Genomic DNA, 115,343 nt, shown 5'->3' on the forward strand with positions numbered 1-115,343 from the left:
TAATTTCCTCAAAGACGGTTTTTTCTTCAGTTGTCTCTGCTAGATTAAAAGACGAGTCCTCTTCAAATAAATCTAATTGCCCATTAGGGTCAATTGATTTTTCGGACGAACGTCCATACAATTTATTTAAAAGAAATTGATTCTGTTCTCTTAGAAGTTTAAGTTCATTAGTTAAAGCTTCGTTTTGTTTTAACAATCGTTCTTCAAACTCGGTCAAAAGTAACACCTCCATTCACACATGATACGATAACTAATCCTATCAATAATACGACGAAAAACCGTCTATAATTTTCATTATAAACGGCAAATTAGGAAATAAATCCAGTTTGAGCTTTTGATATTCTCTTTCTTTGTTCGATGGATAAGCCCTCTAGTAACCAACGGAGTTGTTGTTGCGTTAGTTCTTTGACTTCTTCTTGTTTTCTAGGCCATTGTAACTTTCCATTTTCAAACCGTTTATACAGGAGAATAAAACCATCCCCTTGCCAGTAAAGTGCTTTGAACCGTTCTGAACGATTACCACAAAATAGAAATAAGGCATCCGAATAAACATCTAACTCATATTGATTCATAATAATCGAAGCCAGACCATCAATCCCACGTCTTAAATCCGTCTTACCACAAACAATATAAATCGTTTGTATCTTCGTGTAATCAAGAACCATGATTGAACTCTTTCAAAGCAGCGCTAAGAATATAGTTATTACATCCATTGTAAATCGTGATATCCATATTATCTCGTTTGACTCGTAAAGCAATTTTTTGCGTGGTTTGATTGGATGTAGGGGCACTTTTAGGCGGTGTCGGTTGTAAAGAAACGGGAACAATTTCTTGTTTGTCTATCATTGAAAAACCTCCTCGTTATTTGTAACTTAAGAATAACCGAGGAGGTTAGGTGTGACTATATACTTGGTTACTTCCCGCTTACCGCCCTTGACACCTAGATTACTTTATTATAAAACAATTTTTAAGATGCAAAAAAAACCGCTAATTACTTAGCGGCGTTTTTTTCGTGTAAATCTTTTTTGATTTGAGAGGTTGAAATCTCTGGTGTACGTTCTAGGTAAACGACTTCTGCCCCTGTTTCTTTGACAAAGTCAAACTTACCTTTCCAGTCATCCCCCATGACGAAAACATCTACTTTAAATTCTTCGATATCCGTCATTTTTTGATCCCAGTTGTTTTCTGGAATTACTAAGTCAACATAGCGAATCGCTTCTAAAAGCATTTTACGCTTTTCATAAGAGAAGTAGCATTTTTTTTGTTTTTCATCCCAGTTGAATTCATCTGAAGATAAGACAACAATTAGATAATCTCCTTGCTCTTTCGCACGTCTTAATAGATTAATATGACCATAATGTAATAAGTCAAATGTTCCATATGTAATTACTTTTCTCATTTTGTATTCCACCTTAATGTAGTTGTTATGGTTAAGGATAGCATAAACTAAAAAACAATTAAAGTTATTCATAGAGATTAACTTTAATTGCTTTTTATTTCATTGCACTTATAAACTTAAAAATTCCATATATTAAATTTTTAAGTTTGATGCATGATTATCAATAAATAATAAAACATTAACTACAAATCCACCGATTATACTTTTTTCTTATTTAATATTTTTACCTTTTCATAGTTACTAAAGAATACATATTCAATTAAAATAACAATCAGAAAACTTGAAAATGAGACTCCTATGGTATTCTTAAATCCAACTTTATAATAAATAGATTTAATTATTAGAAGAAGAAAAGGATGTGATAAATAAATACCATAAGAATGCCGATTCATTACTTGTATAAGTCGATTATTTTTTATTGGATTTTTGATAGATAATAACAATATGAGACAAACTGTTAAAACAATAATTTCGGGCCTAGTTGTAATTGTCATATAATTAAATGAAATAACTCCTTTTTTAAAAAGAACTAATTCAACCACTATTAAAAAGAATATAATTATCATTATTATTTTTTTACTATTATTATTTTTTACATTAAAATCAGGATTAACTTTGGCTATAAATATTCCTAAACAAAAGAAAAACAACCAGTTTAAAGGAAATAGTGAAAGAATCTTCCAACTATCTGTTAAAATCATAGTTAACACCTGACTAGTAATAGTTAAAACAAATACAATAAATAAGCTCTTATAGTTATTTATATTATCTTTTAATAGAGGAAAGATTAAGTAAAACATAATAACTAGCGGTACATAGTACAGATGATAACTTGCTCCACCGACTAATAAATTTTTTTAAAAAATAAATATACTAAAATTATTATTATTAAAAACGTAATAAATAATCGACCAAATTATATACAAAGGTAGTAAAGCTTTTATTTTTCTATAAGCAAAGCCAGTGTATCCTTCTTTTCTCTTCGAAACAGTTAGTCCATAAGCACTAGCAAACAAAAATATAGGTACTGCAAATCTAGAAAATTGATTTAGAGTCAATAATATTATATTTTCACTAGTTGTTATATGTATCATTATTACAGCTATTGTTGATAAACCTTTTAATATATCTAATGTTTCACTGCGTTTATTCACTTTTTATCTCCTTAAAAAATACTCAAACAAATTTTGAAATATCTTCTGCTTTTTTATTAAAAAAATTAGCAACTTCAAAAGCAATTCTCTTACTTGCTAATCCATCTCCATAAGGATTTTTAGCATCAGACATTTTTTGATACTCTTCTTTATTATTTAGCAAGTTTAACATTTCATTTTTAACATCATTATAGTCTGTTCCAATCAATTTTAAAGTACCTGCTTCTACACCTTCTGGACGTTCTGTAGTGTTTCTTAAAACCAGAACTGGAACATTAAATGAAGGAGCCTCTTCTTGGACTCCACCTGAATCACTCATAATAAAGTAACTTCTAGAAGCAAAATTATGAAAATCAACAACATCTAGCGGTTCTATTAAATGAATTCTTGAATGATTTCCTAATATCTCAGTTGCTACTTCTCTAACTTTTGGATTCAAATGCATAGGGTAAATTAAGTGAAGTGAGTTATTTGACTCTATAACTTCTTTAGCTGCTTCAAAGACTTCTCTCATCGGTCCACCTAAATTTTCTCTTCTATGCATAGTCATTAAAATATACTTATCATTTTCAGGGATACTATCCAGAACTTCATTTTTATAATCAGAAGTTACCGTTTCTTTAAGTGCATCAATCACTGTGTTTCCAGTTACAAAAATATTATTAGGATTCTTTTGTTCAGATAATAAATTTTCTTCACTTGTGTTTGTTGGAGCAAAATATAAGTCAGTTATTACATCAATCATTTGGCGATTAGCTTCTTCTGGAAAAGGAGAATAAATATCCCAAGTTCTTAATCCAGCTTCAACGTGACCAACTTTTACTTGATTATAAAATGCCGCAAGTCCTGCTACATAGGCAGTTGTCGTATCTCCATGTACTAAAACTATATCTGGCATTACTTCCTTAATAACTGGATCTAGTTTTTTTAATGCATTGCTCGTAATATCAGCTAAAGTTTGATTAGGTTTCATAATATTCAAATCATAATCGGGTTTGATTTTAAATATTTCTAAGACTTGATCTAACATCTCTCTATGTTGAGCTGTCACTACTACTACTGATTCAAAAACATCTGATTGTCGTTCTATTTCTAATACCAAAGGTGCCATTTTTATTGCTTCTGGTCGTGTGCCAAAGACTGACATAACTTTTATTTTTTTCAAATTATTCACTCCTATAGTAAATTAATAAATTCTAATCTCTCTTAAAAATATCTCTTGTATAAACTTTTTCAGAAACATCTTCCAATTCTGGTTCAAAACGATTTGTCACAATAACATCAGAAATATCTTTAAACTCATTAAAATCTTTAATTACTTTTGAATTATAGAAATCATCACCTTCTAAAGTTGGCTCATATACGACTACTTCAATTCCTTTAGCTTTTATTCGCTTCATAATCCCTTGAATTGAAGAATATCTAAAGTTATCAGAATTAGCCTTCATTGTTAAACGATAGATTCCAACTTTTTTAGGATTTTTAGCAATAATTTGATCAGCTATGAAATCTTTTCTTGTGCGGTTAGAATCAACAATGGCTCCAATAATATTATTAGGTACTTGATCATAGTTAGCTAATAATTGTTTTGTATCTTTTGGTAAGCAATAACCACCATAGCCAAAAGAAGGATTATTATAATGTGAACCAATACGAGGATCTAATCCAACACCATCAATAATTTGTTTAGCATCCAAACCTCTAGATTCTGCATAGGTATCTAATTCATTAAAATAAGAAACTCTCAAAGCTAAATAAGTATTAGCAAATAGTTTAATCGCTTCTGCTTCTGTTGAATCTGTAAACAATACAGGTACATCTTCTTCAAAAGAATTTCTCAATAATGCATCTGCAAATTTTTTAGCTCTTTCTGATTTTTCTCCTACTACAATTCTTGAAGGATGCAAATTATCATATAAGGCTTTTCCTTCTCTTAAAAATTCAGGTGAGAAGATAATATTTTCTGTTCCATATTTTTCTTTTGTCTCATCTGTAAAACCAACTGGAACTGTTGATTTGATAATAAACACACTATCAGGATTAATTGCTAACGATTTTTGAATGACATCTTCTACAGTTGATGTATTAAAATAATTTTTCTTTTCATCGTAATCTGTTGGTGTTGCGATAATACATAATTCAGCATGACTTACTGCTTTTTCAAAATTTATTGTGAATTCGATATTTAAATTATCTTTTTTTATAAATTCTTCTATTTCTGAGTCAACTAATGTTGATTCTTTTTTATTCAATTTATTTATTTTATCTTCAACTATATCGTAAGCAACTACTTCTTCATTTTGAGCAAGTAGTAAGCTATTTGCTAAACCAACATAACCTAAACCGAAAACTGATATTTTCATTAGTTCATTCCCCTTTTAAAATCTAATTATGACAAGTCAAATCGTTGTTCTCCTCTAATAGATTTTTTTAAATCTATTAGCACTGATGCCTGAATCAAAATAACTAATATAAAAAATATTAAATTAGCTAATAATATATACTTTAAATCAAATAGGTTTAATGTAGCAACAATAAATAAAACAATTATTACTAAATAATGTTTAGTTATTTTTAAATCAAAATCGTTATTCTTTGATAAGATAGTTCTAGTAATAAAAAAAAGAAAATAAGCAATTCCAATCGATATTGATGCCCCTCTACTTCCATATAAAGGAACTAAATAATAATTAAGAATATAACATGGAAATACGGAAAAAATGCTAACTAATATATTTAAGTAGCTTTTCTTAGAAAACACAATTCCTAAAGTTGTTGTCTCACTCAGTGTATATAAAATGGGAACCATTACAAGAAATCCAATTATATATTTTGTTTCTGCATAATCTGAAGAAAGTAAAATTACTATATAATTCTTAAAAAAAATGACAATAAAAAAACCTATCGACATCACTAATAAGAGAACATCACTAATAAATTTAAAATTTTTTAATTCTCTATTCTCTTTATGCCATCTATAAGCAGTTGGAATCCAAAAGCTTGTAAATGCTAATTGAATTATATTTAAAAAATTAGATATTCTTTGACCAGCACTAAAGATACCTAACTCATGGAATGTACTCCACTTTCTAATAGAGAAAGTTCCTGTCGCATTTAGAAAAGAGTTTAATGATGCTGCAATTAGTAAAGGAAAACCAAATTTCAACATTTTTTTCATTAACTCACTATCTATATTTTCTACTGAGCAACCTTTAAAAAAATAGCGATATCTAATTATCAAATAAATATCTCCTATTATTTGTCCAAAAATAGTTGAATAAACAACAATAAGAAAATTCTTTTCAAAAAAAATGATAAAGAATACTAAAGAAAATAAAACTGTACATTTCACAAAAATTGAAAAAACTGAATATTCTATAGCCTTTTCTTCCATCCTAATTCTCATTAGAATAAATCGCTCCAATACAGCTGTAATTAGCATACACCCTAAAACAATTGAAATATGTGAGTATTCTTCACTTTTAAATAAAGCAATAGAAACTGTACTTCTAAATAAAATCAATAAAGTACAGATAATTACAGAAAAAATAACTGGTGGTATTATTGAGTTAAAAAACAAGTTGTTTTTATTTTTAACTTCATGATATTCTCTCGCAAAAGATTGATCCATTCCTAAATACAATATTATATTTATAAACGATAACATAATCGTAAACATACTTGATTTTCCAAATTCTTCTGGACTGATAAAATACGTTGTTAAAGGAATTGTTATTAATGAAATTATGGCTCCCGCAACCGGCCCTATTGAAAATCCTGCCAGTTTTTTTAAGAATATTTTCATTTCTCTATCCTTTCATTTATAAACTCCAATTCTTGATTAGAGATATTGTTTAAATTGCATTTTTTCTCAATTTTTAATCTTGAATTAACAGAGGCTTTTTCTATTATTTTATCATTTTGTAAATCAATTATTGCGTCCTTTAATTCTTCAGGTGTATTACATAAATAGCCCTCTTGTTCATCTACAAATTCAGGAATTGCAGTATTATTAGAGGTAACTGGCACTAATCCGCTTGACATAGCCTCACACATTGAAACTCCTTGTGCATCCTGCCTAGTAGGACATAGAAAAATACCATTCTTTTCATGATACATTTTTATTTCATTTTTATTTAAAAATTTAGAAATTATTTTTACATTATCGTAATTTTCTAATCCTTTTATATCTTTTTTTAAATATTTACCTTCCCCTATAATAGTTATTTTAAATTCTGAAAAATTTTTCTCTTTAGACAATAACCGTATTGCCTCTAGAGCAATATCGGTTGCATACTTTCTACTATTAAAAGGTCTTATTAATAAAATATTTTTTTGCTTTCCTTTTTTATTTGAATACGTATAAAAATCAGTATCAATTCCATTAGGAATTATATTACTATTTTTAAATTCAATTTTTACATCCTCTTCAGCTATTTTTTTCATCCAATTAGAAACAAAAACAAAATCAGTATTATTTTCTCTACTCACGTAATTTTTCAATGATCTGAGCTGTTTTTCATTATATATAATATCAAATATAATGTGTCTATTAAAAAAATTAAACAACCGTCTTTTCCAACTTAAAGCCTCATAACCATGTACCCATACAGTTTTTTTGATTTTTGATATACGTTCATCTAATAATATAGGAACCATTGATTTCAATAAAAAATGTATAAATATATGATTTATTTTCTCTTCAAGGAGATATTTTAATAACTCTTTTTCATTTCCAACTGTAACATCTATTTCATCATACTTATAATGCATAATTTCTTTATTATTTGATAAAACATATACTCTAAAGTTTAATGTATCATCAAGTTCTAGATATTTCTTTATTCTAGTATGAACAAAGCCATTCCTATACAAATTTTCTTTACTTGGATATTGTTGTGTTAAAACTAATATATTCATTATTTCCTCCTATATTTTTTTTAGTGTTCCCATACAAAAAAATATACACTGTTTGTATTAGTAAAATAACTATATGATACTATCAATATCACTATTGATATAATATAAAAAGAACGTATTTTTCTATTGTCTATTCTACTAATAAGAACTGGTATTTGAAATATCATATATGGTAGAAAAAAGTATGTAAATCTTTGAAACATTTCAATATTAATTGACAATATTGAAATTAATAAAAAACATATTGATGAATTAAACCACACTAATTCTCTAATGTTAGAAAAATTAATTTTTTTGTATAATGATAATAAAATAATAACTATAGTTACAGGTCTCATAATTGCCAACATAGGTACCCCAGTATTTATACCAAATGCTCCACTAAGTCCATAATTTTTGTAAAAAATATGCGTGATAAGTTCAACAAATTCTTTTTGATAAAACAAAAAAATTATGTACATTGAAAAAAAACAAGTTACATAAAATAAATGTCTTACCTTATTCCACTCCACTCTCAATATAAAGTAAAAAGGAATCATAACAATTGCTGATTTATGAATAAAAAATAATGCTACTGCTACTAAGCAGTACTTTAAAAATTTCTTTGAATATACATATTCCATAGCATACATGAATAGTGCGCAAACCATAAATTGTCTCATAGTATTGAAAGAAGTGTAATAACTACCAAAAGTCACCAACAACAACACACTTAAAGATACATTTGGCGAATATTCATATATTTTTTTAAAATAAGATAGAACAATAATAGCTGCTATTATTGTAAGTAAAATATTATAATTACTAGTAAAAAAACCTACTACTTTATTAATCAAAGCATATCCAATTTCTACATTTATATTTCCTAATAGAATATCTTTTAACCCTAAATTCTGAATTGTCCTAAATATATGTTCATAATTTCCATAATCAGGGCTAAAGTTTCCTCTAAATCCACTTATGAAAATCAATATAATTCCGATAATTATCAAAAAAAGTTTATCTTTAGTTTCTTTTTTTATCGGTAAAAGAGCTGTAGTTAGTGACAGAATAATAATAATTCCATTTATTAAATTATACATAACTAAGCTCCTTTCTCAGTAAAGAATTTAGAAATTTTATAGAAAATATATCTTTTAGTCACTAATGGAATATTCTTCTCTTTTAAAAAAAAGTTTATACTTTTTTTTTGTGACACTGTATAATTACTACGCTTAGCTAATAGTACATAACTCAATCCTGTTATACATAAATTGTTAAACTCTTTTTTACTTAAGTTTTGTTTTAAAAAATCATACTGAGTATTAAATACATCCAACCTGTCCATTGTCTTACTAAACGAAGTATCTGCTGTCATAGAACTTTCAATTTCTACACAACAATATATAGTTTCATTTACACATCTTATAGATTTTGCATAAAAAGCTATTCTAGTAGCAAACATTACATCATTTGATACTTTTACTTCATCAAATTTGATGTCATTTTCTTTTACAAATTGTCTGCTCACCATCTTTGACCAAGGAACTACCATTTTATACTTCAAATCATTTTCAGTATAAACATTATTCTTTTTTAAATTTTTATCTATTAAATAACTATAAAAACTATGTCTATTTTCTATTACACTTTTATTAATTGATTCTTTTTTACTAGTGGGCTTAAAATATACTATATCTGACTTACTTTCTAAGTGTTTTTCTAAAATGCTTCTATAGCCTTCAACAAAAACATCGTCTGAATCAGCAAATATAAGCCATTTTTTACTTGCATTTCTTATTCCTAGATTTCTAGCTTTACCTGCACCTCCATTTTTTGTATTCCTAAAAACCCTTATATTCTTAGTTTCAAAATTTTTCAATTCATCATAAATTTTATTTGAGCTACAGTCATCTACTATTAAAACCTCATCATTTTCTGATAACTCAATACTCTTTAAAAGTTTTTTCAAACTTATCAAACTCTCATAATGTGGAATAACATATGATATCCCCATCAACTATCATTTCCTTTCTACATACTTCTTGTTTTTATTTTATTAAATTTCAGATTCCTACCACAAAAAGAAAGTATAGAAATTGAGTAGATCATTACAATGCTAGAGTGACTTATTGGATATGTTAGAATTTTTTCTATTTTATTCCCTGTTATTTTTTTCTCATACATTGTCTTTATTTCTTCTTTTATTAATAATTTATTTATCACATTTATATTTTTTTTAAAATTAAAAACACCAAATTCTTTAAAAGAATTAAATATTTCTGAATAAAAAATTTTTACATACTGAAAAGATAAATCTACCTCTAAATTATGTTTTTTATAGAATTTATCCAATATTTCAATATTTCCTTTTCTATTATCATAGTCATTTTTTCTTATTTTATTAGTAAGATAGCTACTATTTGTTTCATAAATATACAGTACATCAGAAATTATATTCATTTTATTTATAATATTGATATATTGAAGATTAAACCTAAAATCTTCTCCCATTGATAAGTTTTCATCAAAGGTAATTTTCATTTCTCTTACTATGCTTAGTAAATATATTTTATTAGAGACACTATTTAAAATTTCTTTTTTTTGAATATTTTCTAAATTATTTGCTATACTTTTTTGATCAAAATACTTTGTAGACTCCATGTTTAACATGTATTCTTTTCTTTTCATCTTTTTTTTAATACCACAAACAACTAAATCACTTTTTGAATTTTCCATGTTATCTACCATAATTTTCGTCATATTGGGAGAATATATATCATCTGAATCTAAAAACATGATATATTTTCCATTAGAATTTTCTATTCCTACATTTCTTGCACTAGATGGTCCTCTATTTTCTTGACTAATGACTGTAATAGAAAATTTTTCTACGTCTTTATTTAATTCCCTTATTTTCTCTAATGAACCATCCGTAGAACCATCATCCACAATAACAACTTCAAAGTTTTGACAATTTTGATTTTTCAAAGTATTCATTGTACACTCAATTGTTTTAATTGAATTATATACAGGTATTATAATAGTCAACAATTTTTTCATTTATACGTCCTCACACTTATATATTTCTAACATTTGTTTATGCACATATTTTATATCATATTTCTTTGATATTCCTATACTTTCGTATGAAAACTCATTTCTTTTTCTGTCCGAATAATATAATTCAAATACTTTGTCAGAAAAATTTTTATCAGAATATTCTCCTATAACAAATCCATTAACACCATCTTCAACTAAGTCTCTATTGCCTCTACAATCAGAGACTATCAAAGGTTTACCTTCACATAAACCTTCAATTAAATTAACGGGTAACCCCTCTTGCTTAGACGCAGAAACAACAACATCAGACATTCCCATTAAATCTGATACATCTGATCTATATCCTAAAAAGGATATATTTTCTTCTAAATTTTTTTCTTTTACTTTTTGTTTCAAAGTTTCTTCTAATGGTCCTTTTCCGACTAAAAGTAACTTTATTTCTTTTTTCTTAATCTCACTCATTACGTCTATCAAATAATCTTGATTTTTTCTTTGAGATAACTCTCCAACATAAATCAATAAAAAATCATCGTTGTTAAAACCATTCTTATTTCTAATTTTCTCTTTTTCTTCTTCACTAAATTGTTTGAATAATTTAGTATCAACACCTACACCATTTATAAACTCGGTTCTTTTAGCTTTTAATTTTTTTTGACTAAAATTATAATCTTCTGCATTAATTGTTATCAAAATATCCGTACATCTTGAAAAATATTTCTCAATAGGATAATAAATAAGCCAATTCTTTAAAGGAGCTCCTTTAAAGAAATGAAAACCATGTGCCGTATAGATAACTTTTGTTTTGGATTTACCAAAAATTATTCTACCTATTATTCCACCGATTGGGGAATGTAAATGAACAAATTCGTAATCATTAACTCCAGAAAGTTGTCTTAATTGTCTTTTTGCTTTTTTAAATTCAGTTAAATTCAACGGATTTCTATCAAAATCTACTTGATAATATTTAACTTTTTCTTTTTCTAAATATTTTTTTAACTGATTGGATCTTTCCGAAGTAATTGTGCCAGGATTTTCAAAATTTGTTGCTACATGAACTTCATACCCTAGTTCTTGTAGTATTTTTATATTATCTTTATTAAACTGATCTATCATTGATGCTACTGATGATACAATTAGAACTTTCTTCATCGTTTACATTCCGTTTCTTTCACACTATTTTTAAAATCAACTTCACTATTCTTTACTTTTTCCTCATAAACCAAATTACCAAACGCTTTATTCGTTAAATCACCAATTTTACCTGGCACAAAACTAAGCAGATACACACTCCAATTCATAAAAGAGAATAGTCTAATGTTCTTTCCATGAGCATTCGCAATTTCTTTTACCATGTGACTTGTTCTCACATATTCTGAATTCTGCGGCATATAAATCTCAGTTGGTTTATTTTCATCTATCATAGTTTTGATAAAATTCATCAAATTACCCACAAAAAGCATCGATCTTTCATTTGGAATATCAGGAAAAATAGGTAGTTTCAAAGCAAATTTCCTAAGTTGAGGATAGTTTCCTTTACTGTTAGGACCATAAATCATTGGTGGACGAACGATGCAGACCTGAAAAGTCTCAGTTCCTAAGGGTATGATTTTTTGTTCTGCTTGTAATTTACTATCACCATAAAAATTAGAAGGATTGGGGGCAGTATCTTTAGTAATCACACGTTTTTTTCTGAAACTTACATTGTCTCCATACACAATAATAGAACTCATATAAATAAATTGAGATGTTTTTTCAGCTCGATCTCGTTTATACTTATTTGCTACATCATAAGTTAAATCACGGTTCACTTGATAATATATTTCTTGTTGCTCTTTAGATACACTACCTACATCAGCATGAGCTATCCCCGCCACATGATAGATCACATCATAGTTAGAGAAGTCTTTCTCTTTCCACTCATCTCCACGGACAGATATCGTCTCTACTGTATACTCATCTTTATAGTCATTCATAAACTCGACAAAAGAAGTGCCAATATAACTATTTTCACCTGTCACTAATATTCTTTTCATGTGCTAGTTATTCTCCTTCTGTATCGATTTGACTTCCTGTGCCACCTTCTACCACACCATCTGATTTAAAAACAGAGACTATGGTTCCAAAGAAGCACTTCACATCCATTACAAAACCTTCTCTTTCAGTATAGTAACCATCTAATTTAGCTTTGTACTCAATTTCTAGTTCATCTCGACCATTGATTTGTGCCCAACCTGTTAATCCTGGACGGATGTCATTTGATTTATATTTATCTCTTTCCTCAATCAAGTCATCTTGATTCCAAAGTGCTGGTCTTGGTCCTATGACTGCCATGTCACCTTTTAGGATATTAAATAATTGAGGTAATTCATCCAAGCTTGTCTTTCTCAAAAATTTCCCAACTTTAGTAATAAAAAAATCTGGATTTTCAAGTAAATGGGTTGGCATTTCTTTTGGTGTATCAATCTTCATCGTTCTAAACTTATAGATATTAAATAATTTTTTGTTTTTTCCGACACGTCTTTGCGTAAATATCACTGGTCCTTTAGAATCTAACTTAATTGCAACGACTAAAATAATCAGTAAAGGAGATAATACAATAATACCCATTAACGACAACAAAAAATCCAAACATCTTTTCAATCCTTTTTTATACATACTTATTCCTCACTTGATTTATTCGCAAAATAAATTAACTCTTTAGCCAAAGCTTCATGATTCTTAGGTAATTTCTCGACAAAGTCTAGTACTTGATCATACGTGAAGCCTTTGACATTACCCACAAATATTTTTTCATGAACTTGTTCTTTCGAGCGCTCTTTATCTACCAACAATTCTTCGTATAATTTCTCACCAGGGCGAATGCCTGCTTCGACAATATTAATCTCAGCTTCGGTATAGCCACTTAACTTCACAATTTTCTTCGCTAAGTCGTAGATTTTTACTGGTTCTCCCATATCTAAGATGAAGATTTCCCCACCTTTTGCTAGAGAACCTGATTGGATGACTAATCGACTTGCCTCTGGGATAGTCATAAAGTAACGAGTCATTCTAAAATCAGTGACTGTTAACGGACCACCTTTTGCTACTTGTTCTTTAAATAATGGAACCACACTACCACGGCTACCTAGTACATTACCAAAGCGAACAGCAGAGAACTTAGTTGTTCCTTTACCATTAAGTCCAGTGACGATCATCTCGGCAATTCTTTTCGTTGCTCCCATGACATTTGGTGGTTTCACCGCTTTATCTGTGAAATCATAACAAATGAACCTACATTACTTGCTAGTGCTGCTTCTGCAACGTTTTTTGTTCCATAGATATTATTTTTCAACGCTTCTGCTGGATTATATTCCATTAAAGGAACATGCTTGTGGGCTGCCGCATGATAGACGATATTTGGCTGATATTTTTCCATCACTTCAAACATTCGTTTTGCATCTCGTACGTCACCAATCACAGGGATAATTTCAGTGTTTTTCTCATTAAAAGTTTGATTTAATTCTTTTTCGATTAAATAGATTGAATTTTCACCATGTCCTAAAAGTAGAAGCATTTTTGGTGAAAAAGTCATTATTTGACGACAAATTTCCGAACCGATTGAACCACCCGCACCAGTTACCATAATGACTTGGTTAGTAATCTGGCTTTTTATGGTTTCCATCTCGAGCTTCACTTCGTCTCGGCCTAATAAGTCGACAACATCAATTTCACGGAACTTAGTCACAGCCACTTTTCCTGTTGCTAACTCCTCAATAGAAGGGATTGTATATAGTTCAACATCTAATGGGTTAACAATATCCAGTAATCTCTCGTATTCAGCAGCCGTCATTGACGGTATCGCAACTGTTAAAACTTGAACATCGTATTTGTCTATCAGTTTTGGTAAGTCTTCCATTCCACCCAAGACTTTTAAACCACAAAGAATAGTTTTATATTTATTTACATCATCGTCAATAAAACCTCTAATTGCTAAATGTGTTCGGTCTGTGTTATTCCTTAGTGTGTTGTAAAGAAACTCACCTGCGTCCCCCGCACCAATGATAAAGGCGTTTTGCACTTCTTCTTCATCTAAAAATTTGTTTTTAAACTTATGTTCTACTATGACCCGCCACACAATCCGACTACTAATAATTAATAGTAAGGCAATAAAATAAGCTGAGATACTTTGAAATAAATCTTCTTTTCTTGATTTTATGGCATAAAAAAATATTAACTCCAAAGTACTTGCTGCGGTTATTGCAGAAAAGATTGATACTAAAGAATTAATACTCGTGTAACGGGTAATTCTATTAAATACTCCAAATAAAAAACCAAACAAGATATACAGTGTACCCTGAGCAATCAGTGTAAAGACCATATATCTTCTTGATACTGTCATCATTGAAGCCAACAAAATATTACTTACTAAATTTGCAAAGACAATTATTGCTAAATCAACTAGTAAAATAACTGCCATTTTGGTTTTTCTACCCATTTTTTTAATATCCTCCAAAATTATCCAAATAATTTAAACTTCTTTTTATACTCCGTATACTCCAACGTCTTCACTCGATCGCCATTAACAACATCTTTTAGCGTTTGAATGAAAAGCTCCTTTTTCTCTACACCAAATTCTTTTAATAATAAGTCATAAGCCGCTTTCGTGTAAAAGCCACGATGTCCAGTATTATGCGCATCTGAACTCAGCATATGAGCTAGGTTATTTTCTATCATAATCTTAGCTACTTTTTGAATCTCACTTCCAAACTGACCGACATAGCTAGCACACGTTACTTGAGCTAAACACCCCATCTCGATGAATGGGATAAGTAAATTGGGATTCTTCATGAGTTGCTGGTTACGCTCTGGATGAACAATAATCGGGCGATAACCACTCGTACATAGATCAAACAACGTATGACGGGCATATAAAGGCACTTCTGCCGATGGAAATTCAATCAAAATATACGTATCATCCAAATCAGTGAACAATATTTCATTTTGAGAGATGCGACGTAGCACGTCATGAGAAAGTCGGATTTCTTGACCTTCGAATAACGTAATAGGAATATCCTGTTCGTCTAAAACAGCCTGTAGCGCTTCAACTTTTTTGATGACATCGTGCTTTGGATTTAAGTAAACCCCATTATTATGATGAGGCGTACAAAGAATATGAGTGATTCCCTCTGAGGCAGCCACACGGGCCATCTCAAGAGAATCCTCTATTGTCTGCGCTCCATCATCGATTCCTGGTAATATATGACAATGAATGTCGACAAGCATATCTTTTTTCCCCTTTATTTTTAGCTATAGTAATAACTGTAATCTTGATGTCCTGTGTCACCTGTGTAAACAGCACCTAATATTTTAGAATCTACACGTTCTAATAACTTAACGGCACGATCCAAGCCTGCTTTATCAGTTAGCCCTTCACGAACCACTAATAATGATCCATCTACTTGTGACGCGATTAATTGGCCATCTGTTACGGTACTAATAGGTGGTACATCAAAAATAATGAAATCATATTGGCTTTTTAAGATATGAACCACTTTTCTCATACGAGCAGATGATAATAACTCAGATGGATTAGGCGAAACTGGTCCGCATGGTAGTAAATCAAGATTGCGAATATCACTATTTTGAATCACTTCACCTAAAGACATACGTCTCACACTTAATAAACTAGCCAAACCTTTTGTATTATCAATATCAAAGGTTCTATGGACAGTCGGTTTTCTTAAATCAGCATCCACTAACAATGTTTTGATACCTGATTGAGCGAAGATAACTGCTAGATTAGCAGCTGTAGTTGATTTACCTTCTGATGGTCCAGAAGAGGTTACAATAATGCTTTGGGTTCTTGACTCTGCATTTGAGTATAATAAATTGGTTCTGATAGTACGATACTGCTCTGCCACAGTTGATAATGGATCAACCACCGTAAATAATGTTACTGCCTCTGGATTTATTAATGTTTTTCTTTTATCATTTGTTTTTGCCATTAGTATGCTCCTCTAACATTCAAATATCTTTTATCTCACAAATCTACGTGTCGCTCTTGATGCCGTTGGTTTAGGTGTATTGTCCTCATCGTCATCTGATAAATCAAAATCTAATGATTCTAAGTCAACAGTCGTAATATCAAGATTACTTAAGTCGATGGTTTCTTCTAAGTTCACATTTTTGTTTAGCTTTGATAAATCATCATCTAATCCATCCACTTCTGATTGGAAGTCAAAGACTTCATCATTTGCGTTATCTGACATAGAGCCAGTTTCTTCTAATGCCGCCCATTGTTGCGTGCGGAATTCTTTAACGGTCTTATCATCCACTAATGGTAAAATACCCACAATCGGAATTTGTAGTGTTTCTGTTAGATATTCTGGATTTTTCACTGTTCGATTAAATAACTGACTCAATAAAGCTAGACCGATACCTAAGATAATCCCTAGCAATCCACCAATGGCCAAATTAATTTTTTTGTTAGGTGAGACAGGAGACGTTGGAACCTCTGCTTCTGAAATAATCGATACTTTATCAGCTTCTGTGTATTCTTTTGCTTCTTCTCTAAAGATATTAGCAATAACGTTAGCTGTCGTTGCAGCTTCTTTTGGACTTTCTGACGTCACAACAATAGAGAACATTTGTGAATTTTGTGTTTGTGTCACATTCACCATGTTTTCAATATCTGTGGCAGTTCCTTTAAAGCCGATTTCTTTTTCAAGTTGTTTTCTTGTTTCTTCTGTTACAACTCTGCCTTTAATAAAATCTTTGTATGTATTGATCATCATCAAGTTACTGTTGATGTTATCTGTACTCACATTTTTATCTTTATTTTGTGATGTTGCGATCAACTGTGATGTTGCGCTATATTTAGGTGTGATCAACATAAATGTTACTAACGCAGCAATCCCAATCCCAACAAAAAACATCGATAGTATTAATACTATGTTCTTTTTAAGTAATGTAAAAATCTCTTGTAAACTAATCGTCTCTTCCATCTGTTCCTCCAAGTAACTTGCCTATTATTTTTCTACTATCATAACACATTTTCTAGCTTCTATAACACAAAAAATGACATTTTATTGTTCATTTAGTAAATTAACAATTTTTATACTAGCATTCCCATCCCCGTAAGGATTGTTTTGTTTAGATAATGATTGATAATATTCATTATCTGTCATTAACTGAGATACAGCTGATAGGATTCTCTCTTGATCCGTTCCGACTAATTTTAATATGCCTGTGTCAAGTCCTTCTGGTCGTTCTGTAGTATCTCGTAGAACTAAAACTGGCTTACCTAATGAAGGCGCCTCCTCTTGAATCCCACCTGAATCACTCATGATAAAATAACATTCACTCATACAATTATGAAACTCAATCACATCTAGCGGCTCTATAAGATGGATACGTTCTTGACCTTTAAAAATTTCTTCCGCTTGTTTTTTCACATTTGGATTAGGATGAACAGGATATATTACTTCTAAATCTGGATAAGTTTCTACCATTTTAATAACTGTCTTAAAAACTGTTGCCATCGGATCTCCGAAGTTTTCCCGACGGTGACACGTTAGAAGAACTTTTTTACTATCTGGATTCCATTTTTGAGTAATCGCGTGAGAAAATCCGTGTTTTGTCGTTTTTTGAAGTGCATCAACGACTGTATTTCCCGTGATAAAGATCTTCTCCTCTGCTACATTGGCTTGGAGTAAATTCTCCTTACTTAACGCAGTCGGTGCAAAATAGATATCACTTAAGCAATCCGTCATTTGGCGATTCATCTCTTCAGGAAATGGGGCGTACTTATCCCAAGTCCTAAGACCTGCTTCTACATGACCTATTTTTATCTGATGATAAAAAGCAGCTAGACTCGCAACAAAAGAAGTCGTTGTGTCACCGTGTACTAATACTACATCTGGCTTTTCTGCTTCTAATATGGGATCTAACTTCATTAAGACTCGACTGGTTAGTTGCGCAAGTGTTTGATTTGGTTGCATGATATTTAAATCATAATCCGGTTCTATCTTAAAAATGGACAGAACTTGATCAAGCATTTCTCTTTGTTGAGCCGTCACAACTACCACTGATTCAAATATCTCTGACCTGTTTTCTAACTCTTTGATCACTGGTGCCATCTTAATTGCTTCAGGCCTTGTACCAAAGATACTGAGTATTTTTTTTCTTTGCATTGATTTGCTCCTTTTTACCTTAAATAAAAAGGAGTGTTTGTTTACACTCCTTTTTTATAATAAAACGATAGCGTTAAATATACAACCTTTTTTTTAATCTTAACGTTATTTTAATATTTCAATGTTTGATAAAACATAGCTAGTGCCTCTTGATTATACTCATATGGGTCAAAAGTTTCAAATTTTTGTTCCTTATCTATCATACTTGATAAAGAGGTGGCAATGCCCGTTGCATCATTAGTTTCTGTAATCATTCCATAGGCACCATCTTTCAACACTAAACGGCATGCTGGGATATCTGTTGAGACACAGTTCATTCCAAGGGTTAACGCTTCGATAAGCACCAAAGACTGCCCTTCATATAATGACGTTAGTGCAAAAATATCACATCGTTTAACAAATTCAAAAGGTTGATACACTTGCCCTAATAACTCAATGTGTTCTGACATTTCTAATTCTTGAATCTTTTCTTCTAGTTTACTTCTTTCTGGCCCTGAGCCAATAATATACAAATGCCCTGTTGGATGCGTTTGATGGAATCCAGTAAAGGCTTCAATCAAGACCATTTGATTTTTTTCTTGGGATAAACGACCCACCGTCACAATATTTATCTTTTCTTTATTTGGAAATGGAATGACTTCTTCTGCTGCATTTAGAACACCACTACTTCTTTTAACAATCACAGATTCTTTATCCACCCAAAGTTTTTTATCTTCCCAACTAACTTCGTAAAAAATATTAGTTGATGATGTTTTGACTTCTTTTGTAATAAACGTCGTTGGAATTGATTTTACGATAGTTCCATTCTGTTTTATACCATCTGAAATAGTGCTAAAAATAGTTGTTTCCATTTTTTTAAAGGTCACTTCTTTAGAAATTTCCTTCTCGTAAATCACACATTCTTCTGGAATAGTGCCTAGTGATAACTCTGCTTCTTTTACCCAATATGTTTGTCCGTTCTCCCCTATCGTCTCATACCACCGACCATTAGAGGTTGTCCCTAGTGATTGGACATAGACAAATTTCATTACGCCCAGTTCTTTAAAAGAATCATTTTCCACTGGCAAGTTATACCCTTTAATCTCGAGGTTACTCTCATTAATGTAATAGGCTGCCAACCATTCTTTTTTGAGTGGCGTATTCGTAATTCTCTTCATTTGATAGCGTTTCTCCAAATGATTAACAGATAAAGCAAATTTTCTCAAGAGTTTCATTTTCATAGGTGGTTCTCCAGTGTTTGTCCAATTTAATTTTCTAGAGAATGTTACTTTTTCTTTCGGTAACCAACCTAAATCCGTTCCTTTTAACATAACTTTGACGGATACTCCAGTTTGAGTAACCACTTCTTCCGTTACGGATGCATAAACATTTCTAAATAATCCTGCTCTACTTAAAGGATAACTATTGTCTAAACCTAATGGCTCTGTATAGAAATAATCCTCACCTGATGTATTTAGTTTTCCAAAGTAACTTACTTTGTTCTTTGAAAGAACTTTAGTCGCTGTGACTTCTATGGTGCTAGCTTCAACCCAACCTAAGTACTGGTTATTTTGAGAAATTTTATAATAAAGAATATCGTTATACTCAAAGCGACCTAAGACATTAACATTGGGATTAGACAATACTTTTTCTTCGATATTCCCTAAAACCATATCAGGTCTTGAACTTCTTAATCTTATTTGATTATCGACAGTCACTAAGCGGCCATCTCTAAAGTAAAATTCAGTGTCCGCTACTTCTTCTTTCACTTCTTCGACAGCACCACTTAATATTTTATCAGGATTAATGGTATTATCGGCATACACAAATTTACTCGCATCTGCATAAGATTGTAATTTCTCTCTATTAATCTCTCTCATTACTTCTGAAACGGATACTAGACAATCGTAACGATGATAGACACTAAAAATCCCTTGCAAATTAATCTTGTGAGTTTTTCTTCCGTTAACTTCACGTTCTTTATCTAACATCATGTCACTATGTAAGTAGCAGACATGTCTATCTGCTTTAGCTGCTAGTATAATTTTACTCCAATGTAAGCTGTACCCGCTGAAATCGATTGCGACATCAAATCGTTGCTTGCCTAATAATCTTCTGACATCTCTTTCATAAATTTCATTAGGGTATTTATCTTCTTTGCCTTTTTTAACCCCTTTTAGGTGAAAATGCATATCTTGATAATATTCTTTAGCCGTAAAATTGGACCGTTCAAACCTAAAAAGGATGGACACATTATTAGGGATATCCGATACATTTTTTATTTGATCTTTTGACTTAATATTATCTAAAAGACATACCACATCATACTCATTGTAATCTATATTTTGTACCAAACTTAAAAAACTACTAGTAATACCATTACTTCTCATACCGCCAGGATAAATTAATAGTCTTTTTTTATAGCTTATCGGTTGAATAAGCTTAACTTCTTTTATTTCTTGTTGATTGAATATAATATCGACCACACGAGAAGTTACTTTACCATCATCATAGGGAACGAATTTTTCTTTACATTCTTGATAATTTTTTTCATACATCTTATGTTGTTCATCCAATGTTGCTAACTTCATCATTAACTCATCGATATTAAATGCCACTGGTCCTGGTAACTCATCATACTCAAAATATTTACCTCGTTTATTTGAATACAAATCATCATCCCAACAATAAAATAAAATAGGTTTGTTTGTTACTAGATAATCAAAAAAGATACTTGAATAATCTGTGATCAAACAATCCACAATCCCTAGTAATTTATTTGTATCAATAATATCAGGTATTAAATACGCCTTTAAGGGGGCATATTTTTGAGCTTGGTCGTAGATAAAGGGATGAACTTTGACTAAGACATTGTACTCATCTCCAAAACGTTCACGCACTAAGGACATTTCTGTATGTATTTGCGCTATTTCTCCATCAGATACGCTTAAAGCACTCCCTTTAAAGGTTGGCGTATATAGAATAATCTTTTTACTTAAATCTAGTTTAACCCCAAAATCAAATAACATTTTGAGTAAATCATCAACATTATTTAAAAAAGTTTGGTCTATTCTTGGATAACCTGTTTCAATAATCTGACCTGTATAATTTTCATTTAATCTATAATTTTCAACAAACATTTCTGTTGTGTGTGGATTAGGGCTGATTAAATAATCTGCCATGAAAAAGTTACGGACAACATTTCGCGCATTGGCAGGATTCCCCGGAATATCAAATCCCATTGTTTTTAGTGGAGTACCATGCCATGTATTAATATAGGTTTGTTCATCTTTAATCGTTACAAAAGGCTGAAATGTGGAGTTATTAATTAAGAATTCTGCTTGAGTCAGCCATTTTAAATAGTCGTCTGAGTTTCTCATAACAAAAATGACGTTAGTGTTCTCTCTATATAAGTCTTTTACTTTTTCTAACTCACTAGATTCAGTCACACTCCAAATATGCGTATATTCACGCTCTTTATCCGTCGCTAATAGGTACTCAAATATTGCAAAAGGTGAATCAGTTAAAGATTTCCCATCTCTACTTTCATAAAGAACCGTCTTCTTCTCCACTTTTTCTGATAAATAGTACTTAGTGTAAGTATCAACTATTCTTCGGTAATACGAAATTTTTGGTAACACTGCTGGTCCGACAAAACGAGCGGCTTTATTCACTACTCCCATAATCTATTCCTCTCTATTTTTAAAAATGACGTTAACTACTTCCGATGATGCTTGTCCTTTTTCAAGGGATGTAAAGGTTTCTTGAAACAGCTTATAATTAATGGTCTTTAACGTCTGTTCTTTTTTATATTTATTTAAAACATCTAAAAGTTCTGCTTCACTTGAGACTAATGGCCCTGGCATGGTTTCTTCCATCTTAAAATAAAAACCTCGCATCTCTTGTTCGTATTCTGCTTGATCTGGAATAAAAAAGATAATCGGTTTTCCAGTAATAGAAAAATCAAACATACAAGATGAATAATCCGTTATCAATAAATCACTTATCGCTAGTAATTCACTCATGTCATAATTTTCTGAGACATTAATTATTTTCCCATTAAACGCACTAAAATCAAAATTTTGTGCCACTAGATAATGCATTCTAACTAATAGTAATGTCTCTTCGCCTAGTATCTCTTCTATCTTATCAAAAGGAAAATCTGTGGTGAATTCATATTTGCCATTCACTCGTTTTTCTTTTTCTCGCCAAGTTGGTGCATAAAGAATCAGTTTCTTATCTAAGGGTAACTGATTTTTTGCTTTCACTTGATTACTTATGCTGTTATTTTTTATTGTTCTTACTAATAAATCATTTCTCGGGTAACCATGTTCTATGACTTTTCCAGAATAATCAAATGCTTGTTTAAAGATTTTTGTCGCATAGTTGCTTGGTGAAATAAGATAATCCCATCTCTTAGACTCTTCAGAAAAAGAGTGATCATAGGTTTCTTTCGTATATCCTGGAATATTAACTTGCGAGATATCTCTGCCTATTTTTTTTAAAGGCGTACCATGCCACGTTTGTACATACATTGTTTTTTTATTTTTAACTAGCCACATGGGTGTTCTCGTATTAATGACCCACGCTTTGGCTCTTGGCATCGTTAAAAACCACTTAAATGAAAAGCGATATACATAAGAAACCTTTTCATCACGAAAAGGTTTCTCACTGCCCTTATTAACACCCCAAACTAGGTTGTAATCAGGATATTCTTTTGCCATCGACTCATATATTGCCTTTGGATTGTCACTATATTGAGTGCCATGAAAACTCTCAAAGTAAATGGTTCTCTGACTATGAAAAACGCCAATACTCTTAAATAAAATAGCTACAACCGATTCTATGATTGCTTTCATCACACTTCTCCTTAAATAAAGTCTACAAATCGTGCTCTAAATTTCATATGAACATGAGAGCCGATAATCATTAAGAAACCTACAATTAACCAGAAAAAGACTGTTTGTGTTCCCTTTTCCCAGAACCATTGTTTCGATAAAAATGAATCTCTAAAACCGTCAATAATATAGTAAATTGGATTTAATTCTAATACTTTAATAATCCAACGATGCTCTGTCCCTTGAAACATTGTTCTAAAGTTCCAAATCGGACCTGATAAGTAGAATAGTAATCTAAGTATTGATTGTAGCATGATATGATAATCTCTTACTAAGACGGTAATCGTTGAATTTAAGATCCCAAAAGCGAATAGAAAGGCAATCATACAGAAAAAGTAGTAGAAATACTGTAACCAGTAAATGGTTGGATAAATGCCAAATCCAAACATCGATGCTAGTAAAACCAACATCATCGCACGATAACTGATAAAATTACTTGAGATATTTACCATTGGCAAGATACTCACTGGGAATTTCATCTTAGAAACCATACCGACCTGTTTGTAGATGCTATTAGAACCTCCTAGAATGGAACTATTTATAAAGAACCAGGCTGTAATCCCAATCAGCATCCAAATAATAAAAGGAACACCATCTGTTTTTCGACCTTGATTAACTCCTAGTCCAAAAACTAAGTAATAAATACCGATTTGAATAGCTGGGTTTAAAAATTGCCAAACAAGTCCTAGATAATGACTTTGATAGGTTGCTTTTTCTTCATATTTTGAGATTCGACGGATGATACCGAAGTTATTAACTTGTTCTAAAATTATTGTTTTTACGTCATTCACGTTTAAAACTCTCCTTAATGCTTCCCGTTTTTCCGATGCCAATTCATTGATTTAAAAACAAAAATTGGTATCTGAATCATTCGATAAAATCTTTTTGGATTACTGCAAGAGCGGTAGAGCCACTCTAAATTTGTCTTAATAAAAAAGTTAGGTGCTCGTTTGACTTCGCCACTCATAACATCTAGGCTACCGCCAACTGTTTGAAAAATGGTTGCGTTTATTTTTCTCATATTGTTTTTCAGCCATTCTTCTTGTTTAGGACTTCCCATTGCAACAAAGATTATATCAGCTTCTTGTTGATTCATTTTTTCTATAATATCTGAATCTGACATCTTCGTGTAGCCATCAATCCAGCCGACTATTTTAAGTTGTGAATAGTTAGTTTGGATATTTTGGGCTGCTAATTGAGCGACTTCTGGTGTGGCACCTAAAAGAAAAACATTCTTTTTATGCTCGTTGGCAAATGTTAAGACTTCTTCCATCACTTCGATGCCTGCTACTCGCTCTTTAATATTGCCTTTTGTCCAGTTAGATACTTTGACTAATCCGATGCCATCAGCAATCCGATGAGTAGATTCGTTAATAAACTGTCTCACCGTTTCGTTTGTTTCTGCCATTAAGATTATTTGTGGATTCACACTAGTTAACGTCATCTTTTGTTTTGTTTCAAAAAATTTTAGCATGTCTTTTTTTATATCAGACATCGTTAAGATATCCACTGGAATATCCATTATTTTTTCTATTTCATATTCAGTCATCTTCATACATCCAATTCTTTTTTTATCACTGCTAATAATCTATCAGTTGCCTTACCATCATTGTATGTATTCCAATAAGAATTAAATAGCGATAAATTTTGCTCTTCATTATTAATTTCAGCTAGTACGTCATTTATGTTATGACAAATACTATTAGGTAATAATTCTCTAATGCTCTCCTGAAGGCCCGTTTCTTTCACATAGTTATCCTCATCATACCAATAAAAAATAAGTTTGCCTAAAGGATGAATTAAGGCATAGTCAAAAGCAACGGATGAATAATCCGTTATTAAGATATCAGCTTGGCTTATTAATTCATCTGCTGACGTATTATGATCTACTAAATACAGACCCTCTACTTTTTCTAACTCATCCTGATTAGTCCACTTTTCATGAGGGTGAGTCTTTATATATAATTCAGTTGTTTTAGCCATTTTTTTTCTTAGTTCAAGGATTTCCGTTACTATTTTTTCAGGTTGTTCTTTGCGATAAGTTGGGAGATACACTATTTGTTTTGATTTCTTTGTTTTGATTTCTTTTTTATAAAAATAATCCGTTCTAGGAAAGCCTAGATATAGAAGCTGTGACTCATTTGCTCCATAACTCTTTTTAAATACTTCTCCCATAGCCTTAGATCCTACTACAAAATAATCAAAAGACTGGTACACTCTTTTAAATCTCGCTTGATCTTTTGTTGATCTTTTTTGTGCTGTTTTATCTTCCAAACCAAATTTTTTTATCGCTCCTGTTGCATGCCATATTTGGATAAAAGATTGTTCCGGTCTTTTTTTTATATCTCCTAAAAAGGCAAAATAATTATCCGCTAAAATGACACGACTATTGGATACTAATTGAATCGTCTTTTTTAGCCCTTGATAGCTATTGATATTATAAACTGGTATACCAAGTTCTTTAAATTTTAGTGCTTCATTTTCCGTTTGATTCGTGTAACATATGCTTAAACTTTCTAAGTCTTTAATTGCTTCAATTAAGCCATGATCATTGTTAGGAAAACTTAGTAGATAAACGATTTGATTCTTTAATGGCTTGGTTTGGTTTCGAGCCGATAAGTGCTTAACATATGAGCTATATACTCTTTTAAGTTGCTCAAGAATAATAGATTTCATTAATTTTTTTCTGCTCTTTATCATCAGATTTAAAAGCTATTTTTTTTTTTTCGTCTCTTTGATTAGTAGATAAAATACTAGCGGGATTGGTAATCACCGATGTAAACGAACGTCCACTAAGTTGTAGATAACCAAAGAACATCATTCCTAGTAACATAAAGACTAATAAGATTTTTGTAAAAATAGACATTTTACCAATGGCTGGACCCTTGAGCGCTGTGGCACCATGCCCTCTTTCAGAAGCGATTACTTTTAAATTCTCTTCACTGAATTCTCTTTGTTCTACTTTATACTTATCTTGGTATTTCTTCTTATCTTCAGCACTTTGTTTTTTAAACCACTCGATAAATTCTTTATAATGAGTAACTACTTCTTTTGTATCACCATATTCTCTAAGTTCCCCGTAATGAATCCAAGCGACTTTATCACATAGTTTTTCAATTTGTTGTAGAGAATGAGAAACAAAAAAGATGGTTTTTCCTTCTGATTTAAATTTCATAATTCTTTCAACACACTTTTGGTAAAATGTATCATCACCAACAGATAGTGCTTCATCAATTATTAAAACATCTGGATTATTATGAACAGCTATCGAAAAACCTAGCCTTGATCTCATCCCACTAGAATAATTTTTAACTGGTTGATCGATAAAATCACCTAAATCTGCAAAAGACTGAATATCGTCCATCATATTATCAATTTCTTCGTTAGTAAAACCACTCATTAAACATTTTAATCTAATATTTTCCTTACCAGATAATTGAGGTTTTAATCCTGCTCCAATGGCTATAATAGAAGTTTCGCCTTCAATCCTCATTTGGCCTGTACTTTGAGGAATAATTCCTGCCAAAATATTAGATAGTGTTGACTTACCTGAACCATTGATTCCAATTAAGCCGACTGCTTCTCCTGCATAAACTTTTAAATCAATTCCTTTTAATCCCCAAAAATGAGGGACACTTTTTTCTGAGAACTTGAACAGCGCTTTAATTTTATCTGATTTTTTCTTATATAAATCGTATTCTTTTGTAATCATTGTTAATTCAACTTTTACATTTTCTTCTTGTTTCAAAATTGTCTCATCCTATCTTTGTTTCATTGAAACCTCATAGAGATTTTACACTAAAATTGACTTTTTTTCAAAATTACTTAAAAAACTTACTATATTCTTAGGACATTATACTAAAAAAAGAGGGTAAAAGGTGCTTTTTTCTACCCTTTCCCTCTTATTTTTTCTAATTTATTACTGCCATTCCATCATTTGGAAATGTTTCTGGTGAGACTTCACCATTTGATTCAAACTTATATCCTGGTTCATCTCTTTCATCTTTTTGATCTAATCCTAATGAAAGACGCATTTTGTGGGAGATGTAATCAATACTATCTTGGTGTAAACCAACCATACTAACAATATCTCCATATTGTGGGTAGTCAAAGCTCATCCAAGAAAAAGCATGGGATTCAAATTTATAATCTTTTGTTAAACCTGATTGAGCAATTGATAAGATTTTGTTAGAAGGCATATCTGTCTTGATATGACCATCTAAAGCTTCTAAAATACTCTTATATTTAGCAATTGTTCCAACATCCATTGCTTTTTTCGCAATAGCTTCCACCACTTCTTGTTGTCTCTTACCACGTTCGATATCATTATCGACATAACGTGTTCTAGAGAAAGCTAAGGCTTGTTCTCCATTTAATTTATGATGTCCTTCTTTCAGATCGACTACTTTTTTACCTTGCGAATTTTGCTCAGTTAAAGTAAATGGAACATCCATTTCAATCCCGCCAAGTGCATCTACGATATTTTCAAAGGCTTGGAAATCAGCTGTTGCGTAGTAATTAATTGGAACTTTTACTAAATTCTCAACTGCATCAATGGTTGAATCAATTCCTCCATATGCAAATGCTGAATTAATCTTATCCTTACCAACAAAATCTTTAGATTCGATACTTGCATAGGTATCACGAGGAATACTTACGATATTTACTAATTCATCTTTAGGATTGATTGTTAGAAGTAACATCGAATCCGTTCTGGCACTTCCTAACTCTCGTTCACTGTTATCATCTAAACCTAATACTAAAATAGAAATTGGGTCTTTTTGCACATCTATCTTATCATTTTGGACACTCTTAGAAGACCTTGGTTGGTATGATTTGTTAAGAAAATCATTTGTATCCATAAGTCCTTTCACTACATAAACTAATCCACCTAAGATAGTCACCAGAAGAATGATAGTTAGGGATTGCCAAACCAGTGCAAATTTCTTTTTGGTTTTTCGCTTCTCACTTCGATTATTTACTGCTAAACTAGTTGATTCTTCGCTATTTTTTTTACTTTTATCTTTTTTTCTCGTCAATGTCAAAACTCCTACGTTTTAAATTATTCTTCGTTAGTATAACATAGCCTATCTATCAAAAATAGATAATCCTAATTTTTTTGTACTTCTTAAAGAATTCCTTATAATTTTCCACATTGTTTCACCTATAAAATTCGTGTATAATGTGGTTGAATTATGAAAGTAGGTAAATAATCAATGGATTTCATTTTAAAGGTAGCGCTACGTTTATTTTTAACAATGATCCTAGCCTTATTTTTAACACCTCTAGTAAAAAAATTAGCTTTTAAAATAGGTGCTGTAGATAAACCAAACGCCAGAAGGATTAATAAGGAGCCCATGCCAACAGCTGGTGGATTAGCTATTTATATTGCTTTTTCAATCTCTGTTTTGTTTTTATTTCCTGATTTAATCCCTTTTAATTATGGCTTACATCTTGTTATATCATCTGGAATTATTGTTTTAACAGGTTTAATTGACGATATTTTTGAATTAAAACCAAAGCAAAAGTTATTAGGCGTCATTGTTGCTGCTCTTTATGTTTGCTTTGTCTTTGATATCACTATGAGTACTATTACTTTACCTCATATTGGGCTTGTGCCTTTAGAATGGCTAAGTTATCCGATCACCATTCTCTGGATTATTGGTCTAACTAATGCTGTTAATTTAGTCGATGGATTGGATGGTTTAGCTTCTGGCATCTCAATCATTGCACTAACAACAATCGGTATTGTGGGTTATGTTGCTTCATCGACTGGAGCTGTTAAACTGCAAGTTCCATTAGCTATTTTTATTTTATTAATGAGTGTGCTAGGATTTTTCCCATTTAATTTTCATCCAGCAAAAATATTTTTAGGTGATACTGGTGCTCTTTTACTTGGATTTTTAATTTCAGTTCTATCAATCCAAGGTCTCAAAAATGCAACATTTATCACTTTAATCACACCTCTCATTATATTAGGTGTGCCTATTACAGATACTTTGTTTGCGATGATTAGAAGATGGTTAAACAAGCGCCCCATCTCATCTGCAGATAAGATGCATTTACATCATCGACTCCTTTCTCTTGGTTTCACTCATAGAGGAGCCGTCCTTACAATCTACTGCATGGCCTTAATTTTTTCACTGATTGCTCTTTTATACATGTTTACTAACACATGGGCAACGATTCTTTTAACTATAGCTTGTCTGTTTGGTTTAGAAATATTTATTGAAATGATTGGTTTAACGGGTGTGGATAAACAACCTCTTTTAAACTCCTTAAAGTTTCTTGGAAACAGAGCTTATCGTAAAGAAATTATAAAAAAAAGAAAAGAGCAAGATTAAACATTACTGTTTTGATCTTGTTCTTTTTTGTTAGTTTCATTATTGTCATTTTTATCTAATTTTTTTGCTATATAGTCGCCTACTATGTTCTTTTTAGGTTCAATGGTGCCATAGTAGCGTTTCTCTAGCGTCACATTAATCACACCGCCAATAATAATTAAGGTAGCCGCTATATTTAGCCATAATATAAAGAATATAAAACTCCCAATAAAGCCATAACTGCTAATCCTTTTTGAAAAATTATTGATATAAATCCCATAAAACTGAGTTACTCCCATCCACCCAATCGTTGTAAACAATGAGCCTGGGATAATCGTTTTAAAATGAATTTTAGCACTTGGAACATAGTAGTACAACATGGATAAAATTAAAAGTAACACAGCTGATGTTACGGGCCATTTTAACGTTTTAAATGTATTCAATATTTCTTCTGGTTGTCCAAATATTGGTAAAACATATTCTAAAATTGTTTGACCAAACCCCATGATTAGCATCAATAAGCCTATTCCTAAAATTAAGAAAAAGACCATAAAAAATGAGAATAAGCGTCGTAAAAATTGAAATTTTTCTCGTTTCACACCATACGCTTTATCCAAACTAATTCGAATCGCGTCAATCCCTTTACTCATCGCCCAAAACGTACCGATGGCTGATATAGAAAGCAAGCTACCACTGCTTGTTTTTAGCAAACTACTAATAGTATCTTTCATTGCACTATAGACGTCTGGTGGTAGTAGCTCTTTGATGTAAGGTAAAACACTTTTATCATTTAGATTTAAAAATGGTAGAATATTTCCCAATGCAATAAGCAAGGGAAAAAAGGATAGAAGTAAATAGTATGTAATAACAACGGCATAGATAGCTACTTCTGACTGTTTATAAGTTTCAATAAAAGACTTAAAAAACTGCTTCCAACCGGCGTCTTTTTTCTCTTGCTCTTGCATAAATCTACTCCTCATTTAGTCTTGTAAGGTTAAAATTTTTGGTCCTTCTTTGGTAATTGCCAATGTATGTTCATATTGACAAGACAAACCACCATCTTGTGTACGTGCTGTCCAACCATTGTTATCCATCTTCATTTGCCATGTTCCAGTGTTTACCATTGGCTCAATCGTGATAACCATCCCTTGTTTTAGTCGTAGACCTTTTCCTTTTTCACCATAGTGAGGTACTTGAGGCGCTTCGTGAATCGTTGGCCCAATGCCGTGTCCGATAAAATCACGGACTACTGATAAATTTTCTGACTCCACGTAAGTTTGGATAGCGTGACCAATGTCACCAATTCGATTTCCTTCTTGTGCTTGCTCGATCCCTAAATACAAAGCTTTTTTAGTTACTTCCATTAAGTGATCAATTTCTGGTGTTGATTTTCCTACAACATAAGCCCAACATGAGTCAGACATTGCACCTTTATACTCAACACACATATCTACTTTTATTAAATCATTGTCTTTTAGTACTTCTTTTCTTGGGAATCCATGACAAATTTCATCATTAACGCTACAACAAGTTGCATATTTATAACCTTCGAAGCCTATTTGAGCGGCAACCGCATTTTTTTCTTTAATCATATTATGAACAAACAATTCAATGTCCCAGCTTGTTATACCCGGTTTGATAAAATCACGTAAACCACGATGAACACTTGCTAAGACTTCGCCTGAATCAGCCATCATTTCTATTTCTCTCGGAGATTTTAATGTAATCATTCTTAATTCCCTCTTTCTCTTAATTAGCATTCCCATTTTAGCACAATCAGTAAGATACGCCAAATAGCATCAAAAACATAAAAAATTGAAAATAATGTTTATTTTGATATAATTTAAGAGCATTAAATTAAGAAGGGAGTTCTTTTTATGACTGTTGCTAAAATTGTTTATGCTAGCCTGACAGGTAATACTGAGGAGATTGCAGATATTGTTGCTGAGGCTTTAGAGGAAAAAAATATTGATGTTGAAATAAATGAGTGTACCCAAGTAGATGCAGCTGATTTTTTAGAGGCTGATATTTGTATCGTGGCATCTTATACTTACGATGATTTTGAGCTACCCGATGAAATCATTGATTTTCATGAAGAATTGTTAGAGCTTGATTTGACTGGTAAAGTTTTCGGTGTAGTTGGTAGTGGCGATTCTTTTTACACTTACTTCTGCCAAGTTGTAGACCAGTTTGATAAAGCCTTTATTTCTACTGGCGCAACTAAAGGCGCTGATTCAGTAAAAGTTGAATTAGCAGCTGAGGAAGATGATATTGTTTCTTTAGAAGCTTTTGCGCAGAAACTTGTAGAAACTCAAGCCTCTTTATAGGATTATCTTGCTTATAATAAAGTGAGGCAAAAGTCAGTTTTATTCCAATTGCTTGGATCAAAACGACTTTTGCCTCACTCTTTTGTTTTTCATCAAACTATAAAAGTGCCTTTTACGAACAATAGAAAGTAAATGACAATTCTGTTTCTATTACCGAAACTAGAACGATGTTATAGTGAAATTAGGATTATTTCTTAATGACTTATTAACGATTTTTAAAATACTAACCATCTCTTCATTCGTCGCTTGAATCCTTCCACTTGTTGCTAATGATGCTAGCCCTGTTGCTGTAATCCAGTTACCTAAAAAGGCTGTATTCATTTCTTCTTCTGACATACCATTGTATTCTTCTTTTAATTTTGCTTTTTCAAGGAACATTTCTAAACCGAATTTATTCAATAACTCTCCATCAGCGTGTTCTTCAACAAATAATGCTCTAAAAAGCATTTTTTCATTTTTGGCAAACTCAACATAATTTAACGTTAAATCTATAATTGGGTCACCAGAAATTTCTTTGTTAAATACTTCATCTCTTAAATATTTTTCAACTTCTTCAAAAAACGCTTCCCTTAAATCATCCATATTCTTAAATTCTAAATAGATGGGTTGAGTTGAGCTTTTCATTTTGCTGGCAATATTTCTTGCAGTAAAACCAGAAAAACCCTCTGTTGCGACAACTTCATGTGCAGCATTTAAAATATGCTCTCTTGTAATTGTTTTTTTTCTAGCCACGAGATTTCCACCTTTCTTTGTAATCACTATTTTTTATAATAAAAAAACTTTTTTGTTCTTCTATTTGTCATAATTGTATCATGAATTTTTAATAATACAAATATTTTAAATTATTTTTTGTAATTTTTTATTGTTTTTCGCCTTTTTTTATTCAGTTATTTATAAGTATAGTTAATTGATATAAGCTTGTTCTTATGCTACTATTTATAGAAATAAATGTTTTTTAGGAGGAATTTATTCATGGTATTAAAGAACTTTGATGCGTTATTAAAAAATTATGCAAAATTGATTACAAAAGTGGGCGTTAATGTCCAAAAATCACATACGGTTGTTGTTCAAATTCAAGTTGAACAAGCACCTTTAGCACGTTATATTGTCAGTGAAGCTTATAAATTAGGAGCGAAACAAGTTATCGTTCAGTGGACAGATGATTTCATTAGTCGTGAAATGTTTGTTAATGCTGATCAAGAAATCATCGAAACAGTTCCTCAATATAAAATTGACGAGATGAATGATTGGGTCGAAAAAGGCGCTAGTCGAATTAGTGTTGTTTCTCAAAATCCTGATGCTTATGCTGGTGTTGATAACGATCGTCTATCTACTTATCAATTAGCGATGGGTAAAGCAATGATGCCTCTTCGCCAAGCAACACAAGCCAACAAAGTTAGCTGGGTAGTTGTTGCAGCGGCTGGTAGTGATTGGGCAAAAAAAGTTTTCCCTCATTTAGAATCAAATGAAGAACAAGTAGATGCTTTATGGGAATCTATTTTTAAAGTGACTCGCATGTATGAAGCTGATCCAATTCTTGCATGGGAAAACCATGATAAATTATTAGAAAAAAAATCAGCTGAGTTAAATGCTGAACAGTTCGATGCACTTCATTACACTGCACCTGGTACTGATTTGATTATCGGTTTGCCTGAAAATCATCACTGGGAAGGTGCTGGTAGTTTAAACGTGCGTGGCGAACGCTTTATGGCCAACATGCCTACTGAAGAAGTTTTTACCGCTCCTGATAATCGACGCATTGATGGGATCGTATCAAGCACTAAACCTTTAAGCTATTCTGGTAACACTCTAGAAAATATGACTTTTGTTTTTAAAGATGGTAAAGTGGTCGACGTTAAAGCTGAAAAAGGTGAAGAAGTATTGAAGAAACTACTTGAAACGGATGAAGGAGCTAAAAGTTTAGGTGAAGTCGCTCTTGTGCCTGATAGTTCTCAAATTTCTCAATCCGGTTTAACTTTCTTTAATACATTGTTCGATGAAAATGCTTCTAATCACTTAGCCTTAGGATCTGCCTATGCTTTTAATATTCAAGGTGGTACTGAAATGAGTGAAGAAGAATTAATCGCTGCTGGATTAAATCGTAGTCAAACCCACGTCGATTTCATGATTGGTTCTAATAAAATGAATATTGATGGTATAAAAAAAGATGGCACTCGTGTTCCTGTATTCAGAAATGGTGAGTGGGCATAATCATAAAAAAGAGGTTGACCTAAAAATTGTCAGCCTCTTTTTTTATTTGTAAGTTTTAATAGTCTGGAGATAAAAAATAACTTCGGCAGAAATAAACCAAATACTTCTATCACAACTTCTTTTTTTCTTTATTTAATAATGCTTTTATTCGATCTACTTTTCCCTTTTGGTACAATTCTTGATTTAAAACTTCTGTATAATCAATCACTCTACTTTTCAGATATGCTTGATTGCTAAATAATTCATTTAATTGTTCTTCAAAATCAAGAAAAGCAGACTGATTTAAATAAGCTCTCACACTTGCTTCTTCTTCTAATTCAGTAACTTCTTCAATCACTGCTTCTAAACGCCCTAATTCACTAACGGCTTTGCCAAGATACTTATGGTGAGTTGTTAAATCGATGGCTATTCTTGGTTCCATAATATATGTTTCACTCTTAAGTAACGCTTTATACAAGGCGTAAGGTGTTAATTTTCTAAATTCAGATGGCGTACTTACCGGACTAAAGAATTCTGCATCTGTTAGTGTTATTGTTGTATCAATCATACCGTAGTCATATAATCCTACCTCAACTTCCTCAAACACAGCTTCTTTAATGGCATTTTGGAACGCTTGTTTTAAATAACCAGTCGTCACCAAACTATCAAAAATAATACCTTTTCCTTGATTTGGTTCAACTTTCAGTGTCATAGTCGCCCAATATGGGTTTAGATTTTCAAAAGCCTCTATACAACCATAAGCAATCTTTTTAGGCTGCTCTTTGTACATAATTTTTGGTTGTGAAATAACCAATGATTTGAAAGCGTATCGACGTCTTAATGTTTCCTCTATGTACTCTCTTTGAACTTGACCAAAAATCTTCACTGATACTTCACTTGTTTTTTCATCAATTGAGAAATCAATCAAAGGATCTTCTTCATACATTTCTGATAAATATTTAAGTAACGTCTCTCTTTCTTTTATCTCAACCTCAAAAATAATCTTTAATGTTGGTTTCGGCAACGTCATCTCATTTATTTTTTTTATACCGATTGTATCGCCAATTTTTAGATTTTCCTTATTGGGAATCATAAAAATATCACCAGCAGAAATCTCGTTAACTGGTACCAATTGATTATCTTTCAAAACAAACAAGGGATTCATTTTAATCGTATCCAATTGGTTTAACACGTATGATTGATGTTTGATTATTTTTCCAGAAACTAATTTAAAAAATGCTTGTTTTTGACCATTATCAAATGCCACTTTATATAAATAAGCACTATTATCACTGTTATTTGAAGGAATTAATTCTATTGTTGTAAGGTAATTCAATAATTTTTTAACACCTTGGCCACTAACAGCTGATCCTTCTAAAATCGGAAACAGTTTTTGGTTTAAAAACAACTCATTTTTAGCTTGTTCTAATTGAGATGAGTTAATAGCTACCCCTTCCACAAACTGATCAAATAATTTTGGCGTTTGTTCAATAATCAAATCCTCGGTCTCACCATCTATCGTTGCTTCAATTGGTAATAATCTGTTGGTTAATTTTTTTCTTATTTCATCTTTAATATACCCAACTCTAGCTGTTTCCAAATCAACTTTGTTTATAAAGAATACCGTTGGAATCCCCGCTTCCTTTAGCGTGTCAAAGATTCTTCTTGTTTGAATGGGTAACTCTCCTACACTTGAAACAACTAAGATAGCAACATCTATAACATTTAAAGAACGAATTACTTCACCGTAAAATTCAATATGGCCTGGCATATCTAGAATATTTATTTTAGAATGCTCCCATTCTAATGAAACCGATGCTGATTTTATGGTAATACCACGTTCTTTTTCAATTTCTAATGTATCAGTCACTGTATTAGCTTGTTTAATACTCCCTGATTGGTAACTTTTATGTGTCATACTATATAATTTTTCTGTGAGTGATGTTTTTCCAGCGTCTACATGGGCAACTATCCCCACATTAATCATTTTTTCCATACAAAAAGACTTCTATGGTTTTTCAAAGTTTAAAAAATACCCTTGTCATTACCATAGAAGTCTTAATTCACGACCCTCTAAAAGATTCAAGAGTATTTCTTTTGAAAGTACACCAAATAAGCCTAATATAAAGCATTATTTAAAATGTACTATAAAGAAATACTCCGAAGCATATGCTGATCACTCACTTTATTTTTTTGTGTTACTTTTAAATCGATTTTAAAGAATAAATTAAATTTTATCAAATATTATTCCTAATTTCTAAACTCTTTTTGTACGTCCACGAGAGGATTCGAACCTCCGACCTACCGCTTAGGAGGCGGTCGCTCTATCCAACTGAGCTACGAGGACTTGAAATTAACATTACTATTCTCTCACTAACAAAGGTAAATGTCCATCTCAATTTTTTAACCATAACTTTTTTCAATCGCATTTAACATGCCAATAAATCTTTTCTTTTTAAAAAATCCTAAAATAATGCCGAATAACATATCATTCATTTTTTGAAGAGCACCATGAGAAACCATTTCTTCTTTATAGGTAATTTCACACTCTCTATCATTAATTTTTTTTATTTTATAATGAACTGTAAAATCATTATTAGAGGTTGTTGTTCTATATTGGTATTCTTCATTTTCTTTTAACTTTTGAATAGTTATCTTTGCTTTACTACTTTTAGAAAATTCTTTTACATACGTATAATTCTCAGCATTTTTTAATTCTATAGCATTACCGGTTGATTGAGTAATATCATATAAAATCGATTCTGTTATTTTTTTATAAAAAAATGTTGCTGGTACATTTAAATTCTTTTTAATTTCCATTATGTTTTTCCTCTTTGTTTTCCTTTATTCCTTTAAAAAATAAAATACCACCACTCGTGATAAAGAAAATTGAACTTGTCATTAATAAAAAATCATATTGCTGTTTGGCTGGATTGACACTAAATAAAAACATTATTAAACCAATACTAACCAAAAATAATCCATTTTTAAGCATATTTATCCCACTCTCTTTTTAAATTGCTGTTGCTTGAAAGAAAAGTATATTTCCCCAAATTTGTGCTTTTATAATATCTTTAGCTTGTTTGGCTGCTAATTCAAAATCAGTCGTTCCTTCTATCACAAAAATTAATTTAATACCTTTCTTTTCTTTATACCTGAATGTTATGCCTTCTATTTCTTGTTCATTCAATAACTCAATTATTTTATCTTGTTCCATTGCCACATTAATTGCTATCATTTTATATTCTCCTTATTATTTATTCTATTAATAATAGTGTCTGACTTACATGCCTGTCTCTTCTTAGTTTCACGAATATTATTTGTAGTCAAAGGATAAAAAGTCGCTTAAATAAAAACGACTTTTAATCCACTCGTTTTATTATTACCTATCTAATCATCATTACCTGGAACCATTTTATTTGCTGCAATAACAAATGGCGCATAGATAAAGAAGGCAACTATCATACAAATAATAGTTACGATCGGTGCTCGCCAATCTAATCCAGTTGCTAAGAATGATAATAGAATTGGTGGCGTTACCCAAACAACTTGCTGCGATACAGGGTTAACTAATCCTGCGGTCGTTGCAAAATAACCAATCGCTGTTGTTACTACTGGTGCTAAAATAAAAGGAATAAACATAATCGCATTTAATACGATTGGTAAACCAAACATAACTGGCTCGTTAATATTGAAGATACCAGGGCCTAATGATAATTTACCTACAGCTCTATAGTCTGCTCGTTTTGAAAACATTAAAATAGCAATAATCAAAACTAAAGTTCCACCTGATCCGCCAAACATTGTGTACGCATCAAATGAACCACGAACCCATAAATAGCCTTGCTCTTTAACTAACTCTACGCCACCCTCGTTAAATAAATTAACATTTTTAATTTGAGCGACACCCCAGATACCTTCTAAAACTGGTGCTAGAACATTCATACCATGAATACCAAAGAACCAGAATAGTTGAATAAGAATCGATACTAAGAGAACCGCACCAAATCCCTGTGATAAACCTAATAATGGCTCTGCGATAAATTTTTGTACCCAATCTATAAATAACATACCATCCGTTAATTTGCCAAATACAAAATTAAATGTAGCTATGGCATATAGCGCTGCAGTTGCAGGAATAATTGCTGCAAAAGCTTTACTTACTGCTGGTGGTACTTGTTCTGGCATCTTAATAGTAACATTGGCTAACATTAACTTAGCATAAATAATTGTTGCAATGAAACCTAAAATCATCGCTGTGAAGAAAGCGTTACCATCTAAATGCGCTAGTTTTAGCCAACCCCATCCAGAAGCTGTCAAGCCATCTGCTGTGGCACTCCAACCAGCATCAGCAAATTTATCATTAATAGTTGTCACTAATTCTTTTGGTACAGCCGTTTCTACAGTTGTAGAAAATGAAAAAGCAATTCCTTGAATTAAAGCAGATAAGGAAACAATTCCCCCAGCTAATTCATTAACTCCGTAAGCTTTTGAAATATTATATCCCAATGAAAAAGCAAAAATTAAACCGGCAATAGCTAATGTTCCATTCCACACATAACCATTTATTCCAATAATTTCTCTGAATATCGGTATAGTAGTAGCGTCATATCCATCTATAAATTGTGTTGGTAAATCTCGAATAATTGCATTGATTAGTACAGCAACCGATCCAGCCATCGTTGCTGGCATTGTTCCGATAAAAGCGTCTCTTAATGCGACTAAATGTTTTTGATTTCCGATTCTTCCTGCAATTGGTAATAAATATCTTTCAAGCCAAGCTGTTAATGCATTCATTTTTCCTTCTCCCCTTTTTCTTTATCCTCTAATTCTTTATAATACTTTTTTTACTTCTCCCTTCTTCATTTATCATGTTACTATAAGCAAGTTTCGTGCCAACTAATCTTTATTACAATCCTTGTTACATCAACAAATTCTATAACATAGAATTTACACTATATACTTTATTTCTATTACACACTAAAACAGTGTGTAAAGCGCTATCATTTGCAATAAAAAAAGAAGCCTACTTACGACTTCTTTCACTGTGTTAAGCCTTTACTTCACTATTCGACGATGCAACTCAATAATTTCAACGGCTAGATCTTTAAAAGCAATAGCTGTCATTAAGTGATCTTGACTATGGACGGTTAATAAAGTAACTGTCATGTTGTCACCTTGAGCTTCTTTTGTTAATAAGCCTGTTTGAGATCTATGAGCTAAAGTTAGTGACTCTTCTGAAGCTTTTATTTTTTCATCAGCTAATTCAAAATTTCCCTCTTTAGCCGCTTGGATGGCTTCCATTGCGTCACTTTTGGCATTTCCTGAATTCATAATCAAACCCATAATTGATTCTAAATTTTGTTCATCCATCTTCTCTACCTACCTTACATTCCTTTTTAGTGTTTATTCACCCATTAATTTTAATGCTGCGTCTAATACATTTTCACCATTCATCATGCCGTAATCAGACATGTTAATCACTTCTAAAGGAATGTTTTTTCCTGCTAATTTTTCTTCAAATTGCGCTTTCATAAAACGAACTTGAGGACCTAATAACATAACATCTACTTCTTGTTTCTCTAAGTGACCATCTGCTTCTGATGCTGACACTGCAAAAATATCAGCTTCAAGGCCTCTTTCTTCTGCTGCTTTTTCCATTTTAGTTACTAAAAGGCTTGTACTCATTCCTGCTGAACATACTAACATTATTGTTTTTTTTGACATATCAACCACTCCTCAATTTAATTTACACTTATATATAAGCAACTATCATGCCAACTTTCCGAATAAAGAATCCTCTATATATAAGCATTTCTATCTAATTATAGTATACAACAAAAATTACACACTGCGTTAGTGTGTAATTTTTCATTATATGACAATAACTTATATCTGATACTTTATTATTATTTATTTTGATTTCTAAAATCTAACCAATATAATAAACAGCTTCCAGGAAGTACAATTATTAGTAGTAACATTAAAACGCCTGTTAAATTTCTTTCTGAAAAAAAGATAATGCCCATAGTGATAATTGCCATTACCATTAAAAACACATCGCTTTTTTCTAAGCTACTTTTAGTTTTTTGCTTTCTATTAATCATCTCTATTACACCTACTTTGTTTTCTATTAACTATAATTATATACAAGTTTTCCTATTTAATTATTAATATATTATGTTTTATTTCTTAAGTTTTATTAAGTGGACTATAAAAAGATAACGAACGTTACAATTAATGTAATATCCGTTATCTTCAGATTAATTTTCAATTTTGTTTTTCAAATACATTTCAGTAATATAAGCAATTTCATCGCTTGGAACTTTTATTTGGTATTTTTTTTCTAAAACAAGGATATTCATCTTAACAATATCCATCTCATAGCGGTTATTCTTTTTAAAGGCTGATAGTTCATTGAATAACCTTTGATGTTTACCCGTTAATAAGCTATCTACTAAAAATGAAATATGCAGTAAAATCCCCATATCAACACCTGGTTCTAAAACTAGAGATAATTCTGTTTCAATTTTTCCAGTAATTTCTTTAACTTCATCCAATAGCTCATGTAAAGATGAGACACTCTTAATAGCACCATCTAGCGACTGAGATAACTCTTCTACCGAAATTTCTTTATAAACTAATTGTCTTAGTTTAGTTAGTTGGTCGTCTTTAAAAATATCATACGCAGAAAAGAAAGGGACATTTTGGTAATCAATATCCACAGTTCCCACAATGGCTTTGATTTCGTAAGTATCCATTAACTCGTCCATTCTATTTCTGAAAGCCATCTTTTCCAAAAACTGCATTTGAATGATTGTTATTTCATCACTCTCTAAAACTGGTTTAATTCGCTCTGCTAACCTATTAGCGACTCCTTCTCCAGTAAAACAAGTGACAACGACAGCTTTTTTCAATGATGTGACTTGTTTGAATTGACTATGGACTGCTGTTTCAAAAGATAATTGAATATTTTGGTAAATTTCTTTTAAACTACGTCCAACACTTGCCATCCTGACAGACTCTAAAACAACTAAAGTACTCACCATTGAAATTGTTTTTGTCGTGATTCCAGTTTCCTTCATCAGCATATGACTGAATGTATTTAAAGAACCCATGTCAGTTAAAATTAGGACTCCACTTGATAAGTCTTCTTTATTTTGAAGAACGTAATTTTTAACTTGTTCGTACATCGTGGTGACTTCCATCGTGAGAGGCATATTAAATGCCACGCCTGATTCTACATCTAGCAAATCTTGAACTGCATCCAACATACTTGATGCGGTAGATTTTCCATGCATTAACAAGAAAACTTTTACTTTGTTTTCTTGTTTTTCGATATCATCACTAATATCTAAAGTTAAAAACATGGTGATAAAGCCGATCTCATCAAAGGGAATATCAATCAAAAATTCTTTTTCAATCAAACTTGATAACTCGATTGCTACTTGAAATTCTGCTAAATATTTTTTCCTAATCCCATTTAAATCTGGATGAACAATCATTTTTTCATTCTTAATTCTTTCAATCGTACTTTGAAGATGCATCGAAAAAGTAAACCGTGTCCTCTCGTTAAAGCGACGTTTTAATTTTTCTTCTGCTATATCATAAAGTCGATCGGTTAAATGCCAGATTTTAGGATCAATCAATTCTTTATGAATATCATTTCGTGATAACTCATTTACATACACTTCAAAGTACTGATTTAGATTTTTCTCAATTAATCCTTCTAAATTAATTTCTTCTAATTCTACTTTTGAAAGTGACAATACTTTATCATCAATAGTCGAATAAACATCCATTTCTTGTGTTTTATCCTGTGTCCAGACAACTTGGTCGCTCCCTGGTTTAAAGGTTAGGCTAGTTATGGAAGATTCAAAGAAACGATCTATCCGATCACCTAAATCTTTTATTTTTAGTAAGCCTTTTTGAACTTGCAAAGGTAAATCATTAACTCCCACACTTAAATGATCCGTATCATTTGTTCGGTAGTGTAAAAAAGCTTTGGCACAAATCAACTTCAAATCTCGTTTTACTTGCCCAATATTCCCTTCTGTACTATACAACATGAACGCTAGAATCACATCACGATCTACCACAATTCGATTATTCAACCGTCCTGCTTCTTGAGTTAGGAAAAGGGTGATGATTTCAAAGCGTTCATCTAATGTTCTTGTGTCTAATGAGGGGAGCGTAATACTCATTGGAATTCTTCGATTAAAGGTGGCTAAAAATATGTCTGTTGATTCTGTCGTCGCACCAATTATTTGAACTGAAGCAGAATATGTTTTCGAACTTTCTCCTAATGGTCGATAAGTTCCTTTATCGATGAATGTAAATAACATTTCTTGTCCTTCAGGTGGTAATCGGTGAATTTCATCTAAGAATAAAATTCCACCATCTGCTTTTGAAATTAACCCTGGACTGTCCACATCCGCACCTGTAAAAGCCCCTTTTTTAACCCCAAAAATATGGCTAAATAATAACTGAGGGGTCTGAGCATAATCTGCGCAGTTAAAAGAAATAAATGGCGCATCTTTTTCCATTGACTCTGAGCTCAATCCAAATTCATACATACATTCAGCAAAAAGGGATTTTCCTGTACCACTTTCCCCAAAAAGAATCGTATGTAAGCCCCGTGGCGGGTATAGCATAGCCGCTTTTGCTTGCTGGATTGATAACTTTAATGATTCCTCTTTCCCAACTAAGTTATCAAAAGACACTAGATTCAGATTTTTTGATTCTTTTTTAGTACGCACTACTGCGTATAAAACAGGACGTCCGTCAATTCGCTCAATTTTATTTTCTTTAAATAATTCCGATAAATGACGACTAACATTACTTCTCTCTAAGTCTAGTTGTTCTGCTATAACTAGCGCACTAAGTGGTTCTTTTGCTTCTTGTAAAATATTAAATATCTGATTTTTTCTACTAGACATACCCAGCCTCCTAATATCTATTTCCAGTGGATGCCTTTATTTTTGTTTCTATTCGTCCGATTTTTTTTCTTTTTCTTAGGTTTTTCTTCTACTTCTTTTGCTTTTTTAATTACTTTTTTCTCGATGGGTTTATCAATTTTTTTTGATTCTTTCTTTTTAGGTTGCTCGGGTAATTCTAATTCAGCTTCCTCTTCTTCAGTTAAAATCTGATTATGGCTAACAAAAACTTCTTTTAATTCTCGATCCATTCCTTTTATCATTTTCTTTAATTCTCGAATTTCACGCTCATTAACTAAACTGATTACTTCCCCATTTTTGCCCATTCTCCCCACACGACCTGAACGATGGACGTAATTTTCAGCATTGATTGAAATATCATATTGAACAACATAAGTTAAATCAGAAAAATCTAGACCTCTTGCTCCAATATCAGTCGTTAACAAAAGTGATACTTTATTTTTTTCAAAATCTTCAATCGCTCTTTTTCTTTCTGATTGATGCTGATCAGAAGCTAGGGTTCTGTGATCAATTCCTAAATACGTTAGACGTTCCGATGCCACACCGAGTTCACTTAATTGATTGAAAAAAACGAGTCCTTTAAAATTATCCACATAAGATAATCTTCTTAAAGTATCTGATCTTTTTCTAGTAGGTGCCTCTATGTAAGTATGTCTGATCACACCTTTAGTTGTATCTTCTTTGGTCACATCCACTATTTCTGGTGTCACTTTAAAAAGCGTATCAACCTCTGGTAAAATCACTTGTCCTGTTGCCGAAACAGCAACAATTTGTGTATCTGCCATGACACTCTTCATCACACTTTTAGTGGCATTATATTCAACTTGGGCGACCAAATCATCTACTTCATCTAGAACTAGTGTCTTAATTAAATGCGCTTTGATTTTTTTGGCTTTGATTAATTCTAACACTCGTCCTGGTGTTCCCACTAAAACTTCTGGACGTTTTTTTAATCTTTCCATTTGACGACTAATATTAGCACCACCAATAATACTCTGAATATTTAGATCCAGCGGCTTAATCCAGTCTCTTGTCACTTCAGCCACTTGAGACGCTAATTCTTGAGATGGTAGTAAAATTAACAATTGATTTCCCCCACCTTTTTCAACTGTTTGTAATAACGGTAAAAGATACGCTAAGGTTTTTCCTGATCCTGTTGGCGAGATACCTAAAACACTTTTCCCTGTTTTTAAGGGCATAAACATCTCTTCTTGAATTAAAGTGGGTGCTTTAAAATTTTCTTTTTCCCATTTTTCTTGCCATTCTTTTAGTAACTCTTCAAACATACTCATATCATTCTCCTAATTTTTATTTGTCCGCATCAAAAATAATGCCTGATTGTTTACGTAAGTTCTCCATCACTTCATGCACTTCTTTTGCTAATTGAATCCATTTTTGATATTTTTTTTGTTGTTCCACACTCATCGGATTTTGAATCACTTGGCTAAAAGCGATTGCTTCTTCTATCATCGGATTCTCCGTCTTAGGATTTCCATAATGAAGTTCAACTAATTTACCAGCTTCACGTTTTTTTACATTAATCTCTTGAATCGAATTAATGGCATCCAAACAAATGGTGCTATCACTTAAGTAAATTTCAGATGGTAAGTAACTATCGGCATTTTTTCCAGTCATCATCGTCACATCAAACTCATCGTATCTAAAAATCATCGTTCCTAATCCATCCACTTCAGTCACTAGTTTTTGATTAAAATAGAAGCTTTCATTTGGTTTTCCAAACCAACCAATCGCTGTATACACAAGATAAACACCTAAATCCATTAAGGCGCCACCTGAAAATTTAGGTGAAAATATATTAGGTTCTTCACCTCTAAGAACAGCATCATAACGTGATGAGTATTTCATAAAGTTTAAATTAGCACCTAAGATGTCCTCACGATTTTTGACTAAGGCTCTTACTCGTTCATAATTTTCTTCATGAATATTTCTTGCAGCTTCAAAATAAAACACTTCTTTTTCTTCTGCTAAATCAATCAACTCTTCAATTTCTTTCAAAGTAGATACGGCAGGTTTTTCAACAATAACGTGTTTCCCTGCTTCGATCGCTCCTTTGGCTTGTTCATAATGCAAACTATTAGGTGATGCGATATAAATAACATCAATATCAGCTAATTCATAAAAAGCCAAAATATTAGTTTCACATTTTATTTGATCATTATTATCATATTTTTCAGCAAACTTTTTAGCACGACCTTCACTTCTTGAATAAACTGCCTTCAACTGATATTCTTCACTTGCGATAGCGGCTTTTACAAATTCATGTGTAATCCAATTTGTGCCAATAATCCCTAAATTTAACATTTCCCCTCAACCCTTCTCTATCTTAAATGGAATCTTCTTATCTATTTCAACTAAATTGGGTGTCACCCTCGTGTTATACACTTGAACGTCTAACCCTTGATCTATCCCTTTTTTAAAAGCTTCATTTAAAGCCGGTTGCATCACATGATTAATTGTACCAAACTCAATATTTTCAAATTGTGCCACAAATATAACACCTCTTAAATAACCATCATTTTTGGAGTCAATCAATGTTTCAACATGCTTTAAACCACGTAAGGTTGGCGCATCTGGAAACGAGCCAACTCGATTATCCTCTAAGGTCATTCCTTTAACTTCTATTAAAAGGCGCTCGCCTAAATTAGTTTCTATCAAAAAATCAAAACGCGAATCTTTATAGGTGTATTCTCGTTTATAGGTAAGCTTTTCGCCCTTTAGTATATCAAATTTTATTAAATTTTGCTTGATTCCTTCTTCTACCAAATTGTTTGGAAGTTGGCTATCAATATTAAACCAGCTATTTTTCTTTTTTACAGCTATTAAATCATATTTAGTTTTTCGTGTTGGCTTGTCTTGAAAATTAACCGCCACTTCTACCCCTGGAATAAGTAACTCCTTACATCTCCCTGTATTTTTAACATGGGTCGTAATTTCTTCGCCGCCTTTTTTTAAACAAGTTGCGATAAAGCGATTTTGTCTTTCTTTAAATATTACGATTTCTACTGCTTCATATTCAGCCAAGTTGCTACCTCCTCAACTTTTGTATTGCTTCTTATTGTAACACTTTCAATAAGGTTTAACATTTTTAATCCTCTTAACTAAACCTACTTGCCACAGCTTTTATAGGTACTATATATAACTATGAAGTAAAAAGATGTGTTATGATGAATAAAAAAATGACCTATTGTATTTAGGAGAAGAAAATATGTATAACTATTATGGAAAACTAGCAACTATTGTCTATGAAATCACCAAACCAGTGGGAACCTCTTTAAATGGAGATATTGATTACTATAGCGAACGCTTAGAAGGCATTACTGGGAGGGTTCTTGAAGCAGGCGTTGGAAGTGGAAGAATGCTCATTCCTTTGCTTGAAGAAGGTTTTAATCTTGAGGGACTTGATCAATCATCTGATATGCTTTCTGCTTGTGAGAAGAACCTAGAAAAAACGCAATTACATACACAATTACATCAAGAAGATCTTTCTTCATTTTCATTAGGACAAGAAATTTTTGAAGCCATTATCTTACCTACTGCGACTTTTTGTTTAATTGAAAATGAAAAATTAGCCTATCAAACACTGACTAATTTTTATCAACATCTCACAGTGGGCGGAAAATTAATTCTTGATTTAGATTTACCTTTTTATCCAGAAGTGGAAGAAACAACGACGACAAGTTTTACTTTATCTGATAGTGAAGTCATTACCTTTGAGAAAAAAATCATCAGCATTGATTTTTTAAAACAACACATTGTCTATCATCTGACTTATTCTCTTTGGAAAAATGGAGAACTTATCAAAACTGAACTTCAACAATTTTTACTTCGTTGGTACGGAATAAATGAATTTAAGCTTATGCTTGAAAAAGTTGGCTTTAAAAATATTAGTGTATCAGCTGATTATGATTTTGAAACACCTCCAAATGATAGTAATCAAACGATTACTTTTGAAGGAATTAAATAAAAAAGAGGCCACCCTCAAAATCTAACTGAGGGTGGTCTCTTCATTGTATACTTCTGATTAGCATTTATTAAAATGACCAACTAGTTTTTATTATCTAAAATAGTTTCTGCTTTACTTTTTATTTTTTCACCAAAATCATTTATTTTTTTTCTACTGTCTTTAATTTCTGTAACTACTTGACCAATAGAATCTAATTCTTTATCAGATAAATCGTCTACAATATTTAATAATTTTTCGTTGCCACCAAATTTTTCATTAACAACTTTTTTTGTTTTGTAACGTGTAGCTTCATGCTCAAACTTTTCGATAATTTTTTCTGAAAAAACGACTGTGGCATATACACCTGCAAGGGTTGCTACACTAAATCCTATACCAATTTTTGTGCTTGTTTTCATAAAAATCATTCCTTATCTCTTATTTATTTTTTGATTACTAATAAATTGTACCATATATATTGAAAACGATAAAATAAAAACACTTTATCACCTATTTCGTATATTTATACAAATAATTTTTAATAATTAGGGAATAAAAAGTCTACTCTCACAATAAATTCACCAAGAGATGCTTAAAAAGTTATATCTACAATAACTTAAAAAAACTCCTAACCTTATTTGGGTCAGGAGTTTTTTTTGTTTATTCAGCTTCTTCTTGGAACTGACTATTATACAATTTTTCATAGAAGCCTTTTTTAGCAATTAAAGTCTCATGGTTTCCTTGTTCGATAATTTGCCCCTGATCCATGACTAAGATTAGGTCAGCATCTCGAATAGTCGATAGCCTGTGAGCGATCACAAAACTTGTTCGACCTTCCATAACTTTATCCATAGCCTTTTGTATCAAGCTTTCTAAACGTGTATCCACTGAACTTGTTGCTTCATCTAAAATCAGAATTTTAGGATCTGAAATGACAGCACGCGCAATGGTTAGTAATTGTTTTTGACCTAAGGAAACGTTATCTCCCTCTTCATTGATTGCCATGTTATAACCATCAGGCATCGTTCGTATAAAATGATCCACATTGGCTGTTTTAGCTGCATCAACTACTTCGTAATCTGTCGCATCTAATTTACCAAATCGTATGTTTTCACCAATCGTATCATTATAAAGCCACGCATCTTGAAGTACCATGCCAAAAAGAGAACGGACATCACTCCGGTTCATTTTTTTAGTATCCACACCATCAATTTTGATAGCTCCCTCAGTCACGTCATAGAAACGCATTAGAAGATTAATCAATGTCGTTTTACCTGCACCGGTTGGACCAACAACAGCGACTGTTTGTCCACTTTTGACTTCAACATTTAAATTTTCAATTAGAGGTTTCTTTGGATCGTAACTAAATGAGACATTCTCAAAAGTGACATGACCTTCAATTTTTTCTGGTAATGGAATATCTTGTTCATTTAAAATATCTTCTGGTTCATCCATAATTTCAAAGACACGTTTCGTTGCTGCTGATGCACTTTGAATGACAGATGACAATTGGGTAATTTGTCCCATTGGTTGGCTTACTTGCCAGACATATTGAATAAAGGCTTGTAAGTTACCAAGTAGCAATGTGCCTTGAATGATATAGTAAGAACCAAAAACAGCTACACCTACATACGCACTATAGGCTGTTAAGTTCACTAAAGGCATCATTAATCCCGAAATCGCTGCTGCTCTAAATCCATTATGAGCTAATTTTTTATTAACAGCTTTGAAATCAGTCATTGTTTGTTCTTCTCGGCCATACAGTTTTAAAACATTAAATCCTGTTAAGTTTTCTTGAACAAATCCGTTTAAGTCTCCTAAAGAATCTTGTTGTTTTTTGAAATATTTTTGAGAAATATTAACAACCACTTTAGAAATAATGATTGATAGTGGAATGATAATAATAACAATCAGTGCTAATTTAGTATTGATCATCAACATCGCTGCAATCGCAATCGTCAAACCTAATACGGCATTGATAATGGCAATAAAACTTTGTTGCATCGCATTACTCACTGCATCCACATCATTTGTCACCCTAGATAACACATCTCCAAATTGATTTTTATCAAAATAAGAGACTGGTAGACGATTAATTTTTTGGTCTAAATCGCGTCTTAAATCTCGCATTGAATGTTGAACCACATTTGTCATAAACAATTGTGACAAATAATTAGCCGCACTATAGACTACACCAATAATCAATAAAATGATTAGTACCTTGCCAATATAATTAAAATCAACTGCTTGTCCATCTTTAATATTCTGAGCTATTTTTGTTGTTGGTAACCCTGTTACATAGGGCATAACCCCATTCATAACAACTGCTACTACAGCCATCAGTATTGCCAAGAAAAAACTACCTTTATAAGGAGAGATGTAGGCATACAATCGACTTAATAATCCGAATGATTTTTTCATGCTAACTCCTCCTCTGTTAATTGTGATGAAGCAATATCGTAATAAATAGAACAGTCTTTTAGTAATTCTTTATGCGTTCCTGTTCCTACCACATTACCTTCGTTTAAAACAATAATTTTATCTGCATGCATAATCGTACTGATACGCTGTGCGACAATTAAAACCGTTGATTCAGTTGTTTCTTTTTTCAGCCTTGTTCTTAAGGTTGCGTCTGTTTTATAATCTAAAGCTGAAAAACTATCATCAAACACATAGATAGCAGGTTTTCTAATCAACGCACGGGCAATTGCCAAACGTTGTTTTTGCCCACCTGAAAAGTTTGAACCACCTTCAGAAATAGGTTCTTCTAAGCCTTTTTCTTTTTGAGCTATAAATTCTGTTGCTTGAGCAATATCTAAAGCTTCACGCATCTCAGTTTCAGTTGCATTAGGCTTACCATATCTTAGATTGCTTTCAATCGTTCCTGAAAAAAGGAGCGCTTTTTGAGGAATGAAGCCAATCTTATGTCGTAAAGCTGATAATTTATAATCCCTTACATCTACACCATCAATTGTAATTGAGCCTCTTGAAACATCATAAAATCTAGGAATTAATTGAATTAACGTCGACTTACCACTACCAGTACTTCCAATAAAGGCTACTGTTTCCCCTGGATTAGCGGTAAAAGACACATCACGAATCACAGGACTTTCTGAGTTTCCTGGATATGCAAATGATACATCGTTAAATGATAAAACGCCATTTGTTTCAGTTTCTATTATGCCACTCACGTTATCTTGAATAGCTGGTTCCATATCTAATACTTCTTGAACGCGGGCTGCTGAAACTGCTGCACGTGGATACATCATAAAAACCGATGAAAACAAGAGGAATGAAAATAGTGCATGGAATATGTACTCAATAAACGCTATTAAGTTTCCTACTTCTAAGCTACCTGCATCGATTTGAACACTACCAAACCAAATAACAAGAACCATTACAATATTAAATAGAAAGAAAAAGGCCGGTTGTGCCGCTGCCATTAATTTAAATAATTTTTTTGAACTTTCCGCATACTCTGTATTTACTTTATCGAATCTCTTTTCTTCAAACGGCTCATTAACAAAAGCCCGGATAACTCGAAGTCCTGATAAATTTTCTCTTAAAATCTTATTAATATTATCCAGATTCTTCTGTTGTTTATCAGACAAAGGCTCTGAACGTTTTCCAATAATTAATATACCACCTAATAAAAATGGTAGGGCGCCTATTACAAAGGCCGTTAACGAAGGACTCGTCCTTACAATCATAAAAACACTTGAAATAAACATAATTGGTGTGATAAATCCCATTCTTAAGATCATTCCCATAAAGGTCATCACTTGGAAGGCATCATTGGTTGTCCTTGTAATGAGGGAAGACATGCCAATCTTTTCATATTCTTGATGTGAGAATCGTTGGATATTTTCCATCATATCATCTCTCATGTGTTGAACTAATTTCGTGTTTATTTTAGCCCCCACAATGGCCAGACCAATATATAATATTATCCCTACAATAATCGTCATAATCATGAAACTACCCATTTTTTTTACGTACTCAAAATCACTGTTAACAATTCCTACATCCAACATTTTTGCTAGCAATGTAGGTAAGCCTAACTCTATGATCACAAAACCAAAAACGCAGATCATATTAAGAAGTAGCAGCCCTTTTTGTCGCATTGCATAATGCCACATTGTTTTCATCTAACCATCTCCTAACTATAAAAAAATAAAAACTATGCTTTTTCTAACATACCATATTTATTTGAATTATTTGAAAAAAGCCTATTTTTTTTGATTATTCTGAAAGGACATTTTTTATTTTTGTCGCATAAATAGATTAAAAAAAATGAGGCTGACCTAAAATGTCAGTCTCATTATTTTTCGCTGATTTCCTTTAATTGTTGATTTCTTTTTTTTCTGCCATTGTTGTTTTTATTTGACCTACTAAAACTGATAGCATTCCCAATGTAAATATAATATTAATTAATATATTTCCTTGGCAAAAAACAACTGCTATTAAAATATTCATAATTAGTCCAAATACCAAAATACTTAAAATCATTAACTTCCCCCTTAACTTTAACCACCTTTATTATACTAGTTGAAACTTAAAAAATAAGTCATAAATTCTTAGTTTTTTCTGAATTTTATCTTAGTTTTAAAAATGGTATAATAAAAGAAAAAGAAAGGTTTGATTAAAATGTCTCACATAAACGAAGCGACTGTACCCGAAAAGGACCTATTAGCAACTGGTTATCGAAAATATTCAGGTGATACGATGGACATCTTCTATAATACAGATAAATGTCAGCACGTTGGCAATTGTGTTCGTGGTAACCCTAGTGTTTTTGAAGTTGGCAGGCGACCATGGATCATGACTGATAACGCTGATAACTCTACTAATGAGTCTGTAGTTAATACTTGTCCTACAGGAGCTTTAAAATTTATTAAAAAGGAGCTAAAATAAATGATTACTTATGTTGAAGAAAAAAATTGCTTTGTTGCCTTTAGTTCAGATCAAAAAGAAGCCGGTGAAATTACTTGGTCTAGTGCAGGAGACACAATGATTATTATCGACCATACTTATGTAGATCAAACATTTAGAGGACAAGGTATTGCTGAAGAGCTCGTTGCCCTTGCAGCTTCTTATGCAAGAAAAAATCACAAAAAAGTTATTCCCCTTTGTCCTTTTGCTAAAAAGGTATTCGAACAAAAAACAGAATATCACGATCTTTTAAAATAAAAAACTAAAATCAAAGAGAACATCATTAACTCTTTGGTTTTAGTTTTTTTGTGTAAGGAATGTTTCTATACAATTACTTGTGATTATGATAGAATGAACCTAATTGTTGAGGGAAAATCCTTCACACGCGAGACGGTGAATTTTTATCTTAGAATGAAACACAACAAGGTTTCATGTTTCTACAGAAACTATTTCAGTAGGAACTATAGTGAAAAAACAGGTGCTATCTACACCTCAGTTTGTTGTGTTTAAAATTATATTAACTCACTAAAAAAACAATCAAAGGAGATTTTTATATGATTTATAAAGTATTGTACCAAGATAACAAAAAAAATAGCCCACAAAGAGAAAAAACTCTTTCTCTTTATATCGAGGCAACTTCCCCAGTAGAAGCAAGAAGAATAATCGAAACTAATACCCCGTATAATATAGAGTTAATTCAACTTTTAGAAGGCAACCACTTAGAGTATGAAAAAGAAAATACTGACTTTAAACTTGTGGAGTTTGAGTAATTATGAAAGTTCAAATAAAAAACAATGAAACAGGTGTTTTTGGCATCGGTGGACTTGGTGAAATTGGAAAAAATACGTATGGGGTCCAATTTCAAGACGAAATTATTATGATTGATGCTGGTATTAAATTTCCAGAAGACGATCTATTAGGTATCGACTATGTCATTCCTGATTATCAATATATCCTTAAAAATTTAAGTAAAGTCAAAGCACTTGTAATTACCCATGGTCATGAGGATCATATCGGTGGGATTCCTTTTCTTTTAAAACAAGCCAATATTCCTATCTATGCTGGACCTCTTGCTATGGCTTTAATTCGTAACAAGCTTGATGAACATGGTTTACTAAGAGATGCTGAACTTCATGAAGTGAATGAAGATTCTGTTATAAAATTTAGAAAAACTTCGATTAGCTTTTATCGAACAACTCACAGTATCCCAGAAGCTAATGGGGTTATTGTTAAAACACCTTCTGGAAACATTGTCTACTCAGGAGATTTTAAATTCGATTTTACTCCTGTAGGTGAACCAGCAGACTTACATAAAATGGCTAGATTAGGTGAAGAAGGCGTATTATGTCTATTATCGGATAGTACAAATGCTGAAATTCCTGATTTCACTAAATCTGAAAAAGTCATTGGCGAATCGATTTTAAAAATTATTGAAAAAGTTGATGGTCGTGTTATTTTCGCAACTTTTGCTTCTAATATTTTTAGATTACAACAAACTGCTGAAGCTGCTGTAAAAACTGGACGAAAAATTGCTGTCTTTGGACGTAGTATGGAAAATGCTATGGTCAACGGTCGTGCCTTAGGTTACATAAATGTACCAGATGATACATTTATCGATAGTCGTGAAATTAATAAATATCCAGCTAACGAAATTATGATTTTATGTACTGGTTCTCAAGGTGAACCTATGGCCGCTTTAAGTCGCATCGCTAACGGAACTCACCGTCAAATTTCGATTCAACCAGATGATACAGTTATTTTCTCAAGCTCGCCTATTCCAGGTAACACAACTAGTGTGAACCGCCTAATTAACTTACTCTCAGAAGCGGGAGCTAATGTTATTCATGGTAAAGTCAATAACATTCATACTTCTGGGCATGGTGGTCAACAAGAGCAAAAATTACTATTACGTTTGTTAAAACCTAAATATTTTATCCCTGTTCACGGTGAATATCGTATGTTAAATGTTCATTCACAATCAGCACAAGCTACAGGTGTAAAAAAAGAAAATTGCTTTATCTTAGAAAATGGAGATGTTTTAGCTCTTACAGCCGATAGCGCACGTCGAGCTGGACATTTTATAGCAGATGATGTTTATGTAGATGGTAATGGAATTGGTGATATTGGCAATATTGTCTTAAAAGATCGTCGTATTCTTTCTGAGGATGGTTTGGTCTTAGCCGTTGCAACTGTGGATTATAAAACACAAACGATTGTTGCTGGACCTGACATTTTATCTCGTGGCTTTATTTATATGAGAGAATCTGGTGAATTAATTCAAGAATCTCAACGTATTTTGTTTAACGCCATCAGAAAAGCTTTAAAACATAAAGATTGTAACGAAGAAATGCTGAACGAAGTCATTGTTAATGCTATTCAACCGTTCTTAATAGAACAGACCGAACGTCATCCAATGATTTTACCTGTTGTTTTAGAAACTAACTAAATAAACTATTTTCCAAAAAAGAGGGTGGGTCAAAAGTTGTTTTGCTCTGAGCAAGTGGAGGTAAAAACGTACAATCGGTCTTTTTGATTGATCGTTTTTGGTGAAGTTGTCGTGAGAGCAGACTTTTTATCCCCTGACTATTAAAAATTATTCATATAAATAAAAAAGAGACAGAATTTAATCTGTCTCTTTTATTAATTTAAAGTTAAATTATGCTTTAGTTACGTTAGTTGCTTGTGGTCCGCGGTCGCTTTCTTCAACGTCAAAGTTTACTGCTTGACCTTCTTCTAATGATTTGAATCCTTCGCCTTCGATTGCTGAGAAATGTACAAATACATCATTTCCTTCTTCTTGTTGAATAAATCCAAATCCTTTTTCAGCGTTAAACCATTTTACTGTTCCTTGAGCCATTTCATTTCCTCCTCGTGCCATGAGCACTAAATAATATTTGTATACTTGCTTTCGGTCGATAGAGGTGTTAAATATTACTATGTTACATCATCTATAGATACCAAAAACTAAATTACTATTTAATCATAACGCAACTAATATGTAATTGCAAGTATTGAAGTAAACGTTTTTCTTTAAATGACACCGGTTTCTTTCATGCTAACATAACTATTCTCACCGATGATTAGATGATCAATGACTTGAATTCCCATTAAAGAACCACACTCCACTAAACGATGGGTGAAAGAAAGATCTTGTTCTGATGGTAGTGGATTACCTGATGGATGATTATGCACAACAATCATTCTTGCAGCTGAACATTTTACTGCTATATTAAATATTTCTCTGGGATGAGCAACAGATTGACTGAGAGACCCGATAAATATTGTTTTCTTTTTCAATATTTCATTTTTAGCATTTAAATAAAGGACAACTAGGTGTTCTTGATGATAATCCTTCATTTCTTTTATAAGCTGCTCCCCTAAGGAAGCGCTAGACTGAATAGTTCCTACTTTTTCCCTCGAATAAAGAGATAACCTTCTTCCTAGCTCTATCATTGCTTGAATTTCAATTGCTTTTACTTCCCCTATGCCCTCAATTGCGACTAATTCTTCAATACTAGCTGTTTTTAAATCAAATAAATTATCAAAACTTTTTACAACTTCTTCTGCCAATTCGAGAACATTTTTCTTCTTACTACCCGTTCTCAGCATGATAGCAAGCAACTCTTGATGGCTTAATGCTTCAGGACCATATTTTTTACAACGTTGTCTTGGCTGTAGTTCCTCATCGTAATCTTTTATCGAAACAAACAAAAAATTCCTCCTCTCATCTCATGTATAAATTACGAGATAAGAAGAAGAAACTATTATATTTCTTTGATAAAAGTTAAAACTTCTAATAAGTCTTTTTTTATCATGTATGATTTTTCAATTGCTTCATCCGTTGGTTCCAATAAGTCAGGAACCATGATAACTGGTACTCCAGCTGAGTAAGAGGCTCGAATTCCATTTAATGAATCTTCTAACATCACTGTCTCATTTCTTTTAGTACCCAATTTTTCTAGTGCTTTTTCAACAATTTCTGGATCTGGCTTGGCATGAGTCACGTCATTACTTGAAACAGAGCCAATAAAATAGTCTTTTAAATTAGCTTTAATAAGTAAATCTTCAATCGTTTCTTCTGTATTACTTGAAGCCACGATACAAGGGATATTCACCTTTTTTAAATAAGTTAGTAGCTCAACAATACCTTTTTTTAAAGGAGCTCCTGTTTCTTTGAATGTTTCTCTAACAACTTGACGACTTTCATCAAAAAATTCTCTAATCATTGGCTCTGCTAAATAAGGATAGTCTTCTATATATTTTTTAAAAACGTGCTCCTCGCTCAACCCAATTTCAGTTTTATAATAAGCTTCATCGTACCCTTTTAAACCATATTTTTTTGCCATTTCAATATTACTTGCACTATAGATAGCTTCTGTATCTAAAATTAAACCATCCATATCAAAAATGACACCACTTATTTTTTTCAATTAGTTGCCTCCTAATAAAATTTCTCTTACTTGGGAAATAAAGTAAAGTGAACCTGTAATTAAAATGACATCATCCCCTGTTAATTCTTCCAAACTGATAGCCAAAGCTTCCTGCCATTTATCATAGGCATTAAGTCCCATTTCACTGTATTGTTCTTTCGTAAAGGCTTTAGGATAATCAAAGGCTGTAACCTTTAAATCAAGATTAGGAACTGTTTTTAAATCTCTAATCATTGAATCAATGTCTTTAGTCGATAACGCCCCAAAGATTGTATGAATATGACTTCCTTTAAATTCTGTTTTCAAATTATTAACAAGCACTTCCATCGCATGCTCGTTATGAGCACCATCTAAGACAATCAACGGCTCGTCAGATATTTTTTCCATACGACCTGGCCAAAATGCTTTCTTCAAGCCTTTTTTAATTTCTTTTCCAGATACAGGTAAGCCTAATTTAGTTGATACGACATCGTATAATTGAATTGCGACACTGGCATTATCGACTTGGTGTTTACCTAGTAAACTAATCGTCATGTGTGACAAATCAAGAGTTTGAGATCGATAACTAAATATTTCTCCCCAGTTATCATCTGGTTGAATGTATTTACTTGAAAAATCTTCCTCGTAACGATAAATCGGACTATTCAATGTATTGGCTTCTTTTTCAATCACTTCAAAAGCAACTTCTTCTACTCGTCCAACAACCACAGGTACATCTTGTTTAATGATCCCTGCTTTTTGAGCAGCTATTTCTTCGATTGTTTCACCTAAAATATCGATATGATCTAAGCCGATTGTCGTAATAGCTGATGCTAGTGGCGTGATGACATTCGTGCAATCGTATCTTCCGCCTAAACCAACTTCAACAATCACAATATCAACCTCAGAATCTAAGAAATATTGGAACATAATTGCTGTTAAAATTTCAAACTCAACTGCATTTTTTAGGTCTTCCACTGTATCCATATCGTCTACTAATGGTTTAATCTTAGTGACTAGACGGACCAACTCTTCATCTGGAATTGGTTTTCCATTAATCGCAATTCGTTCGTTAAACGTTTCAATATAAGGGGATGTGAACGTTCCAACTTTTAATCCTTGTTCTTCAAGCAAACAACGAAGAAATGTCGTCGTAGATCCTTTTCCATTGGTTCCGCCAATATGTACTGTTTTCAGCTTATGTTGGGGATTGTCTAATCTATTTAATAGTTCATCGATTCTGATTAATCCTGGACGAATACCAAATTTAATGCGGTCATGAATCCAGGCTACTGTTTCTTCATAATTCATTGCTTAACAACCACCTATACATTTTTATTATTGGTAAAAAACGCTCATTATTTCACTTTTTGTAATCCGGAGATTCTGAGCTGCTCCTTCGATAATTTCGTAAATCAGAAGCAATCAAATACCGATTGTTTCTGATTCACTCCAATTACTCGGAGCAAAACGCTCATTATCTCACTTTTTGTAACTGTTTGATTCTTTCTGTTACGGCTGCTTGTTTTTCTAGGTAATCTTTTTCTTTTGCTTTTTCGCCTTCTACTACAGCATCAGGAGCGCTTGACATGAAACGTTCGTTGGCTAATTTTTTCTGTACACGTTCGACTTCTTGGCCCCATTTTGCTAATTCTTTTTCTAAACGTGCTATTTCTTCATCGATATTGATTAAATCTGCTAATGGTAGGTAGATTTCTGCTCCTGTGATAACCGCACTCATTGATGTTTCTGGTGCGTCTACACTGTCAGCAATCACTAATTCTTCTGGGTTACAGAAGCGTTCAATATATTTCGTGTTTTCATTGAAGAACAAGTTCACTTTTTTATCATTTGTTTTGATTAAAAGCGTGATTGGCTTAGACATTGGTGTATTCACTTCAGAACGAATGTTACGAACTGATCTAATTAACTCTTGTAAGACTTCCATTCCTCTAGCTGACGTTTCATCTGTAAATTCAGGTACAACTTCTGGATAAGGCGCAGTTACTAATGACTCACCCTCGTGTGGTAATTTCTCCCAAATTTCTTCTGTCACAAACGGCATGATTGGGTGTAATAACTTAACAATCTTATCTAACGTATAAGTTAAGACACTACGAGTCATATTTTTCTGAGTTTCGTCTTCTCCGTAAAGAATTTCTTTACTCATCTCAATATACCAATCACAGAAATCATCCCAGATAAAGTTATACAGTTGACGACCTGCTTCACCAAATTCAAAGCGGTCAAAGAAGTACGTTACTTTTTCAATGGTTTCATTTAAGCGCGTTAGAATCCACTTATCTGCCACTGTTTTACTGCCTTCCAGGTTAATATCATCATATGTGAAACCTTCTAAATTCATAATAACAAAACGTGAAGCATTCCATATTTTATTAATAAAGTTCCAAGATGAGTCCATTTTTTCATAGCTAAAACGCATATCTTGCCCTGGTGTCGACCCATTTGATAAGAACCAACGTAGAGCATCTGCTCCGTATTTTTCTATAACATCCATCGGGTCAATTCCGTTACCTAATGATTTACTCATTTTACGTCCATCTTCGGCACGAATTAAACCATGCATCAAGACATTTTCAAAAGGACGTTGACCAGTAAACTCTAAACTTTGGAAAATCATTCGACTTACCCAGAAGAAAATAATATCATAACCGGTTACTAACGTGCTTGTTGGGAAGTAACGTTTGTAGTCTTCTGATTCTGTATCAGGCCAACCCATTGTTGAAAATGGCCATAGAGCGCTAGAGAACCATGTATCTAAAACATCTTCATCTTGTGTCCAGTTTTCACTATCACTAGGTGCTTCATTACCAACATACATTTCACCTGTTTCATTGTGATACCACGCTGGAATTTGATGTCCCCACCATAACTGACGTGAGATAACCCAATCATGGACGTTTTCCATCCAAGTTAAGAATGTTTGATCAAAACGTGGTGGATAGAATGTCACAGCATCTTCTGTTTGTTGATTTTTCATGGCCATTTCTGCTAATGGTTTCATTTTTACAAACCATTGTGTTGAAAGACGAGGCTCAACAACCACACCTGTTCGCTCAGAATGTCCCACGCTATGAACGTGCTTTTTAATTTCTTTTAATAAACCTAATTCATCTAAATCTTTGATGATTGCTTTACGTGCAACAAAGCGATCCATTCCTGCATATTTTCCTGCAAGTTCATTCATTGTTGCTGTGGCATCCATTACATTTACTCGTGGTAAGCTGTGGCGGTTACCGACCTCAAAATCATTAGGGTCATGGGCTGGTGTAATTTTAACAACCCCAGTTCCAAAATCCATTTCTACATATTCATCGGCAATAATCGGAATTTCTTTATCCATTAAAGGCAAGATAACTTTTTTACCAATCAAATGTTTGTAACGATCATCTTCTGGATGGACTGCAATAGCTGTATCTCCTAGCATTGTTTCTGGACGAGTTGTTGCTATTTCTAGCTTGCCACTACCATCTGCTAATGGGTAGTACATGTGATAGAAAGCGCCCTCGATATCTTTATGAATCACTTCAATATCAGAAAGAGCTGTCTTAGCTTGTGGGTCCCAATTAATAATATATTCACCACGGTAAATTAAATCTTTTTCATAAAGTTTCACAAAAACTTTTTTCACAGCGTCAGATAAACCATCATCTAATGTGAATCTCTCACGAGAGTAATCCACAGATAAACCAAGTTTTCCCCACTGCTCACGGATATGACCGGCATATTCTTCTTTCCACTCTTTTGTTGATTCGATGAATTTCTCACGACCTAAGTCATAACGTGTTAAACCTTCGCCACGTAGTTTTTCCTCTACTTTTGCTTGCGTTGCAATCCCCGCATGGTCCATTCCTGGTAACCATAACGTATCAAATCCTTGCATTCTCTTTTGTCTGATAATCATGTCTTGAAGGGTTGTGTCCCAAGCATGACCTAAATGTAGTTTTCCTGTTACATTTGGCGGTGGGATAACGATTGAATAAGGTTCTGCCTTTTTATCGCCACTTGGTTTAAAAACATCTTTATCTAGCCATTTTTGATAACGACCTGCTTCAACTTCTTTTGGATCAAATTTTGGTGCTAAATTATTTTCTTCTGTCATCTTATATTGCCTTCTTTCTTATTTAGAATATTATTTTTTTCGATAAAAAAAGCCCTAAAGTATTTCTACTTTAGGACGAATTGCTCGCGGTACCACCTAGATTACAGCGTATTTAAAACACTGTCACTTAAAGTGAGATAACGTTCACTAACCGAAAAAAATTCAGCTCATAAGCTACCTTCATACTTTTCAAAGGAAAATCTTTCAGCCAAGGATTTTCTTTCTACGTGCTTTTTAAAGTATTACTCCTCTTAATCTAAGCATTTTTATATTAATTTTATTTTACAATGAAAGACTACTCACGTCAAACTTAAATCAGATTTTTCGCTGCGTTTAGTGCTGCTGCATAATTCGGTTCGTGAGAAACTTCGGCAACAATTTCTTCATAAATAATATTACCTTTTGTATCAATCACAAAAATAGCACGTGCCAAGCGACCAATCTCCGGAATTAATAACCCATAATTTTTACCGAATTCTAAATCTTCATCACGAAGCATTGTCATATCCACACCTTCAGCCGCACACCAGTTACCTTGTTCTTCTTTGGTATTGTTTGAAACAGTCACAAAATTAATTCCTGTTTCACTAGCAGCTTCTTGATTGAAGCGTTTTGTTTGAATCGCGCAGACAGAGGTATCAATGTCTGGTACTACACTAAGGATTAATGGTTTATTAGATAAACTTGCTAAATCCACTAGTTTATCTTGTAGATCAATTAAAGAAAAAACTGGTGCTTTTTCACCAATCATTGGTTGAATTCCTTCTAGTTCTACTGGGTTACCTTTTAATGTTACTTGCATAAAAAAACACTCCTCTATCTTTATATTACCCTCAGTATAAGGACTAAAGAATAAAAAGACAAAGGAGATGCTTGTGATTAAATAGTTGTTAAATCAGGATGATTGTAATTTTCATCGTAATAAATCAATGTTTGAAGCTCAGTTGTTAAATCAATGTACTGAACTTGAACATGATGTGGCACTCTTAAACGTTTTGGTGCAAAGTTTAAAATCGCTGTGACACCCGCTTCTACCACCTCATCAATAACTTCTTGCGCTTTACTACTTGGCACTGTCATAATAGCCGTTGTGATACCTTCTTTTTTTATCATCTCAGACATTTTTGAGATATCTTCAACTTTCACATCATTAATTGTTGAACCAATTAGCTCTGGATCTGAATCAAAGGCTACGACAATATTTAAATTAGAATTTTTTCTAAAATTATTATTAATCAAAGCTTTCCCCAAATTACCAGCACCAACTAAAGCAATTCTTTTCTCGATTTCAGTATTTAAAATATTACTAAATACTTGAATTAAATAAGGTACATCATAGCCATACCCGCTTCTGCCAAGTTCACCAAAATGCGAAAAATCTCTTCTGATTGTCGCAGAAGGAATTTGAATCATTTGGCTAAATTCGTTTGATTTAATTCTTTTTACTCCACTTTGATCTAAGGTTTTTAAATAACGAAAGTACAATGGAATTCTTTTAGCTGTCGCTTTTGGAATGGCATGATTTTTTTTCAAGTTTTCCATAAATAGATACTCCTTTTTGAATTGTGACTATTTTCACATTAAGTGTATCATTTAATTTTTCACATTTCAATCAATTTGTGAAAAAAATGCTTAAAAAATTAAGTATTCTTCTTTTAATCAAGATAATATCGATCAATCAAGGGGTAAGCTAAGGATTATTCGTCATAGCTTTTGTATCACATAGTTGCTATACTAAAATATACAAAGGAGAGGTTAGTATGAGAAATTATAAATTTTATTATATTTTTTATATTTGTTTAATTGTTTTATTTTTAATAACCATTCAGTATTCAGATTTCTTTAATTCTTTTCTCTTTTTCATCACATTACTCACTTTTCCAATCCAACTATACTTAAATAAACGAATCAATAAAGAGTTAATCTATATGTGGTATCTTGCTGATAAACTCAATCTGAGTACTTCAGATATTAGTCAATTATCTGGAATAGGTATTCTTGATCTAGAAGCCACCAAAGAAAAAAATAATTTTATTTACCTTCCTAAGAGAAAAGTTATTCTTACAACAACTAAACAATTAGAAAAAATAAGTAAAGGGTGAATCACTTTGTGAAACCACCCTTTACTTATTTTTTTATTTATTAAAAAAGTTCATCCATCTCATCTGTTGTTTCATTTAAAAAGACATCACTTGATTTAATTTCTTCAATTTTAATTCCCGCCATCGCTCTTTTGATTAGCGCTTCTACATCTACACGTTCTTCATAATGAAGGACTTTATCTAATTTAGGTTTTGTTTTTGGTTCAGGTGGAGCAAAAATGGTACAGCAATCTTCAAAAGGCTGAATAGCTAATTCAAATGTATCAATTTTTTCAGCAATTTCAATAATCTCACTCTTATCCATAGTAATAACTGGACGAATTATTGGCGTTGTCGTCACTTCATTAATTGCTAACATACTATGCATTGTTTGAGAAGCAACTTGCCCAAGAGATTCTCCATTAACGATAGCTAAACCATGTCTTTGTTCTCTGATTAAATCTGTTAAGCGTAGCATAAAACGTCTCGTAATTGTCATCCAGTAACTTGATGGCACTGAGCGTTTAATTTCTTCTTGAATTTCTGTAAAAGGAACGGTGATAAACTGAATACCACCAACATAAGGTGTTAATTTAACCGTTAAGTCTTTGGCCTTTTGAAGAGCTTTTTCACTTGTATAAGGTGGACTGTAAAAATGAACCGCCTCAATTTCCATTCCTCGTTTTAAAGCTAGGTAACCTGCTACAGGAGAGTCTATCCCACCTGATAACATCAGCATTCCTTTACCACTTGAGCCAACTGGCAACCCTGCAGCCCCGTAAATAGTTAGGCAAGAAAGATAAGCTGCTTCTTCTCGAACCTCTACCTCTACTCGAATATCAGGTTGGACCATTTTAACTGTGATTCCTGGTATTCCTTCAAAAATAGCTTCTCCAACTTCACGGTTAATATCATTGCTATCCCAAACAAATTTTTTGTCTGAACGACGACTTTGGACTTTAAATGTTTGACCTTCTTGCCAAATATCTTTTACCATATCAATAGCTGTCTGGCGAATAATGTCTTCGTTTTTTTCAATACGGATAACAGGTGAAAAACTTTGAATCCCAAAAATTGGTGTCAAACGCTTCATAACTTCTTGAGCATCTGCGCCATTTAAAATCAAATGCATTCGATCCCGATCTGATTGAATTTTAACTTCTTCAAATTCGTGTAAACTTTTTTTTATAATATGAGCTAACTGGCTAATAAATAATTTTCTGTTTTTACCCTTTGTTGATAACTCACCATAGCGAATCATAATTTCTGTATATTTCATAAATACTCCTTTTTATCCATTAATTTTTTCAAATTTATCATATAACTGTCTAAAGACAATTAAAAACTGTTCAGCTTCTGCTAAAGTATTTTTTTCATCTAAACTAATTCGAATGGCCGTTTCTGCTAACTTGCTTGGAATTCCCATCGAATGAAGTGTGCTACTTGCCATCTTTTTCTTACTTGAACAGGCACTTGTTGTCGAAACAAAAATTTCTTTATCCTCCAAGGCATGTACCAATACTTCGCCTCTAATCCCTTTGATTCCGACGCAGAGGATATGTGGTGCTTTTAATGATTCATCTTCTGGTGAAAAAATCGTAACTTTATGGAATTTAGCTAAGGCGTCTTCTAAGTAATTACGGATTTTTCTAATATAGTTAGCTTTTAACTCTGCATCCTCAAATAATAAGCGAGTGGCTCTGGCAGTACTGACTATTCCTGGTATATTTTCTGTAGTACTACGCTTATTATTTTCTTGTCCACCACCGGTTAAGAGTGGCGCTAGTTTGCATCCTTTTTTCCAATATAAAATTCCTACACCACGTGGTCCGTGGAATTTATGAGCTGATAAACTGGCAAAGTCCACACGACTTGTTAACCAATCTTCAGTCGGAATTTTACCAACTGCTTGAACGGCATCTACATGGTAGTGAATATTTGGATACGCTTTTAGCACGTCACTGATTTCTTTAATCGGTTGAAGCACACCGACCTCACTATTAACAACAATAGTTGATACTAAAATAGTTTCATCTTTAATCGAAGCTTTTAACGCCTCAACATCAATCACACCTTTTTTTGAAACAGGAATAAAAGTTACCTCAAATCCTAATTGTTCTAACTGTTTCGCTGTTTCAGAAACAGATGGGTGCTCTACTGAAGATATAATCATATGATTTCCAAATGGACGTTTTTCAATCGCTGTTCCCTTTAGAGCCCAATTGTTACTTTCTGTTCCTCCACTCGTAAAATATAATTCTTCTTTTTTTACCTGTAACTGATCAGCAATCTGTGCTCTTGATTTATCTAATAGAACATTGGCTTGTTCACCTAAACGATGCAAACTAGATGGATTGCCAATAAATCGTTCACTGGTACGTTTGTATGTTTCTAATACACTTTTTTCAATAGCTGTTGTAGCGCTATTATCAAAATAAATCATTACTCTCACTCTTTTCTAAAAATTCATGTTTTATTATAACTCCTTAATTGACTTGGTTCAACTAGGCCCTCTTCATTATTTAATTAAAGAAAAAAACAGTAGACTAGCTACTGTTTAAATCATGTTATCTTTATTTTCAAAATAGTATTTTCTAATTCGTTCAGTTACTCCAGGTTCAATCCTTTCAATTGCTTCAGATATAGTATCTAAAGCATCTTCATAAAGATGTTCTCTTGAGAATAAACTTAAACTTCGATCAATCGCATTTTTAATTTCTGGATGAGAGAAACGGAAACGGTTAGCGTGTTGAATCATTTGCTCAGTTAAGGCAGCACTATCAATTAAGTTGTTTGTTTTTTCTTTCAATGTTGCAATATCTTCTTCACACAAAACAACTAAACGATCGATATGACTCATATCTATTCTAATCTTGTTAAGCTCACGACTTAACTCCTCTATTCTTTCACCAGCTACAAAGAAAAATTCTAAGTAACTACTTGGTATGCCAGGTAAACGTTGCTTTTCAATATGTCTCTTCAATGTTCGCAACTCTAATTCATAGTCATCGATCTTTTTGATGGCGTCTCTTTCTCGTGGTGCAAAGTCTTTAACAGACTGCCCAACTTCGATTTGACCTTCTTCGATATCTTTTAATTGATCTAGACTCTCTCGGTAAAATGCAGCGACTTGTGAAAAGACTGCTTGTTTGTTTTCAAGTTTTTCTTCTGTTGCGTCGAATTCTTTTTGCATCTCTTCCATTTGCGCTTGGAAACCGCGAACTTTACCTAACTCATTACTATTTAATACATAGCTTTGAGAAACATGATCTAATTCAATTAGTATCAAATGATTGTTCTTATCCGCATGCTCTAAAAAATTAACTAATGTCGTCTTATTTTCATTTACATAATGACGAGCTTCAATTTCCTTTTGCATGATATCGTATAATTGATCAATCTCTTTAGCAATCTCAATATTAAGTTTGCCAACATTCTCAACTTCTAATTTCTCTAAGTTCATTAAAGTTGAACGGACTTTTCCGTCTAACTTATCAACATTGACTTGAACCACGTCATTTTCAAAAACATAGTGGTCTTTATTCAATGCTGCATAACCATCTTTAATTTCCTTTAATTGCTTTGGAAATACTTTATCTAAAGTCTCAAATAAAGGTGGTACTTGATCAATTATTGCTTGAATTTCATATGTTCTTATTTCAGCTTTTTCTAATACAGTACGAGCTTCCATAGGATCCCCGGCTGTATTTAAAGCTACAAATTGTGTAAAGTCACGCTCTACATTTTGAATTTGTTTTTCTAATTCTTTGTAAGAAACACCATATTTATCTGGATCAGAAGTCACAGATTCACTGATTGTTTCGTAAGCATCTAAAGCTTGTTGTACAGCTTCAGAGTTTCTTACTTCACTCTCGCGTAAATCACTTAATCCTTGACGAATTTCTTCTACTTCTTCTTCCATAGTTTTCAGTGTTAATTCAGCTTCTTCAATCGAATCTTTAACTTTCATAAAACGGAATGTTTCATTCAAGTTTTCAATTTCAAAAATAAGGCTTTCCAGTTCAGCAAATGATATAGTAGAAATGTCTATCCATTTTTGGTTCCACTCTCTAAAGGTGTTTTGACTTTGACCTACTAAGTGCATTTTTTTAACGTCATCAACCTCTTCTAAAACTGGTAGATCAAACAACGCAATCTTACGTTTTTCTAATTCCTCCAGTCGGTCTTGATTTTTTCGTCTCATAAAAAATGCTGCTAAATAAGTCACTGCAGCTAAGATTATTACAATCAATATTAGCCATAACCAAAATTTAGTATTCATGAAATTCCCTCCATATAATGTTAGTCACCACTACCCCTTCATCTCACCAGAAAAAAACAGCTATCAAAACTTTTCCTATTAGGACGTTCTAATGCTTGTCTTTCATTGCAATCAATCTCTATATTAGAAAATTTACATCTACCATATATTATAACATACTCACTTCCACGTATCACTAATAATTTATTAAAATGAGGGATTTTTTTTAACTTTAATAAAACCTTCTGAAATTTTTCATGGTTTTTATCTTCTGATAAATAGAACTTATTGATTTTAATGTTAATTTTCTGTATTCTATTACTTAATCAATATGTAGGAGGTTAAAAAAATGAAGGTAGCAAAATTTGGCGGTAGCTCTTTAGCAGATGCTACTCAGATCAATAAAATATTAAATATCATAAAAGCAGATTCTGAACGACGGTTCATTATTGTTTCTGCTCCGGGAAAACGTTATGAAACAGATACAAAGGTCACAGATTTATTAATTCAATACGCTGAGAATTTTTTGAATAACCAAAACACAGCTTTAATTGAAGAAGCAATTATTTATCGTTACCAGTTAATTAGTCAAGAACTTCAGCTAAATAAAGCATTACCTATAATTAAGAAATATATCGAAACTCTAAAAAAGACTCCTCACCGTTCAAAAGAAAGAGTCATGGATTTATTCAAATCTAGTGGTGAGAACTGCCATGCTATGTTAATTGCTGAGTTTCTGACTCATAATGGTATCCCTTCAACTTATATAAATCCAAAAGATGCGGGAATTTTAGTAGACGATTTACCTGGTGAAGCCATCATTAAACCAGAAGCCTATTTAAAAATTAAAGAGTTAAAAAAACTTGAGACTGTCGCTGTTATCCCTGGTTTTTTTGGCTATACTAAAGAGGGAGAGATTTGTACTTTTTCTCGCGGAGGGTCAGATGTGACAGGTTCAATCATTGCTGCTGGTGTTCAAGCTGATTGTTATGAGAATTTTACTGATGTAGATGCTATCTACGCTGCTAATCCTGGTTTAATTGCTAATTGTCAGCCTATTAAGGAACTAACTTTTAGAGAGATGCGTGAATTAAGTTACACGGGTTTTAGAGTGCTACACGATGAATCCTTAATGCCTGCACGTCAAGCTAACATCCCTGTTATTATTAAAAATACAAATAACCCAGAAGCTCCAGGCACTCGTATTTCTTCCCAAAGAACGACTCATCATGAGCCCGTAGCCGGTATTGCTGGTGACTCAGGTTTTACCAGTATTTATCTGAGTAAATATTTAATGAATCGACAGCTAGGCTTTGGATATAATGTTCTCAAAATTTTTAAGGAACTTAATCTTCAATTCGACCATATGCCTTCTGGAATTGATGATATTACCATTATCATGAGACAAAATCAATTAACACAAGAGATAGAAGAACAATTGATTTCCCGTTTAACCACTGAACTTTCTTTAGATGAGCTAAAAGTTATGCACAATATCTCAATGATTGCTCTTGTTGGTGAAGGGATGAAAAATAATATTGGGGTTGCTTCTCGTGCCACTGCGGCTCTTTCTAAAAAGAAAATCAACTTAGAAATGATTAACCAAGGTTCTTCTGAGGTTAGTATCCTCTTTGCTATCAACAATGATCAAGAAAATGCAGCTATTAAAGCATTGTATGAAGAGTTTTTCTAATATTTAAATAAGCTTTAGGTATTATTATCTATATAAATAAGCAAACTCAAACGAAAAATCAATATTTTTCCTGTATGAGTTCGCTTATTTTTTAGCTAAGTAACGATAACACTTTGTCTTGATCTGGAGCATATAAACCTATTATGGGAATATTTAACTCTCTCTTTTTTAATTCCATTTCTAAAACTTCCATAAAAACACCTTTTTCATCATATTTCTGAATTGTTTCTAAGTCTTTTTCTAAGTTATTTTCTCTGTCCGAGAACTCACCCATCCAACACTGAGAGCGATAAGTACAATCTACTCCGCAACTAGGACTTCCATCTACTCCAACAATACCAATAAGATCAAAAAGGTCTTTTTCTGTATAATACGCTTCCATTTCGTCTAAGATAGGTGTTAATATAGAGACGCAGTGTTTTCTATAAAAAGGATTATCAAATTGATCTTTTACATGCCCCCATCTTCTTGGACCGTAAAGAGTAAACTCAGGACATGGTAACTGTGCAATGTGTATATCTTTCTCAATTGCTTTCAACAGGAATTTTTTTCTAAGAGTATCTTCTGCTGCTAATGATATTTCAGTTGATTGTAATTTTGCAGATGGATTTAATAAACAATGGGCAACATATAGTATCTTTTTCATCATGATCTCCTTTTCTAACATTGTATGTAACGTTTTCTTTAAAATTAGATTGCTTATTAAATCATATCAGAGGAGGTTTTTTTTAACAACAAAACAAAAAAATAATATGGGAATCATGTTTTAAAGAACAACTTTATATAAATAAAAAAATTTATTTTGAAAGGTTGGTTTTATCATGTTTAGTAAAATTAAACAAGATTTTAATTCAATGACTATTTTATTAATCCCTATTGGTGTTGCTATTAATTTTATTGGAGGACAAATTAATGGTGCATTAAAATTACCACTGCATCTTGATACAATTGGTACTATTTTAAGTAGTATTTTAGCTGGCCCATGGGTTGGTATTTCAACAGCTTTAGCAGGTAAACTTGTTAGTATGATTACTAGTCCAGGATATTTTGCGTTCATTTTAGTTAGTTTAGGCTTAGCTACAGCAGTTGGTATTTTTTCAAAAAAAGGTTATTTTACATCTATTCCTAAAGCACTTTTAGCTATGCTAATAACTGGTTTACTTGTTGCAATTATAGGCAGTTTTGTTCGTATTACTTTTTATGGCGGTATTACTGGAGATGGTTCTTCTTTAATTATTGCGACACTATTAGCAAACGGTCAAGAAATGGTTAAATCAATATTCGGTGTCGTTTTTGTATCTAATTTAGCAGACAAATCTCTTTCAATCATTTTAAGTCTCTTAGTTATCAGAAGTATGCCTGATCGACTTTTAATTAAGTATCCATGCGGTCAAATCTATATTAAAAGTAGAAAAAAATAATATTATGGATACAAAAAAGACTTTGGAAACGATTCATCCATTAACTAAAGCTTCTGTTTTAACTTTTTTATTGTTTTTGATTAATTTATTTCCAACAAAAGAGACTATCATTAGCTTATCCCTTTTTTTTATTTTTTTATTTTTATTTACATCTAATAAAATAGCCTTAATAAAAAAAATAACATTAACTAATCTTTTTTTATTTTTACCAATGTTCTTAATGCAGTTACTTTTCAAACCTGGAAAGGACATTATTTTTTCATGGTTCATTATTAGAATTTCAACTGAATCGATTGCCTTTGCAGTTAGTCTTTTCATTAGACTTTGCATAATTTCAAGTTTCATTCTGCTTTTTTTTCACATTACTAAAGTGAAAGATTTCACTATCTCTCTTGAAGAAATTGGCTTATCTAAATCAGTAACTTATATTCTTTTAGCAACCATGATGTTAGTCCCTCAAATCATTCAGCGTTCAAAAGTTATTATGCAAGCACAAAAAATACGCGGTATTGAAATGAATGGTCATCTTTTAACTCGAGTAAAGGCTTTTATTCCGATCATTACTCCTTTAATACTAAGTTCTTTAATGGCAACTGAAGAACAAGCTTTGACTCTCGAAGCAAGAGGTTTTTTCTCAGAAAATAAAAGAGTTTACTTGCATTCCAAAAAAAAAAATACGTTTGATAATTGGATCATTTTTTTATCTCTTTTCGCTAGTGGATTTTTATTAATTTTCAAGGTGGTGCTTAAATGGCTTATATAACCTGTGACAATTTTTCATACAGCTACCCTTTATCAGAATCTCCTATTTTAAGCAATCTATCTTTTTCAGCAAATAAAGGAGAATTCATTGCTATTGTCGGAGAAAATAGCTCTGGCAAAACAACTTTATGTAATGCTTTAAGAGGCTTTGTTCCACATTTTTATAAAGGTGATTTTTCTGGAGAAATTACAGTTGCTGGTAAAAAAATTAATCAAATAAAACGACTTTCTGATGTTGCTGATTTAATTGGGTATATTTTTCAAAATCCTTTTACACAGATGAGCGGCATTGAGGATACTGTTTTTCAAGAACTTGCCTTTGGCTTAGAAAATCTAGGGCTTCCTAAAGAAAAAATCATTGAAAACGTCTCTAAAATATTACGTGAACTAGATCTTGAATCAATTCAAGACTGCCACCCTTTGTATTTATCTGGCGGGCAACAGCAAAAAGTAGCTTTAGGTTCTATACTAGCCATGGATCCTGAGATACTAATTGCAGATGAACCAACATCTCAACTCGATCCTGTATCAACTAATGATATTTTTTCTCTTTTAAAAAAAATTAATAACAATGGAAAAACTATTTTTTTAGTTGAACATAAAATAGATCTTATTTATGAGTATGCTTCCCGCATTCTAGTTATGCACGATGGGAAAATTATTATTGATGATAAACCTGAGACTGCTTTTTTAGATAATAGGCTGGAAGATCTTGGCGTTGAACTGCCAAAAATATTAGAGCTTGGTAAGTTATTGCAGAAACGATATAATTTAGCGGCATGCCCTATTAATAAAGAAGAAATCAAAGAAGTTGTTTTATTTTATAAGGATAGAAAGTAGGTTCCAAAATGAGAGATTACATTTGTTTCAAACAAGTATCTTATCGATATAATACAGATAATGATTGGGCCTTAAAGGATATCAATATTCTTATTGAATCAGGTGAACAAGTTGCTATTATTGGTGAAAATGGAGCAGGTAAAAGTACCTTTGCAAAGTTGTGTTGTGGTTTGCTCAAACCTGAACATGGAAATGTTTCTATAAATGGCAATAATATTCATGAGATGAAAAACACAAATAAAGCAAACATGATTGGCTATATCTTTCAAAATCCAGATGACCAAATATTTTTATCAACTGTCAGAAAAGAAATTATTTACCCACATAAAAATTATGAAGATACTCTCTTTTTTAAAGAGGTTATAACTCTTTGCCAACTGGAAGAAGATTTAGATACGCATCCCTATAATTTACCTTGGTCAACACGTAAATTTGTAAGTATTGCCAGTATTATTCTTCAAAAACCTCAGTACATTATTTTTGATGAACCAACTGCCGGTCAAGAAAAGAAAGGAAAAGACATTTTGAAAAATATTTTAAATTATCTGAAAAATAAAAAAATAACTGTTTTAATGATTTCTCATGATATGAATTTTATCTCAGAAAATTTTACAAGAGCCATTGTCTTAAAAGGAGCCAATATAATTAAAGATAGTCAGGTTCACTCTATTTTCTATGACAAGCCATTACTTAAAGAAGCTGGACTTGAGCAACCTTTTGTTCCAAAAATCTTTACTTATTTGGATTTACCGGATAACAACATTGTAACAATGAAAGATTTAAATAAAATATTGTGACAAAAAAATAAAAAATACTTCTATTGAAGAAATATTTTAAAAATTTTAGTTTTAAAATTACGTAAAAAAAGCCACCTAAAAGTTATTCCTTAGAGAAACTTTTACCAGTGGCTTTTTATTAATTTTCGTTTACTTGTCTTTTTATCTCTTCTTTAATCTTTGATTCAGGTGCAAAATTAGCTTCCCAATTATCAGGTTTTAACACTTTTCCTGTTACTTCGTGGTACCGCGGTTTACCATCTGAAAATAATTTACCCATATTTGCTTGGTGAACAATATTAAAAATCGGTGTCGGATCAATATCCATCATAACAAACGAACCATAAGTAAAATATAACAGGTCAATCAAAGCGTCCACTTCATCTACAAGTGGTTCTATTTCTTTCTTTTTTTCTAAAACTTTTTTTGCTTCTACGTCTATTGTTTCTTTCAGATAGTTCATGCTCTCTAAAAATTTTACTTGATCTCCATCATTAGCTGCATATAAAAATTCGATGATTTCTTCTAATTTAAACCCACTACGAAATTCAGCAACTTCCTTACTTAAAGCTTTTGCTCCTTTATGGTTAACGGGATCAAAATGTTGATGAAATTCCTTTACTTGGTTGAATGGTGTCTCCACAAATATACCTCTTTCTTATCTAATAATTTTTAACGTTTTTAATGCTTTCATAATCCCATCTTGGTCATTAGTGTCTGTCACATAATCTGCTAGTTCTTTAATATCCTCTGCAGCATTTCCCATCGCAACACCTGTACCTATTTCACGTAACATCTCTGTGTCATTCCAGCTATCACCAAAAGCAATTGCTTCGCTTTTATCAATACCATAATGAGCTAAAACTTGGTTAATCCCAACAATTTTTGACCCACCTTTAGGTATCACATCGACTGAATATGGATTTGAACGTGTAAAGTGACAATCTGGGAATAACTCTTCCAATCTCTTTTGCTCACTTTCTGGACTTAACAGCACACATTGATAGACTGGTTGAGAAAAAATGGGCAGTGTCATAAATTTTGTTTCACTCTGAGGTAAAATATTATATTTTTTTATAACATTTTCTAATTCTTTAAATGAAATTTTATCTGGAAGCAAATGATAGAGTTGTTTCAGCCAACGTCTTTGTCCCATTTTCATCGACTGGCTACCGTAAAATTCTTTTCTAGTACCAAAAATCATTTGACGTTTTTCTGCATCTGCAAATTCAGCTAATTTTTCTAAGGTGTCATTAGTAAAAACATGTTCATAGATTCCTTTTGTATGTGAAAATACTAATTGCCCATTATATAAAACATAAGCATCCATGGGAAGATTTCCGATTAAACTTTTTATTCGATTAGGACCTCGGCCTGATGCAATACAACAAATAATACCTTGCTGATGAAGTTTTTCAATACTTGAAATAGTTGAAGGTAAACACTCTGCATTACTACTTAAAAGCGTTCCATCTATATCAAAAAAAGCGGCTTTTATCATTGGTCTTCTCCTTTAAAATAAAGACGTTTGTTTGGGGTTTAATCCCTGGTACTCAACGCCTAATATATTTTTTAATAATGTACCATTGGGTGCGGCATCTTGAGCTGAATTGTTATTAAAAATCACATAGATATCTTTAGCTGATAACTGCTTTAAAGAATTCGCTAACGCTGTTAATTCTTCTCTTGAATAACAATATAAGTTTCTTTTTTTTCGCCAATCATCACTATTATCCAACCAATTCCCTTTATTTCTACCATGAAGTCTAACAAATACAAATTCTAAATTTGTTAACGTGACGTCAAAAGGAACTGAATGGAGCGCTACTTGTGGTTGATCAACGATAACTAATGAAAAGCTCATCTTCTTCATAAATGAAATCATCGATTCTTTCATCTTTTCATCGTACCAACTACTATTTCTAAATTCAACGGCGATATTTTCTTCTTTATAATAATTCCTAATTTTTCTTAAATAAGCAACATTTTCTTTCGTACAATTAAAGCTGGCTGGAAATTGAAATAAAATAAAAGCTAATTTGTTTGCTTTTTTAAGTGGTTCTATGAATGCTTGATAAGCTAGAAACATCTGTTCTTCACTCTCATAGTATTCATCCCAAGAACCATGCTTCGTCATTCCTTTATAGACTTTTAAAATGAATTTAAACTCACTAGGCGTTCTATCTACCCAACTTTGACTCGTTTCCGGTGACTTAATACCATAAAAACACGTATCCAATTCTACTATAGGAAAATAAGAAGCGTACTCTTCCAAAGTAAGTTTAGTTTTATTTAGTAAACTTCCATGTTCATGAAAAGTTGTCATACCTATTTTTATCATCTCATCACCTCACTCTTTTATTATAACAAACTTAAATAAAAAAGACCGCTAGATTGGTTCTAATCTAGCGAGCTACTTTATGAGTTAAGTAATGACAGTACTGTATTCTTCATTACAGAAACATCCACAACACGGTCATGACGAAGTGGCAATGTCGCTAACTCCATTACAGAATTTGGGATTGCTAATCCTGTTAATTCAGATAATTTTTCAACTTCGTTAGCTAGACCTGCTTCTCCAAGAAAAACAGCTGGAAATTTATAGGGACTCGCTGTTGAGACGATGATTGTCTTTAAATCTGAAACGTTGGTCTTTAAATAATCATCCGCCACCTTTTTTGCGACAGCTGTATGTGGATCAATCACATAATTTTCTTTATCAAAAACTTGCTTTACAATTAGAGCAATTTCTTCTTCTGTTGCAAATCCCGAATAAAAATCTTTTAGTTGTTGTTTTTCTTCTGCTGCTAGTGAATACTCACCTTTATGAGCTAAGTCGAGCATCATTTCATTTAAGCGACTCGGATCTCTTTCAGTAATCAATGATAGTAACCGTTCTAGATTACTTGAAATTAAGATATCCATCGAAGGAGAGTTAGTCACATAAAATTCTCTATTTTTATCATAATGACCTGTCTTAAAAAATTCTGTTAAAACATTATTTTTATTTGATGCACAAATTAATTGACTAATAGGTAGTCCCATTTCTTTAGCATAATATCCTGCTAGAATATTACCGAAATTACCTGTTGGAACGGAGACATTAATTACTTCTCCCAACTCTATTTCTTTGGATAGAACTAATTGTTGATACGCATAAAAATAATAAACAATTTGTGGGATCAAACGACCAATATTAATTGAGTTAGCCGAAGAAAATTGTTGTTTATTTTTTTTAAGTTGGTCTTTTAATTCGCTATCATTAAACATTTGTTTCACAGTAGTTTGGGCTTGGTCAAAGTTGCCATTAATGCCAACAACAAACGTATTAGCTCCTTCTTGAGTTAACATTTGACGTTCTTGAATTTTGCTAACACCCTCTTTAGGATAAAAAACAATGATTTTAGTTCTAGGCACATTAGCAAAACCTGCCATAGCTGCCTTACCAGTATCTCCAGATGTAGCAGTTAAAATAACAATATCTTCTTTTACTTTTTGCTTCTTAAGTGAGGTAGTCATTAGATAAGGTAAAATTGATAATGCCATATCTTTAAAAGCCAAAGTTGGACCATGAAATAATTCCAAATAATAGTCGTTACCTACTTTTTTTACAGGTGCAATCAATTCATTCGTAAATTTTTCATCGTATGCTTGAGCAATGCAACTTTTTAATTCTATTTCCGTAAAATCAGCTAAAAATGGCGCCATAATATCAAACGCCAATTCTTGATAGGTATTATTTAAAAAACGTTTATTTTTAATATCATAATAAGGTATTTGGGTTGGAATATATAATCCTCCATCAGGTGCTAGACCATTCAGGATTGCTTCAGATGCTGGTACTTCTTCTTTTAATCCTCTTGTACTTATATATTTCATCTCTTTGCCTCCAATTAAAATATTTTGTAAAAGTAAAGTATACTTCTCTCATTATATTTTAACATATGGAAGGTTAAAAGTCGTTTGACTCTTTTATAATAGAACTATTTATATTTTCATCATTGATTACTTGAACTTCTGTTACTTCTTTACTTAATTCAAAACTCAAATTTCTCTGTGATTCTGAGATAGCCGTTCTTGGATAAAAAATAGCTACAAATATCAATAAACTTACCATAACAACACTTACTTTTCTTCTCATCATAGGATCTCCTTTTCTCGTTTAACTTATAATAAGTATACGTTGAAATAGGAGAGATACGTTTATTATTTTTGTCGCACAATAGGACAAAAAACTGAGTCAGAAAGATTTTCTTTCCAACTCAGTTTTTAACCTATTTTTCTAATTCTGTTAAAATTTCCTCTAATGTTTTTGAGCCAAAAATAACTTGCTCTCCATTAATTATTACAGCCGGAACACTCATGATTTTCTTTTCTTTTTTTAGTTCTGGAAACAGACTTGTATCAATCATCTCAGCCGTTACATTATGGTTAACTGAAGCAATTCTTTGACAAGCTGCGACAACATCTGGACATAAATGACAACTTAACGAAACACAAATCTCAATCTTAGCTTTTTTTAAATTTTCAATTCGAGTTTTCGTTTCTGCTTTCATTTCTTGACCAGAACTACCTACGTTATAAACAGCAAGTACAAGTGAATTTAATTCATGACCACTTGGTACACCACTAAATTTAATGCCTGTAAATTCATTAGCATTATTTAAAATGGCTAAAGAAGGCATACGAGTTAAATTAATTTTTTCTTCTAGAGCTTTATCCACACCTTTATCCACTGAGTGATAAATTAATTTGTCACTCAAATCAGAAAATTCTTTGGTAAAACTTGCTAATTCCACTGATTTTGGATTAGAGGCATCTAAAACATGAACTAAGGTTACTTCTTTTGTTAGCTTGGCAAAAATTCCTGATAATTGTTCTTTCATTGCTTCAGGAAACCATGTACCAGGTTTAGCTTGGGTTGCTTCTTTCTTAACTGGTTTAGTCTCTATTTTTTTAGTTTCTTTAGGTTTAGCAATTACTTGTACTGCAATACCTAATTTTTCTTTTAATTTTTCTACATATTGTTGGGCTTTTGTTGCAGCAATTGCACCATCGGATGTTGCTGTAACGATTTGGCGTAATTCTTTAACTCTCAAGTCACCTGCAGCATAAACCCCTGGAATGTTAGTTTCCATGTTGTCATTAGTTGGTACAAAACCACGAGAATCTAAAGTAACTTGCTCTTTAATTAATGCAGTATTTGGACTACTTCCCGCAAAAACAAACATCCCAAATGAACCATCTTCAGCACTTGCTTCAAAGATTGATTCTTCCCCCGTTTCATTGTTAACAAAAACGGCTTTTTGAAGAACACCATCTCCAGATATTTCTTTCACTTCAGTATTATAAGTAATTTCGATATTTGGATGCTCTTTAGCTAAATTAGCAGTAGCAGGGGCACAAGTAAAGTCAGGTTCACGAATTATCATGTGGACTTTTTTAGCATATCTTGTTAAGAAGACTGACTCTTCTGCCGCAGCAAAACCACCACCCAAAACAAAAACATCCATACCAGTAAATAGTTCTCCATCACATGTTGAACAATAGGCAATTCCACGCCCTGTAAACTCTACTTCACCTGGAAAACCAATTTTATTTCGTGATGTGCCTGTCGCTAACATCACCGCATACGCTTTAATTTCAGTTCCTTCTGCATCTGTTAATATTTTTACATCACCATCAAGAGTTGTTTTTACAATTTCACCTGTCAAAAACTCGCAGCCAAAAGATTCTGCCTGTTCGTGCATTTCTTCGATCAGTGTTGGACCGGTCGCATCCTTCACTCCTGGGTAATTGGCAATCATTGATGTTGTCACCGTTTGTCCACCAATTTTATTTTTTTCAATAATTACAGTATTAAGCATTGAACGTCCTGCATAAATACCAGCAGATAAAGCGGCTGCTCCGGCACCAATAATAGCTAAATCATATATTTTTTCAGTCATTTTTTTACCGTCCTTAAAAAAAGACTGGAAACGATTATCCCAGTCTCTTATATTTTAATCTGGTATTTCAAAGCTGCTCCTTCGTCAACTTCAATGAATTCAATCAATTGAAAATACACAATTGGTTGGATTCATCTCCAGTTGCTTGAAGCAAAACGCCTTTAAATACACTCTTTTATATTTTACCTACTAAGTCTAAACTCGGAGCGATTGTATCTTCGCCTGGTTTCCAGTTTGCTGGACAAACTTTATCTCCATGTTCTTCAACAAAGATAGCTGCTTCTAATTTACGAACTAATTCTTCAGCATTACGTCCGATTCCCATATCATGGATTTCGTATGCTTTAATTTCACCACGTGGATTTAAAACAAATGAGCCTCGGTAAGCTTGACCTGCTTCCTCTTCCATGACTTCAAAGAAACGGGAAATCTTTCCATTTGAGTCAGCTAACATCGTATATTCAATTTTACCGATTGTATCTGTTGCATCAGCCCATGCTTTGTGGACAAAATGACTATCTGTAGATACAGAGTAAACTTCACAGTCTAGTTCTTTAATTTTTGCATAGTGATCTTGTAAATCACCTAATTCTGTCGGACAGACGAATGAAAAGTCCGCTGGGTAGAAGAAGAAAATACTCCATTTACCTAAAACATCTTCTTTATTTACCGTAATAAACTCACCTTGACGATAAGCATCTGCTTGAAAATCAAATAATTCTTTATTAATCATATTAGACATGAAAAAAGCCTCCTATTTGTTTGTTAATTACTACACTAGTTATCCTAACAAATTAAAATAAGTTTGTCAAAAGAATAATTATAAATAAGATTAATTATCAATTATCGTATAAACCTTTTATTTAATAGTACTTATAACTAAATATCACTAGATATTTTAAATGAGAATATTTTTTTTAAAAACTACTTTAAGAATAAAGTTATACACATATTAACAGGTTTATCCACAACATATAGTGGTTGTTCTTATTTCGTTCTCACAATATATCGTATACATATTTCTTTCTTTATTATCAATTATAAAAAAAGACCGTCCTTTCTAATAATCAGAAAAAGATGGTCTTCTTTTATTCATTTTATGCGAGAAAAGGGACTCGAACCCTCACAGAGAATATTCTCTACAAGATCCTTAGTCTTGCGCGTCTGCCAATTCCGCCATTCTCGCTCATTCGTTCTTTTATAAAAACAAATCTAGACAAACTATAACGATTTATCACTCATTTGTCAAATGCTTTAAAGAACCACCACATTGACAACTATATTTTTTAATATCTATTCTGCGTCTGCGTTTTATCAATCCTCGGCATTTTTGACACTCATAATATTGATAGCTAATCTCTTTATTCTCAACCACACTTTTAACAAATCGACTTCCGCCTGTTTTTTTCAACAATTCTTTAAACTCTCGGTCTTTATGTTGATAGCCCTTATTTTCAAGATGTAAATGATAATGGCATAATTCATGCTTAATAACACCCACCAACTCTTCTTGTCCATGTTTTTCTAACACAAGAGGATTAAAATCTAACTGGTGGCTAGATAAATGATATCTGCCACCAGTTGTTTTTAATCGTTTATTAAATGTTGCTTGATGAATGAATGGTTTATTAAAAAATTGAAGCGAAATTATCTCCACTAATTCTTGCAATTCATCATTTGTCATCCTTAACCTTCAATCTTATTTTGAGCAATTGGGATCATTGAAAGTGCGATTCTTTTCTTCTTAAGATCAATAGAATCTACCCACACCGTCACCACATCACCAACTGCCACAGCATCAGTCGGATGTTTGATAAATTTATTACTTAACTTAGAAATATGAACCATACCATCCTGTTTCACACCAATATCAACAAAGGCACCAAAATCCACTACATTACGAACGGTTCCTTGAAGTTCCATGCCAGCTTTTAAATCTTCCATACTTAAAACATCTTGTCTTAAAAGTGGTGCAGGCATCTCATCTCTCATATCCCGTCCTGGTTGCAGTAATGCTTTTAAAACATCTTCTAATGTTTCTTTACCAACTTCAAGTGATTGGCTTAATGTTGAAATGGATATTTTTTCTAAAATTTGCTTAGACTCAGCTGTTCCTAGAGCTTCTAAAGAAACACCCGCTTCTTTTAGCAATTCTTTAACAGTTTTATAACTTTCAGGGTGGATACCAGTATTATCTAAAATGTTTTTCCCATTTGGGATTCTTAAGAACCCAACGGCTTGTTCATATGCTTTAGGTCCTAATCTTGGAACCTTTTTAAGTTCTGTGCGACTATTAAAAATACCATTTTCTTCTCTGAATAAAACCACATTTTTGGCAGTTGTTTTATTTAAGCCAGAAACATGTTGTAATAGCTGTGCACTAGCTGTATTAACATTCACTCCAACTTGGTTGACTGCCGTTTCAACCACAAAATCCAGCTGTTCAGTTAAGCGTTTTTGAGCCACATCATGTTGATATTGACCGACACCAACTGCTTTAGGATCAATCTTGACTAACTCTGCCAAAGGATCTTGTAAACGTCTAGCAATACTAGCTGCACTCCGTTCTTCAACTTGTAGATCAGGAAATTCTTCACGAGCAATCGCACTTGCCGAATAAACTGAGGCGCCAGCTTCATTGACAATCACATAGAAAACTTCACGTTTGAGTTGTTTTAAATTCTCAGAAACAAAAACTTCAGACTCACGACTAGCTGTCCCATTTCCAATAGCAATCATCTCAACTTTATATTCTTCAATAAAAGAAATTAATTCTTTAGGCGCTTCACTTCTTTTGGCTTGTGAAGCAGGTTTATGAGGATAAATTACTTTAACTGCTAATAATTTTCCAGTAGCATCTACAACAGCTAACTTGCAACCTGTACGATAAGCAGGGTCAAATCCTAAAACAACTTTTCCTTTTAATGGTGATTGCAATAGAAGATTTCTTAAATTTTCCCCAAAAATAGAGATAGCTTGCTCATCTGCTTTTTCTGTTAATTCCCCACGAATTTCACGCTCAATCGACGGTCCTATAAATCGTTTATAGCTATCTTCATAAGCTAAACGAATATATTTTGTTGCTGAACTTGTCTCACTTTTTATAATTTTTTTATCTAAATAATTAAATACTCGAGCTTCTTTTATAGAAAGACTAACCTTAATGACACCCTCTTTTTCACCACGATTAGCTGCTAGCACGCGATGTGAAGCTATTTTTTTCACAGGCTCAGAGAAATTATAATACATTTCGTAGACAGCCGTTTCATCTAAAGAGACATCCTTTTCTGTTGTTTCAAAAATACCATTTTGCCATACAAAATCACGTAACCACGCTCTATAAATTGGTTCATCACTAATCATTTCAGCAATAATTTCATGTGCACCAGCTAAAACATCCTTTACTTCTGATAGCTCATTTTCTGGATTAATGAAAGTTGCAGCTTTAGCCTCCACATCTTCATTTTCTGGAAATTCTAATAACCATACAGCAAAAGGTTCTAAACCATTTTCTTTAGCAATTGTTGCTTTTGTTCTTCTTTTTTGTTTATAAGGACGATATAGATCCTCTACTTGTTGCATTTTTTCAGATGCATTAATTTTCTTTTCTAATTCAGGTGTTAACTTGCCTTGTTCTTCAATAATTCTTAAAACTTCTTCTTTTCTTTTTACTAATCCTTGGATATAGGCGAAACGCTCTTCAATTTCTCTAATAGCAACTTCATCTAAGCTTCCTGTCATTTCTTTACGATATCTCGCAATAAAGGGAACGGTATTTCCTTCTTCTAAAAGCTTTAAAACTGTTTTAAGTTGTGTATTTTTATAACTATTTAATTCTTGTTCTAGTAATTTAAAAGCTTGTTGTTCTTGCATATTTTACTGCTTCCCCTCATTAAAAAAATATTTATCAATGTAATAAGATACCCTTAAGTAATAAGTATCTAAATATGTCGATAATTCACTATACCCTTTTAAAAGGTTTAACGTCGACTTATCCATGGTAACATATTTTTTATTGAAAATTGATTTTTTTACTTCATATTCAAGATCTTCTTGGAAATCATCCACATCTTCAATAAAAGGTGCACACCACTCTAAAAAGGCCGTATTTTTATCAATATCATCCATTATAAAAACTTGATCCCATCTGAATGTTAAAAATTTAAATGCCATAATGTATTTTTTATATTCCGAAGATTTAATCCTTACATCTGTATAATCATCTGTATCAAAAGAACTTAGATACTCTTGAATTTTAACTTCATCTTTTACTTGATCTTTTTTTCTAATGTTAATTAATTCTTCTGTCACTACATCTTCCACATATGGATCTGCTTCGTAGGTAAAATATTCATAATCATAATCATAGTCATATTCGTAATCATAGTCTTCTTCTTCGATGACTGCTTGCACTTTTTGAGTATCCTTTTTCGGTGCTTCTTTCACGGTTCTATCATCTCGACCAGTTTTTCCTATGTCAGTTACCACTCGTTCTTCTAGCTTAGTAATTTGTGTGTTTAGTAAGTGAATTTCTTGACGGTAAGAGTATGCTTCATTATTAAGTTCTGTAAATTTCATTTCTAGCGTTTCATATTTATCTTCCCAGTCTTCGATATTGGCAAATTTTGCTTGTTTTATTTCAAGATTTTCTATTTTTTCTTTTAGTAAATCGTTAGTGACTTGAATATTTTTGACTTGGATATTTTTTTGAAGAAGCTCTTCTTCTAATTCTTTATATTTCTCTTGATTTTCCTGTTTAGTCAGTTCATAATTTTTGATTTTTTTATCATACTGAATGATTTTTTTATCTTTTTCTTCACGGTTTAATCTTTCTTGAGCTAATTTTTGATTCACTTCTTTTAGTTCAATCATAACTTTTTGATGTTCATTTTTTTCCAGTTTTATCTGTTTTTCAGATTCTTTTAGATTATCTTCTAAATAGCCATGGTCTTCTCTTGCTTTACCAATTAAATTTTCTTGATTTGCTTGTAACTTTTCTAGTGATTCATTCAATCGTTTATTAGTATTTTCATATTGCTGAACCACTCTTTGTGTGTCCGAAAGTTCTGTTTTCAATGCCATTTTTTCTTTAAATATTTCTTTTAGCTTTGTTTCCACCTGAGACATTTGAGCCAAACGATTTGTATCTAACTTATTTTGTTTTAACATCTCATTAAGTTTTAGATTCGCTTTATCTAATTGCACATTCATTTCAGCATTGATATTGTCTTTAGTGGTTAGTGCTTGAATTTTTCTGGCATAGTCTTTAATTTCATTGTTTAACTTATCAATTTGACCTTCTTTTTGGTTTATCAAAGTGGTTACTTCTTTTAGCTTCATCTCGTATGTCAATGTATGGTGACTACTAACTTCTCTTAACTGATTATTCTCTTCCATTAATCTTTGTTCTTTCACTCTAAACGCTTCAACTTGTTGCTCATAAGCTGATATTTTTTTTTGGAGGTTATTAATATCCGTTAAAAGTGTTTTTTCAGTGGAAAGCATTTTAGCATCGATACTTTTTTCCATATTATCAAGACTTTGTAAAAAGTTCTCTTGTTGTTCAACCTCTAGAGTCATTTGTTTGATAAGATCATCTTGTTCTTTTAGTCGCTCCTCATAATTCGTAGATAACGACGGTAACGTTTCTGTTTCTTCAATTTCATTTAAATACGATCCTAAGACTTGTTCACCAACTATCTTTTTTGTTACCTTTTCCAAACATTCATTTAAAATATTGATTGCTGTAAAAATAAGATTTCTAATTTCAGTGCTAGATAAGTCCTCGATTACTTTAAACGTTATAAAAAATTTCGTTGTATTGTCTTCTTTAATTTGAATAAAAGCTCGATTAATAGGATAAGCCTCTAAGACTCTCTCCCACTCTTTTACAGTGACACGCCCAACAATTGACACATATGTTTCTTCTAAAAATTCATTTTTCCAACTAAGCTCTAATTGATTAAATGTTCCTTTTTCTTGATTTTTAGGTATTATTAACAGGCTTCGATCATTATTTTTTACTCTCTCTTTTTTAAAGATACGATAATTTATATTAAACTGATTCATTTCCATTTTATATCCCTCTCTTTTATAACAGTTCTTCTAAAATTTGGGTTCCCATTTTTGACTATTAAAATATTCAATGTCTTGAATTATTTTTTTATCACTAAAAATCACACCATGGATAGAACCTCCGTATACACCACCGCCATCTATGCCAATTTTATCATCAAATAACCATAGACTTGTTTGACTATTATCTTTATACAAATAACTCGTTGGTGTATGTCCAAAAACAATCTTCTTATTTGTTTTATTTGGTAAACGGTGAAATGGTTCTCTAATCCATAAACAGTCTCTTTCAGATGTGTCTTGCCAATCCTTTAATAACAAGTTAACTCCCGCATGAACACACACATAATCTCTCCATTCAAAATAATAAGGAAGTGATTCTAAAAAGATAAGCAGTTTTTTATATCTCGTTTGAATCATCATTGAGATCTCTGTAGGTGAGTATTCTTCAAGTGCTCCTTCGTGTAATAAGCTTTCAATAGTTTCCCCGCCGCCATTTAAAAGATAGTTTGGATATCTTTTTTCAGGATCTTTTAAAAAATCCAAAAACAGTTGTTCGTGATTACCCCTTAAGTAAACAGCCCTTTTATTTTTCACTAATTCACTACCTAAAAACAAACATTCTTTAGATTTTTTCCCACGATCTAATAAATCACCTATTAAAACTAATTGATGTAAATTTTCGTCCACATGATTTAGTAGTGATTTAAACAATTCATATTCTCCGTGTATATCACTTATAACAAATAAATATTTTCTCATTTATATCCCTCCTAAATAAAAAAAGGCTGACTTAAAAGCATCAACCTCTTCATGTCATATAAACTTACTTCTGAGTTCGAGTCAGAAAAAATCAACTATTTTTTTAAGTAGATCGTTCAGAAAATTACTCTTGTGAGAAGTTTAATTGAACACCAGGCGCATCTAATGCTATTTCAGTTAACTCAAATGCCATACGTTCAATCAAGACAAACAAAGGTCTCACAAGCTCATTAACTTCTTCTGATGATAGATCCTCAATTTTTTCTATCTTTTGATCTACTACTTGTACAAATTGGGCAACATCGCCAGATAAAATAACTTTATCTAAAACAATTTTAAACTCAATTCGTAAGCCTAAAACCGAATTTTTTTGTGCATCAATATTCATTTCTTCTTTAATTTCAAAAGGATTCAAGCTGACATTAATAGCTGTTTCTTCTGTATGATCTTCTGGTAAAGCATCATAGTGAAATCCTTGAACAAATTCTTGCTGTCTAATTAATTCCATAAAAGTTACCTCTTTCAACTTCTTCTTTTATATTTTATAGTTTTTGTTTCTCCACTTCTATTTTACAATAAAACCGTCTTAAAAGAAATCTAAAATTACAAACTCCTTTTAGTATGATCATTATGTTATATTTTATATTCATTATTAAAATAAGTACCTTTATTATTAATTATGCTTTGTTTTGAATACATGCCTTGATATATAACAACTTTAACCCGTTTCATCTAGTGAATATTTACATACTAAACATTTATTATATATATAATAAGCTATGTGTTTTGTCTATTATTAGTTTTTTAAAATTATTTTTGTTATTTAAACATACTTTTATCTCTTTTATTAACTATTTTTACAAAAAAAAGATACTATCAAAGAAAAAAATTCCTTAATAGCATCCAAAAAATATATCTATTTAAGCCATCTATCATTACTATTTCTTAGTGAATGGGTCTAGCATTTTTTATTGGAAAAATACTCATTTTGACAATTCCCTTAATTTCATCCTCATTATACAAGCCATTTTGCCTACTATCTGTTACATTTTGTCGATTATCGCCTAGAAGAAAGTACTTTCTCTCTGGGATATTTTTGGTTCCTTTTTTTAGACCAACAATGTGCTCTGTATCAAAATTAGATGTGTAAACTTTTTTTGAATTTTTCTTTTCGTATTTAAAATTAATAAAATTAGCTTTCAAGTAATCTTCTTCATACGTAGAATGATTAACTGATAAAACATCATCTTTCATTTGAATAGTATCACCTGGCATACCGATTACGCGAAGGACATCTTTTTTTCCATCTCTATTAATTATCACAACATCAAAACGACTGAAGGAAGAACTTTTTTGATACAGCAATGTTTCTCCAGAGGCTACTTGCTCTGTCATGCTTTTGCTCGAAGTAGTATAGCGGTCATACTTAAATATAATAATTCCTGATACACTTAAAATAATAACTAATAACAGTCCCACAACTAAATTAAAAGTAGAATACTTAATACTCCATTTTTTTTTGGCTTTTTGCTTATTTCCTAACGCCTTCTTTAAAGCTTGCTTTTCTTCAATTTCATTAAACATTCTTTGTAGATCACTATCTATTGAAGTAACATGTTGTTGTTTTTTCTTTTTCTTTTTTTTGCCATCATTTTTCTTTTTAGGAAAATTTCGGTTAGATAAAACATCCCAAACTGGATTAGTATTCATATCCATTTCTGGTAAATAATTTTCTTTTTTTCCTTTTTTTGTCAAAATTAAACTCCTTTCTTTAGAACTTATTCATTATCTAGTCGTTCTTTTTCTCTGTAAACATTCATTTTTTTACTAAACAAGGTGCCATTGGTTGGAGGAGTGTAGGTAATAGCGTTAGCACCTGCTTCTATCGTTTCTATGATTGATTCATCCGTTGGTCCACCAGTTGCCATTATTGGGAAATCCGGGAAATCTTTTCTAATCAGTCTCACGATATGTGCTGTATCTTTTCCTCCACTAACATTTAAAATTTTTACACCCGCTTCAATTTTTTCTTTAACATCAGTAAATTCAGAAGTAATGGTACCGATAATCGGGATATCAATCATCTGTGATATATCATAAATAGTTTCTTTAGAGGTAGGTGCATTAACTACGACACCTATCGAACCATTTGCTTCTGCGAACATACTCATATTAACTGATCGATTTCCTTGTGTTAGTCCTCCACCTACACCAGAAAATACGGGAACATCTGCTGCTTCAATGATACATTTAGTGATAGTAGGATGTGGTGTAAAAGGATAGACTGCGATAACCGCGTCAGCGTCAATATTTCTTACAATAGCAATATCGGTTGAATAACAAATTGATTTAATTCGTTTGCCAAATATTTTGATTCCTGTACAATTTCTAATAATATTAGGGACATTTATAATATCTTTTCTTAATGGTGTTACTATTTCTGGAATTAACCGTTTTTCATTTTTCATAAGGCGCTCTCCTATAAAAAAAGAGGCTGACTCGAATGCCAACCTCTTTAAATTTTTTAACATCTCTCAAAGATACAAAATAAAAAAATAACTTTTCTAGCCTATTATCTTTTATTTATCATACTGATATAACTCATATTTTTCAATCACACTAATCACTTTTGATGCGTAATCAGGGTCTGTTGCATAACCAGAGGCTTGGAGTGCTTTGGCTGCTGTTGTATAATCTGATGCTAACAACACACCTTGATATAGATAAGGATCCCAATCTACCCCATTAACAAACAATAACGTATGATCCTTCATGCAATCACTCCAGCTAGCATATACTTTAAAATTAGCATTAATTTCAATCCATTTACCATCTTTAAATTCTTTTGTCTTTAGTTTAACAGAATCGTCATGAGGACTAAATGACTTTATCCCAAAGAGATTATTATATTTAGCACTCAATTCACTTCTTCCCCAATCAGATTCTAAGATTGCTTGACCTAGAATAATGCTTGGTAAAATCCCATGAGCTTGATTTAACTCTTTAGCTACTGGAACGAGTTGGTTAATAAATTCTTCTTTTTCTAAAGCCATATCTTCAACTGGGACGCTCACATCATCACTAGGGGTAGTTAGCCCTCTTAAACTCAACATAAAAACAAATATTCCTATTCCTATAATAACTATACTTAAAAAAATAGGGATTTTATTTAAGCCAACTGGGGCATAATTTTTTCTTTTCGCCATTATTTACCTACTTTTTTTAGTTGTTCGATATATTCTTCTAAAACAAGCTGATTTTTAGTCATATACTCAGCGTTTTCTTTTCCAACATAACGAATGTGCCATGGTTCGTAATTGATACCGGTTAGTTTTTCCTTACCTTTTTTATATCGAATGACAAAACCATAGTGATTAACATTTTCATCTAACCATTTTCCAGCATCAGTTTCACCAAATTCTTCTTCTAGCATATTTCCCTCTTCGTACCATTTTACATCTAAAACATCTAAGGCAAGTCCAGTATGATGCTCACTCAAGCCTGGAACTGTTAAATACTTCATTGCCAACTCTTTGGCCTCAGATTCAGAATAATCTTGGTAAAGATAATTTTGAATATCTCTTGCCACAATTTCTTCTTGTTCAGCTACAGAACGATAAGATGAAATAATGGTCAACTCAAAACCTGCCTTTGCAGCCGCTTCAGATAAAGCTAGGTATTCATCATGAATACGACTATCCACTTTATGACCATCTGGTAATTCTTTCAAATTAGTTGGTTCTTCTTTTATCTGATGTTCATTATTAACGAGTATTAAGTTCCAGTCATCTAATTTCCCAGGTAAATGGCTTTCTTCTTTCTTGACTACTTGCTCTGTTGATATGGTTGTGGTCTCTTTTTTATCTTTATTAGATTTTTGAGTATGAAAAATAATTGCTAGTCCAACAAATAAACAAGTAATTATGATAAATATTTTTTTTGCCATAAACCTCTACAAATCCCCTTATTTTTCTGCTTCTTCTACGTTTTGATTATATGTTTCTATTAAGTTCTCGTCTACCCATTCAATTAAATCAACCTGAGACTCAGCTATTTGCTGTTGAATGGTTCCTGGCATACAGAATTCTAATATATCATCATAACCCCATTCACCGTAACTCATAAAAATACGAAGATTCACCATATTTTTTTTAGGATAAGCAGTTTCTTTTTTATCTGATACACTTTGTTGAGTAATCATCTCTACTTTTGTCATACCTGTCTTAATCCATTCTTTAGCTATAATAGATTTTAGTCGCTTATATTCTGAAACAACATAATTTCTTTTTTCTGGAAATAGAATGGTCTGTCTGGCTATTTTTTGAATTAACATCCATTCATAATCAGAAAACAGACTTTTTAATTTTTGCATTTTTTCATTTGATAAGGATTGCTGACCTTTTTTCCATTTTATCCATTCTTCATAAGGTATTGCTAAAAAATGTTCACAAAATAATTTTTCGCTAACAAACTGATCTTTTATTCGATCTAGTAAAATATTAACAATTGCTTGATGCATCGTTTTCACACACCTTTCATATTTTCTGTAACTTTTTAGTTAAATCACTCTCTACTATTTTACCCTTTACTTAAAAAAAAAGCATCTTTTATGCAAATTTATAAGAAATTTTAATAACTATTTTTCTTGATTGAAATTAACCTTTATATCAATAAAAGTTTGAGTTTCCGTTAAAAACTGATACAATCTCGCCCTGTTCTCAAATTCTTTTCTGCTTGTTGGTAGCTCCTTAGTTTCATAATAAATCATTGTATCGGAGACTTTTTCTTTTAAAAGCACCCCATCATTATTTTCTGCATAATTTATATAAATGTAATCCAACAATTCTTTTATTTTTTCAGAAACATCTGTAGCCACATCAATGTTTTTTATCAAATCAATCATATCTTCCAATACTTTTAACTGCATCCATCTCATTTGAAAATAACTAATTTCATAGATATCTTTACTTAGTAGCTGGTTATCTAAATGATTTTTAGCATACTGTTCTCCTTGTTTAATACTTTTAGCAACTCCTTCAACAATCAAGTCACAATCTAAAATGGCTCGTTTATCATCTAATGTTTCTGACATTTTTTTTAATAAGAATTTAATCGCATCATCCACTCTTTTTTTGTTAGTTTCTATTTCTTTTTCTACATTCGGCATGTACAAATTAGAAATTAAAGCTAAACCGACACCTACTAAGAGTAATAAAATGGCATTTTTTACTAAATCTCCAGACATACTTTTTTCATTTAAAAAATGGGTGACTAATACTGAATTAACTGGAATTGCTTCTGACATCTTGAATTTTGCTGCGATTGGAATATACAATAATAAATATACACCAAATGCAATCGGAGTATATCCTAATAAATAATAACTTCCAAAAGATATTAAAATAGCGACAAACAACGCCAAGATACGTCCAATTCCAACTTTAAAAGAAGATGTTTTGGTATTTGTAACACTTAAAATAGCAATAATACCAGCCGTTGATGGGTACTTTAAACCTAAATAATTAGCGATAATAATTGCTAAAGTTGCTGTTATGACTGTTTTTATCGTTCGTAAACCTATTTTCATTTTTACACTCCTCACATACCTTCTATTAAAAATCATAAATACTTTTACGTCAAATACTAGCAGAATCTAGTTCTTTCGTATATTATATAACTTACAGGGGGAATTTAAAATGAAACGTAAATGGGTAGCCATTTCATTTTTATTGAGTACTTTATTTTTTATCACTTCTTGTGGCATCACACAAGAACTTGATGAATCTTTAGCAGTTTCTAAAGAACTAAACGTTGTTATTGGACAACAGGAATCAATTATTAAAGACTTATTGAAAACTGTTGAAAAAATTGAACCTTCTTTCGAAAAAGATATGGATGCTAAACCTAAAACCGGTCTCTTCCAAGAACAAGAAGGAGATCTTTATAAAAATTTCAATAAACGAAAAGAATTATTAGATGAATTAGTTGCTGGACAAAAAGAAGTCAAAAAATACCGTAAAGATCTTAAACGCATAAGTAGTAAGGAAGCCATTGATGTTGATAATGATAAACTTCGGCTCATTAGTAGTAGTTTAAAAATTATCGAAAATAATTATGATTCCTTAATACTTTATATGCAAACTGGTTTTGAACAAGAAGAGCTTCTATACGAAAACCTTCCTGTTGATAATCTAACTGAACAAGCTTCCATTATTGATCGAACTTATGGTTCTGTAACTATGGTTGCTGAGGAATCCATCAGTAATATGGAGTACACATCAAGCTTGATTAAAAATTTTCTTAAACAGGCCTCAGTGAATAAACATTAGTTAAAAAAAACAGCCACAATTTTTTGCATCTAAATTGCAAAAAATGTGGCTGATTTTTTATTATTCTGCTTTTTCTTGAACATTAACAATATTTTTAGACCCTTTTGAGGCGAAATTTTCTAGTAAATCTTTCACATCAAGTCCTGTTGTTTCTTTCAACGTTTCTTGAGAAGAGGCTAAAAGGTTAGTCGCATAATTAGTGATCCGATTGGCACCACTATCTTTTCCACCTTCTCCAGTATCAACAACCGTAATTTTCTCAATATTACCAAGAGGTTGAGAAGCTTCTTTCACAAGTTCTGGTAACATTTCAAGTACCATACTTAGGACAGCTGCTTCACCATATTGTTTGAAGGCCTCTGCAATTTTTTCTTTTGCTTCGGCTTCAGCTTGACCTTGAGCTAAAATAGCATCTGCCCGTGCTTGTCCATCCATACGAACTTGAGAAGCGTTTGCTTCAGCCATTGCTTCCACTCTGAATTTTTCTGCTTCGGCTTCGGCTACTTCACGTGCTTTTGAAGCAAGTGCTTCTTGTTCTCTCGCATAACGATCCGCATCTGCTTTTTTCTTCACTTCTGAGTCGTATTGTTTCTCACGACGAATAATTTCTTTTTCTTCTAATTCAATTTGTTTTTGACGCTCAATAACTTTAACTTCCATCTCTTGAGCCACAACTTGTTGTTGTGCAACCGCACTTTCTAAGTTATACGCTTGATCCGCTTTGGCTTTCGCAATATCTTGTTCTTGCTTATAAGCTGCTAATTTTAATTCTTTGTCTTTTGCCGCTTCAGCGATTTCTGTTTGACGACCAAGTTCGGCTTGTTGAGATTCTTTTTCAGCTTGAGCCTTTTTAATGCGTGTTTCTTTTAAAGCTTCTGCCTCAGCGATTTCAGCATCACGTTTTACTTGAGCAATACGTGGTTTCCCTAATGAATCTAAGTACCCATTCTTATCACGAACATCTTTAATCGTGAATGAAACAATAATCAGTCCCATTTTAGCCAAATCCACACTGGCAACTTCTTGAACGCTTTGACTAAATTTATCACGATTTTGATAAATTTCTTCAACTGTCATTGATCCTAAAATCGAGCGTAAATGACCTTCTAAAACTTCACGTGCTTCATTTTCTAACTCTTCACGTGTCTTACCTAAGAATTGCTCAGCAGCAGTTGCTATTTCTTCAACTGAAGAGCCGATTTTAATAATTGATGTTCCATCAGCCATAACCGGTACACCTTGCTCTGTATACACTTCTGGTGTTGAGACATCTAATTTACTTGAGAGTAAGCTTAAACGATTGGAACGTTGGAAGACAGGGAGTACAAAAGCTCCTCCTCCACGAACAATTTTTAGTTTATTGCCACCTTGATCTTGATGAACATTTTTAGCACCTAAATAGCTACCACTGATAATTAACGCCTCATCTGGTTTTGCTGTTTGATATTTTGAAACAAAAACTACTAAAAGCATTAATACAATAATTCCAACTAATATAATTGGTAAAAATAAAATCCCCATAATTTAACAATCTCCTTTTAAATAAAGTTTTCTTTATATGGAACGACATAACAGACACGGTCCTTAATCTCAATCACTAAGACATCTGATCCTGCTTTGACCTCTTCAACTTGAGGTTTATAATAACTTGCTGGTCGAGTAATAGTTCCTGTCACACTTGATATTTTAATTTCCCCCATACCTTTAAGTGGGATAGGCGTAATCACCGTAGCTTTTTGACCTTCTAAATCCTTTTCTGTAATCGCAATACTCGATTCTGAATTTTTAAGTGGTACCAATATGTAGAAATTCATCAAAAAGACTATAATAGTCGCTATTCCACCGCTAATAAGAAAGACAACAAGACTTTTTAAATTAAAAAAATTCTCACCTATAATTCCGAATAGTGAGGTGAACGCTATCCATGGCACCATTAACATTGGGTCAAGTGGGCCATCAAAATCAAAAATATCACCGAAAATAAATAATAGGATGGATATAACAGTACAGCCAATTAAAATATATAAATAGATCGTATCTAATGGATAACCAGCTATCACTTTCTTCTCACTCCTTTCTAACTAGCTTAACATTATTCTACCAATATTACAGATAAAATAATAGTATATTCGTTATAATTATATGTTGGCGTTAACAATAAAAAGAAAACGTACATTGGAAACTATTTTTTATCATTAATATAAGCCATTGCAACAAAACACATTATTTTTGCAACTTATAAAAAAAGAATTTTAATGATAAACTAATCTTGCTATTCTATAGGTGTTAGGAGGACAATATATGAAAATAAACGTTAAATATTTAGAGGAAAAGAATAAAGATGAACTTGATATTATTAGCCATCCTAGTAATCAGTTACTATTAGATAAATTAACTAAAACTATCCAAATACCACAAACTCTAATAGTCACACAACCGAACAATAATCGACAAAAAATTATTACGATTTCTGATATTGAGGCAATAACTACTTTAGGTCATGTATCTAAAATAATTCTTACTAATCAAGAAAGTTATTTTTATCCTAAAAGAATCAAAGAACTAACTTTTTTAACTCAAAATAATTTATATCAAATTAACCAATCAACCATTATTAATTTAAATCATGTCTATACTTTCCAAGTTGAAAAACATGCTCGTTTAGAAATTATTACAAAAAGCCAACAACACTACATTGTCAGTCGTCACTATGTTAAACAAATAAAGGAGAGATTGCTATGTTTCAACAGTTAAAAAATTCATTCATTCAAACAACATTAGGTTCTATCATTTGGGTAACATTTTTAGCTACATTACTTTTTCATAATCAAAATGTTCCTTTTAACTTTTTTTGGCATATTCTAGCTATCGGTAGCTTATTCGGTATCGTTTTTGGTATTTTATATCCTTATCTTTGGAAATATTCCACATTAAAGGCGAGTTTTAATATTATAATTAGTACCTTCATTAATTCTGTGTCCAGTTTTTTAGTGGTTTATCTTTTTTCACCAGAAATGTTTTTATCCATCAAGCCTTATCTATTAGTTTTCATTATTTTAACATTTATTGGTCACCTAATTACTTATTATTTCTATGCCAAATCAGAAACAAATAAACAAGTCAAAGAATTAAATAAATTACTATCTTAAAAAAATAAGGAATATAAAGAGAACTGTGATATAAACAAATCACAGTTCTCTTTTTTGAATAATCATTAACGTTTCTTCCAGTTGCTTGGAGCTAATCGCTTTTTCACCACCCTGTTTTAGTCCGGGATAAAAAATCTGCGCCTTCGGTAACTTCACAAACAGCAATCAATCCTAAAACCATGGATTGTTTGCTGTTTCCTCCAGTTACTCGGAGCAAAGCGATTTTTTATCCACTCTGATTATTCATTCGATTTTAGGGCTTCGATCATATCGACTTTCGTCAATCTTCGGTGCATGAAAAACATAACTACAAGTGAAAATAAAATAGTTAACAGTGCTGAATAGAGATAGCTTATCCAATGAATATCAGGTGGAAACATCATCATGTCGACTTCTGCTGTTTGTAACACAAAACCGTGGAGTAATTTTCCTAAAATACATCCTAGTAGAATCCCTAAGAAAGTTAAAATATTATTTTCTCGGTAAACATACATCGTGACCTCTTTATTATAAAAACCTAGGACTTTGATTGTGGATAATTCTCTAATTCGCTCTGATATATTAATATTCGTTAAATTATACAAAACGATAAAAGCAAGCATTGCGGCTGAGACAATTAACACCCAAACAACGATATTTAAACTTCCCATAGTGTCATCCATCGCTTTACCAATTTGACTCGTAAAACTGACATTGATTACTTTTTTAGTATCCATTAATGATTCAGCTAATTTTTCTTCTGATTTTTTAGTTAACTTATCTTTAAATGTTAATAAATCAACATTATAATCAGGCTTTTCTCCAAACGTTTTTTCATAATAAGTAGGCGTCATATAAATAAAATGCATCGCATAATTTTCTACAATGTGGCTGATTTTTACTTCTCTCGTTTCATCACCACTTGCCTTTATTTGGAGCATGTCACCTTCTTTTAATTCATATAGCTTCCCTAACTTCTCATTAATAATTACACCAGAATCATCTAATGAATATAATTTTCCTGATTCCCGATTTTTAAAAGTGATAAAATCATGTAGCCCTTTCTTATCTTTTGGTGTATCAACTACCACTTCCTGTTTTTTATAACCATCATTAACAACTTCTACCGTTTTTTGAGACAAGGTTAAATGGGAAGCGTAGACATCTAGCCCATCTCTTTCTTTTTCATAGATTTTAGTTTCTGATTCTGTCGCCTCTGGATTATAGACAACTGTCGCATCGTAATGCCAGATTTTAGAAAATTGGATATCCACAATGTCACCAATCGAATCTTTTAATCCAAAGCCTGTAATAATCATCGCCATACAACCGGCAATTCCTAAAACAGTCATTAGCATTCGCTGCTTATATCTAAATAAATTTCGAGCTGTCACTTTTTGATTAAAATTAAGTCGTGACCAAACCCACGTCAATTTCTCTAACCAGATTCGCTTACCAGGTTTGGGAGCTTTGGGTCTCATTAAAACGGACGGTGTGCTTAGTAAATCAACTCTAAGAACAATCATTGATGATAGCACAGTACATAAAAGCGCCACAACGACTGATTGCAATGAGTAACTTAGGTAGTAGGTAATAATGACTGGTGGCAAGTTATAAAGACTCCCATACGCATTATAAATCACTGACGGAAAGACATTAAACCCAATCACTAATCCTAATAAACTACCAATGACACTCGCCAATACCGCATATACAATAAATTTTTGAGCAATTTCAAAATTACTATAACCCAACGCTTTAAGTGTTCCTATCTCACCACGCTTTTCATCCACCATACGTGTCATCGTTGTCAAACAAATCAACGCTGCAATCATAAAAAAGAAAACTGGAAAGACTGTCGCAATCGAAGAAATCCGGTCCGCATTATCTTTATATTCTGTATAAGCTGGATTATCATTTCGATCTTGATACACATACTTTAAATCAGTCATCTCTTGTAATTCAGTTTCTTTATTTTTCAGATTGTTAGCTTCTTTTGTTAACAGCTCCTCTTGAGCTGCTAATTCTTTTTCAGCCGTATCTAAACTTTCTTTCACTTCACCAGGAATAGGTTGTCCCATTGTATCAGCTACTTTTAATTGCTCTTTCTGAGAACTAAGCTGATTTTGCGCTTCATCTAACTGTTTCTGACCTTCCCTTATTTTTTTTCTGCCTTCTTCGATTTGTTTCTTTCCATCTTGTTGAATCTTTTCAACACGTTCCTGTTCTCTTGCTGCTAATAACTGTTTAATTTCTTTTTCATTAGCCTTGATACGCTTATCATAATCCTTACTGTAACTCGTTAATTTTTCTGTATTATGATAACTAATAGACATTTCTGTAAAAACATCTGACTTAAAATCAGTTTTAGGAACGATACCAAAGATATCCACTGATCCCTTACCAACCGTTGTGTTTCCTCGCGAAACTTGGTCGATGTACAACGGACTATTAATCAAGCCAACAACTTGATAGCTTTCTTTTTTCAATTGGTCTTTTTCTGATTGAACAATAATCTTGTCACCAATTTTGTATTTTTTTAATTCTTTGGCTCGATTATCTAAAGCAACTTCACCAGTTTTTTCAGGTAATTTCCCCTCAATCAATCGTGGCTGATTTAAAGGTGACTGATTGTTCAAATCATATGACATCAAACGAATGATACTATTTTCATTTTTTTCCGTCACATCTAAAGTGTAACTACCTTCTACCTGATTCACATTTTTATTACTCTTAACCAAATCCAAATCTTCTTTTTCAAGACCAATAGGAGATATAATTTTAGCATCCATTAATTTCTGTTTTTTATAATAAGTATCTGCTGTATGAATCATGTCAGGTCCTGTTGCTTTAATCCCTGCATAAAAACAAACACCTAATAAAATAATTAATAAAATGGAAAAAAATCGAGCTTTGGATTGAAAAATTTCTCTTATGTTTGATTTTCGGAGTGCTTTTTTGCTCATTCCTCTACCTCCTACCATTCAATTTCTGTAACAGGCAATGGCTTGTCATTAACCTCAATGCTTCTTACTTTGGCATCATTCACTCTAATCACTCGATCAGCCATTTTGGCAATCTCAGAATTATGTGTAATAACAATGACCGTTGTTTTTTGTTTACGGCAAGTATCTTCTAAAATTTTCAATACTTGTTTCCCCGTTTCAAAATCCAAAGCGCCTGTCGGTTCATCACATAAAAGTAACTTAGGATTCTTGGCTAAGGCACGAGCAATGGCGACACGCTGTTGTTCTCCACCTGATAATTGAGAGGGAAAGTTTTGTTTTCTATGATCCAGATTAACTAAAGCTAAAACCTGATCAACGTTTAGCGCTTTATTTGATACTTGAGACGCTAGATCAACGTTTTCTCTAGCTGTTAAATTTGGTACTAAATTATAAAACTGAAACACAAATCCCACATCTAGTCGCCTATAAGTCGTTAATTCTTTAGTATTATATTTAGCAATATCCACACCATCAACGATAATTTGTCCCTCATCACAGCTGTCCATACCACCTAGAATATTTAAAACTGTTGATTTCCCCGCCCCACTAGGACCAAGAATCACAACAAACTCCCCTTCTTCAATAGAAAATGATACTCCGTTATTTGCGACAATCACATTGTCACCCATATGATAACGTTTAAAGATATTTTTAACTTCTACGTAGCTCATTATGACACCTCACTTTTCTTATTTATTAATTATATCAAAGTAACCATCATTTTATAAATAAAATCCGTTTTCTATTATCAAAAACGTAAAACGAACTGTTGTTCTTATTGTGTTTATCCTTTATAATATATGTATTACATTTAGGGGGAAAACAATGGCAAAGAAAAAACAACAAAATAAAAAACATCCAGCCACGATATTGATTGGTTTCATCATTATTTTAGGCTTAGCTTTTGCAGGGATTCAGATTCCTGATTTTTTTAATGACTGGTTACCAGCCACTCAAAAAACAACACAGGGACCAACAAGTAATTCCGGTGATAATCCTGGACCAATTGAACATGGCGAGGCTACTTTTACTGCTGAAGAATTAAAAGATAATAAAAAAGGTTGGGTTCATTATGGTGAGTATGACTCCTATCATCGACCAACCACAGCCGATGCTTTGATCACACCTAAAATGATTGGAACTGGTAGTAGTGCCAAACAAGAAATTAGACCACCTGGCTTCATTTCTGGTACTGATCCAAACAATCATTCACGTGGGCATCTAATCGGACGACAACTTGGCGGGAGTGGTGAAGAGCCCAAAAATTTAGTCACCCTTTATCAAAATCCGGTTAATACCCCCTTCATGACAAAATATGAAAATATGGTCCGAAAAGCCGCTGATAATGGGGAAACAATCCGTTACCGTGTCATACCAGTTTACGAAGGGGATGTTGGTATGCCTGTTGCAGTAAAAATGGAAGGTAAAGGACTAGCTAAGCATTCCAAAATCAACTTCAATGTCACGATTGAAAATAAAAAATAGGAGCTGGACTTAATGTTTAAAGAATTACAACATAAACTAACATCAACCGAACCACAGCACTATTTAGCACTCTTAAACGCACAAAATATTTCTGATTATCAAGGCTACCTTTTATTTAATCTAGCTAACTTAGATAACATCTTTTATCAAAATTTAGATTTTTTAAAAGACGATGATATTTGGGGCAAGGAAGAACTTCAAAACTATACTGTCTTTGCTCAAACCATTGACAATGATTATATCTTGGCGACAACGACTTCTGTACTAGTTATTCCTTATAGTCTAAATAAGAAAGACAGTGAAACCTTTGATTTAAGCATTAATGAATTCTTAATAGCATTAGAAAACCACACATTAAAGACAACAATACTATCTCTATAACTACTTATACAAAAAAGCTCACTAACATTTAGCATCAACAAAGTTAGTGAGCTAATTAATTTTATATAATCTGTTCTCACTCATTTATTATAGCCGACATTTTAACTAGACATGGTATAATTAATGAACATTAAATAAAGGATGTGACGATGGATGAGTCTAATTGTATTAATAGGCCCTCACGCTGTTGGAAAAATGACGGTTGGGAAAGAACTTGAAAAACAAATAGAAGGAAAACTTCTATTTAACCACCAAACCATTGATTTATACGCTAATTTTTTAGGCTACACCGAAGACGCTTTTCGTTTGTCCGATGAAACAAGAATCAATCTTTTTGAATCTTTTGTTAAGAACATTAAGACCAACTTAACTAAAACAATCATTTTTACAGTATTAGCTGATTTTGATAGTTCATCTGATATCGATTTTTTAGAAAAAATTGCCTCTATTTTTTTAAAAGAGCAACAAGTTGTTTATTTCGTTGCTTTAAACGCAGCTGTCGAGACTCGAATTAAAAGAAATATTCATGAAAATAGACTACAAGCTAAACCATCCAAACAAAATATTACCTTTTCTCAAAATGAATTAATCACTAGTATGGAAAAATATCGACTAGAGACTTCCCTAGAAGAACTTCAGACATTATTTCCAAAAGTAACTTCTATGACTATCGATAATACCTGTCTTTCACCACAACAAGTAACCAACAAAATAATTAAAAAATTTAACCTAAATTAAGGAGAACAAAACCATGAAACAATTGTTTTTATGCTCATCATTCCAAGACTCTTATCAAAAACTAGAAAATTTTTCTACAAATAAACTTACTGGTAGTCAAGTCGCTTTTTTTAATACTGCTAGTCAAGTTGAAGAATATTCAGAGTACGTAGACCAATCTTTTAACCTTTTAAAAGAATTAGGCATGATTCCTTTCGTAGTCAATATAGAATCAACTACTTTAGAAGAAGTGATTGTTTCCGCAGATATTATTTTTGTTGCTGGTGGTAATACTTTTTATTTACTACAAGAACTTAGAAAAAGTAACGCAGATCAGCTGATTATCAATCATATTAATAAAGGTAAATTATACATTGGAGAGTCTGCTGGCTCTGTCATTATGAGTCCAGATATTAATTACATTCAATGCATGGATGAACCTGAAAAAGCCCCTAATTTGAAAAGGACCGATGGATTACATGTTATCAATACTTACCCAGTTCCCCATGCAGAAACGGACTATCTTGGTGAAGCGGCTTTGAAGATACAAGACATTTATCAAGATAGATTAGAGCTAGTTATTTTGAGAGATGATGACGTGATGATTTATTCTGATGTTAGCCCGTTGGAGCCGTAAAATTTTTTTTGTTTGATTTGACTGTAAAAAAAGATTGTTATAAGAATTATCATTCTTGTAACAATCTTTTTTATTATTTTTGTTTTCTAAATTTAACATATAAAAACCAAATAGTAGCTATTAATAGAATAGCTATAAAAACCCCAACATATATATATGTATAATTTTTTTTCTCTTTTATATTTTGATTAGTCTTGTTAAATTTATCAGCTTCTTCTTTTGTTATTTCAAAATCTTGATTCCACTCCCATTTTTGTTGTGTATCCTTTGATTGTGCGACCATATGGACCACATATTTCCCTGCTTTAAAGGGTTCATTTTCCCAATCAACTTTAAAATTAAAATTAGATTGTGGCGCAAATCGATAGTTACTTTCATTTTGTTGATGTAAAGGTTTAGAATTGCCTTTTTCAAAAACCTCCGCACTATACGTTATATTTTCAAGTACAACCGGCTGATTATTTTGAATATTAATTTTAACATAATTATTTCCATTTTCTTGATCTGCAAATGCTTTTATTAAATTTAATTCTGCATCGATTTTCGTTTCTGATTCGCGTAAATTAATTCCTGTCGTATAGACAGTTCTATTTCTCATTTGTAAATCAGAGTCTGCTTTTTTATCCCCAGTATCTTCCTCTTCAAAAATACGGACAGCACCAACTATAATTCCTTTGAAATTATTTTCTGGCATTTTTAATTTAATTTTTATTGTCTCTTTAGAAAAAGGTTTTATCGTCATTGATTTATTAACTGCTGCTATATCTTCTAGGGAAAGCTTCAGTGAATCATCTTTCTTAAAATCATCCTCTTTATTAGAATAATCAATAACACCTACATCATTTGTAGTTGCATTGTTGATTTCAGCTTTTATTTTTTTAGTTTCTTTGGTCAAATTGCTAATTTCTAAATCTAAAATTTGCTCTTGATTCGGCTCCATTTTTAAATCATAATAACCGACATTCTTATTGATTTGGTTTTCCGGTAGAATTGCACTTATAGATAGAGGAAAATCATCATTTGCTTGCGTATTTTCCGAAGTAATCACACAAAATAAGACAGAAAGTATTACTATTTGAATTGTTTTTCCTATGTATTTCATTTGATATCTCACCTTATTAACTATTTTTTAGATTTCTAAAGTTTTCATAATAAAGAATAAAAAAGAAATTGAATATGAGTTTTCACTCATATTCAATTTCTTAAATAATTACTATAAAGCATTTCTTAATTCCCAAGTTATTTCACCATTCGAATATTCTCCGCGTGTATTTCCTGGATAAATATCTAGGTAAATTCCCATTTTTTGTTCTTTACTTCCTGGAAGTAAAGGAACATTACTAATGAACGGAGCTTTATTATTAGATGTAATCATCTTAATTGGTTTTTCATTTTTATCAATTGTTACTTGAGACTGTCCATCTTCTGAAATATAGTACAATCTACCTTTTAGAGGATTTCCAGCATTTGTCATTTCAATTGATTGTTTTGCAAATAATTTCCAACCACTTTCTGCTCCTTGGGTATTGATTATTTTCATTTTTTCTCTATCATCAGCTTCAGAATCATCCTTTTTAATTTTCGGACTAACTTCTTTCTGCTCTACTGCACTCAGTTTTTGACTGCCGAAATCAAAACTATCAGGTTGCTCAAGTATTACTTGGCCTTTATAGTATAATTCCACTATAAAGTTTTTAGTAGGTACTTTATCTGTCGGAGTAATTTCTGCCCCGTCAACTTTTACAATAGTTTTAATATAATCATACCCTAAATGTTTTTCATCTTGATATTTTTTTAATTCGGTTTTGAAATTAGCAGATACATTTATTTTAACTGGGTCTTTTTTATATTCTGGATAACTTGGATCTTTTAAATTTCTAATTTTTTCATTTTTCCCAGTCGGGCTTGTAACATAATGAATGAAACTCATTTCTACATCCTCTGTTACTTTTACAGTAACCTTTATATTAGTTAACTTATCTTGTTCACCAAATTTCTTACTTTTAACTGTTATGAAAATATCTTGTGTTCCATTACCTTTAAAAACAGGAACAACGTCGTCTTTATATGTTACTTCATAATCATCAAAATCAAAATCTTTATCATAAGTGATATCAAGATATCTAGCAGGGTCTCCAGCAGGATCTCCAGCATTTACAGTAATATCAGTTTTAGGTACTGCCGTAATTCTAGGTATGTATTTTATAATTTGAGTCTCTTTTGATTTATTTTTTTGAACAATATCTGAATCTAAAATATCTAACTTAAATTTATTAAATGCCTCTATCTTAAATTCAAATTGTCCTGCTGTTTTATTGTAATATTGTACAATTTCCTCAGAATCCGTTCTTATTTTTGAATTTTGTACTAATGTAATGTGAGATTTAGCTTTATTTCCAGCTGGATTATATTTATTATTAAACAAGAAAGGGTCTTTAAATCTAACTGTAATAGTCTTGTTAGCCTCATTAATTAATACATCATAAATTTTGTTGCCCGTATTATCAAGTACTACATCATCTTGAAGAACTTTGAAATCATCACTACTAACATTTTCCAACAAAGGTTTATAATCAAATACTACATCCAAAGTCTTTACCCGATGAGCTTCACTTGGCATATTGGCATCTAATTCTTGAACAAATTTGGGTTTATAGACTAAATCTTCTTTTTTACTGATTTTTTGATTTGCTTCTGGTTTAATTTCAACGGATGAGTAATCCGGTAGAATGAAGTCAGTTGCTTTTACTTCTAATTCAGATGTTACTACTTCACCAGGTCCTACTTTTCCGCCAGGAAATAAGAAGCCCCATCCTGGATGCTTATTTGTTCTATTTGGAATTACTTTTCCGTTAGAGTCCCTTAAATAAATTTCCTCACCTTTAGGTTGCGAAGGGTCAAAAATAGGAGCATTAGCTGAATTACCAGGAACATCCCAATCAGGTGCTATATTATCTACGTTTTTAAATTCTTTAACATACATGGCATTTGGACCTGTACCAGTTTCATTTTCTGCACGATAAAAAGCTAGATAGTAGTCTTTGTTCAAAATTTTAAGATTTTTTTCAAAGAAATATATACCCTCTGAATTTCCTAACGTTCTCATTTTAGAATCTTTATGCAAACCATTAATATCAATATGAGAAGCATAGTAACTTCTAAAGGTTTTCTGTTCAGGAAATGAATTCAATATTTTATAACTCATTGTTCCAGAGCCAATCCCATCAGTCGATTTCAATGTTATCGCCACTGGAACCTTAATTCCTAAACCACTCCTACCTTCTCTTACTGTATAGTCACCATAAATTATCATGGTATTTTTATCATTACTTAAATAGACTTCTTCAATTTTAGAAAGCGGACGACTAGATAGCTTTTCTTTATCATACATATTCCACTCATTAAGTGGTGAAGGGTTTATTATTTTATTTGCATCATCAACAGTAACAAAACCAAATCCTGAACCACCGAAAGCTTGTGAATCTCCATCACTTTCCACTGTATCATATGAGTGGGAATAACTAGTCAAAGCCCCAGTTGGTTTTTCTTTATCATATGTAATTACTCTTGGATTAGCAAAAGACACTTTTTTAAATTTGTAGTCTGCATTAATAGATGTGTATTGTCCACCAGTATAAGTATTGTCTATTATTTTATTCAATGTATCCTTGGTAGTATCATGACCACCCACTACAAAGAAATTTCTTACATCAGTATAATCATTAATTCTATTTGTTTTAATTTCTACAGGAGCCATTTTATTAATTTTTTCATAATCATCTAAAGATATTTTTGATTGCTCATTAATCTTTTCATAACGCTCCGGTAGATAGTCATCATCTACTATTTCTTGTTCTCCTACAACCATCTTCCAGTTAAAATTAATTTTACCATTCATAGGAACTGCATTATTAAGTTTAGATTTAAATTTAACAACATTTTTACTTTTATCTCCTAATATATGTCCTGGTACGTAAGGAGATCCTTCTACATTAGAAGTAAGTGGCGGTTGGCTAGCAATTTCTGCTTTAGTATAACCTTTCTCTAAGCCTGAACCGTTAAATCGGTTAGCATTAGTTCGGTCAAAACCTGTATAGCTGTTAACATTTTTATTATTCGTTATTGTCCAACTTTCCGGACCATCTGTTTCTGGAAAGTTAAATGTTGTTCTAATATCTTTTGTTAAGCTTCTATCACCGTTTTTATACGACAACCCTTTATTATCACCAACACTCTGGATTAAACTATCAACTTGTCCAGCACCAGTATTAGCCGGATTAATCACATCTCCAAAATTAAGTTGAGTAGTATACATGATCATCATATCTTGCGGAGCCCCTGAAACATTAGTTACTTCATTCAATACTTCAAGTTCAGGACTATCATTTTGACTTATAATCGTTGACTCAATGACATACATTTCAGTCTGATTTTTAGCATTACTTGTGGTGACACTTAATAATTTTAGTTCTGTCGTTGTTTCATTTTTTTTAGTAAAAAAAGTTGTTTTTTCGGGTCTTAAATATAATTCATCAGAAGTTGAAGTGTTTCCTTTCTTATAAAGACTAAATCCTGATGTTTTAGAATTCCATAAATATCCTCCATCATTGTAAGACTCATATTTTCCAGCTTTATATTCACTAAAAACATTTATAGCAAAGCTACCGGTATTGGCATTACTACCATCACCTAAAACACCAGAAGCAACAAAAGGTTTCATATTACCTGAATTAAAAGGTCCAAAAGAGACTATTTGCTTATAATCTGCGGTTACTCCCTTAGTAACTGTTTTTTCCAAAGTTGCCACAGAATTCTCTTTTGCTGGTTCATATCCAGATGCTTTTAGCGTATCTATTCTTTCAGGATAGTACGGCCCATCATTAGCTTCAGATATACTGGGTATTAATGTACTCATTCCTATTATAATGAGTAATGTAGAAGCGATAAAAGTGACATTCTTTTTTTGTAATCTCAATAGATTCATCTCAGACTTCCTCCAAATCATTTTTCTCAATTTTCATTAAAAATCAAATATTTAACAGACATTTATAAGTCATAAAACTAAAAATTTTATACTATATAGTACTAATTATAGCATTTTGATATTTAAGTTTCAATATTATAAACAATTTTGTCAAAACATTTGCATATTAAGTAAATAAAGAAGTTTTCTATAGATGATAAGAACTATTGTTTTCATTCTTATATATAATTTAAACTAATATTATTTAATTTGAACAAAAATACCATTCCATGTTACCTCTCTATTCAAATTGACTCTTTTTTTAATAAAAAAAGAGTACTTTAAAGTACTCTCTTTTTTTATTTACTTATTATAAAAAATTATTGACCAGTGTAAGTATCAGCTAATACCCATTTAATGTTACCATTATATTGTGTATTTTCTTCTGCATTAGTGATATTTAATGTAGCATAGTTAACTCTTTGAATTGCTCCACCACGTACTGCAGTTTCACCAGCAGCTACATTTTTAACTGCCATAACTTTTTGAGCGCCACCACCGATTGGTAATTTTAATGTATCATCTGTTGCAAAACTGATATATTTGTCAGCTTTTTCTGCTCCAAAGTCAATAATTGCAGCTGCGTCATCTGGTGAAGGCATAACCCAATCTTTACCAGTTAATTTGTCTGCTGGTTTCATTTCTTGAAGTTTACCAACAGATAAATCTAAAGAACCATTTAGGCTTTTAGCATCTGCTGCAGCTCCATCAGTCATTTCACTTAAATCAGCAGTAAGAACCCAACCGCCTACTTTGTCTTCTAAACGATCATCAAATACAGCCATAACATTTTTCTTAGCTGGATCAGTTTTAAATTGAGAACCTAAATCATTTGCTTCACCAAAATTGAATGCTTTTGGATAATAAGCAATGTTTAAGCTATTTGTCCAAGGGCCAGTACCAGTACCGTATTCATTAAAACCAATTCCTACTGTTGTATTTGCTTCTTTTGCTGCATCTACTTGAGTAGTAGAAACTGTTGCTACTAAAACAGTTGCTGCTACCAATGCTAAACCAAACATAGATTTTTTCATTATAAAATCTCTCCATTCTTTTCTCTTTTTTTTAGTTAACCATTATTCAATATACTGATCAACTTATGGTTAATTATATCAGTATAACGGAAACAAAACAATAGTTTCGTTTAAAAAAACGCATATACTTTCTTATTATAAATCTTTTTAAACATTAATAGTCCAAAAATAAGAACTATTAAAGCGATACCTATCAATAAAAATAACAACGTCTGTAACATTTCATTTGTTCTAGGTAATAGTTCACTCACAGTTGGTTTGACTTCTGGCTTATACACAGAAGGCTTAATTTTATCTTTTTTTATATCATCTTTCGAGAAATGAACGTTTACCTCTGTATCACCTTCTTTTTTAGGATTATTTTGTTGGTCTTGAGCATAAGAAAACGTATTAGTACACAACAAACCAAACATCAATAAGACAACAGTTATAACTCTTTTCCTCATAAAACATCCTCCTTTTTATATAAAACTTCTTATGTAAAAACTTCTATTTGTTGTTTTAGTAATGAGAACAAATAGATAATTAACCCTATATCTGACAACGAGATAATTAAAAGTAAAAAATTAAAAATATAATTTAATTTTTTTAATTTTAACTTTTTAATTAAAAAATGATCTTTTGAAAAACTTATCAAAAAGATAAGCAATGAAATTATTGCTATCGTCGATAAAATAAAAATCCATAAATAACTAGCCACGTTTAAGCTCCCCTTTTTGATTTGCTTTTTTTATTTTTCCTTGATTTTTTCTTATTTTTGAGCATTTTCTCCATTTTTTTTCGTCTAGTAATTAAGTAAACAGTGATTACCAATAAAACTACAGCTTGTATTACTGCTGTTATTTTTATCCACATTGGTGTTACAATTTTATAATCACTTTTTTCATTAATATCATCAGCCATTTTCCCTGAAATTGTGAAGTTTTCATCGAATTTCCATTCGTGCTGATCATTTTTAATAGTCATTTTATAATTAAATTCACCAGATGGAATCTGGGCTAACCCAAAATCCATCCCAAAATCAAAATTACTATTTGGGGCCATTGAACCACCTTGAATCTCTTTTTCTTTTATTTTTTTCCCTGTTTTTTTCTCTGTGATAACAGCATTTATTTTCATATTTTCAATCGTATATGGATCTGGATTTTGTAAATTTGCTACTATCGTTCTTTGCCCATTAATTATTGTTGGTTTGACTTTCGTCAACTTTATTTTCTCTCCTGTATTAAACGGGTCTCCATTATTAGCTAGAATCACACCCACGTTATATCCTGCGCGACTCGCCATTGGACCATCTTTCTTTGCTCCGTCAAGAAGAAATTCTATTGCCCCTAACTTAACACCTTCATATGGTTTTTCTGGTGCCTTTATTTTAAAAACAACCTTTTTTTCTTCGCCTTTAGCCAATTTAATTGATGGCGTTTCAGTTGATATTAATTCGCTTAGAGGATTTTTTAATGTTTCTTCCTTTGGTACCTTTTCTGGATAAGCATAATTTATTGATGTATTAGCTGATGTATACGCGTTTTGATATTTAACACTTATACTCACTTCCTCATCTCCAGTTGATCTGACAACTGTTTCGATAGTCTGTTCTTGCCCTGGTTCTGTTTTTAAATAGAACATGCTGATTTTAGGATCAATCTGCTTACTATTTAGTACCGGTTCTACTGAAAATCCTAATCCCATTTCAGTATCTTTCTTAGGGTCTGCTGCACTAACGGTCATAGCGCATGATAAACTTATTACTAATAAGACAAAGCTCATTCCTATTTTTTTCATTTTCATATCAACAATAATCTCCTTAATCCATACATTTTAATTAAGCTTTTTCCTCAACAACTAATTCTATTCTATACGTTTTATCAGATTCTAAAAGAATATTACCGACAAGTACCAATTCTTTTTTAGCAAAATAGGCAGCTTTTGTATTTTCGTATTTGTTCAATAATACTTCTGCGGTTTCTTTATCTTTTATACCTTTTTTCTCAAACACTACATCCCCATTGATATAGCTATATCTTGTTTTACTGATTGTATATATTATAAAATTTAATGTAAAGGAAATTAATATTAGAACAATAAACAGCATCCAAAAGCTATTTACTAAACTTAATATTAACATTACTGCCAAAAATATTATACTAATTTTTAAAAAATTAGATAGATGCTCTTCAAAAAACACCTGTATTCTTAAATATTGTACTGCCAGCATATGTATAGAAACTAAGAAAAAGTAACTTACTAATGTAATTACTGTCTGAGTCCCTCGATAATAGAATAATTCTAGTAACTGAATATCTTTTTTTGCTCCTACCGTGATCATATCCATTGCATCTGAGTAATAATTATAAAAATAAAACATATATGCACACCACAGTACTAAAAGAGTTAAAGAAATTATAATATATTTTTTCGTAAACTTAATCTTGTCATTTTTCATGATTTCAATCAAACACACCTTTTTTTATTTTTTCTTTTCCATTATATTACTTTTTATCTTTTTATTCAATGTTAGGTCTTTCATTTCCAACACAAAAACTTATTGAAGTCTAAAAAACACTTAATTATTTATTTATTAAACAATATCGTTTCTTTAGCGAACGTTTTATTTCTAAGTTTTAATTGACTTTCCCCATTTTTTTTATTACTAGGTACTAATTCATAGTAAAACATTTTTTCTAATTGATTATTTGGAAAAGCTTCTTTTTTTGCTTCTTCTGTATAATTAAGGACCATCTTTTCAGAATCGTCACTTTTCAATTGATAAAATTTAATTTTTTTTAACTCTTCAATCATTTCATTAGAAACACCTTTTTTATTAACTTCCAAACTAGGCTGTACATTTTTTGTTTTGTAACGATTAACCCCAACAGGACGCAAAACGCCTTCAAATACCAACGTTAAATTAGGGTTATTTTGTATTTTTCTTATCTCGAATCGTGTTTTTTCATTATTATTTTCAATTTTGTAAGTGCTTGATTCGGCTTCTGTCCAAACTCCCTCGATTTTATAATTAAAAGGAGCATAGTTTATGATTCCCCAAGAAAGAATAACAACGCTGAGTAGTATAATAAAGACAAGACCAAATTCAATATATTTTTTTCCATTATGCTTTTTTTGTAGTTCCGCTAGTTCAAGTTCTTCCTCTTCAGATAATAGATTTTCGCATTCATCCATTACATTTTCTCCTGTTTTATATCTTTTTTATGTTTCTTATTGTGTTTCACTTTTTTACTTCCATTTTGTTTTTTTCTATTTTTTTTCTTTTTCTTCAATTCTCTTCGTCTTTTTTCTTCTTTATTTTTCTTTATTTTTCTTAAAATGATATAAGCAAGTACGATTACAATAATAATTACAGAACCAATTATAATAATAAATATTGTATTATTTTTATCTAAATCAATTGCTTTCTCGTTTAATTTCTTCGCTTCCACTGTCGTAATCTCAAATTCTTTATCCCATTCCCATTTTTGACCTGTTTCTTTAGATTCTGCTGTCATATGTATTCTATAATCGCCAGATTTAAAAGGTTGGCTTTCCCAACTAATATTAAAGTTAAAATTTGAATTAGGAGCCATTCGATATTTTTCAGCATGGCCTCGATGTAATGGTTCTTTTCCATCTTTTTTAAATACTTCTGCGCTATATGTTATGTCATTTAATATTTGAGGTTGTTTATTTTGAATATTAGCTTTAACAACATTACGTCCACCGGTTTGACTTGCGAAAACTTTTTTCAACTGCAATTCAGCATACATGTCCTTATCTGTTTCACTCAGAACAATGCTAGTAGTATAAATTATTTCATTTTTTATACTCATTCCTGATGATTTCTCTTTTTTTTCTTTTTCAGGTTCTATTGATGAGATTTTAACAGCTCCTGATATTATTCCGTCAAATTTTGTTGAAGGCATACTTAATTTTATTTTTACTATCTCTTTTGTCTTTGCTTTAACTGTAACTTCCTTAGGCGCTTCTGCTATATCTGTTAATCCTATTTTCAGACTATCATCTTGCTTATAGTCATTTGTCGGTACGGAGTAGTTAATAACACCTACATCATTTGTTGTAGCGTTATTTAGTTCGATTTTAACTTTTTGATCTTTATCAGTTGTATTGCTTAATTCATATTCTAACTCTTGTGTCTGATTTGGTTTCATGCGCAAATCGAAATAAGTGACATTTTTATTATGTTGGTTATCCGGCAATATGGCATTAGCCGAAATCGCTAAGGTTTCTTCAGCATTAACTTGCCTTATATTAAAAGTTAAAAGAAACAGAAGAACCAGCATAAATTTAGCTGTCTTATTTATTTTTTTCATTTTTTATTTTTCACCTTAAGTTTTTTTAATTTCTAATTTAAAGCATAAAAAGATATTGACCTACCAATATCTCTTTATACATAATAAACTTTTTGTATTTCATTTTAATATTTTAGTAATTTTTTTATTACTGTACGTTCCCTAATTCCCATTTAAGTGTAGCGCTGTATTCTTTTTTAGGTTGTGGCATATCTGAACTAGGTACAAATAATCTAATCGATTCATATGCACTCGCTTCACTATCTGTATTAAAGAATTGATCATAAGCCTTATCATTTTTATAATTTTCTGCAAAAACTAAAGAAGATGACGATCCGTCTGAATCACTACCTTTTCCTTCTTTAGTATTCATTAATGAAACTTTTTGATCAGGTATTAGCGAAACATATCCTTGATTGTCCACTTCACCTACCGGAGTATTAAATATAGAATTGGCATCAGATTCTGTTGTTTTATCTAAAAGATTATTTCTTAATGAAAAATCTTTTAATTCTATCCTTGTATTAGTTAACTCACCCACACCAGCTTCAGCTGAAGCAAATTTTGAAGCAGTTACTGAAACTTGATACGCTTCTTTTGTGCCTCTTAAATTGATTACTTGTAAGAATGGTGGCAGATATTTTATTTTACGTCCATCCTCTGCATCAAAATCTTTACCCTCTGTATAGTCTTGATATTTTATAGGTTGATTTAAATTATGTCGCTCGTCTTTTGTAGATATACGAACTTTTCCAAAGTTTAAATTCGGTACAAATGAAAAGCCAAATTCCCCATCTACAGTTATTGATCCTTCACTTTTAGGTATTGTTATCCATTGATTATATGTGCCTGGTTTTATAATGTTAAACGGGCCATTAATATTTGGATCTTTAGGTTTTTCAAATTCAACTTTCCCATTTGTTTCACCACTTGCAGCAAATGTTTTTGTTCCTACCAATGTAGCAGAAATCAAACATAAGCCTAAAGCTAAAATCGCATGATTTTTTTTCAATTTAGTCTCTCTCCTTTTACTAGTTAGTGTTCTCTAGATTCCATGTAATTGTTGAACTATAAGCTTCTTTCTTAGGCGTATCCGAAGCTGGTACAGTTAATACAACTGACTTCATTTCTGAAGTAGAGGCAATCGCCTTATTTGGAGCATAATCTTTTTCAAATACTACAGATGATGCATTTCCTAATGTTTTATCGCCATCGGCACTTGAAAACACTTCGACTGGTCCACCTGAAGTTGGTATCTCCAAAGCTGCTCCTTCGGGAATAGAGATTAAACCTTGTTCTACAGCGTCCACATTACCATCATCACTATCTAATGAATTGTTTCTAGCGCTCATATTTGATAATTTAATTTTACTGTTAAGTAACTCATGATTACTCGTTGCGCTTTTGAACAACGATGCAGAAACTGTTACTTTATATTTCTTATTAGTACCACTCTCATTAATAACCTGAACAAAAGGAGCAATATATTTCTTTGTCGCATCATCTTTAGTAGTATAGCTAACAGGTTTTGCAAAATAATTCTGATCAGTAACAGAAATCTTAGCTGTTCCAAAATCTAAAGATGGGATAAAAGAAAATCTTATTCCTCCGTTACTTTTACTTCCAGATTCACTATCCATTGTAATAAACTTATCTTTAGTACCTGGTTTAATTAAAGTTAATGCATCTCCTTCTGGTCCTGTTCCTTCAGTAAAGTTAACCTTACTTTTAGTTGTTGCAGCATGAACAGACGTTGTCCCTACACTAAGTATTGTTAGCGCAGTAACTGAACAAATCAATGATAATTTAGTTAATTTCATTAATATTCACCTCTCCTTTAAATAAATAAAAATCGTTAATAATAGTATGTTAATTCCTATTAGTAAACAGAAATCATCTATTATTGTTTTTAAACTCCTCCTTTCGTACAATTTCAAAAAAACAAACTACACATCACTATATTACCATATAAATTATCAGAAAAGAATTATTTACTTATATTTTTTATATGTTCTTTTATGATTATAAATCCCCATTTTTTTGATAGATTTTTTATAAATAACGTTTCTTTTATTTTTCTATATTACTATCACTTAATAAGTACTCGCCTTACAGTAATTAAATTAATTTACTTTATTAAAAAAAACATTCATTTTTAAGTAATCAACTTTTATTCTAGTTAAAATTTAAATATCACAAAAAACTATAAAATAATTATGATTTCAACAAATCAAAATTTTATATTATTTGTTAATTTTTTAAACATATAAAGATACAACAAAAAATAGCGAATCTTTTATGATTTCGCTACTTTTTTATTATTAATATAGATTTTTTACCCCAACACCCTCAATTCCTTAGGATAATGATTCAAATTCTCACAACCATCTTCCGTTGCGATCACTAGATCTTCGATTCTGACCCCAACTTCACCTGGGATATAAATACCTGGTTCAATTGAGAAGATATTACCAACTTTAACCTCTTTGTGATTAGCACCTGAAACGTCACCCGCCTCATGACACTCCATCCCGATAAAATGACCTGTACGATGAGTAAAGTATTCACCATATCCTTTTTCTGTAATATAATCACGAGCGGCTGCATCAATTTCTGCAAACGTCACACCTGGTTTTACCTTGGCTATGGCACGTTTATTTGCTTCTAAAACCGTTTCATAGACATCTCTGTTTTTTTCAGAGACTTCTTTATAGAAGAAAGTACGTGTCATATCTGAACAGTACCCATTTTTTACACCACCGATGTCAATAATAATACTATCTCCTACTTTTACTAGACTATCATCATTCATATGATGAGGGTCTGCACCATTAGCTCCATAAGCAACTATCGGATCAAATGAAACGCCAGAGTTACCTAACTCTTTATAAATATCAATTAATTTTTCGGTCATTGCTAATTCTGTTAATTTTTCAGGTACTAAATCAGCTAGTCTTCCTACAGCTGTATCATTATCTATCGAAACATCACGCATTTTTTGTTTTTCGTCTTCTGATTTGATGGCTCTGACATCGTCTGTAATATCAGAACTTAATACAAATTGACTCACTTCTTTATTCACTTTCTTCATTAATGATAATAAAAACTCAGCTGACCATTGTTTATCTACAGCAATTAACTGTTCTTGATTTAACTGCTCTGCTAAGATAGCCATTCCTTTGCCTTCATCCGTATCATCTACTTTGATGATTGGCATACCAATTTCTGCTTCTTGAATCGGGAATAATTGATTAATAATAGCGACATGTTTCTTATCTTCCTTCAATATTAAAGCAGCTAATCTTTCACCTGCTTCAATCATCGTTCCTGTTAAGTAAAAAATAGTCATAGGATCTGAGATAACTAATTGGGGCATTTGTCTAATTTTCATCTCTTTTAGTACGTTTTCTAATCTTTCTTCAAACATTTTTTGACCTCCTTTTATTAAAAGAGACACCAAGAAAAATTCTTAGTGTCTCTTTTCTATACCCTTATTGTACTTGATAGCGGCACACACCGTCTAGGTATGTCGCTTCTAAATCTAAAGAATTTGATAAAACAATAAAATCAGCAGCACGTCCGCGAGTAATACTACCACAGACATCTTCCATTTTACAGCTAACAGCAGGAACAAACGTCGCCATCATGATCGCTTCTTCTGGTGTGGCGATACCCCATTCAACCACATTTTTAATCGCTTCTTTTAATCGCAAGATGCTTCCAGCTAAGTTACCTTCTTTCATGCGAGCTGTTCCCTGTTTAACCGTTACAGGAAATTCTCCTAACATATAATCCCCATCTGGCATCCCACCAGCCATCATACAATCAGTAATTAAAGCGACATGATCATGGCCTGCTTTCTCCATCAAGATATTAGCTGCATCTGGATGAAC

110 protein-coding genes, 2 tRNA genes, 2 pseudogenes and 1 other annotated feature (1 of these 115 running past the window's edge) are annotated in these 115,343 nt (G+C 32.0%); of the genes and pseudogenes, 21 read left to right on the plus strand and 93 right to left on the minus strand.

Going from position 1 to position 115,343, the window contains the following annotated elements:
- The 27 genes and pseudogenes from FM121_RS04025 to FM121_RS04160 all read right to left on the minus strand — a co-directional run.
- Nucleotides 1–232: IS66 family transposase (locus tag FM121_RS04025; protein WP_143597058.1), on the minus strand; the 232-nt coding region annotated here is incomplete at its 3' end.
- 76 nt (nucleotides 233–308) lie between these two features.
- A complete protein-coding gene (gene tnpB / locus FM121_RS04030; protein WP_086950877.1) occupies nucleotides 309–665 on the minus strand; it encodes an IS66 family insertion sequence element accessory protein TnpB in 357 nt (118 codons plus the stop codon).
- The gene (locus tag FM121_RS04035; RefSeq protein WP_086950878.1) at nucleotides 655–846 is read right to left on the minus strand and encodes a hypothetical protein; all 192 of its coding nucleotides are present in this window, start codon (nucleotides 844–846) and stop codon (nucleotides 655–657) included. The genes tnpB and FM121_RS04035 overlap by 11 nt, the downstream gene beginning before the upstream one ends.
- A 145-nt stretch (nucleotides 847–991) precedes the next feature.
- A complete protein-coding gene (tagD, locus tag FM121_RS04040; protein ID WP_086950879.1) occupies nucleotides 992–1,399 on the minus strand; it encodes a glycerol-3-phosphate cytidylyltransferase in 408 nt (135 codons plus the stop codon).
- 197 nt (nucleotides 1,400–1,596) lie between these two features.
- Nucleotides 1,597–2,553: pseudogene (locus tag FM121_RS14630) on the minus strand (acyltransferase).
- A gap of 22 nt (nucleotides 2,554–2,575) precedes the next feature.
- The gene (gene wecB, locus FM121_RS04055; RefSeq protein ID WP_086950882.1) at nucleotides 2,576–3,718 is read right to left on the minus strand and encodes a non-hydrolyzing UDP-N-acetylglucosamine 2-epimerase; all 1,143 of its coding nucleotides are present in this window, start codon (nucleotides 3,716–3,718) and stop codon (nucleotides 2,576–2,578) included.
- A gap of 31 nt (nucleotides 3,719–3,749) precedes the next feature.
- Nucleotides 3,750–4,916 (minus strand): nucleotide sugar dehydrogenase, encoded by a 1,167-nt coding sequence (locus tag FM121_RS04060; protein WP_086950883.1) that lies wholly within the window; start codon nucleotides 4,914–4,916, stop codon nucleotides 3,750–3,752.
- Nucleotides 4,917–4,942: 26 nt separating this feature from the next.
- Entirely contained in the window at nucleotides 4,943–6,358 is a 1,416-nt protein-coding gene (locus tag FM121_RS04065) for a lipopolysaccharide biosynthesis protein (protein WP_086950884.1), read from the minus strand.
- Entirely contained in the window at nucleotides 6,355–7,473 is a 1,119-nt protein-coding gene (locus FM121_RS04070) for a glycosyltransferase family 4 protein (protein ID WP_086950885.1), read from the minus strand. The genes FM121_RS04065 and FM121_RS04070 overlap by 4 nt, the downstream gene beginning before the upstream one ends.
- Before the next feature lie 20 nt (nucleotides 7,474–7,493).
- On the minus strand, nucleotides 7,494–8,555 hold the full coding sequence (locus tag FM121_RS04075; protein ID WP_086950886.1) for an EpsG family protein: 1,062 nt from the start codon (nucleotides 8,553–8,555) through the stop codon (nucleotides 7,494–7,496).
- 2 nt (nucleotides 8,556–8,557) lie between these two features.
- Nucleotides 8,558–9,469 (minus strand): glycosyltransferase family 2 protein, encoded by a 912-nt coding sequence (locus FM121_RS04080; protein ID WP_086950887.1) that lies wholly within the window; start codon nucleotides 9,467–9,469, stop codon nucleotides 8,558–8,560.
- Nucleotides 9,470–9,486: 17 nt separating this feature from the next.
- On the minus strand, nucleotides 9,487–10,515 hold the full coding sequence (locus tag FM121_RS04085; RefSeq protein WP_086950888.1) for a glycosyltransferase family 2 protein: 1,029 nt from the start codon (nucleotides 10,513–10,515) through the stop codon (nucleotides 9,487–9,489).
- Entirely contained in the window at nucleotides 10,516–11,664 is a 1,149-nt protein-coding gene (locus FM121_RS04090; RefSeq protein WP_086950889.1) for a glycosyltransferase family 4 protein, read from the minus strand.
- Complete coding sequence (locus FM121_RS04095) at nucleotides 11,661–12,548, minus strand: NAD-dependent epimerase/dehydratase family protein (protein WP_086950890.1); 888 nt, start codon at nucleotides 12,546–12,548, stop codon at nucleotides 11,661–11,663. The genes FM121_RS04090 and FM121_RS04095 overlap by 4 nt, the downstream gene beginning before the upstream one ends.
- A 7-nt stretch (nucleotides 12,549–12,555) precedes the next feature.
- Nucleotides 12,556–13,170: a sugar transferase gene (locus tag FM121_RS04100; protein ID WP_086950891.1), complete on the minus strand. Its 615-nt coding sequence runs from the start codon at nucleotides 13,168–13,170 to the stop codon at nucleotides 12,556–12,558.
- 2 nt (nucleotides 13,171–13,172) lie between these two features.
- Nucleotides 13,173–14,989: pseudogene (locus FM121_RS04105) on the minus strand (polysaccharide biosynthesis protein).
- 20 nt (nucleotides 14,990–15,009) lie between these two features.
- A complete protein-coding gene (locus FM121_RS04110) occupies nucleotides 15,010–15,777 on the minus strand; it encodes a tyrosine-protein phosphatase (protein ID WP_086950892.1) in 768 nt (255 codons plus the stop codon).
- Nucleotides 15,778–15,797: 20 nt separating this feature from the next.
- Nucleotides 15,798–16,499 (minus strand): CpsD/CapB family tyrosine-protein kinase, encoded by a 702-nt coding sequence (locus FM121_RS04115; protein WP_086950893.1) that lies wholly within the window; start codon nucleotides 16,497–16,499, stop codon nucleotides 15,798–15,800.
- 30 nt (nucleotides 16,500–16,529) lie between these two features.
- Complete coding sequence (locus tag FM121_RS04120; protein ID WP_086950894.1) at nucleotides 16,530–17,498, minus strand: YveK family protein; 969 nt, start codon at nucleotides 17,496–17,498, stop codon at nucleotides 16,530–16,532.
- 81 nt (nucleotides 17,499–17,579) lie between these two features.
- Complete coding sequence (gene wecB / locus FM121_RS04125) at nucleotides 17,580–18,686, minus strand: non-hydrolyzing UDP-N-acetylglucosamine 2-epimerase (protein WP_086950895.1); 1,107 nt, start codon at nucleotides 18,684–18,686, stop codon at nucleotides 17,580–17,582.
- A gap of 110 nt (nucleotides 18,687–18,796) precedes the next feature.
- Nucleotides 18,797–22,348 carry a CDP-glycerol glycerophosphotransferase family protein gene (locus FM121_RS04130; protein ID WP_086950896.1) on the minus strand — a complete coding sequence of 1,184 codons (3,552 nt, stop codon included), beginning with the start codon at nucleotides 22,346–22,348 and terminating at the stop codon, nucleotides 18,797–18,799.
- A 3-nt stretch (nucleotides 22,349–22,351) separates the two neighbouring features.
- Complete coding sequence (locus FM121_RS04135; protein ID WP_086950897.1) at nucleotides 22,352–23,524, minus strand: CDP-glycerol glycerophosphotransferase family protein; 1,173 nt, start codon at nucleotides 23,522–23,524, stop codon at nucleotides 22,352–22,354.
- Between the two features lie 11 nt (nucleotides 23,525–23,535).
- Nucleotides 23,536–24,354, minus strand: coding sequence for an ABC transporter permease (locus FM121_RS04140; protein ID WP_086950898.1), 819 nt, complete (start codon nucleotides 24,352–24,354; stop codon nucleotides 23,536–23,538).
- 14 nt (nucleotides 24,355–24,368) lie between these two features.
- Entirely contained in the window at nucleotides 24,369–25,112 is a 744-nt protein-coding gene (locus tag FM121_RS04145; protein WP_256958405.1) for a WecB/TagA/CpsF family glycosyltransferase, read from the minus strand.
- Nucleotides 25,113–25,114: 2 nt separating this feature from the next.
- A complete protein-coding gene (locus FM121_RS04150) occupies nucleotides 25,115–26,239 on the minus strand; it encodes a CDP-glycerol glycerophosphotransferase family protein (protein WP_179203789.1) in 1,125 nt (374 codons plus the stop codon).
- Nucleotides 26,220–27,275: an ABC transporter ATP-binding protein gene (locus FM121_RS04155; protein WP_086951309.1), complete on the minus strand. Its 1,056-nt coding sequence runs from the start codon at nucleotides 27,273–27,275 to the stop codon at nucleotides 26,220–26,222. Before FM121_RS04155 ends, FM121_RS04150 begins: the two co-directional genes overlap by 20 nt.
- Before the next feature lie 199 nt (nucleotides 27,276–27,474).
- On the minus strand, nucleotides 27,475–28,602 hold the full coding sequence (locus FM121_RS04160) for an LCP family protein (protein ID WP_086950900.1): 1,128 nt from the start codon (nucleotides 28,600–28,602) through the stop codon (nucleotides 27,475–27,477).
- A gap of 177 nt (nucleotides 28,603–28,779) precedes the next feature.
- Here FM121_RS04160 and FM121_RS04165 point away from each other — a divergent pair, with 177 nt between their 5' ends.
- Nucleotides 28,780–29,907, plus strand: a complete 1,128-nt coding sequence (locus tag FM121_RS04165; protein WP_086950901.1) for a glycosyltransferase family 4 protein — start codon at nucleotides 28,780–28,782, stop codon at nucleotides 29,905–29,907.
- Here FM121_RS04165 and FM121_RS04170 read toward each other — a convergent pair.
- Both FM121_RS04170 and map read right to left on the minus strand, forming a co-directional pair.
- The gene (locus FM121_RS04170) at nucleotides 29,904–30,851 is read right to left on the minus strand and encodes a YihY/virulence factor BrkB family protein (protein ID WP_179203790.1); all 948 of its coding nucleotides are present in this window, start codon (nucleotides 30,849–30,851) and stop codon (nucleotides 29,904–29,906) included. The genes FM121_RS04165 and FM121_RS04170 overlap by 4 nt on opposite strands.
- A 15-nt stretch (nucleotides 30,852–30,866) precedes the next feature.
- Entirely contained in the window at nucleotides 30,867–31,616 is a 750-nt protein-coding gene (map, locus tag FM121_RS04175; RefSeq protein WP_086950903.1) for a type I methionyl aminopeptidase, read from the minus strand.
- A gap of 147 nt (nucleotides 31,617–31,763) precedes the next feature.
- On the opposite strand from map, the gene FM121_RS04180 reads away from it, so the two are divergent.
- Nucleotides 31,764–32,213, plus strand: coding sequence for a flavodoxin (locus tag FM121_RS04180; RefSeq protein ID WP_086950904.1), 450 nt, complete (start codon nucleotides 31,764–31,766; stop codon nucleotides 32,211–32,213).
- Between the two features lie 159 nt (nucleotides 32,214–32,372).
- On the opposite strand, the gene FM121_RS04185 is transcribed toward FM121_RS04180, so the two are convergent.
- Complete coding sequence (locus FM121_RS04185) at nucleotides 32,373–32,945, minus strand: TetR/AcrR family transcriptional regulator (protein WP_086950905.1); 573 nt, start codon at nucleotides 32,943–32,945, stop codon at nucleotides 32,373–32,375.
- Nucleotides 32,946–33,185: 240 nt separating this feature from the next.
- Between FM121_RS04185 and FM121_RS04190 the strand changes: the two genes are divergently transcribed.
- Nucleotides 33,186–34,424 carry an aminopeptidase gene (locus FM121_RS04190; protein ID WP_086950906.1) on the plus strand — a complete coding sequence of 413 codons (1,239 nt, stop codon included), beginning with the start codon at nucleotides 33,186–33,188 and terminating at the stop codon, nucleotides 34,422–34,424.
- Nucleotides 34,425–34,533: 109 nt separating this feature from the next.
- Here the strand turns inward: FM121_RS04190 and FM121_RS04195 are convergent, their stop codons facing one another.
- From FM121_RS04195 to sfsA, 13 genes are all read right to left on the minus strand, one after another.
- Nucleotides 34,534–36,399, minus strand: a complete 1,866-nt coding sequence (locus tag FM121_RS04195) for an elongation factor G (RefSeq protein ID WP_086950907.1) — start codon at nucleotides 36,397–36,399, stop codon at nucleotides 34,534–34,536.
- Nucleotides 36,400–36,676: 277 nt separating this feature from the next.
- A tRNA-Arg gene (locus FM121_RS04200) sits at nucleotides 36,677–36,750 on the minus strand.
- A gap of 56 nt (nucleotides 36,751–36,806) precedes the next feature.
- Nucleotides 36,807–37,223, minus strand: a complete 417-nt coding sequence (locus FM121_RS04205; RefSeq protein WP_086950908.1) for a DUF3284 domain-containing protein — start codon at nucleotides 37,221–37,223, stop codon at nucleotides 36,807–36,809.
- Nucleotides 37,213–37,398: a DUF3188 domain-containing protein gene (locus FM121_RS04210; RefSeq protein ID WP_086950909.1), complete on the minus strand. Its 186-nt coding sequence runs from the start codon at nucleotides 37,396–37,398 to the stop codon at nucleotides 37,213–37,215. The genes FM121_RS04205 and FM121_RS04210 overlap by 11 nt, the downstream gene beginning before the upstream one ends.
- A gap of 18 nt (nucleotides 37,399–37,416) precedes the next feature.
- Nucleotides 37,417–37,641, minus strand: coding sequence for a hypothetical protein (locus FM121_RS04215; RefSeq protein ID WP_086950910.1), 225 nt, complete (start codon nucleotides 37,639–37,641; stop codon nucleotides 37,417–37,419).
- Nucleotides 37,642–37,793: 152 nt separating this feature from the next.
- On the minus strand, nucleotides 37,794–39,200 hold the full coding sequence (locus tag FM121_RS04220) for a PTS sugar transporter subunit IIC (RefSeq protein ID WP_086950911.1): 1,407 nt from the start codon (nucleotides 39,198–39,200) through the stop codon (nucleotides 37,794–37,796).
- 261 nt (nucleotides 39,201–39,461) lie between these two features.
- Nucleotides 39,462–39,776, minus strand: coding sequence for a PTS lactose/cellobiose transporter subunit IIA (locus FM121_RS04225; RefSeq protein ID WP_086950912.1), 315 nt, complete (start codon nucleotides 39,774–39,776; stop codon nucleotides 39,462–39,464).
- Nucleotides 39,777–39,809: 33 nt separating this feature from the next.
- Complete coding sequence (locus FM121_RS04230; protein WP_086950913.1) at nucleotides 39,810–40,130, minus strand: PTS sugar transporter subunit IIB; 321 nt, start codon at nucleotides 40,128–40,130, stop codon at nucleotides 39,810–39,812.
- A 182-nt stretch (nucleotides 40,131–40,312) separates the two neighbouring features.
- On the minus strand, nucleotides 40,313–40,510 hold the full coding sequence (locus FM121_RS04235) for a hypothetical protein (RefSeq protein ID WP_086950914.1): 198 nt from the start codon (nucleotides 40,508–40,510) through the stop codon (nucleotides 40,313–40,315).
- Between the two features lie 156 nt (nucleotides 40,511–40,666).
- Nucleotides 40,667–43,342: a sigma 54-interacting transcriptional regulator gene (locus FM121_RS04240; protein ID WP_086950915.1), complete on the minus strand. Its 2,676-nt coding sequence runs from the start codon at nucleotides 43,340–43,342 to the stop codon at nucleotides 40,667–40,669.
- Between the two features lie 17 nt (nucleotides 43,343–43,359).
- Nucleotides 43,360–44,652 (minus strand): DEAD/DEAH box helicase, encoded by a 1,293-nt coding sequence (locus FM121_RS04245; RefSeq protein ID WP_086950916.1) that lies wholly within the window; start codon nucleotides 44,650–44,652, stop codon nucleotides 43,360–43,362.
- 16 nt (nucleotides 44,653–44,668) lie between these two features.
- Nucleotides 44,669–45,682: a Gfo/Idh/MocA family protein gene (locus FM121_RS04250; RefSeq protein ID WP_086950917.1), complete on the minus strand. Its 1,014-nt coding sequence runs from the start codon at nucleotides 45,680–45,682 to the stop codon at nucleotides 44,669–44,671.
- A 6-nt stretch (nucleotides 45,683–45,688) separates the two neighbouring features.
- Nucleotides 45,689–46,402 (minus strand): DNA/RNA nuclease SfsA, encoded by a 714-nt coding sequence (sfsA, locus tag FM121_RS04255; RefSeq protein ID WP_086950918.1) that lies wholly within the window; start codon nucleotides 46,400–46,402, stop codon nucleotides 45,689–45,691.
- Between the two features lie 184 nt (nucleotides 46,403–46,586).
- On the opposite strand from sfsA, the gene FM121_RS04260 reads away from it, so the two are divergent.
- On the plus strand, nucleotides 46,587–47,345 hold the full coding sequence (locus FM121_RS04260; protein WP_086950919.1) for a class I SAM-dependent methyltransferase: 759 nt from the start codon (nucleotides 46,587–46,589) through the stop codon (nucleotides 47,343–47,345).
- A gap of 80 nt (nucleotides 47,346–47,425) precedes the next feature.
- Here FM121_RS04260 and FM121_RS04265 read toward each other — a convergent pair whose 3' ends face one another.
- The 4 genes from FM121_RS04265 to FM121_RS14425 all read right to left on the minus strand — a co-directional run bounded on the left by FM121_RS04265 (nucleotide 47,426) and on the right by FM121_RS14425 (nucleotide 51,830).
- Entirely contained in the window at nucleotides 47,426–47,740 is a 315-nt protein-coding gene (locus FM121_RS04265) for a hypothetical protein (protein ID WP_086951310.1), read from the minus strand.
- A gap of 241 nt (nucleotides 47,741–47,981) precedes the next feature.
- Nucleotides 47,982–49,742 carry an ABC transporter ATP-binding protein gene (locus FM121_RS04270; RefSeq protein ID WP_086950920.1) on the minus strand — a complete coding sequence of 587 codons (1,761 nt, stop codon included), beginning with the start codon at nucleotides 49,740–49,742 and terminating at the stop codon, nucleotides 47,982–47,984.
- Nucleotides 49,739–51,469, minus strand: a complete 1,731-nt coding sequence (locus tag FM121_RS04275) for an ABC transporter ATP-binding protein (protein ID WP_086950921.1) — start codon at nucleotides 51,467–51,469, stop codon at nucleotides 49,739–49,741. The genes FM121_RS04270 and FM121_RS04275 overlap by 4 nt, the downstream gene beginning before the upstream one ends.
- 193 nt (nucleotides 51,470–51,662) lie before the next feature.
- The gene (locus FM121_RS14425) at nucleotides 51,663–51,830 is read right to left on the minus strand and encodes a hypothetical protein (RefSeq protein WP_179203791.1); all 168 of its coding nucleotides are present in this window, start codon (nucleotides 51,828–51,830) and stop codon (nucleotides 51,663–51,665) included.
- A 132-nt stretch (nucleotides 51,831–51,962) separates the two neighbouring features.
- On the opposite strand from FM121_RS14425, the gene FM121_RS04280 reads away from it, so the two are divergent.
- The 4 genes from FM121_RS04280 to rnjA all read left to right on the plus strand — a co-directional run bounded on the left by FM121_RS04280 (nucleotide 51,963) and on the right by rnjA (nucleotide 54,699).
- On the plus strand, nucleotides 51,963–52,235 hold the full coding sequence (locus FM121_RS04280) for a (4Fe-4S)-binding protein (protein ID WP_296745840.1): 273 nt from the start codon (nucleotides 51,963–51,965) through the stop codon (nucleotides 52,233–52,235).
- A 3-nt stretch (nucleotides 52,236–52,238) separates the two neighbouring features.
- A complete protein-coding gene (locus tag FM121_RS04285; protein ID WP_179203805.1) occupies nucleotides 52,239–52,511 on the plus strand; it encodes a GNAT family N-acetyltransferase in 273 nt (90 codons plus the stop codon).
- 296 nt (nucleotides 52,512–52,807) lie between these two features.
- Complete coding sequence (locus FM121_RS04290) at nucleotides 52,808–53,023, plus strand: DNA-dependent RNA polymerase subunit epsilon (protein ID WP_086950924.1); 216 nt, start codon at nucleotides 52,808–52,810, stop codon at nucleotides 53,021–53,023.
- Nucleotides 53,024–53,025: 2 nt separating this feature from the next.
- Nucleotides 53,026–54,699 carry a ribonuclease J1 gene (rnjA, locus tag FM121_RS04295; RefSeq protein WP_086950925.1) on the plus strand — a complete coding sequence of 558 codons (1,674 nt, stop codon included), beginning with the start codon at nucleotides 53,026–53,028 and terminating at the stop codon, nucleotides 54,697–54,699.
- Between the two features lie 210 nt (nucleotides 54,700–54,909).
- On the opposite strand, the gene FM121_RS04300 is transcribed toward rnjA, so the two are convergent.
- The 7 genes from FM121_RS04300 to FM121_RS04330 all read right to left on the minus strand — a co-directional run bounded on the left by FM121_RS04300 (nucleotide 54,910) and on the right by FM121_RS04330 (nucleotide 62,327).
- Nucleotides 54,910–55,110, minus strand: coding sequence for a cold-shock protein (locus FM121_RS04300; RefSeq protein WP_086950926.1), 201 nt, complete (start codon nucleotides 55,108–55,110; stop codon nucleotides 54,910–54,912).
- Nucleotides 55,111–55,283: 173 nt separating this feature from the next.
- Nucleotides 55,284–55,964 (minus strand): RadC family protein, encoded by a 681-nt coding sequence (radC, locus tag FM121_RS04305; protein WP_256958406.1) that lies wholly within the window; start codon nucleotides 55,962–55,964, stop codon nucleotides 55,284–55,286.
- Between the two features lie 53 nt (nucleotides 55,965–56,017).
- Nucleotides 56,018–56,683 (minus strand): HAD family hydrolase, encoded by a 666-nt coding sequence (locus FM121_RS04310; protein WP_086950927.1) that lies wholly within the window; start codon nucleotides 56,681–56,683, stop codon nucleotides 56,018–56,020.
- Complete coding sequence (locus FM121_RS04315; RefSeq protein WP_086950928.1) at nucleotides 56,684–57,973, minus strand: bifunctional folylpolyglutamate synthase/dihydrofolate synthase; 1,290 nt, start codon at nucleotides 57,971–57,973, stop codon at nucleotides 56,684–56,686.
- Between the two features lie 166 nt (nucleotides 57,974–58,139).
- Entirely contained in the window at nucleotides 58,140–60,785 is a 2,646-nt protein-coding gene (locus tag FM121_RS04320; protein ID WP_086950929.1) for a valine--tRNA ligase, read from the minus strand.
- A 68-nt stretch (nucleotides 60,786–60,853) separates the two neighbouring features.
- Nucleotides 60,854–61,053 (minus strand) — a binding site (T-box leader).
- Nucleotides 61,054–61,095: 42 nt separating this feature from the next.
- Nucleotides 61,096–61,587: a thiol peroxidase gene (gene tpx, locus FM121_RS04325; protein ID WP_086950930.1), complete on the minus strand. Its 492-nt coding sequence runs from the start codon at nucleotides 61,585–61,587 to the stop codon at nucleotides 61,096–61,098.
- A 77-nt stretch (nucleotides 61,588–61,664) separates the two neighbouring features.
- On the minus strand, nucleotides 61,665–62,327 hold the full coding sequence (locus FM121_RS04330; protein ID WP_086950931.1) for a redox-sensing transcriptional repressor Rex: 663 nt from the start codon (nucleotides 62,325–62,327) through the stop codon (nucleotides 61,665–61,667).
- A 218-nt stretch (nucleotides 62,328–62,545) separates the two neighbouring features.
- On the opposite strand from FM121_RS04330, the gene FM121_RS04335 reads away from it, so the two are divergent.
- On the plus strand, nucleotides 62,546–62,887 hold the full coding sequence (locus FM121_RS04335) for a hypothetical protein (protein WP_086950932.1): 342 nt from the start codon (nucleotides 62,546–62,548) through the stop codon (nucleotides 62,885–62,887).
- A gap of 40 nt (nucleotides 62,888–62,927) precedes the next feature.
- On the opposite strand, the gene thiI is transcribed toward FM121_RS04335, so the two are convergent.
- The 3 genes from thiI to FM121_RS04350 all read right to left on the minus strand — a co-directional run bounded on the left by thiI (nucleotide 62,928) and on the right by FM121_RS04350 (nucleotide 67,148).
- A complete protein-coding gene (thiI, locus tag FM121_RS04340) occupies nucleotides 62,928–64,145 on the minus strand; it encodes a tRNA uracil 4-sulfurtransferase ThiI (RefSeq protein WP_086950933.1) in 1,218 nt (405 codons plus the stop codon).
- A gap of 12 nt (nucleotides 64,146–64,157) precedes the next feature.
- Complete coding sequence (locus FM121_RS04345; RefSeq protein WP_086950934.1) at nucleotides 64,158–65,309, minus strand: cysteine desulfurase family protein; 1,152 nt, start codon at nucleotides 65,307–65,309, stop codon at nucleotides 64,158–64,160.
- A 114-nt stretch (nucleotides 65,310–65,423) separates the two neighbouring features.
- Nucleotides 65,424–67,148 (minus strand): septation ring formation regulator EzrA, encoded by a 1,725-nt coding sequence (locus FM121_RS04350; protein ID WP_086950935.1) that lies wholly within the window; start codon nucleotides 67,146–67,148, stop codon nucleotides 65,424–65,426.
- Between the two features lie 328 nt (nucleotides 67,149–67,476).
- On the opposite strand from FM121_RS04350, the gene FM121_RS04355 reads away from it, so the two are divergent.
- A complete protein-coding gene (locus FM121_RS04355) occupies nucleotides 67,477–68,820 on the plus strand; it encodes an aspartate kinase (RefSeq protein ID WP_086950936.1) in 1,344 nt (447 codons plus the stop codon).
- Nucleotides 68,821–68,911: 91 nt separating this feature from the next.
- Here the strand turns inward: FM121_RS04355 and FM121_RS04360 are convergent, their stop codons facing one another.
- A complete protein-coding gene (locus FM121_RS04360) occupies nucleotides 68,912–69,466 on the minus strand; it encodes a CD3072 family TudS-related putative desulfidase (protein WP_086950937.1) in 555 nt (184 codons plus the stop codon).
- A gap of 175 nt (nucleotides 69,467–69,641) precedes the next feature.
- On the opposite strand from FM121_RS04360, the gene FM121_RS04365 reads away from it, so the two are divergent.
- The 4 genes from FM121_RS04365 to FM121_RS04380 are packed head-to-tail and all read left to right on the plus strand — an operon-like array spanning nucleotide 69,642 to nucleotide 72,640.
- Nucleotides 69,642–70,241 (plus strand): hypothetical protein, encoded by a 600-nt coding sequence (locus FM121_RS04365; protein ID WP_086950938.1) that lies wholly within the window; start codon nucleotides 69,642–69,644, stop codon nucleotides 70,239–70,241.
- Between the two features lie 4 nt (nucleotides 70,242–70,245).
- Nucleotides 70,246–71,004 carry an energy-coupling factor transporter transmembrane component T gene (locus FM121_RS04370; protein WP_086950939.1) on the plus strand — a complete coding sequence of 253 codons (759 nt, stop codon included), beginning with the start codon at nucleotides 70,246–70,248 and terminating at the stop codon, nucleotides 71,002–71,004.
- Nucleotides 70,992–71,843: an energy-coupling factor ABC transporter ATP-binding protein gene (locus FM121_RS04375; RefSeq protein WP_086950940.1), complete on the plus strand. Its 852-nt coding sequence runs from the start codon at nucleotides 70,992–70,994 to the stop codon at nucleotides 71,841–71,843. The genes FM121_RS04370 and FM121_RS04375 overlap by 13 nt, the downstream gene beginning before the upstream one ends.
- Nucleotides 71,844–71,851: 8 nt before the next feature.
- On the plus strand, nucleotides 71,852–72,640 hold the full coding sequence (locus FM121_RS04380; protein WP_086950941.1) for an energy-coupling factor ABC transporter ATP-binding protein: 789 nt from the start codon (nucleotides 71,852–71,854) through the stop codon (nucleotides 72,638–72,640).
- A gap of 118 nt (nucleotides 72,641–72,758) precedes the next feature.
- Here FM121_RS04380 and FM121_RS04385 read toward each other — a convergent pair whose 3' ends face one another.
- The 19 genes from FM121_RS04385 to FM121_RS04475 form a co-directional block, all read right to left on the minus strand.
- Nucleotides 72,759–73,262 carry an HAD family hydrolase gene (locus tag FM121_RS04385; protein ID WP_306298132.1) on the minus strand — a complete coding sequence of 168 codons (504 nt, stop codon included), beginning with the start codon at nucleotides 73,260–73,262 and terminating at the stop codon, nucleotides 72,759–72,761.
- 15 nt (nucleotides 73,263–73,277) lie between these two features.
- Nucleotides 73,278–74,120 (minus strand): Cof-type HAD-IIB family hydrolase, encoded by an 843-nt coding sequence (locus tag FM121_RS04390; RefSeq protein ID WP_086950943.1) that lies wholly within the window; start codon nucleotides 74,118–74,120, stop codon nucleotides 73,278–73,280.
- 12 nt (nucleotides 74,121–74,132) lie between these two features.
- Nucleotides 74,133–74,960: a DUF72 domain-containing protein gene (locus FM121_RS04395; protein ID WP_086950944.1), complete on the minus strand. Its 828-nt coding sequence runs from the start codon at nucleotides 74,958–74,960 to the stop codon at nucleotides 74,133–74,135.
- A 77-nt stretch (nucleotides 74,961–75,037) separates the two neighbouring features.
- On the minus strand, nucleotides 75,038–76,498 hold the full coding sequence (gene thrC, locus FM121_RS04400; RefSeq protein ID WP_086950945.1) for a threonine synthase: 1,461 nt from the start codon (nucleotides 76,496–76,498) through the stop codon (nucleotides 75,038–75,040).
- Nucleotides 76,499–76,571: 73 nt separating this feature from the next.
- On the minus strand, nucleotides 76,572–76,760 hold the full coding sequence (locus tag FM121_RS04405; protein WP_086950946.1) for a hypothetical protein: 189 nt from the start codon (nucleotides 76,758–76,760) through the stop codon (nucleotides 76,572–76,574).
- A gap of 133 nt (nucleotides 76,761–76,893) precedes the next feature.
- Nucleotides 76,894–78,567, minus strand: a complete 1,674-nt coding sequence (locus tag FM121_RS04410) for an FAD-dependent oxidoreductase (RefSeq protein ID WP_086950947.1) — start codon at nucleotides 78,565–78,567, stop codon at nucleotides 76,894–76,896.
- Between the two features lie 175 nt (nucleotides 78,568–78,742).
- Nucleotides 78,743–79,309: an alkyl hydroperoxide reductase subunit C gene (gene ahpC / locus FM121_RS04415; RefSeq protein WP_086950948.1), complete on the minus strand. Its 567-nt coding sequence runs from the start codon at nucleotides 79,307–79,309 to the stop codon at nucleotides 78,743–78,745.
- A 358-nt stretch (nucleotides 79,310–79,667) separates the two neighbouring features.
- Nucleotides 79,668–79,753: transfer RNA gene (locus FM121_RS04420), tRNA-Leu, on the minus strand.
- Nucleotides 79,754–79,801: 48 nt separating this feature from the next.
- A complete protein-coding gene (locus tag FM121_RS04425; protein ID WP_086950949.1) occupies nucleotides 79,802–80,251 on the minus strand; it encodes a SprT family protein in 450 nt (149 codons plus the stop codon).
- Nucleotides 80,252–80,253: 2 nt separating this feature from the next.
- Nucleotides 80,254–82,440: a Tex family protein gene (locus tag FM121_RS04430; RefSeq protein WP_086950950.1), complete on the minus strand. Its 2,187-nt coding sequence runs from the start codon at nucleotides 82,438–82,440 to the stop codon at nucleotides 80,254–80,256.
- A gap of 3 nt (nucleotides 82,441–82,443) precedes the next feature.
- Nucleotides 82,444–84,642, minus strand: a complete 2,199-nt coding sequence (locus tag FM121_RS04435) for a hypothetical protein (protein WP_086950951.1) — start codon at nucleotides 84,640–84,642, stop codon at nucleotides 82,444–82,446.
- Nucleotides 84,643–84,672: 30 nt separating this feature from the next.
- On the minus strand, nucleotides 84,673–85,404 hold the full coding sequence (locus FM121_RS04440) for a metallophosphoesterase (protein WP_086950952.1): 732 nt from the start codon (nucleotides 85,402–85,404) through the stop codon (nucleotides 84,673–84,675).
- Between the two features lie 124 nt (nucleotides 85,405–85,528).
- Nucleotides 85,529–85,912: a DUF1149 family protein gene (locus FM121_RS04445; RefSeq protein WP_086950953.1), complete on the minus strand. Its 384-nt coding sequence runs from the start codon at nucleotides 85,910–85,912 to the stop codon at nucleotides 85,529–85,531.
- A gap of 437 nt (nucleotides 85,913–86,349) precedes the next feature.
- Nucleotides 86,350–87,159 carry a signal peptidase I gene (gene lepB, locus FM121_RS04450; RefSeq protein WP_086950954.1) on the minus strand — a complete coding sequence of 270 codons (810 nt, stop codon included), beginning with the start codon at nucleotides 87,157–87,159 and terminating at the stop codon, nucleotides 86,350–86,352.
- Between the two features lie 23 nt (nucleotides 87,160–87,182).
- Complete coding sequence (locus FM121_RS04455; protein WP_086950955.1) at nucleotides 87,183–87,872, minus strand: hydrolase; 690 nt, start codon at nucleotides 87,870–87,872, stop codon at nucleotides 87,183–87,185.
- A gap of 111 nt (nucleotides 87,873–87,983) precedes the next feature.
- Nucleotides 87,984–88,610 carry a glycoside hydrolase family 73 protein gene (locus FM121_RS04460; protein WP_086950956.1) on the minus strand — a complete coding sequence of 209 codons (627 nt, stop codon included), beginning with the start codon at nucleotides 88,608–88,610 and terminating at the stop codon, nucleotides 87,984–87,986.
- Nucleotides 88,610–89,350: a M15 family metallopeptidase gene (locus tag FM121_RS04465; RefSeq protein ID WP_086950957.1), complete on the minus strand. Its 741-nt coding sequence runs from the start codon at nucleotides 89,348–89,350 to the stop codon at nucleotides 88,610–88,612. Before FM121_RS04465 ends, FM121_RS04460 begins: the two co-directional genes overlap by 1 nt.
- Before the next feature lie 18 nt (nucleotides 89,351–89,368).
- Nucleotides 89,369–89,923: a hypothetical protein gene (locus FM121_RS04470; protein WP_086950958.1), complete on the minus strand. Its 555-nt coding sequence runs from the start codon at nucleotides 89,921–89,923 to the stop codon at nucleotides 89,369–89,371.
- Nucleotides 89,924–90,040: 117 nt separating this feature from the next.
- Nucleotides 90,041–90,991, minus strand: coding sequence for an aromatic acid exporter family protein (locus tag FM121_RS04475; protein WP_179203792.1), 951 nt, complete (start codon nucleotides 90,989–90,991; stop codon nucleotides 90,041–90,043).
- Between the two features lie 109 nt (nucleotides 90,992–91,100).
- Here FM121_RS04475 and FM121_RS04480 point away from each other — a divergent pair, with 109 nt between their 5' ends.
- Nucleotides 91,101–91,733: a hypothetical protein gene (locus FM121_RS04480; RefSeq protein WP_086950960.1), complete on the plus strand. Its 633-nt coding sequence runs from the start codon at nucleotides 91,101–91,103 to the stop codon at nucleotides 91,731–91,733.
- A gap of 60 nt (nucleotides 91,734–91,793) precedes the next feature.
- Here FM121_RS04480 and FM121_RS04485 read toward each other — a convergent pair whose 3' ends face one another.
- Entirely contained in the window at nucleotides 91,794–93,254 is a 1,461-nt protein-coding gene (locus tag FM121_RS04485; RefSeq protein ID WP_086950961.1) for a flotillin family protein, read from the minus strand.
- Between the two features lie 17 nt (nucleotides 93,255–93,271).
- Entirely contained in the window at nucleotides 93,272–93,793 is a 522-nt protein-coding gene (locus FM121_RS04490; protein ID WP_086950962.1) for a hypothetical protein, read from the minus strand.
- 241 nt (nucleotides 93,794–94,034) lie between these two features.
- Between FM121_RS04490 and FM121_RS04495 the strand changes: the two genes are divergently transcribed.
- The gene (locus FM121_RS04495; protein ID WP_086950963.1) at nucleotides 94,035–94,487 is read left to right on the plus strand and encodes a LytTR family DNA-binding domain-containing protein; all 453 of its coding nucleotides are present in this window, start codon (nucleotides 94,035–94,037) and stop codon (nucleotides 94,485–94,487) included.
- Nucleotides 94,472–94,882, plus strand: coding sequence for a hypothetical protein (locus FM121_RS04500; protein ID WP_086950964.1), 411 nt, complete (start codon nucleotides 94,472–94,474; stop codon nucleotides 94,880–94,882). Before FM121_RS04495 ends, FM121_RS04500 begins: the two co-directional genes overlap by 16 nt.
- Before the next feature lie 239 nt (nucleotides 94,883–95,121).
- On the opposite strand, the gene FM121_RS04505 is transcribed toward FM121_RS04500, so the two are convergent.
- Nucleotides 95,122–97,827: an ABC transporter permease gene (locus FM121_RS04505; protein WP_086950965.1), complete on the minus strand. Its 2,706-nt coding sequence runs from the start codon at nucleotides 97,825–97,827 to the stop codon at nucleotides 95,122–95,124.
- A gap of 11 nt (nucleotides 97,828–97,838) precedes the next feature.
- Entirely contained in the window at nucleotides 97,839–98,540 is a 702-nt protein-coding gene (locus tag FM121_RS04510) for an ABC transporter ATP-binding protein (protein WP_086950966.1), read from the minus strand.
- A gap of 154 nt (nucleotides 98,541–98,694) precedes the next feature.
- Between FM121_RS04510 and FM121_RS04515 the strand changes: the two genes are divergently transcribed.
- From FM121_RS04515 to FM121_RS04530, 4 genes are all read left to right on the plus strand, one after another.
- A complete protein-coding gene (locus tag FM121_RS04515) occupies nucleotides 98,695–99,354 on the plus strand; it encodes a DNA/RNA non-specific endonuclease (RefSeq protein ID WP_086950967.1) in 660 nt (219 codons plus the stop codon).
- A 12-nt stretch (nucleotides 99,355–99,366) separates the two neighbouring features.
- Nucleotides 99,367–99,735: a hypothetical protein gene (locus FM121_RS04520; RefSeq protein ID WP_086950968.1), complete on the plus strand. Its 369-nt coding sequence runs from the start codon at nucleotides 99,367–99,369 to the stop codon at nucleotides 99,733–99,735.
- A 153-nt stretch (nucleotides 99,736–99,888) separates the two neighbouring features.
- Nucleotides 99,889–100,473, plus strand: coding sequence for an AAA family ATPase (locus FM121_RS04525; RefSeq protein WP_086950969.1), 585 nt, complete (start codon nucleotides 99,889–99,891; stop codon nucleotides 100,471–100,473).
- Between the two features lie 13 nt (nucleotides 100,474–100,486).
- Nucleotides 100,487–101,089 (plus strand): Type 1 glutamine amidotransferase-like domain-containing protein, encoded by a 603-nt coding sequence (locus FM121_RS04530; RefSeq protein ID WP_086950970.1) that lies wholly within the window; start codon nucleotides 100,487–100,489, stop codon nucleotides 101,087–101,089.
- Between the two features lie 73 nt (nucleotides 101,090–101,162).
- Here FM121_RS04530 and FM121_RS04535 read toward each other — a convergent pair whose 3' ends face one another.
- The 12 genes from FM121_RS04535 to nagA all read right to left on the minus strand — a co-directional run.
- Entirely contained in the window at nucleotides 101,163–102,191 is a 1,029-nt protein-coding gene (locus FM121_RS04535) for a DUF916 and DUF3324 domain-containing protein (RefSeq protein WP_086950971.1), read from the minus strand.
- 111 nt (nucleotides 102,192–102,302) lie between these two features.
- Nucleotides 102,303–106,073 carry a hypothetical protein gene (locus FM121_RS04540; protein ID WP_086950972.1) on the minus strand — a complete coding sequence of 1,257 codons (3,771 nt, stop codon included), beginning with the start codon at nucleotides 106,071–106,073 and terminating at the stop codon, nucleotides 102,303–102,305.
- Nucleotides 106,074–106,432: 359 nt separating this feature from the next.
- Complete coding sequence (locus FM121_RS04545) at nucleotides 106,433–107,146, minus strand: hypothetical protein (RefSeq protein WP_086950973.1); 714 nt, start codon at nucleotides 107,144–107,146, stop codon at nucleotides 106,433–106,435.
- Between the two features lie 110 nt (nucleotides 107,147–107,256).
- Nucleotides 107,257–107,592, minus strand: coding sequence for a hypothetical protein (locus FM121_RS04550; protein WP_086950974.1), 336 nt, complete (start codon nucleotides 107,590–107,592; stop codon nucleotides 107,257–107,259).
- A 256-nt stretch (nucleotides 107,593–107,848) separates the two neighbouring features.
- Nucleotides 107,849–108,934 (minus strand): DUF916 and DUF3324 domain-containing protein, encoded by a 1,086-nt coding sequence (locus FM121_RS04560; RefSeq protein ID WP_086950976.1) that lies wholly within the window; start codon nucleotides 108,932–108,934, stop codon nucleotides 107,849–107,851.
- Nucleotides 108,935–108,968: 34 nt separating this feature from the next.
- Nucleotides 108,969–109,589 (minus strand): hypothetical protein, encoded by a 621-nt coding sequence (locus FM121_RS04565; protein WP_086950977.1) that lies wholly within the window; start codon nucleotides 109,587–109,589, stop codon nucleotides 108,969–108,971.
- Nucleotides 109,590–109,717: 128 nt separating this feature from the next.
- Entirely contained in the window at nucleotides 109,718–110,326 is a 609-nt protein-coding gene (locus FM121_RS04570; RefSeq protein WP_086950978.1) for a hypothetical protein, read from the minus strand.
- Complete coding sequence (locus FM121_RS04575) at nucleotides 110,326–111,471, minus strand: DUF916 and DUF3324 domain-containing protein (RefSeq protein WP_086950979.1); 1,146 nt, start codon at nucleotides 111,469–111,471, stop codon at nucleotides 110,326–110,328. The genes FM121_RS04570 and FM121_RS04575 overlap by 1 nt, the downstream gene beginning before the upstream one ends.
- 127 nt (nucleotides 111,472–111,598) lie before the next feature.
- A complete protein-coding gene (locus FM121_RS04580) occupies nucleotides 111,599–112,462 on the minus strand; it encodes a WxL domain-containing protein (protein ID WP_086950980.1) in 864 nt (287 codons plus the stop codon).
- A 19-nt stretch (nucleotides 112,463–112,481) separates the two neighbouring features.
- Nucleotides 112,482–113,270 carry a WxL domain-containing protein gene (locus FM121_RS04585; RefSeq protein WP_086950981.1) on the minus strand — a complete coding sequence of 263 codons (789 nt, stop codon included), beginning with the start codon at nucleotides 113,268–113,270 and terminating at the stop codon, nucleotides 112,482–112,484.
- Nucleotides 113,271–113,785: 515 nt separating this feature from the next.
- A complete protein-coding gene (locus FM121_RS04590) occupies nucleotides 113,786–114,877 on the minus strand; it encodes a M24 family metallopeptidase (protein ID WP_086950982.1) in 1,092 nt (363 codons plus the stop codon).
- Between the two features lie 64 nt (nucleotides 114,878–114,941).
- Nucleotides 114,942–115,343 carry the final stretch of an N-acetylglucosamine-6-phosphate deacetylase gene (gene nagA, locus FM121_RS04595; RefSeq protein WP_086950983.1) on the minus strand. 750 nt of this gene lie beyond the right edge of the window, so only the last 402 of its 1,152 coding nucleotides appear in the window; its start codon lies off the right edge, out of view; its stop codon occupies nucleotides 114,942–114,944.

Origin of the sequence: Vagococcus fluvialis bH819, assembly GCF_900163795.1 — a bacterium.
Lineage (GTDB): Bacteria > Bacillota > Bacilli > Lactobacillales > Vagococcaceae > Vagococcus > Vagococcus fluvialis_A.

What these genes read in the sequence shown, in the direction of transcription:
- tnpB (WP_086950877.1), bottom strand. Translation starts at nt 665, where the DNA reads ATGGTTCTTGATTACACGAAGATACAAACGATTTATATTGTTTGTGGT.
- FM121_RS04035 (WP_086950878.1), bottom strand. Translation starts at nt 846, where the DNA reads ATGATAGACAAACAAGAAATTGTTCCCGTTTCTTTACAACCGACACCG.
- tagD (WP_086950879.1), bottom strand. Translation starts at nt 1,399, where the DNA reads ATGAGAAAAGTAATTACATATGGAACATTTGACTTATTACATTATGGT.
- FM121_RS04060 (WP_086950883.1), bottom strand. Translation starts at nt 4,916, where the DNA reads ATGAAAATATCAGTTTTCGGTTTAGGTTATGTTGGTTTAGCAAATAGC.
- FM121_RS04065 (WP_086950884.1), bottom strand. Translation starts at nt 6,358, where the DNA reads ATGAAAATATTCTTAAAAAAACTGGCAGGATTTTCAATAGGGCCGGTT.
- FM121_RS04070 (WP_086950885.1), bottom strand. Translation starts at nt 7,473, where the DNA reads ATGAATATATTAGTTTTAACACAACAATATCCAAGTAAAGAAAATTTG.
- FM121_RS04075 (WP_086950886.1), bottom strand. Translation starts at nt 8,555, where the DNA reads ATGTATAATTTAATAAATGGAATTATTATTATTCTGTCACTAACTACA.
- FM121_RS04080 (WP_086950887.1), bottom strand. Translation starts at nt 9,469, where the DNA reads ATGGGGATATCATATGTTATTCCACATTATGAGAGTTTGATAAGTTTG.
- FM121_RS04085 (WP_086950888.1), bottom strand. Translation starts at nt 10,515, where the DNA reads ATGAAAAAATTGTTGACTATTATAATACCTGTATATAATTCAATTAAA.
- FM121_RS04090 (WP_086950889.1), bottom strand. Translation starts at nt 11,664, where the DNA reads ATGAAGAAAGTTCTAATTGTATCATCAGTAGCATCAATGATAGATCAG.
- FM121_RS04095 (WP_086950890.1), bottom strand. Translation starts at nt 12,548, where the DNA reads ATGAAAAGAATATTAGTGACAGGTGAAAATAGTTATATTGGCACTTCT.
- FM121_RS04100 (WP_086950891.1), bottom strand. Translation starts at nt 13,170, where the DNA reads ATGTATAAAAAAGGATTGAAAAGATGTTTGGATTTTTTGTTGTCGTTA.
- FM121_RS04110 (WP_086950892.1), bottom strand. Translation starts at nt 15,777, where the DNA reads ATGCTTGTCGACATTCATTGTCATATATTACCAGGAATCGATGATGGA.
- FM121_RS04115 (WP_086950893.1), bottom strand. Translation starts at nt 16,499, where the DNA reads ATGGCAAAAACAAATGATAAAAGAAAAACATTAATAAATCCAGAGGCA.
- FM121_RS04120 (WP_086950894.1), bottom strand. Translation starts at nt 17,498, where the DNA reads ATGGAAGAGACGATTAGTTTACAAGAGATTTTTACATTACTTAAAAAG.
- wecB (WP_086950895.1), bottom strand. Translation starts at nt 18,686, where the DNA reads ATGCAAAGAAAAAAAATACTCAGTATCTTTGGTACAAGGCCTGAAGCA.
- FM121_RS04130 (WP_086950896.1), bottom strand. Translation starts at nt 22,348, where the DNA reads ATGGGAGTAGTGAATAAAGCCGCTCGTTTTGTCGGACCAGCAGTGTTA.
- FM121_RS04135 (WP_086950897.1), bottom strand. Translation starts at nt 23,524, where the DNA reads ATGAAAGCAATCATAGAATCGGTTGTAGCTATTTTATTTAAGAGTATT.
- FM121_RS04145 (WP_256958405.1), bottom strand. Translation starts at nt 25,112, where the DNA reads ATGACTGAATATGAAATAGAAAAAATAATGGATATTCCAGTGGATATC.
- FM121_RS04150 (WP_179203789.1), bottom strand. Translation starts at nt 26,239, where the DNA reads ATGAAATCTATTATTCTTGAGCAACTTAAAAGAGTATATAGCTCATAT.
- FM121_RS04155 (WP_086951309.1), bottom strand. Translation starts at nt 27,275, where the DNA reads ATGATTACAAAAGAATACGATTTATATAAGAAAAAATCAGATAAAATT.
- FM121_RS04165 (WP_086950901.1), top strand. Translation starts at nt 28,780, where the DNA reads ATGGATTTCATTTTAAAGGTAGCGCTACGTTTATTTTTAACAATGATC.
- FM121_RS04170 (WP_179203790.1), bottom strand. Translation starts at nt 30,851, where the DNA reads ATGCAAGAGCAAGAGAAAAAAGACGCCGGTTGGAAGCAGTTTTTTAAG.
- map (WP_086950903.1), bottom strand. Translation starts at nt 31,616, where the DNA reads ATGATTACATTAAAATCTCCGAGAGAAATAGAAATGATGGCTGATTCA.
- FM121_RS04180 (WP_086950904.1), top strand. Translation starts at nt 31,764, where the DNA reads ATGACTGTTGCTAAAATTGTTTATGCTAGCCTGACAGGTAATACTGAG.
- FM121_RS04190 (WP_086950906.1), top strand. Translation starts at nt 33,186, where the DNA reads ATGGTATTAAAGAACTTTGATGCGTTATTAAAAAATTATGCAAAATTG.
- FM121_RS04195 (WP_086950907.1), bottom strand. Translation starts at nt 36,399, where the DNA reads ATGGAAAAAATGATTAATGTGGGGATAGTTGCCCATGTAGACGCTGGA.
- FM121_RS04205 (WP_086950908.1), bottom strand. Translation starts at nt 37,223, where the DNA reads ATGGAAATTAAAAAGAATTTAAATGTACCAGCAACATTTTTTTATAAA.
- FM121_RS04210 (WP_086950909.1), bottom strand. Translation starts at nt 37,398, where the DNA reads ATGCTTAAAAATGGATTATTTTTGGTTAGTATTGGTTTAATAATGTTT.
- FM121_RS04215 (WP_086950910.1), bottom strand. Translation starts at nt 37,641, where the DNA reads ATGATAGCAATTAATGTGGCAATGGAACAAGATAAAATAATTGAGTTA.
- FM121_RS04220 (WP_086950911.1), bottom strand. Translation starts at nt 39,200, where the DNA reads ATGAATGCATTAACAGCTTGGCTTGAAAGATATTTATTACCAATTGCA.
- FM121_RS04225 (WP_086950912.1), bottom strand. Translation starts at nt 39,776, where the DNA reads ATGGATGAACAAAATTTAGAATCAATTATGGGTTTGATTATGAATTCA.
- FM121_RS04230 (WP_086950913.1), bottom strand. Translation starts at nt 40,130, where the DNA reads ATGTCAAAAAAAACAATAATGTTAGTATGTTCAGCAGGAATGAGTACA.
- FM121_RS04235 (WP_086950914.1), bottom strand. Translation starts at nt 40,510, where the DNA reads ATGATTAATAGAAAGCAAAAAACTAAAAGTAGCTTAGAAAAAAGCGAT.
- FM121_RS04240 (WP_086950915.1), bottom strand. Translation starts at nt 43,342, where the DNA reads ATGTCTAGTAGAAAAAATCAGATATTTAATATTTTACAAGAAGCAAAA.
- FM121_RS04245 (WP_086950916.1), bottom strand. Translation starts at nt 44,652, where the DNA reads ATGAGTATGTTTGAAGAGTTACTAAAAGAATGGCAAGAAAAATGGGAA.
- FM121_RS04250 (WP_086950917.1), bottom strand. Translation starts at nt 45,682, where the DNA reads ATGTTAAATTTAGGGATTATTGGCACAAATTGGATTACACATGAATTT.
- FM121_RS04260 (WP_086950919.1), top strand. Translation starts at nt 46,587, where the DNA reads ATGTATAACTATTATGGAAAACTAGCAACTATTGTCTATGAAATCACC.
- FM121_RS04265 (WP_086951310.1), bottom strand. Translation starts at nt 47,740, where the DNA reads ATGAAAACAAGCACAAAAATTGGTATAGGATTTAGTGTAGCAACCCTT.
- FM121_RS04270 (WP_086950920.1), bottom strand. Translation starts at nt 49,742, where the DNA reads ATGAAAAAATCATTCGGATTATTAAGTCGATTGTATGCCTACATCTCT.
- FM121_RS04275 (WP_086950921.1), bottom strand. Translation starts at nt 51,469, where the DNA reads ATGAAAACAATGTGGCATTATGCAATGCGACAAAAAGGGCTGCTACTT.
- FM121_RS14425 (WP_179203791.1), bottom strand. Translation starts at nt 51,830, where the DNA reads ATGATTTTAAGTATTTTGGTATTTGGACTAATTATGAATATTTTAATA.
- FM121_RS04290 (WP_086950924.1), top strand. Translation starts at nt 52,808, where the DNA reads ATGATTTATAAAGTATTGTACCAAGATAACAAAAAAAATAGCCCACAA.
- rnjA (WP_086950925.1), top strand. Translation starts at nt 53,026, where the DNA reads ATGAAAGTTCAAATAAAAAACAATGAAACAGGTGTTTTTGGCATCGGT.
- FM121_RS04300 (WP_086950926.1), bottom strand. Translation starts at nt 55,110, where the DNA reads ATGGCTCAAGGAACAGTAAAATGGTTTAACGCTGAAAAAGGATTTGGA.
- FM121_RS04315 (WP_086950928.1), bottom strand. Translation starts at nt 57,973, where the DNA reads ATGAATTATGAAGAAACAGTAGCCTGGATTCATGACCGCATTAAATTT.
- FM121_RS04320 (WP_086950929.1), bottom strand. Translation starts at nt 60,785, where the DNA reads ATGACAGAAGAAAATAATTTAGCACCAAAATTTGATCCAAAAGAAGTT.
- tpx (WP_086950930.1), bottom strand. Translation starts at nt 61,587, where the DNA reads ATGCAAGTAACATTAAAAGGTAACCCAGTAGAACTAGAAGGAATTCAA.
- FM121_RS04330 (WP_086950931.1), bottom strand. Translation starts at nt 62,327, where the DNA reads ATGGAAAACTTGAAAAAAAATCATGCCATTCCAAAAGCGACAGCTAAA.
- FM121_RS04335 (WP_086950932.1), top strand. Translation starts at nt 62,546, where the DNA reads ATGAGAAATTATAAATTTTATTATATTTTTTATATTTGTTTAATTGTT.
- thiI (WP_086950933.1), bottom strand. Translation starts at nt 64,145, where the DNA reads ATGAAATATACAGAAATTATGATTCGCTATGGTGAGTTATCAACAAAG.
- FM121_RS04345 (WP_086950934.1), bottom strand. Translation starts at nt 65,309, where the DNA reads ATGATTTATTTTGATAATAGCGCTACAACAGCTATTGAAAAAAGTGTA.
- FM121_RS04350 (WP_086950935.1), bottom strand. Translation starts at nt 67,148, where the DNA reads ATGAATACTAAATTTTGGTTATGGCTAATATTGATTGTAATAATCTTA.
- FM121_RS04355 (WP_086950936.1), top strand. Translation starts at nt 67,477, where the DNA reads ATGAAGGTAGCAAAATTTGGCGGTAGCTCTTTAGCAGATGCTACTCAG.
- FM121_RS04360 (WP_086950937.1), bottom strand. Translation starts at nt 69,466, where the DNA reads ATGAAAAAGATACTATATGTTGCCCATTGTTTATTAAATCCATCTGCA.
- FM121_RS04365 (WP_086950938.1), top strand. Translation starts at nt 69,642, where the DNA reads ATGTTTAGTAAAATTAAACAAGATTTTAATTCAATGACTATTTTATTA.
- FM121_RS04370 (WP_086950939.1), top strand. Translation starts at nt 70,246, where the DNA reads ATGGATACAAAAAAGACTTTGGAAACGATTCATCCATTAACTAAAGCT.
- FM121_RS04375 (WP_086950940.1), top strand. Translation starts at nt 70,992, where the DNA reads ATGGCTTATATAACCTGTGACAATTTTTCATACAGCTACCCTTTATCA.
- FM121_RS04380 (WP_086950941.1), top strand. Translation starts at nt 71,852, where the DNA reads ATGAGAGATTACATTTGTTTCAAACAAGTATCTTATCGATATAATACA.
- FM121_RS04390 (WP_086950943.1), bottom strand. Translation starts at nt 74,120, where the DNA reads ATGATAAAAGCCGCTTTTTTTGATATAGATGGAACGCTTTTAAGTAGT.
- FM121_RS04395 (WP_086950944.1), bottom strand. Translation starts at nt 74,960, where the DNA reads ATGATAAAAATAGGTATGACAACTTTTCATGAACATGGAAGTTTACTA.
- thrC (WP_086950945.1), bottom strand. Translation starts at nt 76,498, where the DNA reads ATGAAATATATAAGTACAAGAGGATTAAAAGAAGAAGTACCAGCATCT.
- FM121_RS04405 (WP_086950946.1), bottom strand. Translation starts at nt 76,760, where the DNA reads ATGAGAAGAAAAGTAAGTGTTGTTATGGTAAGTTTATTGATATTTGTA.
- FM121_RS04410 (WP_086950947.1), bottom strand. Translation starts at nt 78,567, where the DNA reads ATGACTGAAAAAATATATGATTTAGCTATTATTGGTGCCGGAGCAGCC.
- ahpC (WP_086950948.1), bottom strand. Translation starts at nt 79,309, where the DNA reads ATGTCTAATATGATTAATAAAGAATTATTTGATTTTCAAGCAGATGCT.
- FM121_RS04425 (WP_086950949.1), bottom strand. Translation starts at nt 80,251, where the DNA reads ATGACAAATGATGAATTGCAAGAATTAGTGGAGATAATTTCGCTTCAA.
- FM121_RS04430 (WP_086950950.1), bottom strand. Translation starts at nt 82,440, where the DNA reads ATGCAAGAACAACAAGCTTTTAAATTACTAGAACAAGAATTAAATAGT.
- FM121_RS04435 (WP_086950951.1), bottom strand. Translation starts at nt 84,642, where the DNA reads ATGGAAATGAATCAGTTTAATATAAATTATCGTATCTTTAAAAAAGAG.
- FM121_RS04440 (WP_086950952.1), bottom strand. Translation starts at nt 85,404, where the DNA reads ATGAGAAAATATTTATTTGTTATAAGTGATATACACGGAGAATATGAA.
- FM121_RS04445 (WP_086950953.1), bottom strand. Translation starts at nt 85,912, where the DNA reads ATGGAATTAATTAGACAGCAAGAATTTGTTCAAGGATTTCACTATGAT.
- FM121_RS04455 (WP_086950955.1), bottom strand. Translation starts at nt 87,872, where the DNA reads ATGAAAAATGAAAAACGGTTAATTCCAGAAATAGTAACACCATTAAGA.
- FM121_RS04460 (WP_086950956.1), bottom strand. Translation starts at nt 88,610, where the DNA reads ATGGCGAAAAGAAAAAATTATGCCCCAGTTGGCTTAAATAAAATCCCT.
- FM121_RS04465 (WP_086950957.1), bottom strand. Translation starts at nt 89,350, where the DNA reads ATGGCAAAAAAAATATTTATCATAATTACTTGTTTATTTGTTGGACTA.
- FM121_RS04470 (WP_086950958.1), bottom strand. Translation starts at nt 89,923, where the DNA reads ATGCATCAAGCAATTGTTAATATTTTACTAGATCGAATAAAAGATCAG.
- FM121_RS04475 (WP_179203792.1), bottom strand. Translation starts at nt 90,991, where the DNA reads ATGAAAATAGGTTTACGAACGATAAAAACAGTCATAACAGCAACTTTA.
- FM121_RS04480 (WP_086950960.1), top strand. Translation starts at nt 91,101, where the DNA reads ATGAAACGTAAATGGGTAGCCATTTCATTTTTATTGAGTACTTTATTT.
- FM121_RS04485 (WP_086950961.1), bottom strand. Translation starts at nt 93,254, where the DNA reads ATGGGGATTTTATTTTTACCAATTATATTAGTTGGAATTATTGTATTA.
- FM121_RS04495 (WP_086950963.1), top strand. Translation starts at nt 94,035, where the DNA reads ATGAAAATAAACGTTAAATATTTAGAGGAAAAGAATAAAGATGAACTT.
- FM121_RS04500 (WP_086950964.1), top strand. Translation starts at nt 94,472, where the DNA reads ATGTTTCAACAGTTAAAAAATTCATTCATTCAAACAACATTAGGTTCT.
- FM121_RS04505 (WP_086950965.1), bottom strand. Translation starts at nt 97,827, where the DNA reads ATGAGCAAAAAAGCACTCCGAAAATCAAACATAAGAGAAATTTTTCAA.
- FM121_RS04510 (WP_086950966.1), bottom strand. Translation starts at nt 98,540, where the DNA reads ATGAGCTACGTAGAAGTTAAAAATATCTTTAAACGTTATCATATGGGT.
- FM121_RS04515 (WP_086950967.1), top strand. Translation starts at nt 98,695, where the DNA reads ATGGCAAAGAAAAAACAACAAAATAAAAAACATCCAGCCACGATATTG.
- FM121_RS04520 (WP_086950968.1), top strand. Translation starts at nt 99,367, where the DNA reads ATGTTTAAAGAATTACAACATAAACTAACATCAACCGAACCACAGCAC.
- FM121_RS04525 (WP_086950969.1), top strand. Translation starts at nt 99,889, where the DNA reads ATGAGTCTAATTGTATTAATAGGCCCTCACGCTGTTGGAAAAATGACG.
- FM121_RS04530 (WP_086950970.1), top strand. Translation starts at nt 100,487, where the DNA reads ATGAAACAATTGTTTTTATGCTCATCATTCCAAGACTCTTATCAAAAA.
- FM121_RS04535 (WP_086950971.1), bottom strand. Translation starts at nt 102,191, where the DNA reads ATGAAATACATAGGAAAAACAATTCAAATAGTAATACTTTCTGTCTTA.
- FM121_RS04540 (WP_086950972.1), bottom strand. Translation starts at nt 106,073, where the DNA reads ATGAATCTATTGAGATTACAAAAAAAGAATGTCACTTTTATCGCTTCT.
- FM121_RS04545 (WP_086950973.1), bottom strand. Translation starts at nt 107,146, where the DNA reads ATGAAAAAATCTATGTTTGGTTTAGCATTGGTAGCAGCAACTGTTTTA.
- FM121_RS04550 (WP_086950974.1), bottom strand. Translation starts at nt 107,592, where the DNA reads ATGAGGAAAAGAGTTATAACTGTTGTCTTATTGATGTTTGGTTTGTTG.
- FM121_RS04560 (WP_086950976.1), bottom strand. Translation starts at nt 108,934, where the DNA reads ATGAAAATGAAAAAAATAGGAATGAGCTTTGTCTTATTAGTAATAAGT.
- FM121_RS04565 (WP_086950977.1), bottom strand. Translation starts at nt 109,589, where the DNA reads ATGAAAAATGACAAGATTAAGTTTACGAAAAAATATATTATAATTTCT.
- FM121_RS04570 (WP_086950978.1), bottom strand. Translation starts at nt 110,326, where the DNA reads ATGGATGAATGCGAAAATCTATTATCTGAAGAGGAAGAACTTGAACTA.
- FM121_RS04575 (WP_086950979.1), bottom strand. Translation starts at nt 111,471, where the DNA reads ATGAAAAAAATAAATAAGACAGCTAAATTTATGCTGGTTCTTCTGTTT.
- FM121_RS04585 (WP_086950981.1), bottom strand. Translation starts at nt 113,270, where the DNA reads ATGAAATTAACTAAATTATCATTGATTTGTTCAGTTACTGCGCTAACA.
- FM121_RS04590 (WP_086950982.1), bottom strand. Translation starts at nt 114,877, where the DNA reads ATGTTTGAAGAAAGATTAGAAAACGTACTAAAAGAGATGAAAATTAGA.